Raw genomic sequence first — 115,343 nt, 5'->3', positions numbered from 1 at the left:
GGTTTTCAAACCGCCAATCGCAAACTCGTCGAGCATGCTCAACAAGCGCAATCGAGCCTGTTCACGATCCTCGCCCCAGGCAATCAGCTTGCCGAGCATCGGGTCGTAGAACGGCGAAATTTCATCGCCTTCTTCAACCCCGCTGTCCACCCGGCGCCCTGGCCCTTCGGCCGATTCGCGATACAACGCCAGACGTCCGGTCGCCGGCAGGAAGTCATTCGCAGGATCCTCGGCGTACAAGCGCACTTCAATCGCATGGCCATTCAACGGCACTTGTTCCTGAGTGATCGGCAGTGCTTCACCACGAGCGACGCGGATCTGCCAGGCGACCAGATCCAGGCCAGTGATGGCTTCTGTCACCGGGTGCTCGACCTGCAACCGCGTGTTCATCTCCATAAAGAAGAATTCACCGCGCGCATCCAGCAGGAACTCCACCGTACCGGCGCCGACGTAACCGATCGCCTGTGCCGAACGCACCGCTGCTTCACCCATCGCCCGCCGCAGTTGCGTGGACAGATCGGGTGCCGGCGCTTCTTCGACGACTTTCTGATGGCGCCGTTGAATCGAGCAATCCCGTTCATTGAGGTACAGGCAGTTGCCATGCTGATCGGCGAACACCTGGATTTCCACGTGACGTGGCTTGAGCAGGTATTTCTCCACCAGCATGCGCGAATCGCCGAACGACGACTGCGCTTCACGCTGAGCCGAGGCGAGGGCTTCGGCCAACTGGCTGACGTCCTCGACCACTTTCATGCCTTTGCCACCACCGCCGGCCGTGGCTTTGAGCAGCACTGGATAACCGATGCGTTCGCAGGCATCGCGGAAGGTGTCGAGATCCTGCGCTTCGCCGTGATAACCCGGCACCAGTGGCACACCGGCGGTTTCCATCAGTGCTTTGGCGGCGGACTTGCTGCCCATGGCATCGATGGCCGAGGCGGGCGGGCCGAGGAAAATCAGCCCGGCCGCTTCGATGGCACGAGCGAACCCGGCGTTTTCCGAGAGAAACCCGTAACCCGGATGAATCGCCTGCGCGCCACTGGCCTTGGCCGCTGCGATCAGCTTGTCGATCTGCAGATAACTGTCGGCGGCTTTGCTGCCGCCCAGGTCCACGCGAATATCCGCTTCCCGGCTGTGCCGCGCCTCACGGTCGGTGGCGCTGTGCACGGCAACCGTGGTCAGGCCCAAGGCTTTGGCGGTGCGCATCACGCGGCAGGCGATTTCGCCACGGTTGGCCACCAGCAGGGTGGTGAGAACAGGTACGCTCATCAACGCGGCTCCTTGGTGGTGGTTGCGGCTTGCCAGCTCGGCGGACGTTTTTGCAGAAAGGCGCGCAAGCCTTCCTGACCTTCAGGGCTGACGCGGATACGGGCGATGGCATTTTCGGTGTAGCGGCGCAGCGCCGGGGTCAGCGCGCCGTTACCGACTTCACGCAGCAAGTCCTTGCTGGCACGCATGGCGGCGGGGCTGTTGAGCAGTAAATTGTTGATCCACTGTTCGACTTGCTGATCAAGTTCTGCCGCCGGATAGCTCTCGGACAACAAACCGATTTCGCGCGCACGTTGTCCGCCGAAACGCTCGGCGGTCAGCGCATATCGACGCGCAGCGCGTTCGCCGATGGCCTGCACCACGAACGGACTGATCACCGCCGGCGCCAGACCGATGCGCACTTCCGACAAGCAGAACTGCGCGTCATCGGCGCCAATCGCCATGTCACAGCAACTGATCAGCCCCAGCGCGCCACCGAACGCCGCGCCTTGCACCACGGCCACTGTGGGGATCTTCAGCTTGGCGAGGTTGTACATCAGCTCTGCCAGTTCACGTGCGTCGTCGAGGTTGGTGTGGTAATCGAGTTCGGCCGATTGCTGCATCCACGCCAGATCAGCGCCGGCACTGAAGTGCTTGCCACGACCACGCACCAGCAGGAAGCGCAGGCTGGCGTCGCTGGCGACTTTGTCCAGCGCGAGGATCAGTTCGCGGATCATCTCGGCGTTGAAGGCGTTGTTCTTTTCCGCGCGGTTGAGCCACAGCGTCGCGAAGCCGCGTGGGTCGCTCTGCAGTTCGAGGGTGTTGAAATCACTCATATTCATCCGTCTCCACGGTTCTTGTGGGAGCGAGCCTGCTCGCGAAAGCGTTGTATCAGTCGACCTATCCGCTAGCTGACAAACCGTATTCGCGAGCAGGCTCGCTCCCACAAAAAATCACATCCGGAACACGCCGAAGCGGCTCGGTTCGATTGGCGCGTTCAGCGACGCGGACAAGGCCAGGGCCAGCACATCGCGGGTCTGCGCCGGGTCGATGACGCCGTCGTCCCATAGCCGTGCGCTGGAATAGTAGGGGTGACCTTGCTCTTCATACTGGTCGAGGATCGGTTGCTTGATCTCGGCTTCCTGCTCGGCACTGAAGGCCTGGCCACTGCGTTCAGCCTGTTCGCGTTTGACCTGCACCAACACGCCCGCCGCCTGCTCGGCGCCCATCACGCCGATCCGCGCGTTTGGCCACATCCACAGGAAACGCGGGTCATAAGCGCGGCCGCACATGCCGTAGTTACCGGCGCCGAAGCTGCCGCCGATGATCACGGTGAATTTCGGCACCTTGGCGCAAGCCACCGCTGTTACCAGTTTCGCGCCGTGTTTGGCGATGCCGCCGGCCTCGTATTTCTGACCGACCATGAAGCCGGTGATGTTCTGCAAAAACAGCAACGGAATACCGCGCTGGCAGGCCAGTTCGATAAAGTGCGCACCTTTCTGCGCGGCTTCGGCGAAGAGGATGCCGTTGTTCGCCAGAATCGCGATCGGGTAGCCGTGCAGATGCGCAAAGCCACACACCAGCGTGGTGCCGAACAAAGCCTTGAATTCATCGAACACCGAACCGTCGACCAGTCGCGCAATCACTTCGCGCACGTCGAACGGCTGCTTGGCGTCGGCCGAAACTACGCCGTACAACTCGTCGCTGGCGTACAGCGGCGCAATCGGCGCGCGTTGCTGCACGTCACCGAGCTTGCGCCAGTTGAGGTTGGCAACGCTGCGGCGGGCGAGGGCGAGGGCGTGTTCGTCGCTCTCTGCGTAATGGTCGGCGACCCCGGAAATCTTGCAGTGCACATCGGCGCCGCCCAGATCTTCGGCGCTGACCACTTCACCGGTCGCGGCCTTCACCAGCGGCGGCCCGGCGAGGAAAATCGTCGCCTGATTGCGCACCATGATCGCTTCGTCCGCCATTGCCGGTACATACGCGCCGCCGGCAGTGCACGAGCCCATGACCACGGCGATCTGCGGAATGCCCATCGCGCTCATGTTGGCCTGGTTGAAGAAGATCCGCCCGAAGTGCTCACGATCCGGAAACACTTCGTCCTGACGCGGCAGGTTGGCGCCGCCCGAATCGACCAGATAGATACACGGCAGACGATTCTGTTGCGCGATGGTTTGTGCACGTAGATGTTTTTTCACGGTCAGCGGGTAGTACGAACCGCCCTTAACCGTCGCGTCGTTGGCGACGATCATGCATTCGACGCCTTCAACCCGGCCGATCCCGGCAATCACACCAGCGGCCGGAACGTCTTCGCCATACACGGCGTGGGCGGCCAGTTGGCTGATTTCCAGAAATGGCGAACCTGGATCAAGCAAGCGGTTGATGCGTTCACGAGGCAACAGTTTGCCGCGTGAGGTGTGGCGTTCCTGGGCTTTCGCGCCGCCGCCCTGCGCCACTTGGGCGAGCAGGGTGTGCAGGGCGTCGACCTGTTTGAGCATCGCCGCGCTGTTGGCGGCGAACTCCGCTGAACGAGGGTTGAGCTGAGTGTGCAGGGTAGCCATGGCCAGCTCCGTTTAGCGGGTTTCGTTGAACAGTTCGCGACCGATCAGCATGCGACGGATCTCACTGGTACCGGCGCCGATTTCGTACAGCTTGGCGTCACGCAGCAAGCGGCCCGCCGGGAATTCGTTGATGTAACCGTTACCACCGAGAATCTGGATCGCGTCGAGGGCCATTTGCGTCGCGCGCTCGGCGGTGTAGAGGATTACCCCGGCGGCATCCTTGCGGGTGGTTTCGCCGCGCTCGCAGGCCTGGGCCACGGCGTAGAGGTAGGCGCGACTGGCGTTGAGCTGGGTGTACATGTCGGCCACTTTGCCCTGGATCAGCTGGAACTCGCCGATGCTCTGGCCGAACTGTTTGCGGTCGTGGATGTATGGAACGATCAGGTCCATGCACGACTGCATGATCCCGGTCGGGCCTCCGGAGAGCACGACGCGTTCGTAATCGAGACCGCTCATCAACACTTTGACGCCGCCGTTGAGCACGCCGAGGATGTTTTCTTCCGGCACCTCGACGTCATCGAAAAACAGCTCGCAGGTGTTGGAGCCGCGCATGCCGAGCTTGTCGAATTTGTTGCTGCGGCTGAAGCCTTTCCAGTCGCGTTCGACGATGAACGCGGTGATGCCGTGCGGGCCTTTCTCTAGATCAGTTTTGGCGTAGATCACGTAGGTGTTGGCGTCAGGGCCGTTGGTGATCCAGGTTTTGCTGCCGTTGAGGACGAAATGGTCACCGCGTTTGTCGGCGCGCAGTTTCATCGAGACCACGTCGGAACCGGCGTTCGGCTCGCTCATGGCGAGGGCGCCGACGTGTTCGCCGCTGATCAGCTTCGGCAGGTATTGGGTTTTTTGTTCGTGGTTGCCGTTACGGTTGATCTGGTTGACGCAAAGGTTGGAGTGCGCGCCGTAGGACAGGGCGACCGAAGCCGAACCACGGCTGATTTCTTCCATCGCCACCACATGCGCCAGGTAACCCAGGCCAGCGCCGCCGTACTCTTCCGGCACAGTGATGCCGAGCAGGCCCATGTCACCGAATTTGCGCCACATGTCGGCGGGGAACAGGTTGTCGCTGTCGATCTGCGCGGCGCGCGGAGCGATCTCCTTGGCGACAAAGGACTGAACCTGATCGCGCAACATGTCGATGGTTTCACCGAGGGCGAAGTTCAGGGAGGGATAGCTCATGGGTCACCTTTTGGCTTTTTTGTAGGGTGGGGAGGGCGGTCACTCAGCTCTCACCTTTACGTTAACGTAAGCCTGCGATGGATGGCTGTCAATCACCCTTTACGTTAACGTCAACTTAGGCGAGAGTAGGGGCAGTTCAAGATTGAAACGGAGTAGGCCTCGTGGGAGCGAGCTTGCTCGCGAAAGCGTCAGATCAGTCAACACGACGGATGTTGAATCTGCTGGCCTCTTCGCGAGCAAGCTCGCTCCCACAGGGGTTAAATCCGGCAAAACCCACTAATAAAGACAATAGGGGTCGTCATGGATCAACCCAGTGCAAACCCGCAGCGCAGCTACACCCGTGGCTCACAGGACAAAGCCTTGCTGGCACTGACCATCGGGCAGAAGTTCGATCACACCGCCGCGCAATACCCTGACGGTGAAGCGCTTGTCGTGCGCCATCAGCAACTGCGTTACTCCTGGCGACAACTGGCCGATGCGGTGGACCTGCACGCCAGAGCGCTGCTCGCCCTGGGTTTGCAGGCCGGCGATCGCCTAGGTATCTGGGCGCCGAATTGCGCGCAGTGGTGCATCACCCAAGTTGCAACGGCAAAAATCGGCGTGATCCTGGTCAACATCAACCCGGCCTATCGCAGCTCCGAACTCGAATACGTGCTCAAGCAATCCGGCTGCCAATGGCTGGTCTGCGCCGGGGCGTTCAAGTCGTCGAACTACCACGCCATGTTGCAAGGATTAGTGCCAGAACTGGCCGAGCAATCCATTGGCCAACTGCGCAGCGAACACCTCCCCGAACTGCGCGGGGTAATCAGCCTTGATGCGCAACCACCGTCAGGTTTTCTGCCGTGGTCGCAACTGGCCGATCTGGCCACCAGCATCTCTCCCGATCAACTGCGCGAACGCAGCGACAGCCTGCACTTCGATCAACCGGTGAACATCCAGTACACCTCCGGCACCACCGGTTTCCCCAAGGGTGCGACCCTCAGTCACTACAACATCCTCAATAACGGCTACATGGTCGGTGAAAGCATCGGCCTGACCCCGCGCGATCGTCTGGTGATCCCGGTGCCGCTCTACCACTGCTTCGGCATGGTCATGGGCAACCTTGGCTGCATCACCCACGGCAGCACGATGATTTACCCCAGCGATGCCTTCGATCCATTGCTGACCCTGCAAACCGTCGCCGAAGAAAAAGCCACCGGCCTCTACGGTGTCCCGACCATGTTCATCGCCATGCTCGATCAGCCGCAACGCGCCGAGTTCGACCTGTCGAGCCTGCGTACCGGGATCATGGCCGGTGCGACGTGCCCGATCGAAGTGATGCGCCGGGTCATCAGCGAGATGCACATGAGCGAAGTGCAGATCGCTTACGGCATGACCGAAACCAGCCCGGTGTCGCTGCAAACCGGGCCGACCGATGAGCTGGAATTGCGCGTGACCACCGTCGGCCGCACCCAGCCACAGCTGGAAAGCAAGATCATCGACGAAGCCGGCAACCTCGTGACGCGCGGCACCATCGGCGAACTGTGCACTCGTGGCTACAGCGTGATGCTCGGTTACTGGAACAACCCGCAGGCCACCGCCGAAGCCATCGATGACGCGGGCTGGATGCACACCGGCGACCTGGCGAGCATGAACGAGGAGGGTTACGTCAACATCGCCGGGCGCAACAAGGACATGATCATTCGTGGCGGCGAGAATATTTACCCGCGTGAGCTGGAGGAGTTTTTCTTCACCCATCCGGCCGTGGCGGACGTGCAGGTGATCGGCATTCCGTGCTCGCGTTACGGTGAGGAGATTGTTGCCTGGATCAAGTTCCACCCCGGCCACAGCGCCTCGGAGCTGGAGCTGCAAACCTGGTGCAAGGAACGTATCGCGCACTTCAAGACGCCACGGCATTTCAAGTTCGTTGAAGAGTTTCCGATGACGGTGACGGGCAAGATCCAGAAATTCAAAATGCGAGAGATCAGTATCGAAGAACTACGCGAAAAGCAGGCCTGACACAAAACCCCTGTAGGAGTGAGCCTGCTCGCGATAGCGGTGTACCAGTCAATATTTTCATCGACTGACACGACGCTATCGCGAGCAGGCTCACTCCTACAAGGGATATGTGTTGGAAAGAGGAATCACAGAAAGCACAAAGGGGAGCCGAAGCTCCCCTTTAATTTTGTCGTCGCGTGCTCTTTTTTATTATTGAGGGTCGGTCTGTTGTTGTTTTTGGCAACCGTGGCCCTTTACCGCTGTTTTTGGCGACCCCCATCCGGGGTCAAGAGCAAACGTATTTTTTTGAGCGCTGATCTACTTTCTCGCTAAGCGATCCAACCGATTCGGGAGCTACCTGAAGGTAGTTTTATTGTTCTCTGCCCGGTTGCGGGTCACTCCTGAGAGCACCCTGAAAAGCACACCTTCTCCAAAAAAATCTGTTAGCTGCGTCTCTGCCGTGTTGTTTTTGTTATGTCAGAGTCGGTACGTCTTATTTTTATTGGTTTGCTGCTTTTTATTCTTGTTATGCCATAGAGATAGCAGAAGCCGTGCCAACTTTTAAAAAGCCTTATAAATCAATGTCTTGAGAATTTCAGCAAATTTTCACTCTAGCGAAACCAGACAATTTGTTTCCGTGTTACTCGCTTGAACCCACATTCCGGACACAGCGGTAACACCTTCCCCCCTCACTGTGCGCTACGAGCCTTGGCCACGCGCGAACCGCTCGGGCGACCCAGCACCACACTGATCTGCTGACCCGCAGCAATCAAGGCGTCCAGGTTGATACCGGTCTCGATACCCAGGCCGTTGAGCAGGTACACCACATCTTCAGTAGCAACGTTACCGCTCGCGCCTTTGGCGTACGGGCAGCCGCCGAGGCCCGCGATAGAGCTGTCGAACACCGAGATGCCCTCGAGCAGGCTGGCGTAGATATTGGCCATGGCCTGCCCATAGGTGTCGTGGAAGTGCCCGGCCAGTTTGTCCCGTGGTACCTGCGCCGACACCACTTCGAACAAGCGGCGAGTCGCGCCCGCAGTGCCAGTGCCAATGGTGTCGCCCAGCGAAACCTCGTAGCAGCCCATCGCATACAACTCGCGGGCGACCATCGCCACTTGTTCCGGCGCGACCGTGCCTTCATATGGGCAACCGAGCACGCAGGACACGTAACCGCGCACGGTAACGCCGTGCTGTTGCGCCGCCTCCATGATCGGTGCGAAGCGCGCCAGGCTTTCGCTGATCGAGCAGTTGATGTTGCGCTGCGAGAAGGCTTCGGAGGCGGCCGCGAACACGGCGACTTCCTTGACCCCGGCAGCAATCGCATCTTCAAAGCCGCGCAGGTTTGGCGCCAGTGCACCATAGGTCACGCCGGGTTTGCGCTGGATCTGTGCAAACACTTCGGCGGAACCCGCCATCTGCGGGACCCATTTCGGTGAAACGAAACTGCCGACTTCTATATAGCCGAGACCGGCAGCGCTGAGTGCATCGACCAGTTGCACCTTGTCGGCGACGCTGATCGGTTGGGCTTCATTCTGCAGGCCATCGCGCGGGCCGACTTCGATCAGGCGTACTTGGGAGGGGAGGGACATGGCGGTTGACCTGCTCTTTTGAATTCGTGGAGAACCCCTGTAGGAGTGAGCCTGCTCGCGATCGTGGAGTGCCAGATGAAAATTGCTTGACTGATACACCGCTATCGCGAGCAGGCTCACTCCTACAGGGGATTTGTGTTGTTTGTCAGATAGCCTGCTGGCTCTTGAGCGTCTGCTCCAGTGCCTGCACGCAACGCTCTTCGGCGGTATCGAGTTCCAGTTTCATCTGTTCGATATCCAGCAACTGCTGTTCCAACTGCTCGCGGCGCTCAGTGATTTTCGCCAGCATGCTGTTGAGCTGTTTGGTGTTACCGCTGGAAGGGTCGTAAAGCTCGATCAGTTCACGGCATTCGGCCAGCGAGAAACCGATGCGCTTGCCGCGCAGGATCAGCTTCAGACTGACCTTGTCGCGTGGCGAATAGATACGTTCCTGGCCACGGCGCTCAGGACTGAGCAGGCCTTGCTCTTCATAAAAGCGGATCGCCCGGGTGGTGATGTCCAGCTCGCGGGCGAGGTCGGAGATGCTGTAAGTCTGGCTGCTCATGGAAGCGCTCGAAAAAAGGTCTTGGCGCTAAGCTAATGGCAGGTTGACGTTTACGTCAAGCAGGATGATTTTGTGTTGCATTTGATTGCCTCTTCGCGAGCAGGCTCGCTCCCACATTCGACCGCATTACTTCAGTCGGAGAGCAATCCTCTGTGGGAGCGAGCCTGTCTCCGGGCGGCGTTCCGACGAAGAACGATAATGCGGTGTAATTTCTTACACCTTATCCAGCTTCTTCTCCTGCGCCGTCACCTGCTGGCACAACTCGATCATCTGCTCGCGCATCCAGCGATTCGCCGGATCCTGGTCCGTGCTTTCATGCCAGTACAAGTGCGTCTCCACTGGCGGCACATCATTCACTGGCAGGTTAAACGCCTGCAGCTCATGCCGACGGGCGAAGCGCTCCGGCACCGTCATGACCATGTCGGTTTGCTGCATCACTTGCGACGCCATCAGATAATGCTGCGAGCGCAGGGCAATCTTGCGCTGAATGCCCATTTTGCCCAGCGCCAGATCGACATAACCCAGACCACTGCGACGGCTGGAAATATGGATATGGGTCAGCGACAAGTAATCATCCAGCGAGAGTTTTTCCTTGCCTGCCATCGGATGGCCCTTGCGCATCGCGCAGACGTAACGGTCTTCCATCAGCTTGACGTGGCGCACCTGCGGGTCGGTGTTGAGTGGCGCATCCACGGCGAAATCCAGACGTCCGGCGGCCAGCTCTTTGGTGGTCTCGCGGCGCTTGGACAGAAAGCTTTCGATAATCACGGTCGGCGCCAGACGGCGCAGGCGCTGGAACAGCGGCGGCAGAATCACCGCTTCGGTGAGGTCGGTCATGCTGATGCGGTAGGTCTTGACCGCTTGCGCCGGATTGAAGATGCGACTTTCCTGAACCGACACACGCAGCAGCGACAAAGCGTTGCGCACCGGGCCGATGATGTTCTGCGCCATCGGCGTCGGCACCATGCCCTGAGCCGTGCGCACGAACAGCGGATCGTTGAAGGTTTCGCGCAACCGCGCCAAGGCGTTGGACACCGCCGGCTGGGTGATACCGACAATCTGCCCGGCGCGGGTCAGGTTGGCTTCGGTGTAGATCGCGTCGAAGACGATGAAAAGGTTGAGGTCGACCTTACTCAGATTCATAACGCGGCTTCTCTTGTTATTTAGGGCAGTGTTTTAAGGGCTGGCAATCAGCCGATCATATATCGGTGATGAATGTTTATACATGCCGAGAATAGGCTAGGTAAATTATCAACGCTGTTCTAGCATCGATTGCATGACTTAAACAACCTCTGCCCAAGAAGGTAATTGATCATGGATTTCGCTTATTCGCCCAAGGTGCAAGAACTGCGTGAGCGCGTGACCGCGTTCATGGACACTTACGTTTACCCGGCCGAGGCGGTGTTCGAACGCCAGGTTGCCGAAGGCGATCGCTGGCAGCCGACGGCGATCATGGAAGAGCTCAAAGCCAAGGCCAAGGCCGAAGGTCTGTGGAATTTGTTTCTGCCTGAGTCGGAACTCGGTGCCGGTCTGACCAACCTCGAATACGCGCCATTGGCGGAAATCATGGGCCGCTCGCTGCTCGGGCCGGAACCGTTCAACTGCTCGGCGCCGGACACCGGCAACATGGAAGTGCTGGTGCGCTACGCCAACGAAGAACAGAAACAGCGCTGGCTCGAACCGCTGTTGCGCGGTGAAATCCGCTCGGCATTCGCCATGACCGAACCGGACGTTGCCTCTTCGGACGCGACCAACATGGCCGCCCGCGCCGTGCGTGATGGTGACGAGTGGGTGATCAACGGTAAAAAATGGTGGACCTCCGGCGCCTGCGATCCGCGCTGCAAAATCCTCATCTTCATGGGCCTGAGCAATCCTGATGCGCCGCGCCATGCGCAGCACTCGATGATCCTCGTGCCGGTCGACACCCCCGGGGTGAAAATCGTCCGTCCGCTACCGGTGTTTGGCTACGATGACGCTCCGCATGGCCACGCCGAAGTGCTGTTCGACAACGTGCGTGTGCCGTACGAAAACGTTTTGCTCGGTGAAGGCCGTGGCTTCGAAATCGCTCAAGGTCGCCTTGGCCCAGGCCGGATTCACCACTGCATGCGCTCGATCGGCATGGCTGAACGGGCCCTGGAATTGATGTGCAAACGTGCGGTAAGCCGCACTGCATTCGGCAAACCGCTGGCGCGTCTGGGCGGTAACGTCGACAAGATCGCCGACTCGCGGATGGAAATCGACATGGCACGTCTGCTGACGCTGAAGGCGGCGTACATGATGGACACCGTCGGTAACAAAGTGGCGAAAAGCGAGATCGCGCAGATCAAAGTGGTTGCGCCGAACGTCGCGCTGCGGGTGATCGACAGGGCTATCCAGATGCACGGCGGGGCCGGGGTGTCGAACGATTTCCCGCTGGCCTACATGTACGCAATGCAACGCACATTACGCCTGGCCGACGGCCCGGACGAAGTGCATCGCGCGGCGATCGGCAAATTCGAGATCGGCAAATATGTGCCGAAGGAAATGTTGCGTAGCGGTCATTAAGACCGCGTCGCCTGCTTCGCGAGCAAGCTCGCTCCCACATTAAACCGCATTCCAAATGGAAGAATGCGATCCCTGTGGGAGCGAGCTTGCTCGCGAAGGGGCCTGAACATTCAGTACATAACCATCAGGCTCAATACACCCAAACCTCAACCCGCCGATTCTTGATCCGCCCCTCATCGACATTGTTCGCCGCCACCGGCATCAACGCGCCAAACCCGCGAACCTCGCGCAACACCACGCCGTTTTTCACCAACTCCCGTCGTACCGCCATCGCCCGCAGCTTTGACAGCAGATCCGCGCGTGCCGGGTCGTCCTTGGCATCACCAAACCCGACCAAGGTCACCGCGCGTTCAGTCTTGTCATGACGCTTTATATAGTCGAACACTCGCGCCAGGTCCTGACGCGCCTTGTTATCCAGCGTCGCGCTGCCTTCTTCAAAACGGAAATTCACCGTCAGACGCTGGGCGTGACGGCTGAGGGATTGATAGCCCTCGGGCATCAGTGCATTCGGCGCGACGCTCATCGCATGCACGGTCTGGCTGATAAAACCGTTTGCCGCGACAATCGCCTGGCCCTGACGGCTCTGCGCAAACGTCACCAAGGCTTTCGCCCAAGGATTGTTGCTGTCGGGTGGCAGATAGAAGAACAACCGCCGCGACAGTGGATAGTCTTCGGTAGCGATCAGGCTGTTGAGCGGCAGCATCGACTGCGATGCGCCATCAGCAATGGCCACGGCTTTGGCCTGACGCACGTAGGGCAAACCGATGAAACCGATGCCTTGAGGATCCGCGCTCACGGCGTCGGATAATTGCTCGCTGGATTCAAAACGTTTCGCGGCGCTGTTCAGACTTTTCCCACGCCGGCTCAAGACGAGTTCCTTAAACGTGTCGTAGGTGCCGGACTGGTCATCGCGCGCATATAAATGAATCGCACCGCCACGCCCGCCGAGGTCTTCCCAGGTTTTCACATCGCCAGCGAAGATCCGCGCCAGTTGCTCGGTGTCCAGTTGCTGGAGGGGATTATCGGGATGAAGGATGATCGCCAGGCCATCAATGGCGATGACTTGTTCAGCGGCAGGGCTTTTCAGATCGCCCAGTGATTGCAGGGTCTGTAACTCACTGTCCTTGATCTCGCGGGAAGACGCGGCAAGGTCGGCGCTGGCATTTTTCAACGCGGTGAAACCGGTGCTGGAACCGTGGGCGGCGACTTCAACGACCACGCGTTTACCTTCGCTGGTCTGGCCGACGATGCGCAGTTCGTTGGCGGTGTCCGGGGTTTCGCGGTGGATCTTCAGCAGGCCTTGCTCTTGCAGCAGGCCCTCAACGAGTGCCGGGCCGAGTTCGGCGCCGATGGTGTTGGAGCCTTGAATGCGCAGCGCCGGGCCGTTTTCAGGGAGGGGCAGGGCGGCGGCAGAAACCGTCAGCCATGCACTCAAGAGAAAAACGCACAAAACACGCAGGGTCATGCCGGCACCGAATCAAGCCAAGGGGATTGCCGGGGAGATTAAGTCAGGCGCATGACCGAAAGATGACACCGATTCAATGTAGGAGTGAGCCTGCTCGCGATAGCGGTGTACCGGTCAACATTTATGTCGTCTGATTCACCGCTATCGCGAGCAGGCTCACTCCTACAGGTATTGCGTAAGGCTAGGGATCAGCTGAGTTCCAGCCAGATCGGCGCATGATCGGAAGGCTTTTCCATCCCGCGCAATTCATAGTCGACACCGGCGGCCTTCACCCGTGGCAACAAACCATGGGACGCCAGAATCACATCGATGCGCAGCCCACGCTTCGGTTCATCTTCAAAACCACGGCTGCGGTAGTCGAACCAGCTGAACATGTCGGTCACGTCCGGGTTCAAGTGGCGATAGCTGTCGGTCAGACCCCAGTTCTTCAGGCGTGCCATCCACTCGCGCTCTTCCGGCAGGAAGCTGCATTTACCGGTTTTCAGCCAGCGCTTCATGTTGTCCGGGCCGATGCCGATGTCGCAGTCTTCCGGGGAAATATTCACATCGCCCATCACCACCAGCGGCTGCTCGTTGTGGAACTGGCTTTCCAGCAGCGCTTGCAGATCGCTGTAGAAACGCTGCTTGGCGGGGAATTTGGTTGGGTGGTCGCGGCTTTCACCCTGAGGGAAATAGCCGTTCATGATGGTCACCGGTACGCCATTGGCGTCGGCGAACGTGCCCCAGATAAAGCGACGCTGAGCGTCTTCTTCGTCGGTGGCGAAACCTTTGTGGATGGCGATCGGCTCCTTGCGCGAGAGCATGGCCACGCCGTAATGGCCTTTCTGGCCGTGGAAATACACGTGGTAGCCGAGGGCGCGGACTTCTTCGAGCGGGAACTGGTCGTCGTGGACCTTGGTTTCCTGCAGGCCGATCACGTCCGGCTGGTGTTTTTCGATCAGCGCTGCCAGCTGATGCGGACGGGCGCGCAGTCCGTTGATGTTGAAGGAAACGATCTTCATGGTCGGCAGTCCTGGCAAAAGGGCGATGCTAGCTGACATGGGGGAGATGGGCCAGTGTGGGGTAGGAGAAATCACTTTTGTCTGTGGGATTTGTGTTGTCAGCAATGGCGCCATCGCGAGCAGGCTCACTCCTACAGGGGGAACGCATTCCAAATGTAGGAGTGAGCCTGCTCGCGATAGCGTCCGCCCAGTCGATGAAGATCCAAGGTTGGTCTATACCTGTGGGGAACCACGCCACCCGTAAAAGGTTCGTACCAACAAGAGCGCCGCCATTTGAACGCGCCCCGGGGAGAGTCACTGTCATGCCTGAAACCCAGACCGCCATCGCCGACATTCATATGCTCGACCGCGGCTATTCCCGCGAAGCCCGCTCGCTGCTCTATCAGGCCTATCGCCACGAGCCGACCTTCGGCTATCTGTTCGAAGCCGAACGCCCCGGCTACGAACAGCGCGTGCGGGCGACGGTGCGGGAACTGGTCAAGCAACACTTTCTGCAGGATCTGCCGGCCATTGGCCTGCTGGTCAACGACCGCCTGATCGGCATCGCCCTGATCGCGCCACCGCAACGGCGTTTGGGCATCACCGAGAGTTGGGCGTGGCGCCTGCGCATGGTGCTCAGCACCGGTTTTCGTTGCACCCGACGCTATCTGGAATACCACGACGCCGTCGCCGCGTGTGTGCCCAGCGATTCCGTGCACATGCTTCCCTTGTTGGGCATTCACCCGCAGTTCCAGGGCAAACACTTCGGCGAACAATTGCTGACCGCCGTACACAACTGGTGCGCCGTTGACGAAACCTCGCAAGGCGTAGTGCTCGACACTGGCAACCCACGATATCTGGAATTCTATAAAAGGCAGGGTTACGAAGAGATCGGCGAAGTTGCCGTCGGCCCGGTGCGCGAACACGTATTTTTCCACGCCAATCCGCAGGTGTTACAAACTGCAACAGCATGACAATCGAACTTCTTGGGAAATTTCCTGTTCTATCACGCTCCCAAGCCCGTGATAGCATCCGCGCCTATGAAGTTTCCAGGAAGATTTACCAGTGGCGTGCTCCTGCTGTTAACCAGCTGCACGGCGCTGGCGCAAAGTGAATTGGATGTGCGGATCAAACCGTCCAACGATGAACTCAAGGCCAATATAGAAGGCTATATCGGCAGCCTCGGCGATCGTGACGAAGAAGCCCTGCAGCGCTTCAGTCGCGGTGCCGAAGAGCAGGCGCGCAAAGCGGCTCAGGCGTTGGGCTACTACCAGCCGCAGATTGAAAGTGACGTCAAGGGCGGCGACAAGCCGCGCCTGGTGTTGAACATCGATCCCGGCGAGCCTATTCACCTGCGCAACGTCACCATTCGTGTCGACGGCCCGGCTGCCTCCCTCAAATCTTTTCGTGTACCGAAAAGCGACGCGCTCAAGTCCGGTGCGGTGCTCAACCATGGGCGTTATGAAGACGCCAAAAGACTTATTCAGAATCAGGCCTCGCGCTTCGGTTTCTTCAGTGGCCATTTCACCCGTCAAAAACTCATGGTCGACCCGCGCGCCGGGGTGGCTGACATCGAACTGATCTACGACAGCGGCCCGCGTTATGCGCTGGGCAAAGTCAAATTCGAAGGTGACACGCCGTTCGACGAAGACCTGCTGCAACGCATGGTGCCGTTCAAGGAAGGCGAGCCGTACGATTCCGAGCTGATCGCAGAGCTGAACCGTGATTTGCAATCGAGCGGTTATTTCGAAGGCATACGCGTCGATGCCGCACCGACCGCCGCGAAGAACGATGTGATCCCGGTCGACGTCAAACTCGACACGCGCAAACCACGGACCATGGGCCTGGGCCTCGGTTATTCGACCGACGTCGGCCCGCGCATCAAAGCCAACTGGACGCGCCACTGGGTCAACCCGCAGGGCGACAGCTATGGCTGGGAAGCCGAACTCTCGGCGCCCCGGCAAAACGTCGGGCTGTTCTACGACATCCCGCTCGACCCGCCACTGACCGACAAACTGCGTTGGGCCGGCGGCTATCAATTCGAAGACATCGACGGCTCCGACACCCTGAGCAAACTGCTGACCTTCGGCCCGGAATGGCACAGCAAATTACCGAGCGGCTGGCAGCGGGTGATCTCGCTGAAATGGCAGCGTGAAGAATATGAACTCGGCGATGACTCCGGCCTGAGTACCTTGCTGATGCCCGGCATCAGTTACTCGTACCTGAAAAGCGATAACCGCATCGACCCGCACAACGGCTATCGCCTGAGCTTCGAAAGCAAAGTGGCGAAGGAAGGCCTCGGCTCCGACAACAACCTTCTGTATGGCACGGCGCTGGTCAAAGGCCTGACCACAGTATTCGACAAACATCGCTTCCTGGGTCGCGTGCAGGTCGGTGGCAGCGCCACCAACGGCTACAACTCGGTGCCGCCGTCGCTGCGCTTCTTTGCCGGTGGCGATCAAAGTGTGCGCGGTTACGACTACCAGAGCCTGTCCCCGGAAAACTCCAAAGGCGATCGCATCGGTGGCCGCTACATGGTCGCCGGCAGCGTCGAGTATCAATACTCGATCGCCGAAAAATGGCGTGTGGCGACCTTCGTCGACCAAGGCAACTCCTTCAATAAACTCGAACTGCCGAACCTCAAGACCGGGGTCGGTATTGGTGTGCGCTGGGTCTCGCCGGTGGGGCCGATCCGCCTCGACCTGGCCCACGCACTCGACGACGATGGCGGCATCCGGCTGCACTTTTCCATGGGGCCTGAGCTGTGAAGCGTGGTTTGAAAATTACGGCGCTGGCGTTGTTGGCGCTGGTGTTGTTGATTGTATTGAGTGTCCCCGCCGTACTCGGCACGGCGGCTGGCAGCCGTTGGGTACTGGGTCTCGTTCCGGGGCTGACGGTGGAGAATTTCCAGGGTCGCCTCGGCGGGCAATGGAGTGCCGATCATCTGCTGTGGCAGCAGGACAGCAGCCGCGTCGAGCTGAACAAGGCGATTTTCGCCTGGTCGCCGTTGTGCCTGACGCGTATGACCTTGTGCATCGAACAGCTCAAGGCTGATCAGGTCATTCTGCAATTCCCGCCGAGCGAAGAAACCACCGAAAGCGGCCCGATCAAACTGCCGGATCTGCAATTGCCGGTGGCCATCGAACTGGGCGACGTGCAGGTCGGCAGCCTGTTGTTCAACGGCAGCGAACAGCTCAAGGGTTTGCAACTGGCGGCGCACTGGACCGCGCAAGGCATGCAGATCGACAGCGTGAAATTGCAGCGCGACGACCTCAGCCTGAACCTGTCCGGCACACTCGCGCCGACCGGCAACTGGCCGCTGAACATCAGCGGCGACCTGACGTTGCCGTCGCCGGGCACGGGGCCATGGACGCTGGCGTTGAAGATCGACGGTGACCTGTTGAAAACCCTCAACCTGCATGCCGACAGCCGGGGTTACCTCGACGGCCAGTTGAGTGGTGAATTGCAACCGCTGGCGGAGAACCTGCCAGCCAAGGTGCGCATCACTAGCGAGGCGTTCAAACCGAGCGCCGACCTGCCGGACACCCTGCAACTCAACCAACTGGTGCTGACCGGTGAGGGTGACCTGAAAAGCGGTTACCAGCTCAACGGCAACGCCACGCTGCCTGCCGACAAAGGTCCGGTCGCGCTGTTGCTGCAAGGCAAAGTCGACGCCAGTGGCGCGCAGATTGCCAGTCTCGACCTGACGGCCAACGACAAACAAAGCCTGAAACTCACCGGCAGTGTTGACTGGAGCAAAGGCCTCAGCGCCCAAGCCAACATCAACTGGCAGGACTTTCCGTGGCATCGGCTCTACAACGAAATCGACGAACCTGAGGTCGCTTTGCGCACCTTCACGGGCGAAGTCTCCTACACCGATGGTCAGTACCTCGGCAACTTCGCCGCCGCACTGGATGGCCCGGCGGGCGCGTTTACCCTGAGCAGTCCGTTCAGCGGAAGCCTTAAACAGATCGCTTTGCCGCAATTGAAAATGCAAGCCGGGCAGGGCAAGGCTGAAGGGCACGTCAATGTGCAGTTCGCCGATGGCATCGCCTGGGACACCGCGCTAGAGCTGTCGGCGCTGAATCCGGCGTACTGGGTCGCCGAGTTGCCGGGCACCTTGGCCGGGCCGCTGAAAAGCCAAGGCGAAATGAAGAACGAGCGCCTGAGCCTCACCGCCGACCTCGACTTGAAAGGCAAACTGCGCGGGCAACCGGCGATCCTCCAGGCCAAGGCTGACGGTGCTGGCGAACAGTGGAATCTGAATGCCCTGCAAATCCGCCTCGGCGACAACAGCATCAGCGGCAAGGGCAGTCTGCAACAGAAACTCACCGGGCAGATCGATATCAAGCTGTCGCGACTGGCCCAGCTCTGGCCGCAATTGCGCGGGCAGGTCAACGGTCAGGTCAATGTCGCCGGCACGTTGAAAGCACCGCAGGGCAAACTCGATCTGCAAGGTTCGCAATTGGCCTTCCAGGACAATCGCCTGCAAAGCCTCAACCTCGACGCCACCCTCGACAGTGCGCAGCGGGCAAAGATCGATCTGAAAGGCAGCGGCATTCAGGCCGGCGACACTAACTTGGGCGTTTTGACCGCCAGCGCTCAAGGCGACATCAAAAAGCAGAAACTCGACCTCGATCTGATCGGGCCGAAGCTGAAACTAGCCCTCGGTCTGGATGGCAATCTGGACAAGGGCAACTGGCGTGGTCGTCTGGGCAGTGGCGATATTCAGGCCGGTGGCCAGGACTGGAAACTGCAAAGCCCGGCCAAGCTCGAACGTCTGGCAGACGGCAAAATTAACTTTGGCGCGCATTGCTGGATGTCCGGCGACGCCAGCCTGTGCGGTGAAGATCAACGGCTGATGCCGGAGCCGAAACTGCGCTACCACCTCAAGCAGTTCCCGATCGAAAGCCTCGCGCAATGGCTGCCAAAAGATTTCGCCTGGAAGGGTAAGCTCAACGCCGATCTGCAACTGGATCTGCCAGCGAGCGGCCCGAACGGTGTTGTCAGCATTGACGCCAGCGGCGGCACCTTGCGCATGAAGGAAAAGGATCAGTGGCTGGACTTCCCGTACCAGACCCTGAAACTCACCAGCAAACTCACGCCCAAGCGCGTCGATACCGAACTCAATTTCGTCGGCGGCAAACTCGGCGAGTTGATGGTGCAGGCGCAGCTCAATCCACTGCCGAAAAACAAACCACTGAGCGGCTCGTTCCGCCTCAGCGGGCTGGATCTGTCGGTGGCGCGGCCGTTTGTGCCGATGGTTGAAAAACTCACCGGCCGCCTGAATGGCAGCGGCACGATTTCCGGCGGATTGCTCGCGCCGCTGGTCAACGGCACCGTTCAACTCAGCGATGGCGAAGTGTCCGGCGCCGAGTTGCCGATGGAGCTGCAGAATCTGCAACTCACCGCTGTGATTGCCGGCGAATCGGTACGCCTCGACGGCGGCTGGAAAAGCGGCAAGAGCGGGCAGGGCAGTCTGAACGGTAACGTCGCCTGGGGTCAGGCGTTGGTGGTCGATCTGGCGCTCAAAGGCACGCAATTGCCGGTTACGGTCGAGCCGTATGCCAAGCTGGAAGTGGCCCCGGATCTGAAGATTTCCATGGCCGGCGATGAGTTGGCGATTGCCGGTAAGGTGCAGGTTCCGCGAGGCGAAATCACCGTGCGCGAATTGCCGCCATCAACGGTGAAAGTCTCCGATGACACGATCATCGTCGGTGCGCAGACCGAAGAGGGTAAACCACCGATGGCGATGAAAATGGACATCGACGTCGTGGTCGGCGAAGACAAACTGGCCTTCGCCGGTTTTGGTCTGACCGCCAACGTGCAAGGTCATGTGCACATCGGCGACAACATGGACACCCGTGGCGAACTGTGGCTCAACGACGGTCGCTACAGTGCCTACGGCCAGCGCCTGCAAGTGCGGCGGGCGCGTCTGTTGTTCGCCGGCCCCCTCGATCAACCGTATCTGGACATCGAAGCGATCCGCCAGACTGACGACGTGATCGCCGGTATTCGCCTGAGCGGCAGTGCCGAGCAGCCGACTACGCAGATCTTCTCCGAGCCGGCGATGAGCCAGGAGCAGGCGCTGTCCTATCTGGTCTTGGGTCGTCCGCTGAGCACCAACGGCGAAGACAACAACATGCTCGCGCAAGCGGCGTTGGGTCTGGGCTTGATGGGCAGCTCCGGGGTCACCAGCAGCCTGGCCAAGGATCTGGGCATTCAGGACTTTCAGCTCGACACGGCAGGCAGCGGCGATGCCACCAGTGTTGTGGCCAGCGGCAATATTACCGAGAAGCTCAGTTTGCGTTATGGCGTGGGCGTGTTTGAACCGGCCAGCACCATTGCGCTGCGCTATAAGCTGAGCAAGAAGGTGTATGTCGAGGCGGCCAGTGGCGTCGCGAGTTCGCTGGATATCTTCTACAAGCGCGATTTCTAGATCGCGCTTTCTCCTGAACCGAGCCGCTTCAATCGCGAGCAGGCTCACCCCTACATTTGGAATGCGTTCCCCTGTAGGAGTGAGCCTGCTCGCGATGGCGTTTTTTCAGTCGATATCAATGGTGCGGCTGATGGCCTTATCGCGAGCAGGCTCACTCCTACACTGATCTGTGGTGGGCAAGGATTTTTTCTTACGGCAAATTAACTGGGGACGGGCGGCACACCAGCGAGGCCCGTTCATAGTTCAACGCCTTGTCACGTTCAGGTAACGCATACGGTGCTTCACAGCGCTGGCCCTGCCAGTTGATGGTCAGCGTGCCGGCGTCATCCTCGACCAACGCCAGTGCCTTGCCGCTCGGGTCGGAGATCGCCAGTTGCTTACCCGCGCCATCTTCCACCGAAGCACCGAAAGGAATCGACTGGTGCTGCGCATCGAACAAGGCAAATTGCACGCGCCGTCCAGTCTTGCTCGCATAACGCGCCAGCACCACTGCTCCACGGCGCGGCACCACTTGCCGGGTCGCATTGTCAATTTCGATATCGGCGCCCAGATCGCGGGTGTCGAGGTTGATCCAGTTCACGCGATAGGGCTGCGCATTGGGCACCACGGCATAGCCGTTACGTCCGGTTTTCGCCCCGGAGAAGCTGCCGATTTTCACCCCGGAAACGCCTTCGACCTGCGCCAACGCAAACGTCTCACCCACGGTTTGCCCGAGGTTGATCCCGCCGCCGTGGCCGACGATCGAGCCGGCCAGATTGAGATTCTGCGAGTTGTAGCCGCGCCCCTGGCTGTAACCGGCGCTGATATCCATCACCGATGTTCGCGTGCTGATATTGGCCGAACCGCTGCTGCCACCAGTGCTGCTGTTACCGCCTTGCACCGAGTAATAAGTGTCGCTGTCTTCCGTCAGGTAACCGTTGATTCCGACCTGGGTGCTGTCGGTGGCTTTCTGTGTACTGGCGGAAACGAACGCTCGCGGCGCGCGCGGTTTTGAACCCAGCGGGAATGACAGCGACAGATTGACCAAAGTGTCATTGTTCGCTGGCCCATAGTTGCCGACGTCCTTGGTGTAGGTCGCGCCGAGGTTGTAGCTGACATCGCCCCAGTAATTGCTGTAACCCGCCGACAGGCTTTGCGATCCGCCGCGTCCCCAATAACGCTGGTCACTGGCGTTGAGGTAAACGCTGCCATATTGCTGGTTAGTCCCCAGGCTCTGGTTGATGGTCAGGTCGGTGCGGGTTTTCGAGTTACCCGTGCGTTTTTCGCCCTCGTGGCTCAGTTCCTCGACGTGGTCGGTGAGGGTGCGATAACCCTCGGTCGAATAGCGGTAAGCGGCAAGGGTGAAGCTGGTGTCGGTGCCGGTAAATGTCTTGGCGTACAGCGCGCGCAAACTGTTGCCTTTGACCACTTGGCCAAAGGTGCGGCTGGCGGAGTGCGTCAGGTCCAGTGACACGGCGCCGATCGGCGTATTACGCCCGGCGCCCACGGACAGCGCCTGAAAATTCTCGGTCGCTTGCACGCCGACGATGCCGGACAAGTTGCTGCTGATGCCATAGGCCAGTGTGCTGCTGACGAACTGCGGCGATTGCTGATCATCGCTGTTGCTGTTGTAGCGGCCGGCCGAGACGCTGTACTTCAACTGCCCCTGGCGCACCATGATCGGCAGGCTGGAAAACGCCTGCACTGTCACCCGGCGCTGACCGTCGGCCTCGATAATCGTGATTTCCAGATCGCCGTTGGAACCGCTGGGATAGATATCGCTGATCTCGAAGGGGCCCGGCGGCACGTTGGTGGTGTAGAGGATGTAGTTGTTCTGACGAATTTCCACCGTGGCGCTGGACTGGGCAATCCCGCGAATCACTGGCGCATAGCCGCGCTCGCTGTCGGCGCGCATGCCGTCATCGGAGGCCAGTTTCAAGCCGCGATAGCGCACGCTGTCGAACAGGTCGGCGTCGGAGAAAATATCCCCGGCACTGAACTGGCCTTTCAACGCGGTCAGGTCATGTTGCAGATAGCTGCGGCTGCTTTTGAAGGTGCTCGGCTGGCCCGTGCTGCTGTTGAAGTTGGACTCGTTGCGCAAGCGCCAGCCACCCAGGTTGATGCCGTTGCGCAGGCCGACGTTATTGGAAAGCGTGTTGGCAGACTGGGTGCTGTTGCGATTGCTGCTGACCTGATAGTTGATGAACGCGGCCGGCACGCCTTCGTCCCACAGGGCGGGGTCGACGTAACCGCGCCGACCACGCTCCATGGCGCTTTGCGGCACGCTGACCAACAGGCGCAGGCGCGGTACGTCGTAACGCACGGAGGCATGATCGATCAATGCGGGCAGGTCGAGGCAGGCGTCGGGATCGTTGGCGTCGAGCTTGCTGCTCGCTTGCAGTTTGGCGATATCGACGCCCAATTGCTGGACCATCTCCAGGGTCAGGCAGGCCTGGATCTTGCCGCTGCCGGGGTGGCGTCGGAAGTCGATGTCGCGACGACCGACCAGCGTGTCGTTGCTGTAGAGGTCAACCCGGTAGTTGCCGGGCAGTACGCTGTTGCTGGCGAGCAGCGATTGCACATCGACAGTCGACGCGGCACCTTGCAGAAACGACGTGTTGAACTGTTCTTCGCCGTCAGCCTGGCACGCCGAGCTGATAGCCGAGGCGATCAACAACGACGTCAAACCGTCGCGTTTGAGTAAAAACATGCAGGAACCCTATATCACCTCCGATACGAACTAACGGAGCGAAGAGAAATACAGTGAAAGTGTGCGATCAGAGCGATTCGCGAGTTATGGCGTTTCTTTCTTTGGACTGGCGCTGGTGTCAGCGCTGTTGGAAAGTTGCGCGGTATAACGATCTTGGGCGCCATAGTCGTTAATGCTGCTGAACAACAAATTTGCCGCATTAGTTGAATGAAGTTGTTTGAGGTCGAACTCTTTGCGTTCGCCGGGGGCAATCATCATCGAATCAAACGGGTGCTCGCTGAGTGCGCCGGATTGCAAGGTGATATCGGCAATCGACACGTGATACAGGCCGGGATTGTTCACCACCAGCACGCTTTTGCCGGCACGCTCGGCCAAGCGCCAGGTCAATTCGCCCGGTGCTAGATAGGCGTTGTTTTTCAGGCCGGCCGGGCGGAAGAACACCTTGATGCGCTGGCGCACAGCGAGCTGCAAAGTGTTCTGGGTCTTCGCGTTCTGGGGGATTTCCTGCACGTTGAGCCAGACCACCGATTCGCGGTCGCTCGGCATGCCGGTGCCTTCGTAGATGACCCGCAGTATTTGCTGTTCGTCGCCGCTGACGCGCACCAACGGCGGCGTAACCGCAAACGGCACGGACGCGGATTCGCTGGCGTCGGTGTCGATCCACGACTGGACCAGGACATCTGCACCGCTGTTACGTACGGTGATGCCGGCTTCCTTGTGCTGGCCGTCGAAGACCAGACGGGTGCTGCTCAAGGAAATGCCGGCCGTGGCCTGATTGACCACGAACAGGCCCAGCAGGCCTGCGCAAAAGGACAATGAGTGACGATAAAACATGATGGTTACCGCGCAAGTGATTGAAAGCGCGGGGCCGCGTGGCCCCGCACCGGGCTCGAGCATTCGCGCGGGTTATTCGTATTGCAGGGTGAACGGCAGGGTGGCATCGCCACGACCGGCAACGGCAGTTGCCACATCGGCGGTGGTGACGTAGGCGGCCGAGAATTTCAGCGTGGTGTTGCTGTCTTGCAGGGTGTTTTCGATCTTCGCGGTGGATGGCGAGCTCAGGTCGATCAACGCGCCGTTGGAGTCGAGTAAGGCGATACCGATGTTCTTCGCAGCGCCCAGGCCGTCGATCAGCTTCAGCACTTTGGTCCCGGCCACGATGCCCGAGCCTGCGCCCTTGGTCGGTTCGAAAATCATCGCCACTTTTGTGCCGGCGTTGCAGTTGATCTTCATGTCGAAGTTTTCGGCGCTCAGGGTGCCGTTGCCTTTAGGTGCAGTGGCGGTGCCCATGTCCTTGATCGACACTTCGCCCATGTTGACCGAAATGGTTTTGTTGCTTCCGGCGCCTTCAACCGAGCAGGCATCGTTGTTGATGGTGCCGGTGAAGTTGATGGTGCCGCTACCAGCCTTAGTCGGGGTTGGGGCCGGTGGATCTTCTGCCAGAGCGTTGCCGGCAGCGGCAATGATCGAAAGGGCGAGAAGTGCGCGAGTCAGCTTTTTCATGTTGTTTTCCAATGGTTGGGGTTAAAACAACAACACGATATAGCGCGCACTTTTGCTGGAACATCAGACGATTCCTAGAAGTCGTCTTTAACTAGAGTGTCATTACCTGTTAGTTAAACAAGTTGCGCTCTATGCAATAAGCCAATAAGTCCTGATCACTGCAGACTTCAAGTTTGCGCATTGCCGATATTTTTTGCGTACTGATGGTTTTAGCACTTCTGTTCAAGTAACGGGCAATGTCGTTGACGCCCTGGCCCTGAACGAACAAGCGCAGGATTTCATGCTCCTTGGGCGACAACCGGGAAAACCGTTCATCCAGATCAGCGCCGTCGTTCACTACAGATGTCGGCGCGGGTGCCTGCCAGCGCACCGGGTTGCCTTTGGCGATGGCTTTGAGTGCGGTCTCGATTTCGTCGTGCAACTGGTTTTTCTGAATGACTGCCAGCACACCCAGTTCCTGCAGGCGCGTCAGGATCAATGGATTGGAAATCATCGTCAGTACCAGCACTCGAACCTTGGGAAAGTGCCTTATCAGGTACTCCACCAGTTTCAGGCCGTCACCGTAAGGCGAATCGGCGGGCATGTTGAAGTCGGTGATCAACAGATCTACAGGCTTGGTCTCCAGCAGCTGGATCAGCTCATCGGAGCCAACGGCTTCGCCCACCACGCGAAAGCGTTGGTCACGCTCGACCAGTTCCCGCACCCCCAGCAGCACGATGGGATGATCATCGGCAATGACAACGTTGAAGGTTTCCATGAGTGATTTATCCAGAGTGAAGTTATTCGAGGGAGTCGAGCAGATCTTGCAGCCGCGTCAGATTTTGTCGCACCGCCACGGCCAGAGCGGGCGTCACGGCCATGCCGGTCAAGCGACATTCCAGCTCGACAAACGCGCTGGCCAAGGCATTGATCTGCACTGCCCCTAGCGCCCCCGCCATGCTGTGCAGTTGCTGCGCCACGCTGTTGGCGTCGGCCGCATCCAGTGCCGCCAGGGTGGTCTGAATATCCTGGCGCAGGGTGGTGACAAACAACTCGCGCATTTTTGCAGATAGCGACGGCGGGGCATCGATAACGGGTGCCACAGCGATTTTGCAATGCTGCTCAAGTTGCGTGCGCAAGGTAGCGAGGTTCAGCGGCTTGACCATCCACGCGTTCATGCCGACGGCGGCGCAGCGTTCGCCTTCTTCGCGCAGGGCGTTGGCGGTGACGCCGATGATCGGCAGCGTCGAGTCCTGCTGGCGTACAGCCTCGGCCAGTCGGTAACCGTTCATGACCGGCATGTTGACGTCGGTCAGCAGCAGATCGAAGCGGCCGGGCGCCCACTGCGCCAAGGCTTGTTCGCCATTCGCGGCGACGACCACCGAGCAGCCCAGAGCCTCCAGTTGCTCCTTGATGATCGCCGCGTTGATCACGTTGTCTTCGGCCACCAGCACCTGCAGATTCAGTGGGCGGGTCTTTGCCTGCAACGCGGCTGGGCGCTGCGCATTGGCGCCGTGTTGTGCCAGATAAATAGCCCAGGCAATCGCGCGGACATCGTTGGCGTCGACCGTCCAGTCGGGGCCATTCAGTTGCGCCGGATTTGGGCCGCCCGACAAAGCGACGATCCGTGGCCCGCTCCAGTGCGGGGCATTGTCGAGCGGGGTGAGGTCCACCAGTAGCGCCGAGAGTGGTGGCATCTCGGTCGTCACCAAGCGGCAATCCAGACCAAAACGGTTGAGCCAGGCCATCAGGTGCAGCGCCAGTTCGCTGATCGGTGCACGTACATAAACGGCGGGGCTGCCGGCCACGAAAGCGGGGCAGTCGGCCAATGCGCCCGGCACGTTCTCCAGCGTGAGTTGCAGGGTAAAACTGCTGCCCAGTCCCGGTTCGCTGACCACGCTCAACTTCCCTAGCATCAACTCGCACAGCCATTTGCAGATGGCTAGGCCCAGACCCGCGCCGGCCTGACTGTCGGCATCGTTGACCTGATAGAACGGGTCGAACAATTGCTGTTGCTGCGCCGGGGAAATACCCACCCCCGAGTCGCTGACCTGCCATTGCACTTCGGCGCTGCCAGCGGCGTTTTGCAACACGCGCACGCGCAGCACCACGCGACCGTTGTCGGTGAACTTGATCGCGTTGCTCAGCAGGTTGTTGAGGATCTGGCGGATGCGCAACGGGTCACCGCGCAGTTGATCCGGCAAGCCCGAATCGATGCAGGCATACAGTTGCAGGCCTTTGGCGCGGGCAAATGCGCTGTAAGTACGCACGACATCTTCAGTCAGCTCCAGCGGGCAGAAGTCCTGAAGCTCAAGGGTCATTTGCCCGGCCTCGATCTTCGACACATCCAGCACATCGCTGATCAGCTTGAACAGGCTGGCGGAGGAACGCTGGATGGTGTCCAGATAATCCTGCTGGCGTGGGGCGAGCGGTGTCAGACCGAGCAATTCGAGGGTGCCCAGCACGCCGTAGAGCGGGGTACGAATTTCATGGCTCATGGTGGCGAGGAAGCGGCTCTTGGCCTGGTTGGCCGAGTCGGCCGCATGACGGGCTTCTTCCAGGGCGGCGGCGTCTTCGATATGCCGGGTCACGTCATGCAACGCACACAACCAGGCATCCTGGCCTTGATAGCGCGTCGAGACGAAAGCCAGATGCAGATGACGCCCGTCGATCTCGAGATCGGCATGGCCGGACTCGCTGTGTGACTTGAGCAGGCTCATCAAACGGCTGCTGTCGTGCCATTGCTGGGCGCGCTGGTTTTCCAGGAGCACGTGGTGATCGCTGCGGCGAATCACACAGAGGCCGGTCGGTGCGGTGTCGATCACCGCACGGCTGAACGCCTCGCTTTCGGCGATGCTCGCGTGCGCACTTTGCGCGGGGATGATCACGCGCGCGGTGTACCAGCGATTGATGACCCGACCGCAACCGAGCAACGCCAGCACCACCGCCACCAGGCACAGCAATGGCCACAGCGCGTAACTGAGAAAACTGCGCAGGCTGATGACGTAGATCGCGGTCCAGTGCTGTGCGCCGGGGCTGCTCAGTTTGAACACCAGGCCGTCACGGTCGAAATTTATCCCCTCATCCAGTTCCTGGTCGGATCTCTGTGCGCCGGTCAAGACCACGCCGGCCGGGGTGATCAAGGTGAAGTCATCGTAAATCGACCACTCCATCAAGCGCTCGATATTGTTGACCTGAGACAGTTTCAGCAACGTGCCGAGCACCACCCAGGAATCGGCGCCCTCAATGGTAAGCGTTGGCTGCAGCAGATTGATCCTGACGTAGGCCAGCAGCGTCGGTGTTGCCTCGCTGTCCTGAGTGGGCGGGTAGGGCACCCAATGCACTTGATGATCCGGGACTGATGACGGCTGCTCGCGTGCATGCTGGTTCACCTGGCTCATGACGTGGGCAAACGCGCCGATCTGCATCGGGCCGGCACCGCGCAAGCGCCCGGCGGAGGGCACGGCCACGTCGAAGTTGTCGGGGCCATTGAGCAGGATCACTTGCGGCGACTGATAGTGTGACGCCGCCCAGAATGCGCTGTAGTAGGCGGCCAGATAACTGCCCAGCGCGAAAACCTTGGGGTATTGGTCGGCGGCGATTCTGTTCGGATCGATCTTTACACTGAACGGCAGTGAAAACGGCAAGCCGCGACCTTCATAGATATTCGGGCCTTCATCGGGCAGCAGCTTTTGCGAATAGGTGGGCAACACCACCAAAGGGAAATATTGGCCTTTGGCACTGGCCTGGGAGATATCGCGCAGGAACACTTCCTGCTCATGGATATTTTCCATCAACCGGGCGAAGTGAAATTGCAGGGTGTCGCGCTGCTCTTCGAGCATGCGCTGCACGCCCAGATAGCTGATGCCCAACAGCAGCAACACCAGGGCGCCGAGCAGCAGCAGACTTTTGTTCAAACGCAGCGAACTGCTGGCCAGTTTGTCCAGAAATGCATTGGTATGCGGCATTACAGCGCCTGACCAGCGGTGATGGGGCAGCCTTGGGACACAATGACCTCGGTAGCAAGCGACGTTCAACAACCGCCACGTGCCGCTCAACAGGCGTTCGCCGGCCCGTCGTGGGTCAGCAAGTGCTGGAACTGATCGGCTGAAACGGCGTGGGAGATCAGGAAACCCTGAACCTGAGTGCAGTCGATTTTACGCAACAGAGCAAGTTCTTGTGCGGTTTCTACACCTTCGGCCACCACGGTCAGACCCAATTGTCGACCGAGGCTGACAATGCTGGTCAGCGCCTGCGCGAGTTCGGCGTTGGCGTTGCAGCCTTGCACCAGCGCGCGGTCGATTTTCAGTTCGGTGAACGGCGCCGACACCAGGTTCATGTACGAGCTGTAGCCCTTGCCGAAATCATCCTGCGACAGACCGAAACCCTTGATCCGCAGACGGCACGCGCCAGCGTAGAAATTGCTGATGTCATCGGGCACCGAGCACTCCATCAACTCGAAACAGATCCGCGCGGGCAAGCCTTGATGGGCAAGCACGAAAGCGAGGATGCGGTCGGGCAGGTCGTGGCTGTTGAGCAGGTGCGTGGGCAGGTTGACCGAAACCGGAATGTCATAGCCCTGTTCGCGCCAGGTCGCTTGGGCGGCGATCGCCTGTTTCAGCACGCACCAGAGCAACGGCTCTTCGAGACCGAACGCAATCAACGCCGGCAAAAATACCCCGGGCAGCAGCGTGCCATGTTCAGGATGATTCCAGCGTACCAGCGCTTCGGCGGCGACGATCCGGCCATTGTTCAAAGCCTTCTTCGGTTGAAACCAGGCTTGCAGTTCACCGTTGTCGAGGGCGTTGCAAATACTCTGGCGATCGATGCCGGGATGGATCGCCGCCGGGACGCTCTGGCGCAGCGCCTGCAATTGATCGATCAGACAGCGCAGGGCGGCGGCATTCACCGGTTTCGAAATCAGCCCGATGACTTTCACTTGCAGGTTGCTCGCCACCAGGCTCGCGCCCATCAGCATGCGTCGTGAGGCGGCGCTCATGATCGCCAGTGCCGGGCGCGAACGTTGCGCGGCGAGGCCCTGAATGAATTGCACACCGTCCATGCCCGGCATCAGCAGGTCGGTGAGCACCAGATCGAAATCACGTTGTTTCAGGCAGTCCAGCGCTTCTTCGCCGTCCTTGGCGCACGCCAGATCGAAGTCGCCCAACTCGCTGAACAGGTTCTGCAAATACAGGTGCTGGAAGGGGTGATCTTCGACAATCAGAATGCTACAGGGCTTCATGGACGACTCGTTCGTAGGGAGCCAGGACAGCGAACAAGGCTCGTAGCGTAAAAGGTTTGACCAGGCAGTGATTCATGCCCGCAGCCAGGCACAGCGCATCCTCACCGCGCAGGGCGTTGGCGGTCGCGCCGATGATCGGGATGCTGCAACCGAGGCGCCGCAGGGCTTTGGCCAGTTCGTAGCCGTTGAGTCGGGGCATGTTGACGTCAGTCAGGACGATGTCGAACGCAGCGTCGGGCCACAGCGACAAGGCCTCTTCGCCATCGCTGGCCAGCGCTACGGTGCAGCCCAGTTCTTCGAGCTGATCGCGCAGGATCAACTGATTGATGACGTTGTCTTCGGCCACCAGAATGTGCAGGCGCAACGGACGCAGGGCATGGGGTTCACTGTCTTGCGGGCGGTGAACGATCTGGCCGCTCTGGGCCTGGCGAACGGCCCGTTGAATCGCCAGCAGATCATTCAGATTGACCTGCCAGCCGTCGCCGCTGAACTGCGGCTCATGGGCGCCGTCACCGCTGGCCAGTACGCGCGGCCCACGCCATGCCAGGTTCGGGCGCTGTCCGAAGGCTGCGGGATACAGCTCCAGCAGCAGCGCCGTCGAATCCGGCTCGATGCTATCCGGTGCGCCGATATGCGCGCGGGCGCCCCAGCGGCGCAACCAGCCACTGATGCTGTCGGCCAGTTCGCGTACGGGCGAAACGACATAAATGAGGTCCGCTGCCAAGGGCGGCACAGCAGCGGATGGTGCCTCGCAGGAACGTTGCTCCAGCGGCACGCTGAGGGAAAAACTGCTGCCCAGGCCCGGCTCGCTGACCATGCGCAGAGTGCCGTTCATCAAGTGCGTCAGACGTTGGCAAATGGGCAGACCGAGGCCCGTGCCGGCGACCACATTGGTGTTGCCGGCGGTCTGGTAGAACGGCTCGAAAATGAACGCCTGATCGTCATGGGCGATGCCTTTGCCGGTGTCGGAAACCTGCCATTGCAGGTTCACGCGTTCGCCTTCGCGAGCGAGCAGTCTGACCCGCAATACCACGCGCCCGGAATCGGTGAACTTGACCGCGTTGCTCAGCAGATTGTTGAGGATCTGCCGCACCCGACTGACATCGCCGATCAAGCGCTCAGGCAGTTGCGGGTCCAGGCAGGCATAGAGTTGCAGACCTTTGCTTTGCGCGGCGGCGGCATAGCCTTGCACCACTTCGTGCACCAGTTCCGGGACGGAAAACTCGCTCAGCTCCAGCGCCAGTTGCCCGGCCTCGATCTTCGACACATCGAGCACGTCGCAAATCAACTGCAGCAACGTCGCCGATGATCCCTCGATCGCCCGCAGGTAACTTTTCTGCTGAGTGTCCAACTGTGTTCGTGCGAGCAATTCCAGGGTGCCCAGCACACCGTAGAGCGGGGTGCGGATTTCGTGGCTCATGGTCGCCAGGAACAGGGTCTTGGCTTCGTTGGCGGCATCGGCCGATTGGCGCGCCTGTTCCAGTGCTGCTTCGATCTGTCGCCGAGCGCTGATGTCACTGAACGCACAGAGCAAGACGTCTTCACCTTTGTAGCGGGTCGGCGCACAGCTCAGGTACAGGTGCCGACCGTCGGCAGTCTCGAAGTAATCGGTCAGGCACGGCGTGTGTTGGTCAAACGCATCGCGGATCCAGCCAGCCCCCAGTTGCTCGCTGCACTGGCCCAGCCATTGCCGGGCGAGGGTGTTGTCCAGCACCACTTGGCCGTCACTGCGGCGCAGTACGCACAGGGCCACCGGCGCGGTCTGAATCACGTCGCGGCTGAACAGTTCGCTTTCCACCAGCGCCTGAATGCGCTGGATCGCCGGGGTAATGAAACGATGCTCCAGACGTCGGACCAACAGGCACACCAGGCTGATACTCAACACGCAAAACAGCAGCGCGCCGAGCATTTGTGGCCATAGGGCACGCAGTACCGCCAGCAAGTCGATGGAGTAAGTCAGCTGCCAGTCCGAGGATTTCAGCTGCTTGCGCAACACCAATTGCTCGGGCAGCCAGCCATCGCCAACGAAGCCGAAGAAATCCTGTTGTCGCAGCAACGGCAGGTGCTGTTCTGGCGGTGGTTTGTGGCTGTTGCTGAACAGCGGTTTGCCTTGTGAGTTGAACATGGTGAACTCGCCGGCACTGTGGTCGTTCAAGGCTCTGGAGACTTCACGGTCGTCCATTTCCAGACCAAGCCAGCCGGAGTGGACGTCGCGTTCATCCAGGCGGATGAAGATGTACAGCCGCGAGTGGCCGTCTGCAGCATGGGTCAGCCACAGTTCCGATAATGTCGCTGTGAGCTTGAGCGACTCCAGTTGATCCAGCGTGGCCTGTGGCAAACCGACGACCAGCGGCGTCGCGTTGTATAGCCGCAATACATGACCGCCATTGCTGACATACAGCAGATTGAGCTGCTTGGCTTTCAGGTAATCGCGCATGCGCTGGGTCAGCCAGATGCTCCATTGCTTGCCCGGCGTTTGCCCCAGCAGCAAACGGATTTCTTCCTCGGACACCGGCACGTTTATTTTCGCCTTGCGTGTGGCCGACAGGCTCAGGCTTTCCAGCAGCGCTTCGCGGGTGGTGAAAAACGTATGCGCTTCGGCGATGGCGCTGCTCATGTAGCTGCGCCGCTGTGAAATCTCATTGTTGAAGGTAAACAGCAGGAAGCTGTAGACACCGCCGAGAATGCCCACCAGCAGCACCAGGGCAAAAATGCGCAGCAGGCGCCGCGCCGCATCGGGCGAGGACAGGAGCGGGCTGATCTGATGGAGGTAGTTCTTCAATCTCATCCCGGCACTCTAGGGAGGGCCGGGAGCGGGGAAAATCAGACGATCCTTAGAGTGCTAGAGGTAGTTGACGATGAAGGTGACTTCGGTGTTGGCGCTGCCGGCCTTGAGTTCGCCCGTGGGCAGACGGTAGTACGCGGCGGTTAACGGGATCTTGAAATCGGTGCCGGTGGTGGTGAAGGCGTTGAACGGGTAGGTGGTATCGAAGGAAATCGGCTGCCCGACATCGTTCATCAATTGCAGGCCGATGCCGCTGGCGGTGGAGGTGCTGTTGAGGGCGACGATGCCCTTGGTCGCGTCGATGACGGGTGTCGTGGCCTTGAGCGAATAGGTGACTTTCTTGATGCCGGTCTGGCACTGATTCAAGGCGATGTCGAAGCGCACGGTGCGGGGTTTGGCGCCCGCGTCGCTAAAGTCCTGGAGTTGATAGTCATCGCCCATCGCGACCGGGACGGAAGGGGTCTGGCAGGAGGCGGCGTTCAGCACGATGGGGTTCATCAGGTTAAGTTTCGTCAGGATCAGATCATCGCTCTGCAGGCTGCCCAGATACCCCGCGTCGATGTTGACTTTCGACGTCAACTCGCCGGTTTTGATGATTTCCAGACGCACGGAGTTCGCGCCGAAGCCATAGGCGGAGTTGGCGGCGATGGCTTGCAAAGCTGTTTCGTAACGGCTCAGGGCTTGGAACCAGACGCGGTAGGACAGTCCGCTCTTGCCCAGCGGAAAAATACTGTCCTTACTGGTGGCAGTGCCCAGTTCCGGATTCATCTGAATGCCATACAGGGAAATCCTCGAGCAGCTCCAGACATGGCCATTTGAATGCACTGTATCCTGATAGACCACGGTGCCATTGGGTGTGTCGTCAGCAATGGTCAGAGTCGAACTGGCGAGACTGGCGCCAAAATTGAGGGTTTCAGTCTTTGAGTTGACTGCAACACAGCTGCCGGCCATCACGTTCGAGGCGCAGACAAGCAAACTGGCTGCGATACAAAACAGGAGCGGGTGCTGGAGCTTGAAACGCTTCATGAAGGGGTTTACGTAATTGGCCAAAGAGCGGCGTACGTTAAACACGCCGTTTGCCGATGGACATCAGGCGATTCTTAGAACACGCTCCCGCGCCTGCGCAAACGCGGCGATGTATTAGACTCACCGAAGCCTGAAAACCGTGCAGATTGTGCGGCCCCCGGTTCACCAGAGAGGTCATATGGTCCGCTTGAGTATGGTCTTGCTCGGTCACGACTTTGTGCGCAAGCGTTGGTCCGCGCTGGCGTTGACGGGCATTGTCTGGGGCGCGGCCGGTGTGGGCATCTTCATTGATGCGCTGGACGGCGTTCTGTATTTCCCGCTGCATCTCTTCGGTTACCTGTTGTTGCTCGAAGCCCTGATTCTGCTGCTGGTGCCGGCACCGCAAGCCGGGACCGCTGCGGCCCTGCGCAGAGCGCGCGGACTGGCTTTTCTCTTGCTGGGGCTGCTGATCGTCGACCGGCAACACGCTGCCGGGCTGATTCTGGCGGTGCTGTTTGGCGGGGCTTTCATCATTGATGGGGGCTTTCGGCTGGCGGCTGCGCTGGTGGTGCGCTTTGTCGGTTGGCGAGTGTCGCTGCTGGCGGGGCTGTTCGAAATCGGCTTTGGCGTGTTTATCCTCGAACCGTATCCGACGCTGTACAAGGGCACGGTGCCGTTCTGCATTGGCATGAGCCTGTTCCTGACCGGTTGCGCCTTGTTGCGGCAAGCCGTGCGCTTCAAAAATCAGTTGCCGCTGACGAATCCTGCTGCAGTGAGTACGCCGGCCAGCAGCGACGCGTTGGTGATTCACGTCTGGACCCCCAGCGGCACCGTCGACGACACCCTGGTGCGCAATCGCCTGCTCAACCGCTACATCGCGGCGGTCGACATCAACGGCGTGATCTCCGCCGGTCACGCGGCACTGGAATGTGGCCCGGACATTTACATCAGCCATTACCCGCAGGACGACATCGATCGTTCGGCGAGGGATTTTGTGCGCTTGCTGCGGGCGACGCCGAACAACGATGTTGCCGGCAGGTTTTTGCCGGACTATGCCGGCGAGGTGGCGGACTGGTGTCCATCCTCAGTGCAGGTCAGTTTTGCTCATTACGACGCCCGGCGCCTGCATGCGTTCTGGACGGAGTATCGGCAGAACAGCACGTACAACCTCACCAGCCGCAATTGTTCCAGTGCCGTCGCCCATAGCCTTGAAGCGGCCTTGGAAGGGGCGATGAACCGGGGCCATTCGAGCATGCTGGATTTCGCCCGGATCATTTTCAGCCCCGAGTTCTGGGTCGCCGCGCAAGTGCGCAAACGGGCAGAGGCGATGGCCTGGACGCCCGGACTGGTGCTCGACTATGCGCGAGCGTTGCATGCTGCGATCGAGCCAGCACCGCCGGGCTGGCACAGCATGTATGCGGTGAGCAAGCGGGCGTTTGGGTATGTGGCCACTGCGTTGCGCGGGCGTGAGGTGCATCCGGTGCAGCCGCCACCTGTGCATCCTTCCGACGAATCCTGACCGAACTTACACCGAGTCGCGCCCTTCGCGAGCAAGCTCGCTCCCACAGGTTTTGTGTCGTTGCCAATATTTTCTGGCTGACGCAAGACCCTGTGGGAGCGAGCTTGCTCGCGAAAGCGTCCGCGTGTGCGCCGAAAAAACCAACTCCATTGGTCAACTAATTACCAAGCCTCCTAACTATTACGTTGACATTCGCTGCCTAAGCAGTAACATCTCGACATACATTCACTGCCTAGGCAGTTATTAGGTGAGCAAATGAAGCATTTCACCCCGGACGAATTCAAACATTGCCATCTCGGCCTGTTGCTTGGCCGTGCTGCGCTGCTCAAGGACCGGATCATCGACACCCACATGGAACCCCACGGCATCACCGCCGCGCAGTTCAAGGTGTTGATCATCATGGCGCAGTTCGGCGTCGATACCCCGGCCGAGCTTTGCCGGCACCTGTCGCTCGACAGCGGTTCGATGACGCGCATGCTCGATCGTCTGGAGCAGAAAGGCTTTCTGGCTCGCCACCGCAGCGAAGGCGATCGCCGTCAGGTGCAACTCAAGCTGACCGAACAAGGCCAGCAACTGGCCGATCGCCTGCCGCACATCGGCGCCGACGCAATGAATGAACTGGCCGGCGCCGTCACCCCGGACGAGTTGAAGACCCTGGAATACATCCTCAAGAAAATCCTGCTGGCAGCCGGTGACCCGATCACCATCCAGCGGTTAGGTGAACACAATGAGCGGTAAAACCTTGCGCAGCAGCCTGACCCTGGCGCTGTCGGCGATGATCCTCGCCGGTTGCGCCAACTACAGCGGCCTCGACACGTCGGGCGCGAGTCTCGATGCGAAAAACCTGAAAATCGGCAAATCCCTCAACGGCGTGACCCTGTCGCCGGCCGCGTGGCCGAAAAGCGACTGGTGGACCAGCCTCGGCGATCCGCAACTCGACGGCTTGATCCGCGAAGCCCTGCACGACAGCCCGGACATGCAAATCGCCGAAGCCCGCGCCCATCAGGCCAGCGCCGCCGCGTATGCCGCCGACGCCGCGCGCTATCCGACCCTCGACGCCAGCGCCGGCATCAGCCGTTCGCGTCTGGCCAAGGATCAGGACCCGCGAGGGCAGGGCGATGCCTACGCCACCGTGCGTAACGTCAGCGCCGGTTTCAATTACAACTTCGACCTCTGGGGCGGTCAGCGTGATGCCTGGGAAGCTGCACTCGGTCAGGCCCGCGCGGCTGAAGTTGATCGTCAGGCTGCGCAGTTGACGCTTGCTGCCGATGTCGCCCGTGCCTACAGCGATCTCGGTCAGGCGCACATCGTTTATGACCTGGCGAACGAAGACCTCAAGCGCACCAAGCAGATGCTCGACCTGAGCCAGCGTCGCCTGAGTTCCGGGATCGACAGTCAGTACCAGTTCCAGCAAACACAAAGTCTGGAAGCCAGTTCCGAAGCCAGCCTGATCGATGCGGAAAAACGCCTGAACAGCGCCAAGATCGCCTTGGCCGTGCTGCTCGGCAAAGGCCCGGATCGCGGCAACGAAATCGCCCGCCCGAAAGTCCTGCAAGCCAGCGCTGTCGCCGTACCGTCGGTGTTGCCGGCGGAACTGCTCGGTCGTCGCCCGGATCTGGTCGCCGCACGCTGGCGTGTCGAGGCGGCGAGCAAAGACATCGACTCGGCGAAAACCCGCTTCTATCCCAATTTGAACCTGTCGGCCTCGGCCGGTGCCGAATCTTTGTTGGGGGACGCGATGTTCGGTTCGGCCAGTCGCTTCTTCAACATTGCCCCGACCATCTCGGTGCCGATCTTCGATGGCGGGCGCCTGCGCGCCAACCTCGATGCGCGCGACGCCGATTACGATCTGGCGGTGGCGCAGTACAACAAAAGTCTGGTGAAAGCACTGGGCGATGTCAGCGACACGATCAACCAGTTGCGTGACATCGGCCGGCAGATCGGTGCGCAGCAACACGCCACCGACATTGCTCAGGATTCTTACAACACCGTGGTCCAACGTTACGGTTCCGGCATCGGCAACTACCTGGACGTGCTCAGCATCGAGCAGCAATTGCTGCAGGCCCAGCGTCAGTTGGCCACCCTCAATGCCGAGCAGATCGACCTGTCGATTCAACTGATGCAAGCGCTGGGCGGCGGCTTCCAGGGAGACACCCTGACCACAGCCAACGCCACCCCAGCCACGTCGCACAACTAATTCAAGGTACTTGTCATGGCCACTGCCGAAAATACCCAAGCTCAAGGCAACACCCCGGACACCGGCAACCCGCGCAAGCGCAAAGTCATGCTGCTGGTGCTCGCCGTTGTGGTTGCACTCGCCTGCGCCGGCGTCTGGGCGTATCACGAGTTCATCGGGCGCTTTAACGAAAGCACTGACGACGCCTACGTCAACGGCAACGTCGTCGAAATCACCCCGCTGGTGACCGGCACTGTGGTCAGCATCGGTGCTGACGATGGTGATCTGGTTCACGAAGGTCAGGTGCTGATCAACTTCGACCCGAACGATGCCGAAGTCGGCCTGCAAAGTGCCCAGGCGAAACTGGCGCGCACCGTGCGTCAGGTGCGTGGTCTGTACAGCAACGTTGATGGCATGAAAGCCCAGGTCAACGCGCAACAGGCCGAAGTGCAGAAAGCCCAAGACAACTACAACCGCCGGAAGAACCTGGCGCAGGGCGGGGCGATTTCCCAGGAAGAACTGTCCCACGCTCGCGACGACCTGACCTCGGCACAAAACGCCCTGGCCAACGCCAAGCAACAATTGAAAACCACCAGCGCGCTGGTCGATGACACCGTGGTGTCGTCGCACCCGGACGTGATGTCCGCCGCCGCCGATCTGCGTCAGGCCTACCTGACCAATGCCCGCAGCACTTTGATCGCGCCGGTCACCGGTTATGTCGCCAAGCGCACCGTGCAACTCGGTCAGCGTGTGCAACCGGGCACGGCGTTGATGGCGGTGATTCCGCTGGATCAACTGTGGATCGACGCCAACTTCAAAGAAACCCAACTGCGTGACATGCGCATCGGTCAGCCGGTCGATATCGAATCCGACATCTACGGCGGCGACGTGAAATACAGCGGCACCGTCGACAGCCTCGGCGCCGGCACCGGTAGCGCGTTTGCTCTGCTGCCAGCGCAGAACGCTACCGGTAACTGGATCAAGATCGTGCAGCGTGTGCCGGTGCGCATTCACATCAACGCCGAAGAATTGGCCAAGCATCCGCTGCGTGTCGGTCTGTCGACCAACGTTGAAGTGAATCTGCATGACCAGAGCGGCCCGGTGCTCGCGCAGCAACCACCGCAGAAGGCTTCGTTCAGCACCAACGTCTACGACCGCCAACTGGCCGAAGCCGACGCGATGATTGCGCAGCTGATCCACGACAACAGCGCCGCGGTGAGCAAAACCGCGCAACGCTGAGATCACACCTGACCCTGTGGGAGCGAGCTTGCTCGCGAAAGCGGTGTGTCATTCAGCATTGTTTTGTCTGACAGGCCGCCTTCGCGAGCAAGCTCGCTCCCACAAGAGGGCGGCGTCAACCTGGTTTCATAGGATTCACAATGAGCAATAACGCCTCTTTCACGCCGCCCAGCCTGTTGCTCAGCACCATCGGCCTGTCGCTGGCGACGTTCATGCAAGTGCTCGACACCACCATTGCCAACGTGGCGCTGCCGACGATTTCCGGCAACCTCGGGGTGAGTTCGGAGCAGGGCACCTGGGTGATCACCTCGTTCGCCGTGAGCAACGCGATTGCGCTGCCGCTGACCGGTTGGCTCAGCCGCCGTTTCGGTGAGGTGAAGCTGTTTTTGTGGGCCACGATTCTGTTCGTGCTGGCCTCGTTCCTCTGCGGTATCTCCACATCAATGCCGGAACTGATCGGCTTCCGCGTGCTGCAAGGTCTGGTCGCCGGGCCGCTGTATCCGATGACGCAAACCCTGTTGATCGCGGTCTATCCGCCCGCGAGGCGAGGCATGGCCCTGGCGTTACTGGCGATGGTCACGGTGGTTGCGCCAATTGCCGGGCCGATCCTCGGTGGCTGGATTACCGACAGTTACAGCTGGCCGTGGATCTTCTTCATCAACGTGCCGATCGGCATCTTTGCGGTGATGGTAGTGCGCTCGCAACTGGCCAAGCGTCCGGTGGAAACCAGCCGTCAGCCGATGGATTACGTCGGTCTGATCACGCTGATCATTGGCGTCGGCGCTTTGCAGGTGATTCTCGACAAGGGCAATGACCTGGATTGGTTCGAGTCGAACTTCATCATCATCGGCGCGGCGATTTCGGTGATCGCGCTGGCGGTGTTCGTTATCTGGGAAATGACCGACCAGCATCCGGTGGTCAACCTGCGGCTGTTCGCCTACCGCAACTTCCGCATCGGCACGCTAGTGTTGGTGCTCGGTTACGCCGGGTTCTTCGGCATCAATCTGATCCTGCCGCAGTGGTTGCAGACACAAATGGGCTACACCGCGACCTGGGCCGGTCTGGCCGTAGCGCCGATCGGCATTCTGCCGGTGCTGCTGTCGCCATTTGTCGGCAAGTACGCGAACAAGTTCGACCTGCGCTTACTGGCCGGGCTGGCGTTTCTGGCGATTGGCTTGAGCTGCTTTATGCGGGCGGGTTTCACCAATGAGGTGGACTTCCAGCACATTGCTTTGGTGCAGTTGTTCATGGGTATTGGTGTGGCGCTGTTCTTCATGCCGACGTTGAGCATCCTCATGTCGGACTTGCCGCCGAGCCAGATTGCCGATGGTGCTGGTCTGGCGACTTTCCTGCGGACGTTGGGCGGTAGCTTTGCGGCGTCGCTGACCACGTGGATCTGGATTCGTCGGGCCGATCAGCATCATGCGTATATGAGTGAGAGCATCAGCACCTTCGAGCCGGCGACTCGCGAGACCTTGAATCATTTGGGCGGGGCGAGTCAGTCGGCTTATGCGCAGATGGATCAGATCCTCACCAGTCAGGCGTACATGCTCTCCACCGTGGATTACTTCACGCTGCTGGGCTGGGGGTTTATGGGGTTGATTCTGATTGTGTGGCTGGCGAAGCCGCCGTTTGCTGCCAAGGCAGGGCCAGCGGCTTCCGGGCACTAAGGTCAAGAGCCCCTCACCCTAACCCTCTCCCGGAGGGAGAGGGGACTGACCGTGGTGGATGTTCGAGGTACGCCGACTTGCAATACCGAGCCGAACTCAGGTTTTGAAAAGCATAGAGATCGGCTCCCTTTGCCCTTCGACCCGTTGGGGAGAGGGGACTGTCGGACTTCAGTCGAACTCAGGTTTTGAACTGCATGCGGTCGGCTCCCTTTCCCCCTCGCCCCCCTGGGGGAGAGGGCTGGGGTGAGGGGGTAAAGCTTTTAGCCGTGCGGCAAAGCCAGCGGCGGGGCGAAGTCGAACGGCGCCAGGGCGTACCCGCTCTCATCCACCTGCAATGCCCACCCCTGACGATCCCAATCCCCCAGCACAATCCGCTTCGCCGCCTGCTCACCGAGTTGCAACTTGTGGATCGCCGGGCGGTGGGTGTGGCCATGAATCAAGGTTTTCACGCCAAACGCCTGCATGATCCGCGGAATCTCTTCCGGCGTGACATCGACAATGTCATTAGCCTTCATCCGCGTCTGTGCCTTGCTTTCGCTGCGCAGTTTGCGCGCCAGCTTATGACGGCTGCTCAAGGGCAGATTGCGCAGGATAAACAGCGTGATCGGATTACGCAGATAACGCCGCAGCTTCATGTAGCCGACGTCGCGGGTGCAGAGGCTGTCGCCGTGCATCAACAGCACCGGCTCGCCGTAAAACTGCACGACACTCGGGTCCTTCAACAACGTACAGCCGGCCTGCTTGCAAAAGGCCTTGCCGAGCATGAAGTCGCGATTGCCGTGCATCAGAAAAATCGCCGTGCCGCTGTCGCTCAATTCGCGCAGGGCCTGGCAGATGGAACGCTGGAAGGGCGTCATGGCGTCGTCGCCAATCCACGCTTCGAAGAAGTCGCCAAGAATGTACAACGCACTCGCCGAGCGGGCGCGTCCGGCGAGCAAATCCAGAAACGCCCGGGTAATGTCCGGGCGCTCCTCTTCCAGATGCAAGTCTGAAATCAGCAATATCACGCTTCGATGATCTCGGCTTTCTCGATGATCACGTCGTCTGCTGGTACGTCCTGGTGGCCGGCCTTGGAAGTGGTCGAAACACCTTTGATCTTGTCGACAACGTCGGTGCCGGCGGTCACTTTACCGAATACCGCGTAGCCCCAGCCCTGCACGTTCTTGCCGCTGTGGTTGAGGAAGGTGTTGTCGGCGACGTTGATGAAGAACTGCGCGGAAGCCGAATGCGGCTCCATGGTACGGGCCATGGCAACGGTGTATTTGTCGTTGGAAAGACCGTTGTCAGCTTCGTTCTGGATGCTTGGACGCTTGTCTTTCTTTTCTTTCATGCCTGGTTCGAAACCGCCGCCCTGGATCATGAAGTTACCGATTACGCGGTGGAAAACAGTGTTTTCGTAGTGACCGGCGTTAACGTATTCGATGAAGTTGGCGACGGTGATCGGCGCCTTTTCAGCGTTCAGTTCGATGACGATGTCGCCATGATTGGTGGTCAATTTAACTTGAGTCATGATCGCTACTCTTTATAAGGAATTCGTGGGCAATGGGACATTTGCGCCCGTTACCGGTTCAGCCCGTGGGCCAAGGTGCGCAGTTTAGCGTGACAGGCGCGAATTTCGAGGCTGTTTTTCAATTCCCGGCGATTAAATGCGCTCCTTTATAGGCCGTGCTCTGTCAGCCCCTTGACAGCATCGGCTATGATAGCGGCTTTGTTTTGTCTGGCCCCCTCTGCGGCCGCGCACATGTAAGTCAAGGATCCTATGAGCAAGCCCACTGTCGACCCTACCTCGAATGCCAAGTCCGGCCCTGCCGTGCCGGTCAATTTCCTGCGGCCGATCATCCAGGCAGACCTGGACTCGGGCAAGCACACCCAGATCGTCACCCGTTTCCCGCCTGAGCCCAACGGCTACCTGCACATCGGCCACGCCAAGTCGATCTGCGTGAACTTCGGCCTGGCCCAGGAGTTCGGCGGCGTCACGCACCTGCGTTTCGACGACACCAACCCGGCCAAGGAAGACCAGGAATACATCGACGCGATCGAAGCCGACGTCAAATGGCTGGGCTTCGAGTGGTCCGGTGAAGTGCGCTACGCCTCGCAGTATTTCGACCAGTTGCACGACTGGGCGGTGGAGCTGATCAAGGCTGGCAAGGCCTACGTCGACGACCTGACCCCGGAGCAGGCCAAGGAATACCGTGGCAGCCTGACCGAGCCGGGCAAGAACAGCCCGTTCCGCGACCGTTCGGTGGAAGAGAACCTCGACTGGTTCGCGCGCATGCGTGCCGGTGAGTTCCCGGACGGCGCCCGCGTGCTGCGCGCGAAGATCGACATGGCCTCGCCGAACATGAACCTGCGCGACCCGATCATGTATCGCATCCGCCACGCCCATCACCACCAGACCGGCGACAAGTGGTGCATCTACCCGAACTACGACTTCACCCACGGTCAGTCGGACGCCATCGAAGGCATCACCCACTCGATCTGCACCCTTGAGTTCGAAAGCCATCGTCCGCTGTACGAGTGGTTCCTCGACGCATTGCCAGTGCCGGCGCACCCGCGTCAGTACGAGTTCAGCCGTCTGAACCTCAACTACACCATCACCAGCAAGCGCAAGCTCAAGCAACTGGTCGATGAAAAGCACGTCAACGGCTGGGACGATCCGCGCATGTCCACGCTGTCGGGCTTCCGCCGCCGTGGCTACACGCCGAAATCGATCCGCAACTTCTGCGAAATGGTTGGCACCAACCGTTCCGACGGCGTGGTTGATTTCGGCATGCTCGAATTCAGCATCCGTGACGACCTCGACCAGACCGCGCCGCGCGCCATGTGCGTGCTGCGTCCGCTGAAAGTCGTCATCACCAACTACCCGGAAGGTCAGGTCGAAAACCTCGAACTGCCGCGCCACCCGAAAGAAGACATGGGCGTGCGCGCACTGCCATTCGCCCGGGAAATCTACATCGACCGTGACGACTTCATGGAAGAGCCGCCGAAGGGCTACAAGCGCCTGGAGCCTGCCGGTGAAGTGCGTCTGCGCGGCAGCTACGTGATCCGTGCCGACGAAGCGATCAAGGACGCCGATGGCAACATCGTCGAACTGCGTTGCTCGTACGACCCGGAAACCCTCGGCAAGAACCCGGAAGGCCGCAAGGTCAAAGGCGTGATCCACTGGGTGCCGGCTGCCGCCAGCGTCGAGTGCGAAGTGCGTCTGTACGATCGCCTGTTCCGTTCGGCCAACCCTGAGAAGGCTGAAGACAGCGCGAGTTTCCTCGACAACATCAACCCTGATTCGCTGCAGGTACTCACCGGTTGTCGTGCGGAGCCATCGCTTGGCAACGCACAGCCGGAAGACCGTTTCCAGTTCGAGCGCGAAGGCTACTTCGTTGCTGATATGAAGGACTCGAAACCAGGTCAGCCGGTATTCAACCGTACCGTGACCCTGCGTGATTCGTGGGGCCAGTGATTCAGCGTCAAGGGAAATAACGTGCTAACGATCTACAACACGCTCACCAAGAGCAAAGAAGTCTTCAAGCCGCTGGATGGCAACAAGGTGCGCATGTACGTCTGCGGGATGACCGTGTACGACTACTGCCACCTTGGCCACGGCCGCAGCATGGTCGCTTTCGACCTGGTGACCCGCTGGTTGCGGTTCAGCGGTTACGACCTGACCTACGTGCGCAACATCACCGACATCGACGACAAGATCATCAACCGCGCCAACGAGAACGGTGAATCGTTTGAAGCGTTGACCGAGCGCATGATCGCCGCGATGCACGAAGACGAAGCGCGCCTGAACATCAAGAAGCCGGACATGGAACCGCGCGCCACGGATCACATTCCGGGCATGCACGCGATGATCCAGACCTTGATCGACAAGGGTTACGCCTACGCGCCGGGCAATGGCGACGTGTACTACCGCGTTGCTAAGTTCATGGGCTACGGCAAACTGTCGCGCAAGAAGATCGAAGACCTGCGCATCGGCGCCCGCATCGAAGTCGACGAGTCGAAACAGGACCCGCTGGATTTCGTGCTGTGGAAAGCCGCCAAACCGGGCGAGCCAAGCTGGGAATCGCCATGGGGCGCCGGGCGTCCGGGCTGGCACATCGAGTGCTCGGTGATGTCCACCTGCTGCCTCGGCGAGACCTTCGACATTCATGGCGGCGGCAGCGACCTCGAGTTCCCGCACCATGAAAACGAAATCGCCCAGAGCGAAGCAGCCACCGGCAAGACCTACGCCAACGCGTGGATGCATTGCGGCATGATTCGCATCAATGGCGAGAAGATGTCCAAGTCCTTGAACAACTTCTTCACCATTCGCGACGTGCTGGAAAAGTATCACCCGGAAGTCGTGCGTTACCTGCTGGTGTCGAGCCACTACCGCAGCGCGATCAACTACTCGGAAGACAACCTCAAGGACGCCAAAGGCGCCCTCGAGCGTTTCTACCATGCGTTGAAAGGCCTGCCGAACGTCGCACCTGCCGGGGGCGAAGCGTTTGTTGAACGCTTTACTACCGTGATGAACGACGACTTTGGCACGCCGGAAGCGTGCGCGGTGCTGTTTGAGATGGTGCGTGAGATCAACCGTCTGCGTGAGAGCGATCTCGATGCGGCGGCGGGTCTGGCGGCACGTCTGAAAGAACTGGCGAGCGTGTTGGGTGTGTTGCAGCTCGAAGCCGATGACTTCTTGCAGGCGGGCGCTGAAGGGCGTGTTGATGCAGCTGAGGTTGATGCACTGATTGCGGCGCGTCTGGCGGCACGGGCCGGGAAGGATTGGGCTGAGTCGGATCGGATTCGTGATCAGCTGACGGCGATGGGTGTTGTGCTGGAAGACGGCAAGGGTGGGACTACCTGGCGTTTGGCTGATTGATTGCTGTGTTTGGCTTCAAAACAAAACCCGCCTAGTGCGGGTTTTTGTTTGGCGGCGAGAAAGCCCCTCACCCTAACCCTCTCCCAGAGGGAGAGGGGACCGAATGGGGGATGCTCAAGAAATACGCCGACCTGAACGTGCTGCACCGAATCCATAATCGACTGGTTCTTTCAGGTCGATGTACTCGGACCTGGCCGGCCTGCTCTGAATCCATATTCGACTCCTTTTTTCAGGTCGATGGATGACTCGAGACACCTCGGTCAGCCCCCTCTCCCTCTGGGAGAGGGCTGGGGTGAGGGTTGCTTTTGACGTTCGCGTAGGTCTTGATATCGGCAACGCGTTCAGCCGGATGCTGAGCGGTGACGATCATGTAAGGGAAACACCATGGCCAATCACTACCGCGAGCTGCTAACGACCCCCGGCGCCACCGGGCTAGTGCTCGCGAGCTCTATCGCGCGCTTGCCGCAGGCAATGATCGGCATCATCACCATGCTGGTGCAGCAAACCGGGGTGTACTGGCTGGCCGGCGCAGTCGCCGGGACGTTCACCCTGGCCAATGCACTGCTCGGCCCGCACATCTCCAGACTGGTCGATCAACATGGCCAGAGTCGCGTACTGCCCATCGTCACCGCGTTCAGCATTGCCATGCTGCTGGCGCTGATCACCGCCGTTTACCTGAGAGCGCCCGCCGCGGTGTTCTTTGTACTGTCAGCCTTGGCGGGGACGATGCCGAGCATGCCATCGATGATCCGCGCGCGATGGTCGCAGTTGTTCCGGGGCAAGCCGCAGTTGCACACGGCGTTCTCGCTGGACACGGTCCTGACCGAACTCGCTTACATCATCGGCCCGCCACTGGCGATTGGTTTGAGTGTGAGCTTTTTCGCCGAAGCCGGGCCACTGGTTGCGGTCGGGCTGTTGGCTGTCGGGGTCACGGCGTTTCTGCTGCAACGCCAGACTGAGCCGAAGGTTGTCGTCGGTCACGCCAGCCATAGCGGCTCAACCTTGCTGATTCCCGGCGTGCGCACCATTGTTCTCGCGCTGTTGGCGATGGGTGTCATTGGCGGAGCAATCGATGTTGCCGTCGTCGCCTTCGCCAATGCGCAAGGCTGGCCGGGGGCGGCGACCTTCATCCTCGCTGCCTATGCGTTCGGCTCACTGGTGGCGGGCCTGACGTTTGGTGCGATGAGGGTTTCGCTGGCGATCGAAAAACAGTTCCTGATCGGGATATTGGTCACGGCGTTCACTGGCGTGCTGCCCATTTTTGCCACGGACGTTTATGTCCTGTCAGCGACGCTGTTTATTGCCGGGATTTCGTTTGCGCCAACGATGGTCGTGGTCATGAAGCTGGGAACGATCATCATCCCGCCATCGAGGATTACTGAGGGGCTGACGTGGATGACCACCGGTATCAGCATTGGCGTCGCGCTGGGCGGCATGCTGGCGGGGCTGGTCATTGATGGCTGGGGTGCACGGGCGGGGTTTGGCGTGGCCATTGGCGCTGGGATCATGATGGTGGTTGTTGTGTTGGTCGGGTTGCGCACATTGGCGGCGGCTTCGGTTGCGCATGTTGAGCCGGAATTTTCGCCCTCACCCTAGCCCTCTCCCCCAGGAGAGGGGACTGAATGGGGGATGTTCACGAGATACACCGACGTGAACGATGTGTGCCGAATCCATAATCAACCGGATATTTCAGTTCGATGCATCCCGCCAGACACCGCGGTCAGCTCCCTCTCCTTTGGGAGAGGGCTGGGGTGAGGGAAAGGGCGGTTCACTCAACCTTCAATCTGCCGCAACCGCTTGTAAAGCGTATTCCGACTCACCCCCAATCGCCGCGCCAGATGCGAAATATTCCCCCCAGCCGCTTTCAACTCCCGGTTCAACGCTTCAATATCATTCAAATCAACCCCCAGCGGCGCCGCGCTCTCCACCGGCTCCATCTCCAGATCAACAAAAAAATCATCCGGCAAATGCTCCAGCCTCACCGGCTGCTCCTCAGCCATGGCCAGCGCCACCTGCATCACGCTACTGACCTGACGCAAATTCCCCGGCCACGGATGACGGCTGAACAGTTCCAGCACCTCTTGGCTCAACCCCGCCCACTGCGTCGGCTCACGATGCTGTTCCCACAACCGTTTAAACAACGCCTCTTTATCACTGCGCTCCCGCAATGGCGGCAGCTCCAGCGTCAGTCCACCAATGCGGTAATACAAATCCTCACGAAACCGCCCCAACTGCACTTGTTCGCGTAAGGATCGGTTAGTCGCCGAAATAATCCGTAAATCCACTTGGAACAGCTCGCTACTGCCCACCGGCTGCACACAGCGCTCCTGCAAAACCCGCAACAACCGCGCCTGAGTCGGCAATGGCATGTCGCCGATTTCATCGAGGAATAACGTGCCTCTGTCAGCCTTGCGAATCAGTCCGATGCTGCCTTTCTGATTCGCGCCGGTGAACGCGCCTTTCTCGTAACCGAATAACTCGGACTCGACCAGTTCGGCGGGGATCGCCGCGCAGTTGACGGCGATAAACGCCTGTTTGCTGCGCGAGCTGGCCTGGTGCAGAGCTTTGACGAAGACCTCTTTGCCGACACCGGTTTCGCCATGGATCAGCAGCGGAATGTCTTTCTCCAGCAAACGCTCAGCCTGGCGCACAGCTTTCTCCACGCGACTGTCGCCGAAGTGCAGGGTGCTGAGGCTGATAGCGCCCGCGGGTGGTTTTAATGGCACTTCAACGCTTTTCGGTTCGGCAAACATCCGAGGCTGAATTGGCGCCTGTTTCGGCCGCTTCAACAAACATTGAAAACGGTTACGCCCGGACGTCTGCAAGGCAAACGGCAACCCGTCGGGCTGATTGATCAACTCCAGCAGTGACACCTTGAACAGACTTTCAACGCTCACCCGCGACAAGCGCACACCGAGCAGATTGTCGGCGCGACGATTGGCCGACAGCACTTGACCGCTCTCATCAAAGATCAACAACCCGGCCCACTGACTGTCGAGGTTGTTCAACCCGGTGTTGAAGGTCAGTTGAAAATGCTGACCATGGAACAGGTTGAGGATCAGCCGGTTTTCCACGGTCTGGCTCATCATCTTGACCATGCCCAAAGTGTGCGAGGGCGGCAGGTAGCTGTCGCTGGACACATCAAGCACCGCGATCACCTTGCGCTCGGCGTCGAAAATCGGCGCAGCGGAACCGGTCATGAAGCGGTTGGCCTTGAGAAAGTGTTCATCGTGTTCGATATGCACGGCCTGCTCACACGCCAGCGCCGTGCCGATCGCATTGGTGCCGCTGGTCCGCTCCACCCAACTTGCACCGGCCTGAAAACCCCGCGCCAGATTCGGTTCGATAAACCGCTGCGTGCCCCACGAGGTCAGCACCTGACCTTGATTGTCGGCGAGCATGATCAGGCAGTTGGAGTTGCTGAGGATGTTTTCGTAATAGGGCAGGACTTCTTGGTGCGTGGTCTGCACCAGTGAGTGATGGCTGTCGAGCAACTGCGCGATGCCGGCGGCAGGCAACTGATCGAAGGCCGGCGTGCTTTGGTGGTCGAGACCGAACGCGCGGCAACGTTGCCAGGAAGTCTGGACGATCGCGTCGTGGGACAGCGGCGGGGCAGGTGCGGCCATGGCAGTCAGCCTCTGATGCAGCGATTTTTATTGTTGTTATGAACCCAAATCCTGAGAACAACACAGATCAACTGTGGGAGCGAGCTTGCTCGCGAAAGCGTCGTATCAGTCACCGAATCGGTTGAATGACACACCGCATTCGCGAGCAAGCTCGCTCCCACAGGATCTCCGTAGCTCACCGAAATGAGTTCATAGAGTGTTGTTCACTATTGTTCATTGTCAATCGCCCACTTGTTCAAATGTGTTCAGCAATGAACGCTCATTCCCCGCGCTTTCAACGATTTTCACGCCAAATCAACCACTTGCCATTTCTGGCACGAAACTCGCTCCCGTGCACAGGTCGCTTGACTCCAATAATAAAAAGGCCGAGCCATGTCACTCACCCTGGAGCACGTCAGCCGTACCGTCGAGGGCCAGATCTGGATCGACGATGCGTGCCTGAAATTCGAACCCGGTTCGTTCAACGTTTTGCTCGGCCGCACGCTGTCCGGCAAAACCAGCCTCATGCGTTTAATGGCCGGTCTGGACAAACCGGACAGCGGCCGCATCCTGATGAACGGCGTCGACGTCACCCAACGTCCGGTGCGTCTGCGCAACGTGTCGATGGTCTATCAGCAGTTCATCAACTACCCGACCATGACCGTGTTCGAAAACATCGCCTCGCCGTTGCGTCAGGCCGGTGTTTCGAAAGAGATCATCCATAGCAAAGTGCAGGAAACCGCGAAGATGCTGCGCATCGAGAAGTTTCTGCAGCGCTACCCGCTGGAACTCTCTGGCGGCCAACAACAACGCACCGCCATGGCCCGCGCATTAGTCAAGGACGCCGAGCTGATCCTCTTCGATGAGCCGCTGGTCAACCTCGACTACAAACTTCGCGAAGAGCTGCGCCAGGAAATGCGCGAGCTGTTCAAGGCGCGCCACACTATCGCGATCTACGCCACCACCGAACCCAACGAAGCGCTGGCACTCGGCGGCACCACGACCATTCTTCACGAAGGCCGGGTGATTCAGAGCGGCCCGTCGACCTCGGTGTATCACCAGCCACAAAGCGTGCTCGCCGCCGAGTTGTTCTCCGAGCCGCCGATCAACCTGATGCCCGGGCGCATTGCCGGTAACGAAGTGAGTTTTGCCAACTTCGTACACTTCCCGTTGAACGTCGATCTGCGCCCGGTGGGTGAGGGCGAGTTCCGCTTCGGCGTGCGCCCCAGCCACATTTCGCTGGTGCCGAGCAACGATGACGATCTGGAATTGGCGGTCACCGTCGAAGTCGCCGAGATCAGCGGTTCGGAAACCTTCCTGCACGTGCGCAACGAGCATTTCCTGCTGGTGCTGCACCTGCCCGGCGTTCACGAATACGACGTCGATGCGCCGATCCGCATCTACATCCCGACCCATAAACTGTTCGTTTTCGATGCGCAGGGCCGTCTGGTGCAAGCACCGGGCCGGCGTGTCGCGAGGGTTGCCTGATGGCCGAAATCCGTTTGCAACACCTCGCCCACAGCTACAGCAAAACCCCGAGCGGCGCGGAAGATTACGCGATCCGCGAGATGGATCACGTCTGGGAGCAGGGCGGCGCCTATGCATTGCTCGGGCCGTCGGGTTGCGGCAAATCCACCTTGCTCAACATCATTTCCGGGCTGCTCAGCCCCTCGCAGGGCCACGTGTTGTTCGATGGCAAAGCGGTGAATGACCTGACGCCAGAGAAGCGCAACATCGCTCAGGTTTTCCAGTTTCCGGTGGTTTACGACACCATGACCGTGTTCGATAACCTCGCCTTCCCCCTGCGCAATCAGGGCATGGCCGAGGCGAAAGTGCACAGCAAGGTGCAGGAAATTGCCGAAGTCCTCGACCTGCAAAACCTGCTGAGCAAAAAGGCGCGCAACCTCACCGCCGACGAAAAACAGAAAGTCTCGATGGGCCGTGGTCTGGTCCGCGACGACGTTTCGGCGATCCTCTTCGACGAACCGCTGACGGTGATCGACCCGCACCTGAAGTGGAAACTGCGGCGCAAGCTCAAGCAGATCCACGAGCAGTTCAACATCACCATGGTCTACGTCACCCACGATCAACTGGAAGCATCGACCTTCGCCGATAAGATTGCGGTGATGTACGGCGGCCAGATCGTCCAGTTCGGCACGCCTCGGGAATTGTTCGAGCGGCCGAGCCACACCTTTGTCGGTTATTTCATCGGCAGCCCCGGGATGAACCTGATCGACGTGCAGCCGCAACCCGGCGGCGTCGGTTTCGCCTCGACGCATCTGCCGCTGTCTGACGCGATGCAGCGACATATCGAACACGGCCAGTGGAAAAATCTGAAGGTCGGCATCCGTCCCGAGTTTATTCACGTGTGGGACGAGCCGTTTGATGACGCGATGCAGGCAAAGGTCGTACACGTCGAAGACCTCGGCACCTACAAAATCATGACCCTCGACCTCGACGGCGCGCCGTTGAAAGTGCGTCTGGCCGAAGACAAACCGGTGCCGCAGGGCACGGCGTACATCAGTTTTCCGGCGCAGTGGCTGATGGTCTATGCCGATGAGTTTCTGCTCGAAGCCGACGATGAGGTGCAGCCATGAACAAGGTGCAGAACAACAAGGCCTGGTGGCTGGTATTGCCGGTGTTCCTGCTGGTGGCATTCAGTGCGGTGATCCCGATGATGACCGTAGTCAACTATTCGGTGCAGGACATCTTCGACCAGTCCAGCCGCTACTTTGTCGGCGCTGACTGGTACAAGCAAGTGCTGCTCGACCCGCGTTTGCACGACTCATTGCTGCGCCAGTTCATCTATTCGGCGTGCGTGTTGCTGATTGAAATTCCGCTGGGTATTGCCGTTGCGCTGACGATGCCAACCAAGGGCCGCTGGTCGTCGGTGGTGCTGATCATTCTGGCGATTCCGCTGCTGATTCCATGGAACGTGGTCGGTACGATCTGGCAGATTTTCGGCCGCGCGGACATTGGTTTGCTGGGGTCGAGCCTCAACGCCATGGGCATCAGTTACAACTACGCGGCCAACACCATGGACGCCTGGGTGACGGTGCTGGTGATGGACGTCTGGCACTGGACTTCATTGGTGGCGTTGCTGTGTTTCTCCGGATTGCGCGCAATTCCCGACGTGTATTACCAGGCCGCGCGCATCGACCGCGCCTCGGCCTGGGCGGTGTTCAGGCACATTCAGTTGCCCAAGTTGAAAAGCGTGCTGCTGATCGCGGTGATGCTGCGCTTCATGGACAGTTTCATGATCTACACCGAGCCGTTCGTGCTCACCGGCGGCGGGCCGGGTAACGCCACGACCTTCCTGAGTCAGACGCTGACCCAGATGGCCGTAGGGCAATTCGACCTCGGTCCGGCAGCGGCGTTTTCGCTGGTGTACTTCCTGATCATCCTGTTGGTGTCCTGGCTGTTCTACACCGCCATGACGCACTCCGACGCCAACCGCTGAGGCCCGGCCATGAGCAAAAGAAAGCTTATTCCGTTGCTGGTGTACATCCTGTTCCTGCTGGTGCCCATCTACTGGCTGCTGAACATGTCGTTCAAGAGCAACACCGAAATCCTTGGCGGCCTTACGCTTTTCCCACAGGACTTCACGCTGGCGAACTACAAGGTGATCTTTACCGATCCGAGCTGGTACACCGGTTATCTGAACTCGCTGTATTACGTCAGCCTGAACACGGTGATCTCGCTGAGCGTGGCGTTGCCGGCGGCGTATGCGTTTTCGCGCTACCGTTTTCTCGGCGACAAGCACCTGTTCTTCTGGCTGCTGACCAACCGCATGGCGCCACCGGCAGTGTTCTTGCTGCCGTTCTTTCAGTTGTATTCGTCGATTGGCCTGTTCGACACACATATCGCCGTGGCCTTGGCGCACTGCCTGTTTAACGTGCCATTGGCGGTGTGGATTCTCGAAGGCTTCATGTCTGGCGTGCCCAAGGAAATCGACGAAACCGCCTACATCGACGGCTACAGTTTCCCCAAGTTCTTCGTGAAGATTTTCATCCCGCTGATCGGTTCCGGCATCGGCGTCACGGCGTTTTTCTGCTTCATGTTTTCCTGGGTCGAACTGCTGCTCGCGCGCACGTTGACCTCGGTAAACGCCAAGCCGATTGCGGCGGTCATGACGCGTACGGTGTCCGCTTCGGGTATCGATTGGGGCGTGCTGGCAGCGGCGGGGGTGTTGACCATTCTGCCGGGCATGCTGGTGATCTGGTTTGTTCGCAACCACGTGGCCAAGGGCTTTGCCCTCGGTCGGGTCTGAGGAGCTGATGATGGAATGGATGAGCTGGACCACGCCTACCGCAGCATTCTTCATTGTCATCGGCCTGATTCTGGTCGGCATGACGACGTGGGAATTGCGCTCGCCGAGCATCCTGCGGCGAGGTTTTCTGCCGATTGCCACCACCCGTGGCGATCGTTTGTTTATCGGTCTTCTCGGCAGCGCCTACCTGCATTTGCTGGTGATCGGCGCCACCGACTGGAGCATCTGGGTAGCGTCCGCGTTGTCCCTGGTGTGGCTGTTGGCTGTGATGCGTTGGGGCTAGTCGAGTCGTTCGGCAACGCGGCTCCACAACTTAAACAGGAGGTCTCTATGTTCGACAAAAACAATAAGCTGCGACATAGCATTTCATTGGCAGCCATGCTGGCACTCAGCGGTTTGAGCGCCGCCGCGTGGGCGGATGCCTACGAAGACGCGGCGAAAAAATGGATCGGCAGTGAATTCAAACCGTCGACCCTGACGGCCGAGCAGCAACTCGAAGAGTTGAAGTGGTTCATCAAAGCGGCCGAGCCGTTTCGCGGCATGGACATCAAGGTCGTTTCCGAGACCCTGACCACCCACGAGTACGAGTCGAAAGTGCTGGCCAAGGCGTTCAGCGAAATCACCGGGATCAAACTCACCCACGACCTGCTGCAAGAAGGCGACGTGGTCGAGAAAATGCAGACGGTGATGCAGTCGGACAAGAATATTTATGACGGCTGGGTCAACGACTCGGACCTGATCGGTACGCACTTTCGCTACGGCAAGACCGAATCGATCACTGACCTGATGGCCAACGAAGGCAAGAACTTCACCTCGCCGACCCTCGATATCAAGGATTTTATTGGCATCTCGTTCACCACCGCGCCGGACGGCAAGATCTATCAACTGCCCGACCAGCAATTCGCCAACCTGTACTGGTTCCGTGCCGACTGGTTTGAACGTGCGGATCTGAAAGCCAAGTTCAAGGAAAAGTACGGCTACGAATTGGGCGTGCCGGTGAACTGGTCGGCCTATGAAGACATCGCCAAATTCTTCAGCGAAGACGTCAAGGAAATCGACGGCAAGCGCGTTTACGGGCACATGGACTACGGCAAGAAAGACCCGTCGCTGGGCTGGCGCTTCACCGATGCCTGGTTCTCCATGGCCGGTGGCGGCGACAAAGGGTTGCCCAACGGTTTGCCGGTGGACGAGTGGGGGATTCGCGTCGAGGACTGCCACCCGGTCGGCTCCAGCGTGACTCGCGGCGGCGACACCAACGGCCCGGCGGCGGTGTTCGCCACCACCAAGTATGTCGACTGGCTGAAGAAGTACGCGCCACCGGAAGCGGCGGGCATGACCTTCTCCGAATCCGGTCCGGTACCGTCGCAGGGCAACATTGCGCAGCAGATCTTCTGGTACACCGCGTTCACCGCCGACATGACCAAGCCGGGCCTGCCGGTGGTCAACGCCGACGGCACGCCGAAATGGCGCATGGCGCCATCGCCGCGTGGGCCGTATTGGGAGGAGGGCATGAAGCTCGGTTATCAGGACGTGGGCTCGTGGACGTTCATGAAATCCACGCCTGAGAAACAGAAACTGGCGGCGTGGCTGTATGCGCAGTTTGTGACCTCGAAAACCGTGTCGCTGAAGAAAACCATCGTCGGCCTGACGCCGATTCGTGAGTCGGACATCAACTCGCAAGCGATGACCGATCTGGCGCCGAAACTTGGTGGTCTGGTCGAGTTCTATCGCAGCCCGGCCCGCGTGCAATGGACCCCGACCGGCACCAACGTGCCGGACTACCCGCGTCTGGCGCAATTGTGGTGGAGCCACATCGCCGAAGCGGCCAGCGGCGAGAAGACCCCGCAACAGGCGCTGGATGGTTTGGCCAAGGATCAGGACGCGATCATGACGCGTCTGGAACGCTCCAAGGCCCAAGCGGTGTGCGCACCGAAAATGAACCCGGAACGCGATGCCCAGTACTGGTTTGATCAGCCGGGCGCACCGAAACCGAAACTGGCCAACGAGAAGCCGAAGGGCGAGACCGTGAGCTACAACGAACTGCTGAAATCGTGGGCGGATGCGCGGAAGTAACAGCTGAAATGTGAAAGGCGAACGGCACTGCAAGGTGCCGTTTTTTTTTGCGCCTGATCTACCGCAATCGCGAGCAGGCTCACTCCTACAGGGGATTGAGGCGTACGCATCATCTGTGAACGACACAAAAACCTGTAGGAGTGAGCCTGCTCGCGATAGCGGTGTGTCAGATAACAAAGATATCGACTGACCCGCCGCCATCGCTTGCAGGCAAGCTCCTACAGAATGCAGTGGTGTTCACAAAACTCAAAAAACCCCTGCCCACTGCAGCATCTACTAAAGGGCATCGGTCAGTGCCAGCTTCATGCTTGAGTTTCTTCAAAGGTATCAAGCATGGCATCAGGCAATGACGAATCGAAATCATCAGGCAGCACCAACTTGCCTTTCATAGCGCCAATTCGTGGTGTGCCGGTTTTTCCTGTGTGAGCGAGAAGGCGCTGCGCCCGACCTTGGACTGCCAGAGTCTCGATTTCTGCAACCAACTCACAAAACATGTCTCTGCTCATAGTGCCCCCCATCGTTCTTCTACCTGCAAAGACCTTCACCATAGAACTACCCACTCAAGGCTGGCTGTAGGACGAAGCGGATGTTAGGGCGGGAGCTTTCGGAGTTTGTGCAGAGACGAGAGCGTATCGGTAAGAAATCGTACAAAACTCGCGATTCCCATTCTGACATTCAACATGGATATCGCCTGATCCGACGCTTTCGCGAGCAAGCTCGCTCCCACAGGTTTCGGCGGCGTCCACTTATTTTGTGAATGACTACTGTCTCTGTGGGAGCGAGCTTGCTCGCGAAGGCTGAGTATCAGGCAGTGCAGATTTTGCAGGACCCACCGCCATCGCGAACAGGCGAAGGCCTACAGGTTTTAGCGGTGTTCACAAAACCTGAGTACCCCGCAAATCACTGTGGGAGCTTGCCTGCAAGCGAAGGGGCCATTGGCGGCACCGCCGGAAATCCAAGCCTGAACACCGTCATCGCCCCCGGCAAACTCTTAACCTCCGCCACACCCTGATGCAGGCTCATGATCGAGCGCACGATCGCCAGGCCCAATCCGGTGCTGCCCTGCGAGCGTGAGCGACTGCTGTCGACGCGGTAGAAGCGGTCGAACAGATGTGGCAGGTGTTGCGCCTCAATCCCGGCGCCGGGGTTGCTGACCAGCAGGGAAGCCTGCGTCCCACTCTGTTCAATCAGCAGCGTCACGGTTTTCCCGTTCGGGCAATGACGCAGCGCGTTGGACAGCAGATTGGAAATCGCCCGCTGAATCATCAGCCGATCGCCCATCACCGTCGCACTGCCAACGACATTCAAATGAATGTTCTTATCCTGCGCCGACAACGAAAACATCTCCGCGACCTTCGCCGCCTCAACCTCCAGCGCCACCGCTTCAAACGGTGCCAGCGCCGACGGGTGACTGACCTGCGCGAGAAACAACATGTCCGAGACAATCCGCGCCACACGCTCCAGTTCCTCGGTGCACGACACCAGCACGTCCTTGTATTCCTCGGTCGTGCGCTCGCGGGACAAGGTCACCTGCGCCTTGCCCATCAGGTTATTGATCGGGGTGCGCAACTCATGCGCCAGATCATCGGAGAATTGCGACAACTGCTGCACCCCGGCATCGAGCCGATGCAGCATGAAATTGATGCCTTGTGCCAGTTCACTCAGCTCCTGCGGCATGTTCACCACGGACAGCCGGTGTTCCAGATCCTGGGTCGAGACCATCGCTGCGACTTTGCGAAACTCGCGCAGCGGCGCCAACCCGCGTTGCACCGCGCCCCACGCGGTCAGGCCGATAAACACCAGCAACAACGGCAAGGCAATCAGCGTCGAGCGCAGATAGGCGCTGAGCAGCGCCTCATCGTGGGCGTTATCCACTGACAGCAGCACCGGCACGCTGCTGCTGTCCTTGAGGCGAATCAGTTTCGAGGCGGTGAGGAATTTCTTGCCTTGCGCGTCGGTGCTGTCGCTGTAAGTCAGTTGATCGGTGGTGGCGCGCACCGCTTTCAATTCGACGCGCGGATCGCTCAATCCCGAGCCGGACTTGAGCAGCGGCGAGCGCTGATTGAGGCGGTCATAAATGGTCAGCGTGAGGTTGTCATGCCCCATCACCTGATCGAGCAGAATATGCGGCTTGCCGGTGATTTCATTGGCATCGACGTACAACGACAGGCTGTGTTCGACCTGCGCCATCTTCTTTTCCAGGCTGTCTCTGGCAAGCGAATTCAGCTCATGGGTCAACGCGAAATAGGCGAGGATCGCCAGAAACACCACCAGCAGCGCACCGAGAATACTCACCGTCAAACCGAGGCGCATCGACAGGCTGGAGGGCTTCATTCCCTTGCCTCCAGCACATAGCCGACACCGCGCAGGGTGTGGATCAGTTTGCTGTCGAACGGGTCGTCGATTTTCGCCCGCAAGCGGCGGATCGACACTTCGACCACGTTGGTGTCGCAGTCGAAATTCATGTCCCACACCAACGAGATGATTTGTGTGCGCGTCAGCACTTCGCCGGACTGGCGCATCAGCAAATGCAGCAGGGCGAATTCCTTGGTGGTCAGGTCAATACGCTGTTGCCCGCGAAACGCGCGATGGCGACCCGGATCGAGTTCCAGATCAGCGACTTTCAGCACCTGCGGCACCGGGATATTTTCGCTACGACGCATCAAGGTGCGCACCCGCGCCAGCAGTTCGGGAAACTCGAACGGCTTGACCAGATAATCGTCGGCACCCAGATCGAGGCCGCGAATCTTGTCGGCCAGACGCCCGCGCGCCGTCAGCATCATCACCCGCGTCGAATGGGTGCGACGCAGTTGTTCCAGCACGCCCCAACCGTCGAGTTCCGGCAGGTTCACGTCGAGAATAATCAGGTCATAGGCCTGTTGTTGCGCCAGATGCAGGCCATCGGCGCCGTTGGCGGCGTGGTCAACGACATAACCACTTTCGGTCAAACCCTGATGCAAGTATTCGGCAGCTTTAAGCTCGTCCTCGACGACAAGGATTCGCATGATCTTTCACCACTTTTATTTAATGGGTATTTAATTTAAAAGCCCCTCACCCTAACCCTCTCCCAGAGGGAGAGGGGACTGAGCGTGGGATATTTCAGAACTACGCCGACGTGAAAGAACGTTACTGAATCCATAATCAACTTGATGTAACAGGTCGATAAAAAACGCCAGACACTTCGGTCGGCTCCCTCTCCCCGCAGGAGAGGGCTGGGGTGAGGGGAGTGCGGACAATAAAGGTTGTAGCGGCTACAGGGTCAACGCCCAAGTGCTTTAGATCAGTGTTCTGCGACAGTAGGTCGCAGTGCTAACCACCAAATTCTCTTGAGTTTACTTACGGCAAGTGCTGTTCAGCAGATAACTGCCGTGTTTTTGTTTCGATGTATTTCGATAACGCTATTTGCACTTCGCATCCTAGAACAAAACAACTTCCCCAAACCGTGGATAACGGATTTGTAATGTTCCAGTCACCTTGTCGATAAGTTCAAAACCCTACCGTGGCGGCATCCGAGATTCTTGAATAAAGGAAGTCTTCCATTGCCCGGTTTAATTAAACTGACGGCGCAATCACGCCTGAAAAAAACCGCCAGCGTCATCTTGTTGCTGGCCTGTACCAGCCTTGCAAACGCAGCGACCCTGACGCTGGATCAAGCCCTGCAAAGCGCCTTCGCCAGCAACCCGGATTTAGCCGCCGCGCAATGGGAAATCGGTATCGCCGAAGGTGACCGCCAACAGGCCGGCCTGATCCCCAACCCCGAAATGTCGTGGGAAGCCGAAGACACTCGGCGCAATTCGCGCACAACCACGGTGATGCTCAGTCAACCGATTGAACTTGGCGGCAAACGCGGTGCACGCATCGATGTCGCCAGCCGTGCGCAAGACGCTGCCAGCATCGAACTGGAGCGCAAGCGCAATGCCTTGCGTGCCGATGTGATTCAGGCATTCAACAGCGCGCAAACCGCGCAGCAACGCTTGCAGCTGTCGCGTCAATCGCTGCAACTGGCCGAGCACGGTTTACGCGTGGCGCAAGGGCGGATCGAGGCGGGTAAATCTTCGCCGGTCGAAGGCACGCGGGCGCAGGTGCAACTCTCGGAAGTGCGCCTTGAGCTGAGCCGGGCAGAGCGCGATCAGGCCACCGCTTACCAACAACTGGCGCAGGTCATGGGCACGCCGCTACCGACCTCGACCAAGGTGCAGGCACCCACGCAAAGCATGCCGGCCGTTCCACCACCGACAAGATTGCTTGAGCGCTTGAACGAGACCGCCGAACTGCGTCTGGCCAAGTTGCAGATCGACCAGCGCGAAGCGTCGTTGGGCCTGGAAAAGTCCCAGCGCATCCCCGATCTCACCGTCAGTATCGGCAGCCAATACAGCGAAACCGAGCGCGAGCGGGTCAACGTGGTCGGCCTGTCGATGCCGATTCCGCTGTTCAACCGCAATCAGGGCAACGTGCTCGCGGCCGCGCGCCGCACCGATCAGGCGCGGGATCTGCGCAACGCCACCGAGCTGCGATTGCGCACGGAAATCCAGACCAGCCTTGAGCAATGGCAGACCGCCAACGGCGAAGTCACTGCGTTCAACCAGACCATCCTGCCCGCCGCGCAAAGTGCAGTCGACAGCGCCACCCGTGGTTTCGAAATGGGCAAGTTCGGCTTCCTCGATGTGCTCGATGCGCAACGCACGTTGATCAGCGCTCGCAGCCAATACATCCAGGCCGTCAGCGAAGCCACCGACGCCCGCGTACGCATCGAACGGATCTTCGGCGACCTCAGCGTCAGCCGTTGAATTTCACTTTTCAGACAACTGCGCGATGGCTCGGCGCAGAGGAGTTTCCATGGATAAAAAATTGATGGTGGTCGCGGTGGCGACGTTGGCGCTGGGCATTGGCATCGGCTCGCAGTGGTCAGGTCACGCAAGTATCGACGCGCATGCCGATGAGGCCGCTGAACACGCCGATCATGCGCAAGAAGATGCAGCGGCTGAACATGCCGAAGAAGGGCACATCGAATTGAGCGCGGAGCAGATCAGCGCTGCCGGCATTCAACTGGCCGAGGCAAAACCGCAAACCATCAGCCGCGGCCTGCCGTTTCCCGGCGAAGTGCGCTTCGACGAAGACCGCACCGCCCACATCGTGCCGCGCGTCCCGGGTGTGGTCGAGTCGGTGGCGGTCAACCTCGGGCAAACCGTGAAGAAGGGCCAGTTGCTGGCGGTGATCGCCAGCCAGCAGATCTCCGATCAACGCAGCGAACAGGCGGCCGCGCAACGTCGCCTGTCCTTGGCGCGCACCACTTATGAACGCGAGAAAAAACTCTGGCAGGACAAGATCTCTGCCGAGCAAGATTTCCTCCAGGCGCGCCAAGCGTTGCAAGAAGCTGAAATTGCCCTGAGCAATGCCCAACAAAAGATCAGCGTACTCAGCGGCAGCGTGGTCGCCACTGGCGGCAATCGCTACGAACTGCGCGCGCCGTTCGATGGCGTGGTGGTAGAAAAACACCTGACGCCGGGCGAGGTGGTCGATGAAAGCACAGCGGCGTTCACCCTCTCGGACTTGTCGCGAGTGTGGGTCACGTTCGGCGTTTCACCGAAGGATCTGAACAAGGTTCAAGTAGGCAAAGCGGTCACCGTCAGCGCCCCGGAACTCAACGCGGAAGTGGTCGGCAGTGTGGCTTACGTTGGCAGTTTGCTCGGCGAGCAAACCCGCACCGCGACCGTCCGCGTCACCCTGGAAAATCCGCAAGGCTCGTGGCGCCCCGGTCTGTTCGTCACTGCGCTGGTGGCGACCGACAGCCGCGAAGCGCAAGTCGCCGTACCGGAAACCGCGATCCAGACCGTCGAGGACAAACCCACGGTGTTCGTGCGTACCGACGACGGTTTCGAAGCCCGCGCGGTAGAACTGGGCAGCCGCGCCGCCGGCCATGTGGAAATTACTCAAGGCCTGGAACCGGGCGTGCAAGTCGCCAGCGCCGGCAGCTTCGTCCTCAAGTCGGAGCTGGGCAAAGCCTCAGCCGAGCACAGCCACTGATCCGGAAGACTCCCATGTTCGAACGCCTGATCCAGTTTGCCATCGAGCAGCGCATCATCGTCCTGCTCGCCGTTCTGCTTATGGCCGGCCTCGGCATTGCCAGTTATCAAAAGCTGCCGATTGACGCCGTGCCCGACATCACCAACGTCCAGGTGCAAATCAACACCGGCGCCGCCGGGTTTTCGCCGCTGGAAACCGAGCAGCGCATCACCTTCCCGATTGAAACCGCGATGGCCGGTCTGCCGGCACTCGAACAGACCCGTTCGCTGTCGCGCTCGGGCCTGTCGCAAGTCACGGTGATCTTCAAGGACGGCACTGACCTGTTCTTCGCCCGGCAATTGGTCAACGAGCGTTTGCAGATTGCCAAGGAGCAATTGCCCGAAGGCGCCGAAGCGGTAATGGGGCCGATTTCCACCGGCCTCGGCGAGATCTTTTTATGGACAGTGGAAGCCAAGGAGGACGCACTCAAGGACGACGGCACAGCCTACACGCCGACCGACCTGCGGGTGATTCAGGACTGGATCATCAAGCCGCAATTGCGCAACGTGCCGGGCGTCGCCGAGATCAACACCATCGGCGGTTTCGCCAAGGAATATCAGATCGCGCCGGACCCGAAACGCCTGGCCGCGTACAAACTGACGCTCACCGATCTGGTCACTGCGCTTGAGCGCAACAACGCCAACGTCGGCGCCGGTTACATCGAGCGCAGCGGCGAGCAATTGCTGATCCGCGCGCCGGGGCAAGTGGCCAGCACCGAGGACATCGCCAACATCGTCATGGCCAATGTCGACGGCACGCCGATCCGGGTGAAGAACGTCGCGACAGTGGAAATCGGCCGCGAATTGCGCAGCGGCGCGGCCACCGAAAACGGGCGTGAAGTGGTGCTCGGCACGGTGTTCATGCTGATCGGCGAGAACAGCCGCACGGTCTCGCAAGCGGTCGCCAGCAAGCTCGAACAGATCAACAAATCTCTACCGCAAGGCGTGATCGCGGTGCCGGTGTACGACCGCACGCACCTGGTCGACAAAGCCATTGCCACGGTGAAAAAGAACCTCATCGAAGGCGCGATTCTGGTCATCGCGATTCTGTTTCTGTTCCTCGGCAACATCCGCGCGGCACTGATTACCGCGATGGTGATTCCGCTGTCGATGCTGTTCACCTTCACCGGCATGTTCAGCAACAAGGTCAGCGCCAACCTGATGAGCCTCGGCGCGCTGGACTTCGGCATTATCGTCGACGGCGCGGTGGTGATCGTCGAAAACACCCTGCGCCGGTTGGCCCATGCGCAGCAGCATCACGGACGTTTGCTGACCCGTGCCGAGCGTTTCAAGGAAGTCTTTGCCGCAGCGAAAGAGGCGCGGCGACCGCTGATTTTCGGCCAGTTGATCATCATGGTCGTGTACCTGCCGATCTTCGCGTTGAGCGGCGTCGAAGGGAAAATGTTTCACCCGATGGCGTTCACCGTGGTCATCGCTTTGCTTGGCGCGATGCTGTTGTCGGTGACCTTCGTGCCAGCGGCAATAGCGCTGTTCGTGACAGGTAAGGTCAAGGAAGAAGAGGGCGCAGTAATGCGCGGCGCGCGTCGTGTGTATGCGCCGGCGCTGGCGTGGGTCATGTCCCATCGCGCAATCGCAGTGGGCGCGGCGTTGGGCGTGATCGTGCTCAGCGGTGTGCTCACCAGTCGTATGGGCAGCGAGTTTGTTCCGAGCCTGAGCGAAGGGGATTTTGCCCTGCAAGTGCTGCGCGTGCCGGGCACCAGCCTGACGCAATCGGTGGACATGCAGCAGCGCCTCGAGACGCTGATTCTGGCCAAGGTGCCGGAAGTCGAGCGCGTGTTTGCCCGCACTGGCACCGCCGAAATCGCCTCGGATCCGATGCCGCCGAATATCTCGGACAGCTATGTGATGCTCAAACCCAAGGACCAATGGCCGGACCCGGACAAGTCCCGCGAAACCCTGATGGCCGAGTTGCAGGCTGCCGCCGCGACGTTGCCGGGTAGCAACTATGAACTGTCGCAGCCGATTCAATTGCGCTTCAACGAACTGATTTCCGGCGTGCGTAGCGATGTCGCGGTGAAGGTGTTTGGCGATGACATGGACGTGCTCAATGCCACGGCTGCGAAAATCGCTGCTGCCATGCAAAAGGTCAACGGCGCATCCGAAGTGAAGGTCGAGCAAACCACCGGGCTGCCGGTGCTGACCATCAACATTGATCGCGATAAAGCCGCGCGTTACGGACTCAACGTGGGTGACGTGCAGGACACCATTGCCGTTGCGGTCGGCGGGCGTCAGGCCGGGACGTTGTATGAGGGTGATCGGCGTTTCGACATGGTTGTGCGTTTGTCCGATGCCATGCGCAAGGACATCGACGGACTGTCGGCGCTGCTGATTCCGGTGCCCGCGCTGAGCGGCGCTGCGAATCAGATCGGCTTCATCGCGCTGCAAGACGTCGCCAGCCTCGACCTGGTGCTCGGGCCGAATCAGGTCAGCCGCGAGAACGGCAAGCGACTGGTGATCGTCAGTGCCAACGTGCGCGGGCGTGATATCGGCTCATTTGTCAGCGAGGCCGGCGAGGTGATCGAACGTGACGTGCAAGTGCCGGCCGGTTACTGGACCAGTTGGGGCGGGCAGTTCGAGCAACTGCAATCGGCGGCCAAGCGTTTGCAGATTGTGGTGCCGGTGGCGTTGCTGTTGGTGTTCGGGTTGTTGTTCATGATGTTCAACAACCTGAAGGACGGCTTGCTGGTGTTTACCGGGATTCCGTTTGCGCTGACCGGTGGGGTCATGGCGCTGTGGTTACGGGATATTCCGTTGTCGATTTCGGCGGGTGTCGGGTTTATTGCTTTGTCGGGTGTGGCGGTGTTGAACGGGTTGGTGATGATTGCATTTATTCGTAATTTGCGTGAGGAGGGACGGTCGCTGTCCGATGCCATTAACGAAGGTGCGTTGACGCGTTTGCGGCCGGTGTTGATGACGGCGTTGGTGGCGTCGCTGGGGTTTATTCCGATGGCGCTTGCAACCGGCACCGGTGCGGAGGTGCAGCGACCACTGGCGACCGTGGTGATCGGCGGAATACTGTCCTCCACGATCCTCACACTGCTGATCTTGCCGGCGCTCTACCAACTCGCCCATCGCCGGGATGAGGAACCGGTTTCATCTGAATAGGTAATCCCCCCTGTAGGAGTGAGCCTGCTCGCGATAGCGGTCTATCAGTCAGATCTAAATTGACTGACCCACCACTATCGCGAGCAGGCTCACTCCTACAGGCTTTGTGTTCGACTTCAGAAGAGCGCCCTGGAGATAACGGATATGTAATTTCCCCGCCACCGTCACGATAGGTTCGGATTGTTACCTTGATCCCGTCAGTTACTTAAACGAGGAATCAAAGATGAAAATCGTACAGATGGGTGCTCTTGTTGTGGCGTTGGCGATCTCTTCCGTGGCTCTGGCCGAAGGCGGTGGCGACCGCACTTTCGAGCGGATGATGACCAGCAACGACCGCTCCATGGAACTCTTCGTCGCCAAGGAACAAGCCGCCGGCAACCCGGTGGTCGTCACTGACAAGAAAGACGACAAAACCCGCGATCTGTAAGCCTGCTGCATCTGAACAAGCCCGTTATCGCGCATCGATGCCGGGCTTTTTTTACGCCCGGACGGGAAGGAAATGGATATGAAAGTACTCAAGTTGATCGCATTCGCGGCTGTCATGGCGACATCGGTAAATGTGCTGGCCGAAGGCGGTGGTGACCGCACTTTCGAACGTGCGCTCAGCGCCAACGCCAAAGCCATGGAACAGTACGCCACCAACCAGGGCAAAGCGCCGCCGGTGGTGAAGGATTACGAATACGGAATGAAGCTGGACGTGGTCAAAGTGGTGAGTGTGGTGAAGCCGCAGCCTGCGTGCAAAGTGGTGCCCACCGCGATGACCTACGAGGACTCAAAAGGCCAGCTCAACACCATCAAGTACAACGTGATGGGCGTGTGTCGCAACGGCGGGAGCTGAATCCTTTACGGCGAAACGCGGCCCCGTGTAGGAGCTGCCGAAGGCTCCTACACGTTCTGTATTTCAATTCGTAATGTTTAAGTGTTGTGTGAGAAGTGCGGAACCTTCCCACAATGTTTTCAGGTTGTCCGTCGGACGTCCGCTCTCTAGCCTGTGTGGGTCGCTGCCAAATCAGTGATCGGGATTGGAACCCCGGAGAACGTGTCAGCGCCAAAGCGTCTTTCATGACGTATGCTTGCCCACCTTCATGGTGTGCAGTCTGTTATGGCGGCTGTGCGCGGGAGACTTTCGAGTCTGCCGGGTTTCTCCGTTCCCCGGGTTCCAACCTGCGTACAGCTGCCACCCCTTCGCGTGGAACCGAATGGATCAGCTTCAACGTTATGAAGGAGAAATATCATGAAAAAGCCAACCCCAAATCCCCCCGAAACAGACGCCATCCCCGACGCCAACTCAACATCGCCTTACGCCTCCGTCGACACCCGAAAACTCCACGAAGCCGCCGACCGCGCCCTCGATTTCTACCTCAAACCCTCAGCCGCCATCATGTCCGCGCCGTACATCCCCAACCAGATGTTCCTGGTCAATCCCAAAGCCGATACCGAATCATTACTGGCCAACGCCAGCGAATCCCTGGCCTCTGCCACGGTGATGCTCGGTGACTTCGCTGCGCTGCTGAACGGCACCCATCGCAAGACTCTGCTCGGCATCGCGCAGGTCGTCATGCTTGGTGAATTAGCGGTGAACAAAGCTCTGGATAACGTGGAGGTCACGACGTAGGCGAAGGTCCTTTGGCGAGGATCTTTTTCTCGCCAGGCCTAAATAAATGACCGTGTATCTGAAAGCTATACGCGTATATGCATTAGCTACACGGTCGGTATAGAATCGACTCCGAAGCCGCTCTCATGGCTTCGTACCTCAAACGTTAGATCTCACGTTAAGAGCATGGCCTAAACCTCTCCGGGCCACTCAAGGAGTCAGAAAATGAAAAGTAAGCAAAAGCTGATGTGCTAACGCCATAAGGAGGCTCCAGTTCCAACATCACCTACCCAGATGGGAAACAGAACAAATGTCCACAACTGAAAGCGTTGAAAAATCCAAACCCGTTCCAATCAACATGAGAGCGGACGAAAAGAAACGTAATCTGATCGATTTGGCAGCCGCCATGTCTGGTCGTGATCGCACAAGTTTTATCCTGGAAGCTGCCTGCCAAAAAGCTGAAGAGGTGATTCTGGATAAACGACTGTTCCTTCTCGACGACAGCGCATTTGACGCATTCGAACAAGCTATTGAAGCCAATCCGGCTCGAGGTAACGAATGCCTGCACCAACTGCTCGCACGTCCAAAACGTTGGAGTTGACCGCCCCCGAGAAGCTCAACGACCTACACGAACTCGATGCTTTCGATTCTGGTGAGGTGACCATTGACCATTACCTGCAGAGGAAGGCGCGAAAAGCCCAATCCACCAAGCAGGCTGTTGTGTACGTCAGTTGCCTCAAAGGCACGTCGAATGTGATGGCCTACTACACGCTCTCCAGCGGATCAGTCGCCCGTGCCAGCGTCATGCCGAAAAGCCGTCAACGCAATTCGCCCAGTGTCCATCCGGTCACTCTATTGGGGCGTATGGGGGTAACGCGCGAAGCTCAGGGCCAAGGTTTCGCTGTCGATTTACTGCAAGATGCGATTGAAAGAGCCCTCAACGCGTCTCAGTCGATCGGATCCAGCGCGATAATTGTTCATCCCTTGAATGATCGGCTGTCGAGCTTTTATATCAAGTACGCAGGTTTCATTCCGTGCCCCGGCATTTCCCCCATTACCCTGATGCTGCCTTTACGCTAAAGCTCGGCTTAATCAGCTACCCGCTAGGTTGTCTTGATAGCGGGTTGATTATGTCGCGACCGCAAAGCAAAAAAAGGCGCCCCGAAGGACGCCAAAAGATTCACCTCTTACCAAAGGAGCAAGGAGCTTCTAAAGGTGAATTTGCATCAGCCGCGCAATCAAAGAATCGCCAGCGGATACTCGACAATCACCCGCACTTCATCCAGATCCGACTCGAACGCCGTGGCGCGGGTTGTGGCTTGGCGCAAGCGCAGTGACAGATCTTTCATCGAACCGCTTTGCACCACGTATTTGACTTCGATATCACGCTCCCAACGTTTCTGATCGGTCAGCGGATTGCCCTCGGCATCGCGGCGCATATACACGGCGTTAGCGTTTGAATAATCAGCGTCGGTGCCGCGTGCGTAACGGGTCATGAACGACAGACCCGGTACGCCATAGGTGCTCATGTCGAGGTCATAGCGCACCATCCACGAACGTTCTTTCGGCGAGTTGAAGTCGCTGTACTGGATCGAGTTGTCGAGGAAGATCGAGTCGGACTGGCGCAGGTAGTCGAAGTCGTCATTACCGTTGTTGCGCTGGTGGGAGAGGGCGACAGAGTGGGCACCAAGCTTGACGCCAACGCGGCCGCTCCAGATGTTGTTGTCGAATTCGCCGAGCAGTTGTTTGCCCTCGTCGACGGCCTTGTAATAGTTCAGGCCACCGAACAGCGACAGGTCATCCGAGAGCGGATAAGTCCAGGCAGTGCCGGCGTAGTACTGATTCCACGCATCCTTGAGACGGCTGGAATACAGACTGAAACTGAGATTCTTGTTCAGCGCGTAATCGCCGCCACCATAAGCGATCCACGGCGAATTGACCGGACCTGCATAGAAGGTCGCGAAGTTCTCACGCATGTCGCTGGACGCCGGCTGGCTCATCGCATGCAACCGGCCACCCTGCACCGACAGACCTTCAATGCTGGTGTTGGTCGCCGTCACCCCGCGAAAGCTCTCCGGCAGCAAGCGCGAGTCACCGGCCGCGACCATCGGGTTGACCGGGAACACATCACCCACCCTGACCACCGTATCGAACGCCCGGATTTTCGCGGCGCCGCCGACCTTGGTGTATTCGTCCCGCGCCTCGCCGTCGCTGTTGACCGGCAACACATCAAACGAACTGCGCCCACCGTTGCGTCCGTCACCGGTATCGAGTTTCAGACCAATCATCGCAAATGCATCGACACCGACCCCGACGGTGCCTTGGGTGAAACCGGACTCGAACTTGCTGATCACCGCATGCGACCAGGCTTCTGAATAGCCGTTGCCGGTCGGACTGGACTGACCATTGCGATGATCACGATTGAAGTAGAAGTTACGGTTGAGCACCGTCAGGCTGCTGCCTTCGACAAAGCCTTCAGGCTTGTCTTCAGCAAACACCGTGGACGGCCCGGCGCCGACCACCACTGCTAGAGCGGCCATCGATATTTTCGAATTGTTAACCATCAAACACTCCTTGGGTTCGGCAGAACGGGAACGTGCTTCGGCGTGGGTTTTATTGTTCGGCGGGTGACATCGTTGCAAGCTGCGGATAACGCCAAGGTGATGAGGGAATTACAATTTCGTCATGTGGCTGGAATTAGAACCCAGTGTCAGGTCAGGGCTGCGAGTTGTTCGATTGTCTGTGGAAAACGCTCGACCAGACGGATCAGGGTTGTGGCCTGAGCATTGGGCGTTGCTCGTCCTTGCTCCCAGTTTTCGAGCGTTCGCGTGTTGGTGCGTAGATACATCGCGAATACTGACCGGGAAAGATTAAGTTGCTGACGGATGGCTATCACTTCTTCAGCAGTGATCGGCATCAGTTTTGGCAGTTGAACTTTGTGGGTACGCAAGGTGATTTTGCCTTGGCGTTCATCGGCCAGTGCTTCCAGTCCATCCATCAGTTCGGAAAAAATGTCACGTTTCATAGTGGGTTCTCGCGTTGAGTTCTCTATCCAGCGTTTTTCTGAAAAGTTTTTTCTGGGCAGGCGTCAAATCGTCCTGCTCGTTTTTGTTGTAGACGGTAAAGAGCCAGAACTGATCGAAGCCTGACCACCAGTAATAAATCACTCGTAATCCGCTGCGCTTACCCTTCCCTCTTCGTTGGTCGCCAAAGCGAATTTTACGAAGCCCGCCTGTGTCCTCGATGAGATCGCCCGCTTCCGGATTTTTCAGCAACTCCAGTTGAAAGCTGCGAAACAGATCGTCATCCAGATAGTCGTCTCGGTGCTTCTGAAATACAGGCAATTCGATAAATAGAGCATCCATGTTCTGTACGCTACCTACGTATAGTGTTGTCTCGATAATCGAATCGGTCAAGGCCTCCTGGCCTTGCTTTTCGTCCCTTTTTCAACGGTAGACGCCGCTCGTAAAAACACCTGTAGGACGAATCGCCGCGTGTGGTGAGAACGTTCGATTGATCTATGAAGACGCTTCGCAGCTGCCGTGTCGGAACAGTCCCGCAAGCAGTGCCCAACGCCGAATGGTGATAGCGGTGGGGTGTCGGGCGAAGAAGAGGTTGAATGTGCCGACGCCTTCGCGAGCAGGCTCGCTCCCACAGTGGTCCAGGGTGGGTACAGACTTTGTGAACACCATCGAAACCTGTGGGAGCCGGGCTTGCCCGCAAAAATAAAAACGGCACCCGAAGGTGCCGTTTCTATTTGTAGCTAAAAGCGACGGAGCAATCAGCCCGCCAGACCCGCCTGCTGAACCAGTGTCAGCAATGGCTGCGGGTACACACCCAGGAAGAACGCGACCAGGGCGATAGCCAGCAGCATCACGCCGCCTGCCTTCTGTTCCCAGTGCAGTTGGGCGTCGTGGCGACGCAGGTTTGGCTCGATCAGGTACAGGGTGACCATCACGCGCAGGTAGTAGAAGACGCCGATGGCGCTACCCAGCACCAGCGAACCGACCAGCCACCATTGGTGCGATTCAACACCGGTAGCGATGATGTAGAACTTGCCGATGAAGCCAGCAGTCAGCGGGATACCCGCCAGCGACAGCATCATTACGGTCAAGACTGCGGTCAGGTACGGACGGCGCCAGAACAGACCGCGATACTCGTACAGGGCATCGGCGTCACGGCCGTTGTACGGCGAGGACATCAGGGTGATCACGCCGAAGGCGCCGAGGCTGGTGATCACATAAGTCACCAGGTACACGCCGATGGCTTCCACCGCCAGACCCTTGCTTGCCACCAGTGCGATCAGCAGGTAGCCGAAGTGCGCGATGGACGAGTAACCGAGCAGACGCTTGAGGTTGCTCTGGGTCAGGGCCAGCAGGTTGCCGAACAGGATCGAGGCGATGGCGATGACGGTCAGCACGTCGCTCAGTACACCGCTGCTGGCAGCAGGGGAGATCTGGAACAGACGCACCATCACCGCAAACACCGCCACCTTGGATGCGGTCGCGAGGAACGCAGCCACCGGTGCCGGGGCACCTTCGTAAACGTCCGGCGTCCACAGGTGGAACGGTACCAGCGAAAGCTTGAACGCCAGACCGATCAGCATCATGCCCAGGCCCAGTTGCGCCAGCGAGCTAGGCAGGCCAGTCGCAGCCAGAGCCTGACCGATACCGACGAAGCTCAGCGAACCCGAGTCTGCGTACAGCAGCGCCATACCGAACAAGAGGAACGCGGAACCGGCGGCCGACAGCACCATGTATTTGATGCCGGCTTCCAGCGAACGCTTGTTGAAGAAGGCGTAGGCCACCAGACCGTAAACCGGTACCGACAACAGTTCCAGACCGATGAACAAACCGGCCAGGTGCTGCGCGCTGACCAGAACCAGACCACCGGCGGCGGCCATCAGGATCAGCAGGTACAGTTCTTCACGGTTGCCCGGGTAACCCGAACCGCCATCACCCAAGTAGGCGTGGGCGAGGGTGACGCAGGCGAGGGTGGCGACCAGGATCAGCGCCATGTACAGGCAAGCGAAGGTGTCGATTTGCAGCAGTGGAGTCACGGCCAGAGGCGCGACTTTCAGGGCTGGCAGGATCGACAGCAAGGCCAGGTTCAGACCGGCGACCGAGATCAGGAAGGTCTGCGAGTGGTTGCGGCGCCAGGCGATTGCCAGCATCACCACGATAATGGTGAGGCTGGTGATCAACAGTGGCGCAAGCGCAATAAAGTGTTGAATCGTGAATTCCATAGCGCTCTTACCGGGCCGAAGCGAGTTGAGTGAAGGCGGTGCCGAGCCACTGCTGCACGCCATGCATCGTGGCGGCAGAGGTGTCGAGGAACGGTTGCGGGTAGACGCCGAGGTAAACCAGCAGCACCGCAAGGCCCAGCACCATGATCAGTTCGCGAGCGTCCATACCGTGCAGGATCGAATCCGATTTCGACGGACCGAAGTAGGCACGGTGGATCATGATCAGCGAGTAGACCGAACCGAACACCAGACCGGAAGTGGCAATCGCGGTGATCCATGGAGCGCTGGCGAAAGTGCCGATCAGGATCAGGAATTCACCGACAAAGTTACCGGTACCCGGCAGGCCCAGGGAGGCGGCCGCAAAGAACAGGCTGATCGCCGGCAGGTAAGCGATACGCGACCACAGACCGCCCATCTCACGCATGTCACGAGTGTGCAGACGCTCGTACAACTGACCGCTGAGGATAAACAGTGCCGCCGCCGACACGCCGTGCGCCAGCATCTGGATCACTGCACCTTGCAGGGCCAATTGGCTGCCGGAGTAGATGCCGATCAACACGAAGCCCATGTGGGAAACGGAAGAGAAGGCGATCAGACGCTTGATGTCGGTTTGGGCGAAAGCGAGGAACGCACCGTAGAAGATCCCGACCAGACCGAGGGTCATGGCGATCGGCGCAAACTCGGCCGAAGCGTTCGGGAACAGCGGCAGGGCGAAACGCAGCAGACCGTAGGCAGCGGTTTTCAGCAAGATACCGGCGAGGTCGACGGAACCGGCAGTCGGCGCCTGGGCGTGGGCATCAGGCAACCACGAGTGGAACGGAACAACTGGCAGCTTGACCGCGAAGGCGATGAAGAAGCCGAGCATCAGGATGTACTCGGTGGTCATCGACATCTTGGTTTTCAACAGGTCGGCGTAGTTGAAAGTAATCACGCCAGTGTTGTTGAAGTTGACCAGTACCAGACCGAGGATCGCCACCAGCATGATCAGGCCGGACGCCTGAGTGAAGATGAAGAACTTGGTCGCTGCGTAGATCCGGGTTTTCTTGCCGTCCGAAGAACTGTGACCCCAGAGCGCGATGAGGAAGTACATCGGCACCAGCATCATTTCCCAGAAGAAGAAGAACATGAACAGGTCGAGGGCGAGGAACACGCCGACAACGCCGCCCAGGATCCACATCAGGTTCAGGTGGAAGAAGCCAACGTGACGTTGAATCTCTTTCCACGAGCAGAGTACCGAGAGGATACCCAGCAGACCGGTCAGCAGGATCATCAACAGCGACAGGCCGTCGAGGGCCAGGTGCACGTTGATGCCGAAGCGCTGGATCCAGACATGCTTGAACTCAAGCGCCCAGGTCGGATCGGCGCCAGGCGCCGGCGCAAATGAATAGTCACCGTGGGCCCACAGCCAGAGGCCGAGGGCGAGTTCCAGGGTCATGGTCAACAGCGCAATCCAGCGGGGCAGGGTAGCGCCGAAGCGCTCACCCATCCAGCACAGCAGGCCGCCGATGAAGGGGATCAGGATTAGCCAAGGCAGAATCATGACGGGCTCGTTTCCTTTCGCAAATTCGCAAGGTTCATATCAGACCGCTACCAGCACGATGGCGCCAATCACCAGCACGGCACCAGCAGCCATCGAAGCAGCGTACCAACGCAGTTGACCGGTCTCGGTGCGGCTCAGGGCAGTGTGACCACCCTTGGCCATACGCGGGATCAGACCGATGGTCTGGTCGAGCGGGTCTTTGCGCAGTACGTGGCTGATCGCCAGGTAAGGCTTGACGAACAGTTTGTCGTAGATCCAGTCGAAGCCCCAGGCAGCGAACCACCAGGCCGAAAGGAAACGGCCGATGCCGCTATTGGCGATGGCCGTGACGAAGCGACGCTTGCCGAGGAACAGCAGCGCTGCCAGCAGGATACCGGCCAGGGCAATGGCGCCCGAAGCGATTTCCAGACTGTGCTTGGCTTCGCCACCGGCATGGCCAACGCTTTCCGGCAGTACGCCGTGCAGCGGTGGCACGATCATGGCGCCGACGAAAGTCGACAGCACGATCAGCACCGACAGTGGCAGCCAGTGCGAGATGCCGTGACCGGCGTGGGCTTCGGTCTTGGCTTCACCGTGGAACGTGATGAAGATCAGGCGGAAGGTGTACAGCGACGTCATGAACGCGCCGACCAGACCTGCGTAAAGCAGACCGTGGTTGCCGCTGGCGAACGCTTCCCAAAGGATTTCGTCCTTGGAGTAGAAGCCTGCGGTAACCAGTGGCAGAGCGGCCAGGGCGGCACCACCAACGATGAAACTGGCATAGGCCAGTGGCAGTTTCTTCCACAGACCGCCCATTTTGAAGATGTTCTGCTCGTGGTGGCAGGCAACGATCACCGCACCGGAAGCAAGGAACAGCAGGGCCTTGAAGAAGGCGTGGGTCATCAGGTGGAAAATCGCGCCATCCCATGCACCAACGCCGAGCGCCAGGAACATGTAGCCGATCTGGCTCATGGTCGAGTAGGCGAGGATACGTTTGATGTCGGTTTGTACCAGTGCCGCGAAACCGGCCAGAACCAGAGTCACACCACCTACGATGCCAACCAGATGCAGGATGTCCGGCGCCAGGGTGAACAGACCGTGAGTACGGGCGATCAGGTAAACGCCTGCGGTCACCATGGTTGCGGCGTGGATCAGTGCCGAAACCGGGGTAGGACCGGCCATTGCGTCCGCGAGCCAGGTTTGCAACGGCAGTTGTGCCGATTTACCGACCGCGCCACCCAGCAGCATCAGGGTAGCCAGAGTGATCCAGAAGTCGCCGACCTGGAATTTCTGCGGTGCCAGCACCAGCAGTTCCTGGATGTTCAGCGTGCCCACTTGCTGGAACAGGATGAACAGGCCGATGGCCATGAACACGTCGCCGATCCGGGTCACGATGAACGCCTTGAGTGCGGCGTTACCGTTGTTGCGGTTGCTGTAGTAGAAACCGATCAACAGGTACGAGCACAGGCCCACGCCTTCCCAGCCGAAGTACAGGAACAACAGGTTATCGCCGAGTACCAGGAACAGCATGCTGGCGATAAACAGGTTGGTGTACGAGAAGAAGCGCGAGTAACCCGCTTCACCGCGCATGTACCAGGATGCGAACAGGTGGATCAGGAAACCTACACCGACAACCACGCCGAGCATGGTGATCGACAGGCCGTCGACGTAGAGGGCGAAGTCAGGCTTGAAGCCTTCGACCGCCATCCACTTCCACAGTACCAGCGTGTAGTGACCGCCTTCGGGTGGTGCGACGTTGAATTGCCAGATGACGTAGGCGGCGACAATCGCCGACAAGCCAATGGAACCCACGCCGATCAGCGCCGAGAGGTTTTCCGACCAGCGTCCACGGGAGAACGACAGCAGCAGGAAACCGATCAGAGGGAATACGAAAGTCAGAAAGATAAGATTCATCCGCGCATCTCACTGGCAGCGTCGATATCGAGCGTGTGGAAGCGGCGATACAGTTGCAGCAGGATCGCCAGACCAATACTGGCCTCGGCGGCTGCAAGGCTGATCACCAGGATGAACATGATCTGTCCATCCGGCTGGCCCCAACGGGCGCCTGCAACGATGAACGCCAGTGCAGAGGCGTTCATCATTACTTCCAGACTCATCAACACGAACAAAATGTTGCGGCGGACCATCAGGCCGACCAGACCAAGGCAGAACAGGATGCCGGCAACTGCCAGACCATGTTCGAGAGGGATAGCAGGCATGTCTTACTCCTTCGCCTCGTTACGGCCCAAATGGAACGCCGTGACGGCTGCAGCGAGCAGCAGCATCGAGGCGAGTTCGACCACCAGCAGGTACGGGCCGAACAGGCTGATGCCCACGGCTTTCGCGTCTACGGTGGTGTGGCCGATGGCCTGGCCGCTCTGGTGAGCGAACAGCACATACAGCAGTTCGGCCAGCAGCAAGGCGGCGAGAATCACCGGACCGGCCCAGATGCCGGGCTTGAGCCAGACGCGTTCTTGCTGAACCGAGGCCGGGCCGAGGTTCAGCATCATCACCACGAACACGAACAGCACCATGATGGCGCCGGCGTAGGCGATCACTTCCAGCACGCCGGCGAACGGTGCGCCGAGTGCGAAGAAGGTCATGGCCACGGCGATCAACGAGATGATCAGGTAGAGCAGGGCGTGCACAGGGTTGGTGTTGGTGACTACGCGAAGCGTGGACACAACAGCGATACCCGATGCGAAATAGAAAGCGAATTCCATCGTTCTTCCTTAAGGCAGCAAGCTCTTCACGTTGATCGGTTCGGCTTCGTTCTGCGCGGAGCCTTTCGGCTTGCCAGCGATTGCCATACCTGCAACACGATAGAAGTTGTAATCAGGGTTTTTGCCGGGGCCGGAGATCAACAGATCTTCTTTCTCGTACACCAGGTCCTGACGTTTGAACTCGGCCATCTCGAAATCCGGAGTCAGTTGGATCGCGGTGGTCGGACAGGCTTCCTCGCAGAGACCGCAGAAAATGCAGCGCGAGAAGTTGATACGGAAGAAGTCCGGGTACCAGCGACCGTCTTCGGTTTCCGCTTTCTGCAGCGAGATGCAACCCACCGGGCAAGCCACGGCGCACAGGTTGCAGGCAACGCAACGCTCTTCGCCATCGGGGTCGCGGGTCAGGACGATGCGACCACGGTAGCGTGGTGGCAGGTAGACCGCTTCTTCCGGGTATTGCAGGGTGTCGCGCTTGCGGAAGCCATGGCCGAAGACCATGACCAGGCTGCGCAACTGGGTACCAGTACCCTTAACGATGTCGCCAATATATTTGAACATGGGTCAAATCCTCACTGAACCGCGACTGCAGGCGTGTTCCACAACACGACCGCAGCGGTCACCAGCAAATTGATCAGGGTCAGTGGCAGGCAGAATTTCCAGCTGAAATCCATCACCTGGTCATAACGCGGACGCGGAATGGAAGCGCGCAGCAGGATGAACAGCATGATGAAGAACGCGGTCTTCAGTGCGAACCAGACGAACGCCAGTTGCGGCAAGATGCCGAACGGACCGTGCCAGCCACCGAAGAACAGGGTGACCAGCAGCGCCGAGATCAGGATGATGCCGATGTATTCACCGACGAAGAACATGCCCCATTTCATACCGGCGTATTCAATGTGGTAACCGTCGGCCAGTTCCTGTTCCGCTTCCGGCTGGTCGAACGGGTGACGGTGAGTCACGGCGACGCCAGCGATGAAGAAGGTACAGAAGCCGAAGAACTGCGGAATGATGAACCACAGGTTCTGCGCCTGGTACTCGACGATGTCGCGCATGTTGAACGAGCCGACCTGGACCACGATGCCCATCAGGGCCAGGCCCATGAACACTTCGTAGGACACGGTCTGCGCCGATGCACGCAAGCTGCCGAGCAGGGCGAACTTGTTGTTACTCGACCAGCCGGCGAACAACACCGCGTAGACCGACAGACCGGCCATGGCGAAGAAGAACAGCAGGCCGATGTTCAGATCCGCGACGCCCCAGGTCGGGGTGATCGGGATGATCGCGAAGGCGATCAGCAGGGCGGACATGGCCACCACCGGTGCCAGGGTGAAAATCACCTTGTCGGCGAACGGCGGGGTCCAGTCTTCCTTGAAGAACATCTTCAGCATGTCGGCGGCGATCTGGAACATACCGAACGGGCCAACGCGGTTCGGACCGTAACGGTCCTGCCACCAGCCCAGCAGGCGACGTTCGACAAAGCTGAGCAACGCGCCTGCGACCACCACGGCCAGCAGAATCACGATGGCTTTGACGACCGAGAGGATCACATCGATCACTTCAGGGGTGAACCAGGTCATTGCGCTGCCTCCTGCAGACCGTCGACGGATACGCCGGCGAATGCCGGTGGAATGCCGGCGATACCCGCAGGCAATGCCACCAGACCGGCGCCCAGTTCTTCATTGATGCGCAGCGGCAGACGCAGGGTCTGGCCGGCCACGTTCAGGCTCAGCAGCGCACCGTCGTTGACGCCCAGACGATCCGCTTCCGACTTGGCCAGAGCAACGTAAGGAGCCGGAATGCGCTCTTGCACCGGGGCGGCTTTCGAAGAGTTTTCTTCGCTGCCGAACAGGTGGAAGAACGGCACGGCTTGCCAGGTACCCGGCGCCGGGTTGAATGCGCGCGGTGCTGCAGCGAACCAATTCAGCGAATCGCCAGTGCTTTCGATCAGGCGGGTGCCCGGGTCGCCAGCGCGGATATGACCACCGACTTCGTCCTGGAACTTGTTCCACGCTTGTGGCGAGTTCCAGCCCGGCGACCAGGCAAATGGCACCTGCTGACGCGGTTCGGCAGAGCCCGAGTAACCTTCCATGGAGAAGGCGAACGCGGTGTCTTTGTCTTGCGGGGTGCGCGGTTCGTGAACGCTGATGTCGGCGCGCATCGCGGTGCGACCGGAATAACGCAGCGGCTCACGCGCCAGTTTCAGACCCTTGATGCGGAACGCGGCGGACGGTGCAGCGTCGACGATACGCGCCAGTTGCTCGGTGCTCGAAGCAACGGCAGCGGTGACGTGGTCGAGTTGCGTCCAGTCGATCGGCTGGTTCAACAGGGTCGCGCGCAGGGCGTGCAGCCAGCGCCAGCCTTCGTGAACGAGGATGCTCGCATCCATGTATTGCGGGTCGAAAACCTGGAAGAAGCGCTGGGCGCGACCTTCCTGGCTGACCAGCGTACCGTCGCCTTCGGCGAAGCTCGCGGCTGGCAGCACCAGATGCGCGCGATCGCTGGTAGCAGTTTTCTGATGGTCAGCAACGATCACCACTTGCGCAGCGTTCAGTGCAGCATCGACTTTTTCTTTGGCAGTGCGGGTGTACAGATCGTTTTCCAGCACAACGATCGCGTCAGCCTTACCGTCGATGACGGCTTGCAGCGCCGCGTCGACCGATTCGCCACCGAGCATGGCCAGACCAAGGCTGTTGGCTTCCGGCACGATCAGGCTGATCGAACCGTTCTTCTCGCGCAGCTTCAGCGCCTTAGCGATGTTGGCGGCGGCTTCGATCAAGGCTTTGGAGCCCAGCGAAGTACCAGCGATGATCAGCGGACGTTTTGCCGCGAGCAGGGCGTCGGCGATGCGCTTGGCCAGTTCCAGTGCTTCAGCGTCCAGACCTTCAACGGCAGGGGCGCTGGCGTCCAGAGCGTGAGCCACGGCGAAACCGATGCGCGCCAGATCGTCTGGAGCGGCGTGTACGCATTCTTCAGCGATGTCGTCGAGCTTGGTTTCCGCCAGGCTGGCGATGAACAGCGGGTTCAGCGCGTGCTGACCGATGTTCTTCACCGCCGCGTCGAGCCAAGGCTGAACGCGCATGGCTTCGGCCATGTCTTCAGCTTTGCCTTTGACCGATTGACGCAGCGACAGCGCCATACGGGCGGCGGTCTGGGTCAGGTCTTCACCGAGGACGAAAATCGCATCGTGATCTTCGATGTCACGCATGTTCGGCACTGGCAGCGGGCTGTCTTTCAGCACTTGCAGGACCAGACGGATGCGTTCCAGCTCGGAGGCTTCGATACCCGAGTAGAAGTGCTCGGCGCCGACCAGTTCGCGCAACGCGTAGTTGCTTTCGAGGCTGGCGCGCGGCGAACCGATACCGACGATATTGCGCCCGCGCAGCAGATCAGCGGCTTTATCCAGCGCAGCGTCCAGACCGAGTTTGGTGCCGTCGGCCAGCAGCGGCTGACGTGGACGGTCGGTGCGGTTGACGTAGCCATAACCGAAACGGCCACGGTCGCACAGGAAGTACTGGTTCACCGAACCGTTGAAACGGTTTTCGATGCGACGCAGTTCGCCGTAACGCTCGCCCGGGGAGATGTTGCAACCGCTCGAGCAGCCATGGCAGATGCTCGGCGCGAACTGCATGTCCCACTTACGGTTGTAGCGCTCGGAGTGAGTCTTGTCGGTGAACACACCGGTCGGGCAGACCTCGGTGAGGTTGCCGGAGAACTCGCTTTCGAGGGTGCCGTCTTCAACGCGACCGAAGTACACGTTGTCGTGGGCGCCGAACACACCGAGGTCGGTGCCGCCGGCGTAATCCTTGTAGAAACGCACGCAGCGGTAGCAAGCGATGCAGCGGTTCATTTCGTGAGAAATGAACGGGCCCAGTTGCTGGTTCTGGTGGGTGCGTTTGGTGAAGCGATACCGGCGCTCGTTGTGGCCGGTCATCACGGTCATGTCTTGCAGGTGGCAGTGACCGCCTTCTTCGCACACAGGGCAGTCGTGCGGGTGGTTGGTCATCAGCCATTCAACAACACTGGCGCGGAACGCCTTGGATTCTTCATCGTCGATGGAGATCCAGGTGTTGTCGGTGGCCGGGGTCATGCAGGACATGACGATGCGACCACGGGTGTCGTTCTCGTCGGTGTACTGCTTGACCGCGCACTGGCGACAGGCCCCGACGCTACCAAGCGCGGGGTGCCAGCAGAAATAAGGGATGTCGAGGCCCAGCGACAGACATGCCTGTAACAGGTTGTCTGCCCCGTCGACTTCGAGCGCTTTGCCGTCTACGTGGATAGTGGCCATGGTTCAAAGGTCTTCGTTGGCCCGGTGTCAGCGGGCGTGGCTAATGGAATCTTGTTATCCGTCCGAATCCAGTCAGCCCCGAAAGGCGTCATCGGACGAAAGGCGAAGGGCACGGACCCTTCGCCTTTTTAAGCGTTTACGCGCCGATTACGATCGGCCTTGCCAGAGGCGGGACGGCGGCGCTGACTGGCGCGATACCGGCTTCGAACTCTGGGCGGAAGTATTTGATGGCACTGCCCAACGGTTCCACGGCACCCGGTGCGTGAGCACAGAAGGTCTTGCCAGGGCCGAGGAAGTTGACCAGACCCAGCAGGGTCTCGATATCGCCTGGCTGACCGCGGCCTTGTTCGATGGCCATCAAGAGCTTGACGCTCCATGGCAAACCATCGCGGCACGGGGTGCAGAAACCGCACGACTCGCGAGCGAAGAACTGCTCCATGTTGCGCAGCAAGGAGACCATGTTGACGCTGTCGTCCACCGCCATGGCCAGGCCGGTACCCATACGGGTGCCCACTTTGGCGATGCCGCCGGCGTACATTTGTGCGTCGAGGTGTTCTGGCAGGAGGAAACCGGTACCGGCTCCGCCTGGCTGCCAGGCCTTGAGTTTGAAGCCGTCGCGCATGCCGCCGGCGTAGTCTTCGAACAACTCGCGACCGGTGACCCCGAATGGCAATTCCCACAGGCCAGGTTTTTTGACTTTACCGGAGAAGCCCATGAGCTTGGTGCCCATGTCTTCGGAACCTTCGCGGGCCAACGATTTGTACCAGTCAACGCCGTCGGCAATGATCGCCGGCACGTTGCACAGGGTTTCCACGTTGTTCACGCAGGTCGGCTTGCCCCACACGCCGACGGCGGCAGGGAAGGGCGGCTTGGAGCGCGGGTTGGCGCGGCGGCCTTCGAGGGAGTTGATCAGCGCGGTTTCTTCACCGCAGATGTAACGCCCGGCGCCGGTGTGGACGAACAGCTCGAAATCGAAGCCGCTGCCGAGAATGTTTTTACCCAGCAGGCCCGCAGCCTTGGCTTCTTCCACGGCACGGTTGAGGTGCTTGGCGGCGGTGGTGTATTCGCCGCGCAGGAAGATGTAGCCACGGTAGGTTTTCAGTGCGCGGGCACTGATCAGCATGCCTTCGATCAGCAGATGGGGCAGTTGCTCCATCAGCATGCGGTCTTTCCAGGTGTTCGGCTCCATTTCATCCGCGTTGCACAGCAGGTAGCGGATGTTGATGGATTCGTCTTTGGGCATCAGGCCCCACTTCACGCCCGTGGGGAAGCCTGCACCGCCGCGACCTTTGAGGCCGGCGTCTTTCACGGTCTGGACAATGGCGTCCTGATCCATGTCGGCGAAGGCTTTGCGCGCCGCGGCGTAACCGTTCTTGGCCTGGTATTCGTCGAGCCACACGGCTTCGCCGTCGTCACGCAGACGCCAGGTCAGCGGGTGAGTCTCGGCCGAACGCTGAATGCGGTTGGCAGGACCGAAAGATGTCAGGGTCATACGTAGCCCTCGAGCAGTTTGGCGACGCCAGCAGGCTGCACATCACCAAAGGTGTCGTCGTCGATCATCAGCGCCGGTGCCTTGTCGCAGTTGCCGAGGCAGCAGACAGGCAGCAGGGTGAAACGACCGTCGGTGGTGGTCTGACCCAAACCGATGCCCAGATTGTTCTGGATTTCGCTGACCACCGACTCGTGGCCGCCGATGTAGCAGACCATGCTGTCGCAGACGCGAATGATGTGACGGCCAACCGGCTGACGGAAAATCTGGCTGTAGAACGTCGCCACACCTTCAACGTCGCTGGCCGGGATGCCGAGGATCTCGCCGATCGCGTACAAGGCGCCATCCGGCACCCAGCCGCGTTCTTTCTGAACGATCTTCAGGGCTTCGATCGACGCCGCGCGCGGGTCTTCGTAGTGATGCAGCTCGTGCTCGATGGCCGAGCGCTCGGTTTCACTGAGGGTGAAACGGTCTGTCTGGATAAGCGTGCTGTTCATGCTTAGCGGTCCACGTCGGCCATAACGAAATCGATACTACCCAGGTACGCAATCATGTCCGCGACCATGCTGCCTTTGATCACCGAAGGGATCTGTTGCAGATGCGGGAAGCTTGGAGTGCGGATCCGGGTACGGTAGCTCATGGTGCCGCCGTCGCTCGTCAGGTAATAACTGTTGATACCCTTGGTCGCTTCGATCATCTGGAAGGATTCGTTGGCCGGCATCACCGGGCCCCACGAAACTTGCAGGAAGTGCGTGATCAGGGTTTCGATGTGCTGCAGCGTGCGCTCTTTCGGCGGCGGCGTGGTCAGCGGGTGATCCGCCTTGTACGGGCCTTCCGGCATGTTGCGCATGCACTGGTCGATGATCTTGATGCTCTGGCGCATTTCTTCAACGCGAACCATGCAGCGGTCGTAGGCATCGCCATTGGCGGCCAGCGGCACTTCGAATTCGAAGTTCTCGTAGCCCGAGTACGGACGCGCTTTACGCAGGTCGAAATCGCAACCGGTCGAACGCAGGCCAGCACCGGTGACACCCCATTCCAGGGCTTCTTTGGTGTTGTACTGGGCGACGCCGATGGTACGACCCTTGAGGATGCTGTTCTGCAGGGCAGCCTTGGTGTATTCGTCGAGGCGTTTTGGCAGCCATTCAACGAAGTCTTTCACCAGTTTTTCCCAGCCGCGCGGCAGGTCGTGCGCGACGCCACCGATGCGGTACCAGGCCGGGTGCAGACGGAAACCAGTGATGGCTTCAATCACCGTGTACGCCTTCTGGCGGTCGGTAAAGGTGAAGAACACCGGAGTCATGGCGCCGACGTCCTGGATGTAAGTCCCGAGGAACAGCAGGTGGCTGGTGATCCGGAAGAACTCGGCCATCATGATGCGGATGACGTCGACCTTCTCAGGCACCTTGATGCCGGCCAGCTTCTCGACCGAGAGCACGTACGGCAGGTTGTTCATCACGCCGCCGAGGTAGTCGATACGGTCGGTGTACGGGATGAAACTGTGCCACGACTGACGCTCGGCCATCTTCTCGGCACCACGGTGGTGGTAACCGATGTCCGGCACGCAGTCGACGATCTCTTCACCGTCCAGTTGCAGAATGATGCGGAACGCACCGTGCGCAGAAGGGTGGTTCGGGCCGAGGTTGAGGAACATGTAGTCCTCGTTTGGGCCGGAACGCTTCATGCCCCAGTCTTCCGGACGGAAACGCGCGGCTTCTTCCTCAAGCTGTTGCTTGGCGAGGTTGAGGCTGTACGGATCGAATTCGGTGGCGCGCGCCGGGAAGTCCTTGCGCAGCGGGTGACCTTCCCAGGTCGGCGGCATCATGATGCGCGACAGGTGCGGGTGACCTTTGAAGTCGATGCCGAACATGTCCCAGACTTCACGCTCGTACCAGTTGGCGTTCGGCCAGATGCTGGTGACGGTGGGCAAGCTGAGGTCGCTCTCGGACAAGGCGACCTTGATCATCACGTCACTATTACGCTCGAGCGACATGAGGTGATAGAACACGGTGAACTCGGCGTCCGATGGCAGCCCTTGACGCTTGGTGCGCAGACGCTCGTCCACGCCGTGCAGGTCATAGAGCATGACGTACGGCTTGGGCAGGTTACGCAGGAAAGTCAGGACTTCGACGAGTCTGGCACGCGCCACCCAAAGCACCGGCATACCGGTGCGGGTCGGCTGGGCGGTGAACGCCTCCGGGCCAAAACGGTTGTTCAATTCAACGACCACATCCTGGTCGTCTGCCTTATAAGGCGGGATGTACAGAGCGCTGCCTGTAGTCATGGTTATTTTTTCGCTTTCGGTCAACGTAAAGAATGAAGCCAGCTTCTCGTTTCTATTTCAGAACAGATCTGGATCAGACTTCGTCAGGGCTGCGCAGGTTGGTGACTGCGATTCGCTGTTCGCGGCGCTGTTCCTTCTGCGAAGGCATGTCGGCGCGATACACGCCTTGATCACCAACGACCCAGGAAAGCGGACGACGCTCCTGTCCAATCGATTCCTGCAACAGCATCAAGCCTTGCAGAAATGCTTCCGGACGGGGCGGGCAGCCAGGTACGTAGACGTCCACGGGCAGGAACTTGTCCACCCCTTGAACCACAGAGTAGATGTCGTACATGCCGCCGGAGTTGGCGCACGAACCCATGGAGATAACCCACTTTGGTTCGAGCATTTGCTCGTAGAGACGCTGAATGATCGGCGCCATCTTGATGAAGCAGGTACCGGCGATAACCATGAAGTCGGCCTGACGCGGCGATGCCCGGATCACTTCGGCGCCAAAGCGCGCGATGTCGTGGGGCGCCGTGAAGGCGGTGGTCATTTCCACGTAGCAGCACGACAGGCCGAAGTTGTACGGCCACAGGGAATTCTTACGTCCCCAGTTGACCGCGCCACTCAGCACGTCTTCCAGCTTGCCCATGAAAATGTTTTTGTGAACTTGATCTTCTAACGGATCGGAAACGGTTTCCCGTTCGCCAATCGGATATTGCTCGTTAGGAGCATCGGGGTCGATCCTGGTGAGATTGTATTGCATTGCCAAAGCCTCATTGTTTCAGCTTCGCCTGCCGCTTGCGACGAGCTTCCGGAGCCCAGTCAAGGGCGCCCACTCGGAACAGGTAGACAAGACCTGCCAACAGAATTGCTATGAAAACGAGAGCTTCGACGAATCCGGTCCAGCCGCTTTCGCGGACGGACACAGACCATGCAAAGAGAAAGAGGGCTTCGATATCGAAGATCACGAAGAGCATCGCGACCAGATAGAATTTGGCTGAGAGCCGCAAGCGGGCGCCACCGGTAGGTAGCATGCCCGACTCGAACGGTTCGTTTTTGCTGCGGCCCCAGGCTTTTGACCCGAGGAGGCTGGAGACGCCAAGCATGAAGGCACACAGGCCGACGACACCCAGAAGGAAAATGGCAAAGCCCCAGTTGTGGGCCATGAGTCCTGTCGCTTCGGGCATGCTGGTAATCCTTAACAGAGAGCAAAGGTCTCTGAGCTTGATAAAGAAATAGGCAGTGACGATATGTCGCAGCAATCAATCGCGCTGATTTTATGGCTAAACACCCTGCAAGTAAAATTCCTATAGCGAAATTATTTATTGGAATAAGGACATAGCGCATCTCCAATGCCCTGCAGCCCATGCGTTGCGGGCATTAGGCGGGTTTATGCAAATAATGTTTTGTAGGGAATGTAACGAACATAGTTGCGGCTAAATGATAATTGATATCGTTTGCGGGCGTTTTGTAACTGTTTAACGGGATGTCAGTTGGGAAGTTGTCTTACTTGCACGTTACTGCAATTAGCGACGGCGCCCGTTTTAGCGGATTTTTCTGACGGTTGTACCGCTCTGGATCAATGTTTTGATTCGCGGCTGACGCTTTTCCTGTGGGAGCGAGCTTGCTCGCGAATGCGGTTCATCATTCGACATGGATAGTGACTGACATGACGCCTTCGCGAGCAAGCTCGCTCCCACAGGGGGGTTGTGGCGTATGGGAGATTGTCTCGGGCAAAAAAACGCCCCGAACCAGTCGGGGCGTCAGTTTTGCGGCTCTGCGGTTAGCTTTCTATACGATCCGCAAAGGCCGTTTGCTCAGCGAGGCAGAATCAGTGGAACTGTTCTTCTTCGGTCGAACCGGTCAGTGCGGTTACCGAGGACGAGCCACCTTGAATCACAGTGGTCATGTCGTCGAAGTAGCCGGTGCCCACTTCCTGCTGGTGAGCCACGAAGGTGTAACCCTTGGCGGCGTCAGCGAATTCCTGCTCTTGCAGCTTCACGTAGGCAGTCATGTCGTTGCGGGCGTAGTCGTGCGCCAGGTTGAACATGCTGTGCCACATGTTGTGAATGCCGGCCAGGGTGATGAACTGGTGCTTGTAACCCATGGCGGACAGTTCGCGCTGGAACTTGGCGATGGTCGCGTCGTCCAGGTTTTTCTTCCAGTTGAAGGAAGGCGAGCAGTTGTACGACAGCAGTTGGTCCGGGTATTCCTTTTTGATCGCTTCGGCGAAGCGACGAGCTTCGTCCAGATCCGGCTTGGCGGTTTCGCACCAGATCAGGTCGGCGTACGGCGCGTAGGCCAGGCCGCGAGCGATGGCTTGATCCAGACCGGCACGAACCTTGTAGAAACCTTCCTGAGTGCGCTCGCCAGTCACGAACGGCTGGTCGTACGGGTCGCAATCGGATGTCAGCAGGTCAGCAGCGTTCGCATCGGTACGGGCCAGAATGATGGTCGGGGTACCGGCAACGTCAGCAGCCAGACGAGCAGCGGTCAGCTTCTGTACGGCTTCCTGAGTTGGAACCAGTACTTTACCGCCCATGTGACCGCATTTTTTCACGGAAGCCAGTTGGTCTTCGAAGTGAACGCCGGCGGCGCCTGCTTCGATCATGCTCTTCATCAGCTCGTAGGCGTTCAGCACGCCACCGAAACCGGCTTCGGCGTCAGCCACGATCGGCGCGAAGTAGTCGATGTAGCCATCGTCGCCCGGGTTCTTGCCGGCTTTCCATTGGATCTGGTCAGCACGACGGAACGAGTTGTTGATGCGCTTGACCACGGTTGGCACCGAGTCCACCGGGTACAGCGACTGGTCCGGGTACATGGATTCTGCGGAGTTGTTGTCCGCAGCCACTTGCCAGCCCGACAGGTAGATCGCCTGGATACCGGCTTTAACCTGCTGAACAGCCTGGCCACCGGTCAGGGCGCCCATGCAGTTGACGAAATCTTTCTCAGGACGGAAGGAAGGCTTGGCACCCTGGGTGACCAGGTTCCACAGCTTCTCGGCGCCCATTTTTGCAAAGGTGTGCTCAGGTTGAACCGAGCCACGCAGACGGACGACGTCAGCAGCGGAGTAAGTGCGTGTCACGCCTTTCCAGCGCGGGTTTTCAGCCCAGTCTTTTTCGAGGGCTGCAATTTGCTGTTCGCGTGTCAGTGCCATGGAGATAAACCTCGTCGCGTCTTTATGAAAAGTTGTTCTGCGGTGGAAAATTCCTGCGCTCGCTGACCAGAAGCTTAGGTGGTCAAGTCGGATTCGGCGGGGTAGGCGACGGGATGAACGATAGGCTCGAGGGGAAGTGAGCAGGTAGTGGCGGACTGCGGGCGCATTCGGGCGTCGTGGGCCTTTATACGGTCTACAGTGTGAAGCCGGGTTACCTAATTACGCTTCCGTCCCTCGGGACAACTTCGTTCCAGTCGGCAACCTCGTCAAACACACCTTGTGGGCGGTACAGACACGAAGCGGTTCGCGGGGTAGGTGCGAACATCGCTTCGAAGGCCCTTGCCAGGGCCTCTGATTAGCGGGAGCGAGGCCATCATGCCTTCGCTTTTTTACCCCGTCAAACGTTTTGTAGTGCTTTTTTTCAAGCACTACATCTTTCGTCTAATACGACTAATCAGTCAGTTTTCGGTGCTTTAGTCCAGGGCGTCGACTTTGACCCGCAAGGTCATGTCATCCCGGCCTTGAGTCGAGTAGCTGCGGGTCAGGCCCTGTTTGTCGGCCTGAGTCTGGCGATTCACGCCGGCGAGGGTGATCCACTCACCAAGGCGCCCGCTGACCGTTGTGTCGGTGCTTTGCACGTTCACTACATCGGGACGTTCCTGGCTCATGCGGTCACGGTTGGTACTGATTGCCAGGTGAACGATGTCGCCGGTGACGCTGGCGGTGACATAGAAACCCTGGGTGACGTTGCGGTATTGGGTCTGGCTGCTGTAATCGCCATAGGAGTTGCTCTGGCTACTGGTGATCGGCACGCTTTGCCCGACTTGAATCAGCGCCGGCATGCCATCGGTGGCCTGTACTTGCTGCACGCCGCCGTCGCGGCTGGCGGTGCTGCGGCTGATGATGCGGGTCTGGTTCGGTTGGGCGCCGTTGACCGAATAACCTTCGTCGCCACGGCCATTGTTTTCATTGGTGTCGACGGTGATCAGCAGGCGTTTCGGCGCCGTGTCGAGTTGGGTGATCAGTGCCTTGAGTTCCTGAATCTTGTCCGGCTCGGCCTTGATGATCAGTTGGTTGCCATAGGCGCTGACCTGACCGTCCTTGCCGAGGAAGTCTTGCGCCATCGGCAGCATGTCAGTACTGGTGCGGTAATTGAGGGGCACGATTTCTGTGGCTGCCATCACCGAAAAACTGCAACCGAGCAGCAGGGTGGTGAGCAGGGTGCGTAGGGACATGTCCGTTATCTCCGCTTTCGAAAGTCTTGATATTGCCAGTTTGTCGGCCTTGGGTGGGGCAAGTTGAATCGTAGACAGCAAAACGCCCCGGCATCCGAAAATGGCAGGGCGTTTTGCGGTGTTCTTGCTGGCCTCTTCGCGAGCAGGCTCGCTCCCACATTAAATCTCTGTCTGACACAAATATCGCGTCCGCTGGAGATCCCCTGTGGGAGCGAGCCTGCTCGCGAAAGCCGCGCCGCGGTCTCAACCCGAATGCCGAACCATGTCGACATGCGGAATCCCGGCTTCGAGGAATTCCTCGCTGATCAGGCTGAAGCCGAGGCGCTCATAGAACGCCGTGGCCTGCACCTGAGCGCTGAGCATTTGCTGCTTCAAGCCACGCGCTTCAGCTTCAGCGATGACTGCTTGCATCAGCGCATCACCGACCTTCATCCCGCGCCAGTCTTTCAGTACCGAAACGCGGCCAATGTGCCCATCAGGCAACAGGCGCGCAGTACCAATCGGAAAGTCGCCTTCAAACGCCAGAAAATGCACGGCGGTCGCATCGTCCGCGTCCCATTCCAGCTCAGGTGGCACCGATTGCTCGGCGATGAACACCGTTTCACGAATGCGCCGGATCTCGGCGATGTCCTTCTGCCAGTCTGCGACACGTACGCGAATCTTATTCATCGGCGAACCCCAGGCTCCCTTGCTTGACCAGCTGGCACAGCAGGCCGCAAGCGTCTTCGTCGTTCAGCCACTCACCGAGGTTGTCGGTGTGCAGGGCGTCGGCGGCGCAGATCAGCTTCAGCAGTTCGCGCAGCTTGCCCGGCAGGTAACGGCTCTGGCCGCTGGCAAACAGCAGCAGGTCGTCATCGACTTCCGACCAGGCCAGGCGTGCGCTCGGATTGCGGATGAGAATGGCGCCATCCTGCAGGGCGGCGAGGAAATCTTCTTCTTCGATTTCTTCCGGGCCGGCCACCAGTTCCGGGTAGCGCGGCTCGGTCATGTACTGGCCGAACCAGGTCAGCAGCAGGCGCTCGTCGCTCATGTGTTCGGCAAGCAGGGCTTTCAGGCGATCCAGTGCATCGTGCTGAATCTGGTGTGGATCGGCTGCAGGCTGTGCGTCGGCGTCGGTGTAGCGCTCTTCATCAGTCAGGAACTGGCTGAGGAAGTCGGTGAAGTGAGTCAGCACTTCGGAAGCGCTTGGTGCGCGGAAGCCGACCGAGTAGGTCATGCAGTTATCGACCGCGACACCGCAGTGCGCCAAGCGCGGCGGCAGGTAGAGCATGTCGCCCGGTTCCAGTACCCATTCTTCGTTCTCGTGGAATTCAGCGAGGATGCGCAGGTCCGCGTGTTGCAGCAGCGGGCTCTCGGAATCGCACATCTGGCCGATTTTCCAGTTGCGCTTGCCGTGGCCTTGCAGCAGGAACACGTCGTAGTTGTCGAAGTGCGGGCCGACGCTGCCACCCGGGGCGGCGAAGCTGATCATCACGTCGTCGACGCGCCAGCTCGGCAGGAAACGGAAGTTTTCCAGCAGTTCGCTGACTTCCGGGACGAATTGGTCGACGGCTTGAACCAGCAGGGTCCACTCTTTTTCCGGCAATTTGCTGAATTCGTCTTCAGCGAACGGGCCGCGACGCAGTTCCCATGGACGCTCGCCGTGCTCGATCACCAGGCGCGATTCGACTTCTTCTTCCAGGGCCAGGCCGGCCAGTTCGTCGGCGTCGATCGGGCTTTCGAAGTCAGGAATCGCCTGACGGATCAGCAGTGGCTTTTTCTGCCAGTAGTCGCGCAGGAATTCGCGTGCTGTGAGGCCGCCCAGAAGTTGAAGAGGAATATCGGAATTCATATGTAACCTATTGAAAAAAAGCACTTTTCAGACGGGAATAAAAACGCCCGGCGCGGCCGGGCGTCTCAAACGGATCAAGCGGTCGATCAGATGCGTTTGGCTTGCGCTACAGCGTTGCCGATGTAGTTGGCCGGGGTCAGTTGCTTGAGCTCGGCTTTCGCTTCGGCAGGCATGTCCAGGCCATCGATGAAAGTCTGCAACGCTTCAGGGCTGATGCCCTTGCCGCGGGTCAGTTCTTTCAGCTTCTCGTACGGGTTTTCGATGTTGTAGCGGCGCATCACGGTCTGGATCGGCTCAGCCAGCACTTCCCAGCAAGCGTCGAGGTCAGCGGCAATCTTCTGCTCGTTGAGCTCCAGTTTGCTGATGCCTTTGAGGCTGGCTTCGTACGCGATCACGCTGTGGGCGAAGCCGACACCGAGGTTACGCAGTACGGTGGAGTCGGTCAGGTCGCGCTGCCAGCGGGAGATCGGCAGTTTGCTCGCCAGGTGCTGGAACAGTGCGTTGGCGATGCCCAGGTTGCCTTCGGAGTTTTCGAAGTCGATCGGGTTGACCTTGTGCGGCATGGTCGACGAACCGATTTCGCCAGCGATGGTGCGCTGCTTGAAATAACCCAGGGAGATGTAGCCCCAGATGTCACGGTCGAAGTCGATCAGGATAGTGTTGAAGCGCGCGATGGCGTCGAACAGCTCGGCGATGTAGTCGTGCGGTTCGATCTGCGTGGTGTACGGGTTGAAGCCCAGGCCCAGCTCGTCTTCGATGAAGGCGCGGGCATTGGCTTCCCAGTCGATCTGCGGGTAGGCCGACAGGTGGGCGTTGTAGTTACCGACAGCGCCGTTGATCTTGCCCAGCAGCGGCACGGCAGCGACTTGAGCGATCTGACGCTCGAGACGGTAAACCACGTTCGCCAGCTCTTTACCCAGAGTGGTCGGCGAAGCCGGCTGACCGTGAGTGCGCGACAGCATTGGCACGTCAGCGAAACGGATGGCCAGTTCGCGGATCGCGTTGGCGGTCTGGCGCATCAGCGGCAGCATCACGTCGTCACGGCCTTCGCGCAGCATCAGGGCGTGGGACAGGTTATTGATGTCTTCGCTGGTGCAGGCAAAGTGGATGAACTCGCTGACCTTGGCCAGCTCCGGCAGCTTGGCCGCCTGCTCCTTGAGCAGGTATTCGATCGCTTTGACGTCGTGGTTGGTGGTGCGCTCGATCTCTTTGACGCGCTCGGCGTGCTCCAGCGAGAAGTTTTCAGCCAGTTCATTGAGAACGGCGTTGGCCTCGGCGGAGAAGGCTGGCACTTCAGGGACACCAGCGTGGGTGGCCAGGCGCTGGAGCCAGCGCACTTCAACCAGAACACGGGCACGGATCAGGCCGTACTCGCTGAAAATCGGGCGCAGGGCCTGGGTTTTGCCGGCGTAGCGGCCGTCAACAGGGGAAACCGCAGTGAGCGAAGAAAGCTGCATGGGGTGTTCTCGGACAGTCGGGCAACGAAATGGGGCGCGTATCATACATGAAAAAATCCGCCGGTCCGTTGCCAACTGACCGGCGTATTACGCGTTACAGACTACAAAGCTTTTATTGCGCGGCGATTTACTCGCTGCGCATCAACGGATACAGCTCTTTGAGCAGCTTGCGCCGGCTGATCACCAACTGCCAGCGATGGCCGCCGAGCTGCCGCCACAGGCGCGCTGAACGAATGCCGGCGAGGAGCAGGGCGCGAATCTTCGAGGCGTTGCTTGGCTGCTGCAGATTGCGCATGTCGCCATGCACCTGAATGCGTTGGCGCAAGGTGCTCAGGGTGTCCTGGTACAGCGCGCCGCAAGCCGCGACCACGTTTTCGTGGGCCGGGCCGAAATGCTCGACTTGCGACTGGATCTGCGGCAAGCGCTTGCCGATGATGTCGAGCATGTCGTTGCGCTTGGCCAGTTGACGTTCCAGGCCGAGCATCGACAGGGCATAACGCAGCGGCTCGCGTTGCAGCGTGCTCGGGTCGCGTTCAAGGGCGCCAATCAGTGCACGGTAACCTTCGCGCAAATTGATGTCGTCGCCGCCGTACACGTCCAGCGTATCCTTCGGGTCGCGCACGAGCAGGCTGCCGAGCATGCAGCTCAGGCCGGCCTCGCTGGTCTGGCCGGTCTTGGCGATCCGGTCGACCAGCACGGCGGCGAGAAACACGCCGCCGAGCGCCGTCAGTTGCTCCTGAGTCGGGCTCATGCCTGGCCGCTCCACGGCTCGGCCACTTCGATCACGCCGCCACCTAGGCAGATTTCACCGTCGTAGAACACCACGGACTGGCCCGGCGTCACCGCGCGTTGCGGTTCGTCGAACACGGCGCGGTAGCCGCTGGCGGTTTTTTCCAGGGTGCAGGCTTGATCGCTCTGGCGATAACGCACTTTCGCGGTCAGGCGCAGCGGCTGGCTCAGGTCGATCGGGTTGACCCAATAGATTTCCGAAGCGAGCAGGGCGCTGGAGAACAGCCACGGATGGTTGTTGCCCTGGCCGACGATCAGCTCGTTGGTGTCGAGATCCTTGCGCAGCACGTACCAAGGCTCATCGCCGGCGTCTTTCAAACCGCCGATGCCCAGACCTTGGCGCTGACCGATGGTGTGGTACATCAAGCCGTGGTGACGGCCGATGACTTCGCCTTCGGTGGTTTTGATTTCGCCCGGTTGCGCCGGCAGGTATTGCTTGAGGAAGTCGCTGAAGCGCCGCTCGCCGATGAAGCAGATCCCGGTGGAATCCTTCTTCTTGGCGGTCGCCAGCTCGTATTTCTCGGCAATGGCGCGCACTTCCGGCTTTTCCAGTTCGCCGACCGGGAACAGGGTCTTGGCGATCTGTTCACCGCCGACGGCGTGCAGGAAGTAGCTCTGATCCTTGTTCGGATCGAGGCCTTTGAGCAGTTCGGTGCGGCCATCGATGTCGCGACGACGCACGTAGTGACCGGTGGCGATCAGGTCGGCGCCGAGCATCATGGCGTAGTCGAGAAACGCCTTGAACTTGATCTCGCGGTTGCAGAGGATGTCCGGGTTCGGCGTACGGCCGGCCTTGTATTCGGCCAGGAAGTGCTCGAACACGTTGTCCCAGTACTCGGCGGCGAAGTTGGCGGTGTGCAGCTTGATGCCGATCTTGTCGCAGACAGCCTGAGCATCCGCCAGGTCGTCCATGGCGGTGCAGTATTCCGTTCCGTCGTCTTCTTCCCAGTTCTTCATGAACAGGCCTTCCACCTCGTAACCCTGCTCGATCAGCAGGAGAGCGGAAACGGAAGAGTCCACGCCGCCGGACATGCCGACAATGACGCGCTTCTTGGATGTGTCAGAAGGGGCTGGATCACGCATAGGGATTCAATGAGTGTCTTGAAAAAGGACGCGATTCTAGCAGGCTCGCGGCCTCAAGGCTAAAGAGAAGGGCGGATCAGTTCGAGGCTGAAGTGATGGCCGGCCAGATAATCGTCGATGCAACGGATGATCAGCTCGCTGCGCCAGTTGTCGCGCTGGGCGATTAATTCGTCACGGGTCAGCCACTTGGCGCCGACGATGCCGTCATCGAGCTGGTAGTCGGGGTGATGTTCCACGGCTTTGGCGCTGAAGCACACGCGCTGGTAAGTCACGCCGTTGCTCGGTGCGGTGTACAGGTATATGCCGATCACGCCGGTAGGTTCGACGTCCCAGCCGGTTTCTTCGAGGGTCTCGCGCACGGCGGCGTCGATCAGGGTTTCGTCCGGGTCGAGATGGCCGGCGGGCTGGTTGAGCACGTTACGCCCAGCCTTGTGTTCCTCGACCATCAGGAAGCGGCCGTTGTCCTCGACGATGGTGGCGACGGTGATGTGGGGGAGCCATTCCATAAAACCTTCCTCAATCTATTGGTTGAAACCCAATCCCCTGTGTGAGCGAGCTTGCTCGCGAATGCGGTTTATCATTCAACATTTTCATTGACTGACCCGCCGCCTTCGCGAGCAAGCTCGCTCCCACAGGGGAAGTGTGAACTCTGGAAACACAAACCCCGGCACGAGGCCGGGGTTTGTGATGTTCCCTTTACAACCTTAAACCAGCGCAGCAATCGCCGCGTTGAGGGTTGCGCTTGGGCGCATGGCCTTGCTGATCAGCTCGGCATTGGCGTGGTAGTAACCGCCGATGTCGACTGGCTTGCCCTGAACGGCGTTGAGCTCGGCAACGATGGTTGCTTCGTTCTCGGTCAGAGTCTTGGCCAGAGTCGCGAACTGCGCTTGCAGTGCAGCGTCTTCAGTCTGGGCAGCCAGGGCCTGGGCCCAGTACATCGCCAGATAGAAGTGGCTGCCGCGGTTGTCGATGTTGCCGACTTTGCGCGATGGCGACTTGTTGTTGTCGAGGAACTGGCCGGTGGCCTGATCCAGGGTTTTCGACAGCACCAAGGCTTTCGGGTTGTTGTAGTTCACACCCAGGTGCTCAAGGGACGCTGCCAGTGCGAGGAACTCGCCCAGCGAATCCCAGCGCAGGAAGTTCTCTTCAACCAGTTGCTGCACGTGCTTCGGTGCCGAACCGCCGGCGCCGGTTTCGAACAGGCCACCGCCGTTCATCAGCGGCACGATCGACAGCATCTTGGCGCTGGTGCCCAGTTCCATGATCGGGAACAGGTCGGTCAGGTAGTCGCGCAGTACGTTGCCGGTCACCGAAATGGTGTCCTTGCCTTCGCGGGTGCGCTGCAGGGTGTACTTCATGGCGTCGACCGGCGCCATGATCTGGATGTCCAGACCGGTGGTGTCGTGATCCTTCAGGTAAGCCTGAACTTTCTCGATCACTACGCCATCGTGAGCGCGCATCGGGTCCAGCCAGAAGATCGCTGGCGTGCTGCTCGCGCGAGCACGGTTGACGGCCAGTTTGACCCAGTCCTGGATCGGCGCGTCTTTGGTCTGGCACATGCGGAAGATGTCGCCGGCTTCAACAGCCTGTTCCATCAGCAGGTTGCCCTTGCTGTCGGTGACGCGAACCACGCCGTCAGCCTTGATCTGGAAAGTCTTGTCGTGCGAGCCGTACTCTTCGGCTTTCTTCGCCATCAGGCCAACGTTTGGCACGCTGCCCATGGTGGTCGGATCGAAAGCGCCATTGGCTTTGCAATCTTCGATCACAGCCTGGTAGATGGTCGCGTAGCAACGATCCGGGATCACAGCCTTGGTGTCGTGCAGTTGACCGTCGGTGCCCCACATTTTGCCGGAGTCACGGATCATTGCCGGCATCGAGGCGTCGACGATCACGTCGCTCGGCACGTGCAGGTTGGTGATGCCTTTGTCGGAGTTGACCATCGCCAGCGATGGACGAGCAGCGTAGACGGCGGCCATGTCGGCTTCGATCTGCGCTTGCTGCTCGGCCGGCAGGGCTTTGATGCGCGCGTACAGATCGCCGATGCCGTTGTTCAGGTTGAAGCCGATCTCGGCCAGCACGTCAGCGTGCTTGGTCAGGGCGTCTTTATAGAACTCGGCAACGATCTGGCCGAACATGATCGGGTCGGAGACCTTCATCATGGTCGCTTTCAGGTGAACCGACAGCAGCACGCCTTGGGCCTTGGCGCTTTCGATTTCAGCAGCGATGAACGCGCGCAGGGCGTTTTTGCTCATCACGGCGCAGTCGAGGATCTCGCCAGCCTGAACGGTGGTTTTTTCTTTCAGAACGGTAGCGGTACCGTCCTTGGTGATCAGCTCGATCTTCACGGCGTCAGCGGCGTCGATCAGGGCAGCTTTTTCGCTGCCGTAGAAATCGCCGGTGCTCATGTGAGCGACGTGGGACTTGGAGTCTTTGGCCCAGGCGCCCATTTTGTGCGGGTGCTTGCGCGCGTAGTTCTTCACCGACAGCGGTGCACGACGGTCGGAGTTGCCTTCACGCAGAACCGGGTTCACGGCACTGCCCTTGACCTTGTCGTAACGCGCCTTGGCATCTTTGTCGGCGTCGCTGGTCACGGTTTCCGGGTAGTCCGGCAGGTTGTAACCCTGAGCTTGCAGCTCTTTGATCGCGGCTTGCAGCTGTGGCACCGAAGCGCTGATGTTCGGCAGCTTGATGATGTTGGCTTCAGGCGTAACGGCCAGGTCGCCCAGTTCGGCGAGGTGGTCGGCTACGGCTTTGTCGCCCAGTTGCTCGGGGAAGCTGGCCAGAATACGTGCTGCAAGAGAGATATCGCGGGTTTCCACGGCGATATCGGCCGAGGCGGTGTAAGCCTCGATGATCGGCAGCAGGGAATAGGTGGCGAGGGCTGGAGCTTCGTCGGTGAAGGTATAGATGATCTTCGAGCGGGTGGGCATATTCGGATTAACTCTCTCTTCTTTGCTAAAGCGTGCGCAGAAACTCGAGGGGCGCCGGGTAAGCGCGTTCGTTCAAAGTCATCCATGAACCGAATGTCGAGATTCTTCGCGGTGATGTTGGGTGCATCAGTAGAGCGTCAAGCAGTCGGACTGCGGTAACAACCCGACCAATCAGGCGGAAAGTCTCGTGCTAGAGAGGCCAGCCGTCGTGACCCTGTGGTCAGCGGGCGGCATTATACATAGGTAGCTGGCAATCTGCCGATGGTTCATATGCAACGATTCTCGTCCATTGGTCTAAAGGTCGCAGGGCGGGGTCGGGCGTAGAGTCGTCGCGAATGCTTGAGTTTGGCGCTTTTCCCTTTGCTTTCAGGCTTGTACGAAACGAGATGTAGGCGCGCCACGAACAGAGGGTTTGCGTGTTGATTTAACTGGGTTACGCTCGGACCAAGCCAGATGTTCAATCCAAACAATGGAGTTCAGCATGGGTTACAAGAAGATTCAGGTTCCAGCCGTCGGCGACAAAATCACCGTCAATGCAGACCATTCTCTCAATGTTCCTGATAACCCGATCATCCCCTTCATCGAAGGTGACGGCATTGGTGTCGACATCAGCCCGGTGATGATCAAGGTTGTCGATGCTGCAGTTCAAAAGGCATACGGCGGTAAACGCAAGATTTCCTGGATGGAAGTCTACGCCGGGGAAAAAGCCACTCAGGTTTATGATCAGGACACCTGGTTGCCTCAGGAAACTCTCGATGCCGTCAAGGATTACGTGGTTTCCATCAAAGGCCCGCTGACCACCCCGGTCGGTGGCGGCATCCGCTCGCTGAACGTGGCCCTGCGTCAGCAACTCGACCTGTACGTCTGCCTGCGCCCGGTGCGCTGGTTTGAAGGCGTGCCAAGCCCGGTGAAAAAGCCCGGCGACGTCGACATGACCATTTTTCGCGAGAACTCCGAAGACATCTATGCGGGCATTGAGTGGAAGGCCGGTTCGCCGGAAGCCACCAAGGTCATCAAATTCCTTAAAGAAGAAATGGGCGTCACCAAGATCCGTTTCGACGAAAACTGCGGCATCGGCGTCAAGCCGGTTTCGCTGGAAGGCACCAAGCGTCTGGCGCGCAAGGCCCTGCAATATGTGGTCGATAACGACCGCGATTCGCTGACCATCGTGCACAAAGGCAACATCATGAAGTTCACCGAAGGTGCCTTCAAAGAGTGGGCCTACGAAGTGGCCGCTGAAGAATTCGGCGCGACCCTGCTCGACGGCGGTCCGTGGATGCAGTTCAAAAACCCGAAAACCGGCAAGAACGTTGTGGTCAAAGATGCCATCGCCGACGCCATGCTCCAGCAGATCCTGCTGCGCCCGGCCGAATACGATGTGATCGCGACCCTGAACCTGAACGGCGACTACCTCTCCGACGCCCTGGCGGCGGAAGTGGGCGGTATCGGCATCGCGCCGGGCGCCAACCTGTCCGACACCGTGGCGATGTTCGAGGCCACCCACGGTACTGCGCCGAAGTACGCCGGCAAGGATCAGGTCAACCCGGGTTCGCTGATTCTCTCTGCAGAGATGATGCTGCGCCACATGGGCTGGACCGAAGCGGCGGATCTGATCATCAAGGGCACCAACGGCGCCATTGGTGCCAAGACAGTGACCTATGACTTCGAACGTCTGATGGATGGGGCCAAGCTGGTTTCGTCTTCGGGCTTCGGCGATGCGCTGATTTCGCATATGTAAAACGCGGGCACATAAAAACCGCCTGATTCTTCATTGAGTCAGGCGGTTTTTTATTGCTTGGGGTATTCAGGTGAAGATCAGTCAGCTCACGCTTTGGCAGTTGCGGCGGCAGCAGCAGCGGCAGCGCCAAAAGCAGCACTCTCAGAGGGGCTGGATGGTTCAATGATGACGTTTGTGATTTTTAGGGCATGCAGCCCCTTGGGGCCTTGAACAATCTCAAAACTCACCAGTTGTCCAGCCTTGAGGGTTCTATACCCGTCCATCTGAATGGCGGAGTAGTGCGCAAAGAAATCAATCTCTTTTCCGTCTTCATCGCGGCCTTCGCGGGCGTCGGTATTGATAAAGCCGAATCCCTTGGCATTGTTGAACCATTTCACCTTGCCGACAGCCATGCTCAAATCCCTCTGCAACAGACTCCATCGCTGGAGTATCATCCAATTCATCCGCAATCTTATTCGTTAAAAGAATTGACTCCGCGGATCTTTTTTACCCACTGTGGGTTCTATTGGTTGTAACACCGTTTTCCCGATAGTCAAGGTGACCGGGCAGTCGGAGTTGAAAACGTGGACAGCCGCCCCCACCACTGTATTTGCACAACTGACGAACCTTTCTTTCCATGCATGCAATCAGCCAGATTCGACTAACATTCAATCAGGATCGCCCGCTTCTCCAAAAGGATCTTCCAGAGGAGCACGACGACGATTCGGCAGGCGTTGCTGTTCAGGAAGCAAAGCCTGCGTTACAGGCGCCGCCGATGTACAAGGTGGTTTTGTTTAATGATGACTACACACCGATGGATTTCGTCGTCGAAGTGCTCGAGGTGTTTTTTAACCTGAATCGCGAGCTGGCGACCAAGGTCATGCTGGCCGTCCACACAGAAGGGCGGGCAGTATGTGGAGTGTTTACCCGCGACATCGCCGAGACAAAGGCCATGCAGGTCAACCAGTACGCCAGGGAAAGCCAGCATCCGCTACTCTGTGAAATCGAGAAGGACGGTTAATCGCCGACCACTTGGGTATGAGGTGAAGCTATGTTAAACCGCGAGCTCGAAGTCACCCTCAATCTAGCCTTCAAGGAGGCTCGTTCGAAACGTCATGAATTCATGACCGTCGAACACCTTTTGCTGGCCCTATTGGACAATGAGGCTGCCGCCACCGTTTTGCGTGCCTGTGGCGCAAACCTCGACAAACTCAAGCATGACCTGCAGGAGTTCATCGACTCCACCACGCCATTGATCCCCGTTCATGACGAAGATCGTGAAACCCAGCCAACCCTGGGCTTCCAGCGTGTACTGCAACGTGCTGTTTTCCACGTACAGAGCTCGGGCAAACGCGAAGTGACTGGCGCCAACGTGCTGGTCGCAATCTTCAGTGAGCAAGAGAGTCAGGCAGTGTTCCTGCTGAAACAGCAGAGCGTTGCGCGCATCGATGTCGTCAATTACATCGCTCATGGCATATCCAAAGTGCCGGGGCATGGCGATCACTCTGAAGGTGAACAAGATATGCAGGACGACGAGGGCGGTGAGTCTTCTTCTTCAGGCAATCCTCTGGATGCTTATGCCAGCAACCTCAACGAACTCGCGCGCCAGGGTCGTATCGATCCGCTGGTCGGCCGTGAGTCGGAAGTCGAGCGTGTCGCGCAGATTCTCGCGCGCCGGCGCAAAAACAATCCACTGCTGGTAGGCGAGGCGGGCGTGGGTAAAACCGCGATTGCCGAAGGCCTGGCCAAGCGCATTGTTGATAATCAGGTGCCGGACCTGCTGGCCAACAGCGTTGTTTACTCGCTCGACCTTGGCGCTCTGCTCGCGGGCACCAAGTATCGTGGTGATTTCGAGAAGCGCTTCAAGGCGCTGCTCAACGAACTGAAAAAACGTCCGCAGGCAATCCTGTTCATCGACGAAATCCACACCATCATCGGTGCCGGCGCTGCTTCCGGTGGCGTGATGGATGCTTCGAACCTGCTCAAGCCGCTGCTGTCGTCTGGCGACATTCGCTGCATCGGCTCGACCACGTTCCAGGAATTTCGTGGCATCTTCGAGAAGGACCGTGCCCTGGCGCGTCGCTTCCAGAAGGTCGATGTGGTCGAGCCGTCGGTGGAAGACACCATCGGTATCCTGCGCGGCCTGAAAGGGCGTTTCGAGCAGCACCACAACATCGAATACAGCGATGAGTCGTTGCGCGCCGCTGCTGAGCTGGCATCGCGCTACATCAACGACCGGCACATGCCGGACAAGGCCATCGACGTGATCGACGAGGCGGGCGCCTATCAGCGTCTGCAACCGGTCGAAAAACGCGTGAAGCGCATCGAAGTGCCACAGGTCGAAGACATCGTGGCGAAAATCGCACGGATTCCACCGAAGCACGTCACCAGTTCCGACAAGGAGCTGCTGCGTAACCTGGAGCGTGACCTGAAGCTGACGGTGTTTGGTCAGGACGCGGCGATCGATTCGCTGTCGACCGCGATCAAGCTGTCGCGTGCCGGGCTTAAATCACCCGACAAGCCAGTCGGTTCGTTCCTGTTCGCAGGCCCGACCGGTGTTGGTAAAACCGAGGCTGCGCGGCAATTGGCCAAGGCCTTGGGGATCGAGCTGGTTCGCTTCGACATGTCCGAATACATGGAGCGTCACACCGTGTCGCGTCTGATCGGTGCGCCTCCTGGGTATGTCGGTTTCGATCAGGGCGGTCTGTTGACCGAGGCGATCACCAAGCAGCCGCATTGCGTATTGCTCCTTGATGAAATCGAGAAGGCGCATCCGGAAGTCTTCAACCTGCTGTTGCAAGTGATGGATCACGGTACGCTGACCGACAACAACGGGCGCAAGGCGGACTTCCGCAACGTAATTGTGATCATGACCACCAACGCTGGTGCCGAAACAGCGGCGCGTGCTTCGATCGGTTTCACCCATCAGGACCACTCGTCTGATGCGATGGAAGTGATCAAGAAGAGCTTTACGCCGGAGTTCCGTAACCGTCTGGACACCATTATCCAGTTTGGTCGCCTCAGTCATGAGGTCATCAAAAGTGTGGTGGACAAGTTCCTTACCGAGCTTCAGGCGCAGTTGGAAGACAAGCGTGTGTTGCTTGAGGTCACTGATGCTGCGCGTAGTTGGCTGGCGGCGGGTGGTTATGACTCGGCGATGGGTGCGCGTCCGATGGCTCGTCTGATCCAGGACAAGATCAAGCGTCCGTTGGCGGAGGAGATTCTGTTTGGCGAGCTGGCCGAGCATGGCGGTGTGGTGCACATCGACATCAAGGATGGTGAGTTGACGTTTGACTTCGAGACCACGGCTGAGATGGCCTGACGGTTTGATGTTGATTTGGAAGGCGCCTTCGGGCGCCTTTTTGTTATTTGTCGTTTGGGTTTTTTGGGTGAATATCCGTTGCTGCGGTGATGGCTTATTACGGTTTCGCCCTTACGGCGACTCACTTTTTTTCAAACGCCAAAAAAAGTAAGCAAAAAACGCTTGCTCCTACGTGCGGCCCGCTCGCTGGGGCTCGGGGTTCCTTCGCTGCGGGATCGATCCGGGCGCAGCGCCTACGGTTTGCTTCGCTGCACCTCCTCTCGCTGTGTTTGGCTGCGCCAAACGGTCGCTGCGCTCCCACGCCCGGATCAATCCCTCCACTCAGCCTTCCGACGTCGCCTTACAGATCAAAAGCTGCAGCCGAGCTAACGCTCATCCTGTTGAGTGGTGAGGAGCACAGCGTGGTCGGCTTTGGATTTGTGGTGGATTCGCCCCTCACCCCAGCCCTCTCCCGAGGGAGAGGGAGCCGATGGTGAGTCTCTCAAAATTCGCGTTCAACTCGATATCCCAAGTCGGAGTAGTTCTCCCAAACAACTCGGTCAGTCCCCTCTCCCTCCGGGAGAGGGCTAGGGTGAGGGGCTTTTGATCTGGCTTTGGCTTTTGATGTGGTTTTTGATCTTTTGCCCCATCGGCAGGCCGAGCGTAGGTGTTCATCCGGGGGTAGGCGCGCAGCGCCGTGCGGCGTAGCCGCATACATCGAGAGGAGGTGCAGCGAAGCAAACCGTAGGCGATGCCCCCGGATGGACACCGTAGCGAGGGAACGCTGAGCCTCAGCGAAGTGCCGTACGCCAGGGGCAAAGCCTTTTGGTTCCTTTTTGGCGTTTGAAAAAGGGACTCGCTGTAAGAGCGAAACCGCCAGCGGTCGCACCCAAAAAAACGGATATACACACAAAACCAACAAAGCGCAGACACAAAAACGCCCGGCATAAACCGGGCGTTCTGTATTGACTTGATTAACGAGCGCGGTAAGTGATGCGCCCTTTGCTCAAGTCATAGGGCGTCAGCTCGACGCGCACTTTGTCACCGGTAAGAATACGAATGTAGTTCTTGCGCATCTTGCCGGAAATATGCGCGGTTACGACGTGCCCATTTTCCAACTCCACACGAAACATGGTGTTGGGCAGGGTGTCGACGACAGTGCCTTCCATTTCGAAGCTGTCTTCTTTCGACATGCAGTAAAGCCCTCGGTATCCAATGAATGGCCCGGTGCAACTGCGCCAGGCAAAAGCGGCGTGCATTGTGCCCGAAAAATGGGGTTTACGCCAAGGGGTTTACGGCTTGGGTTTAGTTGAGGATCACCCAGCGCTGATTAATCAGCAATTCGATGGGGCGATATTGCGTCTTGTAGTTCATCTTTTTGCAGTTCTTGATCCAGTAACCGAGGTAGACCGCCTCAAGCCCGAGGCGCTGGCTCTCGGCGATTTGCCAGAGGATGGCAAATCGGCCAAGGCTGCGGCGTTCTTCGGCGGGTTCGTAGAAGGTGTACACGGCTGACAAACCGTTGGGCAGCAAATCGGTAACCGCCACGGCGAGCAACCGTCCGTCGAGTCGGAACTCGTAAAAGCGCGAGAACGGCAAGTCGCGGACCAGAAACGTCGCGAACTGATCACGGCTCGGCGGGTACATGTCGCCGTCTGCATGACGCTGTTCGATGTAACGCTGATACAGGTCGAAATACTCTTCGCTGAATTGCGGTTTGGCCGGGCGCACCTGCAAATCCGTATTGCGCTTGAGAATCCGCTTCTGCTGACGATTGGGCATGAACTGCGCCACGGGAATGCGCGCAGGCACGCACGCATTGCAGTTCTGGCAATGCGGCCGGTACAGATGATCGCCGCTGCGACGAAAGCCCATTTCCGACAGGTCTGCGTAGACATGCACATCCATGGGCTGACTCGGATCGAGAAACAGGGTCGTGGCCTGCTCCTCGGGCAGATAACTGCAAGAGTGAGGCTGAGTGGCATAGAACTTCAATCGCGCCAACTCGGTCATGATCAACCCTCGGGATAAGCTGGTGAATTAAGTGTAAGCCACGCGCGCAAAAGTCGCTCAGCAAACCCAGGTGGCACGATTGGGTTGGTCCAGATGGCGGGCCAGATAGTCGGCGAATTCCTGGCGGGGAATGGCTCTGGCGCCGAGGCTGTGCAGATGATCGGTCGGCATCTGGCAATCGATCAGCACGAATCCCGAGTCTTTCAGGTGCCGCACAAGGGTGGCAAAGCCGAATTTCGAGGCATTGTCGGCGCGGCTGAACATCGATTCACCAAAAAACAGTTGGCCCATCGCCAGGCCGTACAGGCCACCGACCAGTTCGCCCTGATCCCAGACCTCCACCGAATGCGCGAAGCCGCGACGATGCAGTTCGACATAGGCGTCCTGCATCGCCTCGGTGATCCAGGTGCCATCGGCGTAATCCCGTGGTGCGGCACAGGCGCGGATCACGGCATCGAAATCCTGATCGAAGGTGACTTGATAGCGTTCCTGGCGCAGCAGTTTGCCGAGACTGCGCGAGACATGCAGTTCGTCGGGAAATAAGACGGTGCGCGGATCCGGCGACCACCAGAGAATCGGCTGTTCCTCGGAAAACCATGGAAAGCAGCCATGGCGATAAGCTTGAATCAGCCGGTCGGCCGACAAATCGCCACCCGCAGCCAGCAATCCGTTGGGGTCGCGCATGGCCTTTTCCAGCGGCGGAAAAGTCAGGGAATTACGTTGTAACCAAGTCAGCATGGCATCCAGGCTTACAGAAGGGGAGGGCGGTGGGGCGTCTGGCCCGCGATAAAGTGTGCCGTTAAATGACAGGAATGTCGTCCAGATACTTCTCGGCATCCAGTGCGGCCATACACCCGGCACCGGCTGACGTTACCGCCTGGCGGTAAACGTGGTCGGCCACGTCACCGGCGGCAAACACCCCGGGAATCTCGGTGGCGGTGGCGTCGCCGTCGCTGCCGCCCTTGACCCGCAAGTAGCCGTCGCGCATCGGCAACTGGCCTTGGAACAGGTCGGTGTTGGGCTTGTGACCAATGGCAATGAATACGCCGGCCAACGCCAGTTCGCGGGTTTCGCCGGTATGACTGTCCCGCAGTCGCGCGCCGGTGACGCCGCTGGCATCGCCGAGCACTTCGTCGAGATTCTGGTTCCAGTGCAGGCGCACGTTGCCGTTCGCAGCTTTCTCGAACAGTTTGTCCTGAAGGATTTTCTCCGAACGCAGTTTGTCGCGACGATGGATCAGGTGCACCTCCCTGGCGATGTTCGACAGGTAAAGTGCCTCCTCAACCGCCGTATTGCCGCCGCCGACCACGGCGACCACCTGATTGCGATAGAAGAAGCCGTCACAGGTCGCACAGGCGGAAACGCCTTTGCCGGCGAAGGCTTCTTCCGAGGGCAAGCCCAGATACTGCGCCGAGGCGCCGGTGGCAATGATCAGTGCGTCGCAGGTGTAAGTGCCGCTGTCGCCGATAAGCTCGAACGGGCGCTGCTGCAACTTGGCGGTGTGGATGTGGTCGTAAACGATCTCTGTGGCAAAGCGTTCGGCGTGTTTCTGCATGCGCTCCATCAGCACCGGGCCGGTGAGGCCTTCGACGTCACCGGGCCAGTTGTCGACCTCGACGGTGGTGGTGAGCTGGCCACCGGCCTGCAGGCCGGTGATGACCACGGGTTTGAGGTTGGCGCGGGCGGCATACACGGCAGCGCTGTAACCGGCCGGGCCGGAGCCGAGGATGATCAGGCGTGAATGCTTCGCTACGTTCATCAAATAGACCTCATAAGCCTTTGTCACAAAAGGTAATGCATGCTCAAATTGAGTCTCGGCTTGTGTGTGCTTGACTATGCTCGATCCTGGGGCTTGAAGCATGGCATCGCACGCACAAACCCGTACAATGCCGGGCTGTTACAGAATGTTCGCCGTGCGCTGTATTTATAAAAGCGGCAGCACAGTGTTAAAAGTAGTCTCAGTTGCGCTCGTTCACTTTTTTACCTGCCTGGATTGGGCAGTTTTTTATCGTCATTCAATAGATGGACGCGCCTCGGGCGCAGGAAAAGAAGCGTTTTGAAGAAATCCACCGAAGCACCAAAAACAGTCGTCCCGCTCTGGCGCCAACAGTTGCACTACCGGCTCAAGGAAGGTGCATTGATCGCCATCGGTGCCTTGTGCCTGTTCCTGATGATGGCTTTGCTGACCTACGGCAAGGACGATCCAGGCTGGAGCCACAACAGCAAGATCGATGACGTACAGAATTTCGGCGGCCCGGCGGGTTCCTACAGCGCCGACATCCTGTTCATGGTGCTGGGTTACTTCGCCTATATCTTCCCGTTGCTGCTGGCGATCAAGGCGTACCAGATTTTCCGCCAGCGCCACGAGCCGTGGCAGTGGAGCGGCTGGCTGTTTTCCTGGCGTCTGATCGGTCTGGTGTTTCTGGTGCTGTCTGGCGCTGCGCTGGCGCATCTGCACTTTCACGCGGCCTCGGGCCTGCCGGCGGGGGCTGGTGGCGCGTTGGGCGAAAGCCTCGGCAATCTGGCGAAGAATGCGCTGAATATTCAGGGCAGCACCCTGTTGTTCATCGCGCTGTTCCTGTTTGGCCTGACAGTATTTACCGATCTGTCGTGGTTCAAGGTGATGGATATCACCGGCAAGATCACCCTTGATCTGTTCGAACTGTTTCAAGGCGCGCTCAATCGCTGGTGGTCGGCCCGTACCGAGCGCAAGCAACTGGTTGCGCAATTGCGTGAAGTCGACGATCGCGTGCATGACGTGGTCGCGCCGACGGTCACTGACAAGCGCGAACAAGCCAAAGTCAAAGAACGCCTGATCGAACGTGAGCAAGCCCTGAGCAAGCACATGTCCGACCGCGAGAAACAAGTGCCGCCGGTTATCGCCCCGGCGCCGGCCAAGGCGCCCGAGCCAAGCAAGCGCGTGCAGAAAGAGAAGCAGGTGCCGTTGTTCGTCGACAGCGCTGTGGAAGGCACCTTGCCGCCGATCTCGATTCTTGATCCTGCGGAAAAGAAACAACTCAATTACTCACCGGAATCCCTGGCGGCGGTCGGCCATTTGCTGGAGATCAAGCTCAAGGAGTTCGGTGTCGAGGTCACGGTGGATTCGATTCACCCGGGCCCGGTGATTACCCGTTACGAAATCCAGCCTGCCGCCGGTGTCAAAGTCAGCCGCATCGCCAACCTGGCCAAAGACCTTGCACGTTCCCTGGCCGTGACCAGTGTGCGGGTGGTCGAGGTGATTCCGGGCAAGACCACCGTCGGTATCGAGATTCCCAACGAAGACCGGCAGATCGTGCGCTTCTCCGAAGTGCTGTCGACGCCTGAATACGACAATTTCAAATCGCCGGTCACCCTGGCGCTGGGTCACGACATCGGCGGTAAGCCGGTCATTACTGACCTGGCGAAGATGCCGCACCTGCTGGTGGCCGGTACGACCGGTTCCGGTAAGTCGGTGGGTGTGAACGCGATGATCCTGTCGATCCTGTTCAAGTCCGGCCCGGAAGACGCCAAGCTGATCATGATCGACCCGAAAATGCTGGAACTGTCGATCTACGAAGGCATTCCGCATCTGCTTTGCCCGGTTGTGACCGACATGAAAGACGCTGCCAATGCCCTGCGCTGGAGCGTTGCCGAGATGGAGCGCCGCTACAAGCTGATGGCGAAGATGGGCGTGCGTAACCTGTCCGGCTTCAACGCCAAGGTCAAGGAAGCGCAGGATGCCGGCGAGCCGTTGAGCGATCCGCTGTACAAGCGTGAAAGCATTCACGACGAAGCGCCGCTGCTGCAGAAACTGCCGACCATCGTCGTGGTGGTCGACGAATTCGCCGACATGATGATGATCGTCGGCAAGAAGGTTGAAGAACTGATCGCCCGTATCGCCCAGAAGGCCCGTGCTGCCGGTATTCACTTGATCCTCGCGACCCAGCGGCCGTCGGTGGACGTGATCACCGGTCTGATCAAGGCCAACATTCCGACGCGTATGGCGTTCCAGGTGTCGAGCAAGATCGACTCCCGCACCATCATCGATCAGGGTGGCGCCGAACAACTGCTCGGTCACGGTGACATGCTCTACATGCCGCCGGGCACCAGCCTGCCGATTCGGGTTCACGGTGCATTCGTATCCGACGATGAGGTACACCGTGTGGTCGAAGCGTGGAAACTGCGCGGCGCACCGGAATACAACGATGACATCCTCAACGGTGTCGAAGAAGCTGGCAGCGGTTTTGAAGGCAGCAGCGGTGGCGGCGACGGCGATGATCCGGAAGCCGACGCGCTGTACGATGAAGCTGTACAGTTTGTACTGGAAAGCCGTCGTGCCTCGATTTCCGCTGTACAGCGCAAGCTGAAGATCGGCTACAACCGCGCCGCTCGGATGATCGAAGCCATGGAAATGGCCGGGGTCGTCACCTCGATGAACACCAACGGTTCCCGTGAAGTCCTGGCCCCGGGCCCGGTACGCGACTGATTGCAAACGCAAGAGGCGGGACAATGATGTGCCGCCGCTCTCCCAACGAGTATTCAAGAGGACTCCCATGCGTCTTATCCGCATGCTGCTGCCAGTACTGGCGCTGACCACTCTCACGGCCCACGCCGATCAAAAGGACGTGGCGCGTCTGACCCAATTGCTGGAAACATCCAAGACCCTGAGCGCGAACTTTTCGCAGCTGACCCTCGACGGCAGCGGCACGCAGTTGCAGGAAACCACCGGCGACATGACCCTGCAGCGTCCTGGCCTGTTCTACTGGCACACCAATGCGCCAAACGAGCAGACCATGGTTTCCGACGGCAAGAAAGTCACCCTGTGGGACCCGGATCTGGAACAGGCGACCATCAAGAAGCTCGACGAGCGTCTGACCCAAACCCCGGCGCTGCTGCTGTCCGGTGATGTGTCGAAGATCAGCCAGAGCTTTGATATCAGCGCGAAAGAGGCGGGCGGCGTGATCGACTTCACCCTCAAGCCGAAAACCAAAGACACTCTGTTCGATAACCTGCGTCTGTCGTTCCGCAACGGTCTGCTCAACGATATGCAACTGATCGACAGCGTCGGCCAGCGCACCAACATCCTGTTTACCGGGGTCAAGGCCAACGAGCCGGTATCGGCATCGAAGTTCAAGTTCGACATCCCCAAGGGTGCCGACGTGATCCAGGAATAAACACGTAAACCTTGTGGGAGCGAGCCTGCTCGCGAAAGCGATATTTCATCCAGCATTAATAGTGGCTGATACACCGCTTTCGCGAGCAGGCTCGCTCCCACAAGGGCAAATGATCGACCTGATCAAATAGAGGTTTCAACGCTACGTGATGGATCTGTTTCGCAGTGCACCGATTGCCCAGCCACTGGCCGCGCGTTTGCGTGCGACCAATCTGGATGAGTACGTCGGTCAGGAGCACGTGCTCGCTCGCGGCAAGCCTCTGCGTGAGGCGCTGGAGCAGGGTGCCCTGCATTCGATGATCTTCTGGGGCCCGCCCGGAGTGGGTAAAACCACCCTGGCGCGGTTGCTCGCGGAAGTCTCCGATGCGCACTTCGAAACGGTCTCGGCGGTGCTCGCCGGGGTCAAAGAGATCCGTCAGGCCGTTGAAATTGCCAAGCAGCAGGCCGGCCAGTACGGCAAGCGCACCATTTTGTTCGTCGATGAAGTGCACCGCTTCAACAAATCCCAGCAGGATGCGTTTCTGCCTTACGTTGAAGACGGCACGCTGATCTTCATCGGCGCCACCACCGAAAACCCTTCGTTCGAACTCAACAACGCCTTGTTGTCGCGTGCTCGCGTCTACGTGCTGAAAAGCCTCGACGAAGCGGCGCTGCGCAAACTGGTGCACCGCGCGCTTACCGAAGAGCGCGGTCTGGGCAAGCGCAACCTGACGCTGAACGATGAAGGCTTCCAGATGCTGCTGTCCGCCGCCGATGGCGATGGCCGGCGTCTGCTCAACCTGCTGGAAAACGCCTCGGACCTGGCTGAAGACAACAGCGAAATCGGCACCGAGCTGCTGCAGAGCCTGCTCGGCGACACCCGCCGGCGTTTCGACAAGGGCGGCGAAGCGTTCTACGACCAGATATCGGCGCTGCACAAGTCCGTGCGCGGCTCCAACCCCGACGGTGCACTGTACTGGTTTGCGCGAATGATCGACGGCGGTTGTGATCCGCTGTACCTGGCCCGGCGCGTAGTGCGCATGGCCAGCGAAGACATCGGCAATGCCGACCCGCGCGCCCTCAGCCTGTGCCTGGCGGCGTGGGAAGTGCAGGAGCGTCTCGGCAGCCCGGAAGGCGAGTTGGCCGTGGCCCAAGCCATCACCTATCTGGCCTGTGCGCCAAAAAGCAACGCGGTGTACATGGGCTTCAAAACCGCTTTGCGCGCCGCCGCTGAAAACGGCTCGCTGGAAGTGCCACTGCACCTGCGCAACGCACCGACCAAACTGATGAAACAATTGGGCTACGGTGACGAATACCGCTACGCCCACGACGAGCCGGACGCTTATGCCGCCGGCGAAGACTATTTCCCGGAAGAGCTTGATCCCATCCCGTTCTACCAACCGGTGCCGCGCGGTCTGGAATTGAAGATCGGCGAGAAGCTCAACCACCTCGCCCAACTCGATCGTTTAAGCCCTCGGCAGCGGAGAAAATAGTGCTTCCATTGATCATTGCGGTCTCCGCCGGCGGGGTTGCCGGCACCTTGTTGCGCTTCGCCACCGGCAATTGGATCAACGCCAATTGGCCGCGGCACTTCTATACCGCGACGCTGGCCGTTAATATCGTGGGCTGTCTGCTGATTGGCGTGTTGTACGGCCTGTTTTTGATACGCCCGGAAGTGCCGATCGAGGTACGCGCCGGGTTGATGGTCGGCTTCCTTGGGGGGCTGACGACATTTTCATCCTTTTCACTGGATACGGTGCGCCTGCTGGAAAGCGGGCAAGTGCCGCTGGCCCTGGGCTATGCGGCACTCAGCGTATTCGGCGGGCTGCTCGCGACGTGGGCTGGCCTGTCTTTGACCAAACTTTGATAACGAGAAACCGACATGCTCGATTCCAAACTGTTACGTAGCAACCTTCAGGACGTAGCGGACCGCCTGGCTTCCCGTGGCTTTGCCCTGGATACCGCGCGCATCGAAGCGCTGGAAGAACAGCGTAAGACCGTCCAGACCCGCACCGAAGCACTGCAGGCTGAGCGTAACGCGCGTTCCAAATCCATCGGTCAGGCCAAGCAGCGCGGCGAAGACATCGCGCCGTTGATGGCGGACGTTGAGCGCATGGCGGGCGAACTGAGTGCCGGTAAAGTCGAGCTGGACGCGATCCAGACCGAACTGGACTCGATCCTGCTCGGTATCCCCAACCTGCCGCACGAATCCGTGCCGGTCGGCAAAGACGAAGACGACAACGTTGAAGTGCGCCGCTGGGGCACGCCGACCGCGTTCGACTTCGAAGTGAAAGACCACGTTGCCCTGGGCGAGAAGTTCGGCTGGCTGGACTTCGAAACCGCCGCCAAGCTGTCCGGCGCGCGTTTCGCCCTGCTGCGTGGCCCGATCGCGCGTCTGCACCGCGCCCTGGCGCAGTTCATGATCAACCTGCACGTCAACGAGCACGGCTACGAAGAGGCTTACACGCCTTATCTGGTTCAGGCGCCGGCGCTGCAAGGCACCGGTCAACTGCCGAAGTTCGAAGAAGACCTGTTCAAGATCGCGCGCGAAGGCGAAGCCGATCTCTACCTGATCCCGACCGCTGAAGTGTCGCTGACCAACATCGTTGCGGGCGAAATCGTCGACTCGAAACTGCTGCCGATCAAGTTCGTCGCTCACACCCCGTGCTTCCGCAGTGAAGCCGGTGCGTCGGGTCGCGATACGCGCGGCATGATCCGTCAGCACCAGTTCGACAAAGTCGAAATGGTCCAGATCGTTGAGCCATCGACTTCGATGGAAGCGCTGGAAGGCCTGACCGCCAACGCCGAAAAAGTCCTGCAACTGCTCGGTCTGCCTTACCGCACCCTGGCGCTGTGCACCGGCGACATGGGTTTCAGCGCGGTCAAGACCTACGATCTGGAAGTGTGGATCCCGAGCCAGGACAAGTACCGCGAAATCTCCTCGTGCTCGAACTGCGGCGACTTCCAGGCCCGTCGTATGCAAGCGCGTTTCCGCAACCCGGAAACCGGCAAGCCTGAACTGGTGCACACCTTGAACGGTTCCGGTCTGGCCGTAGGCCGTACGCTGGTGGCCGTGCTGGAAAACTACCAGCAGGCCGACGGCTCGATCCGTGTGCCGGACGTACTCAAGCCGTACATGGGTGGCCTTGAGGTCATCGGCTAAATGAAATATCTGCCGCTGTTTCACAACCTGCGCGGCAGTCGTGTGTTGGTCGTCGGTGGGGGGGAAATTGCCTTGCGCAAATCCCGCCTGCTGGCCGATGCCGGTGCGCTGCTGCGGGTGGTCGCACCTGAAATCGAAACGCAACTGCGTGAACTGGTCGTCGCCTCTGGCGGTGAATGCCTGTTGCGCGGTTACGTCGAGGCGGATCTCGACGGTTGCGGGCTGATTATTGCCGCCACCGACGATGAGACGCTGAACGCCCAAGTCTCCACCGATGCGCACAAGCGCTGCGTGCCGGTCAACGTGGTCGACGCGCCTGCCTTGTGCAGCGTGATCTTCCCGGCGATCGTCGACCGTTCGCCGCTGATCATTGCCGTGTCCAGCGGCGGCGATGCGCCGGTGCTGGCGCGTTTGATCCGCGCCAAGATCGAAACCTGGATTCCATCGACCTACGGCCAATTGGCCGGGCTCGCCGCGCGTTTCCGCAATCAGGTGAAAAGCCTGTTTCCGGATGTGCAGCAGCGTCGTGGTTTCTGGGAAGACGTGTTTCAGGGGCCGATTGCCGACCGGCAACTGGCCGGGCAGGGCGCCGAAGCCGAGCGTCTGCTGCAAGCCAAGATCGATGGTGAAGCCATGGTCACGACCGGTGAGGTGTATCTGGTCGGGGCAGGCCCGGGCGATCCAGACCTGCTGACCTTCAAGGCGTTGCGTCTGATGCAGCAAGCCGACGTGGTGCTGTACGACCGCTTGGTGGCGCCAGCGATTCTTGAGCTGTGCCGTCGTGATGCCGAGCGGGTCTACGTCGGCAAACGTCGGTCTGATCACGCCGTGCCACAGGATCAGATCAACCAGCAACTGGTCGACCTGGCCAAGGCCGGCAAGCGTGTGGTGCGGTTGAAGGGCGGTGATCCGTTTATCTTCGGCCGGGGCGGCGAAGAGATCGAAGAACTGGCCGCTCACGGCATTCCGTTTCAGGTTGTGCCGGGTATCACGGCGGCAAGTGGTTGCGCGGCATATGCCGGGATTCCGCTGACGCATCGTGATCACGCGCAGTCGGTGCGCTTTGTTACCGGCCATCTGAAGGACGGCTCCACCGATCTGCCTTGGGCCGACCTTGTCGCGCCGGCGCAGACGCTGGTGTTCTACATGGGCCTGGTCGGGTTGCCGGTCATCTGCGAACAACTGATCAAACATGGTCGTTCAGCCGATACCCCGGCGGCATTGATTCAGCAGGGCACCACGGTCAATCAGCGCGTCTTCACCGGCACGCTGGCTGATCTGCCGCGACTGGTGGCGGAGCATGAAGTGCATGCGCCGACACTGGTCATCGTCGGTGAAGTGGTGCAACTGCGCGAGAAGCTGGCGTGGTTCGAAGGGGCTCAGGCACAGGTCTGAAAGACCGAGTTGACCCATTCGCGAGCAAGCTCGCTCCCACAGGGGATTTGTGAACGACACATATCCAGTGTGGGAGCGAGCTTGCTCGCGAAGAGGCCTTCCAAAACCCTATAACTCTCAACCTTTTCGCCAAACCCCTTTGCCGCTCAACCGCGCCCGATCATGGACGACGTTGAAATCTTGCTCCGGCCCCTTCGGCACAACTCCCGTCGGGTTAATGGTCTTGTGACTGCCGTAGTAGTGGTTCTTGATGTGCTGGAAGTCCACCGTCTCGGCAATCCCCGGCATCTGATACATCTCCCGCAGCCAGTTTGACAGATTCGGGTAATCGGCAATCCGCCGCAGGTTGCACTTGAAGTGGCCGTGGTAGACCGCGTCAAAACGAATCATCGTGGTGAACAAACGGATGTCCGCTTCCGTCAGGTACTCACCCGACAAGTAGCGATTGGCATCCAGCAGCCGGTCCAACTGATCCAGCTCGGCAAACACCTCATCGAACGCTTCTTCATAAGCCTGTTGCGACGTCGCAAAACCTGCGCGATACACGCCGTTGTTCACCGCCGGATAAATCCGCTCGTTCAGCGCATCGATCTCGCCGCGTAATGGCGCCGGGTAGAGATCCAGATCATTGCCGGTCAAACCATCAAACGCGCTGTTGAACATGCGGATGATCTCCGCTGATTCGTTGCTGACGATGCGCTTGAGCTTTTTGTCCCACAGCACCGGCACGGTGACGCGGCCGGTGTAATCGGCAGTGTCGGCGGTATAGCGCTGATGCATGAATTCAAAACCATCGAGCTTGTCGCCGGTTGAGCCGAGCGCCGTGTCGAAGGTCCAGCCATTTTCCAGCATCAACCAACTGACCACCGAGACGTCGATGAGACTCTCCAGCCCTTTGAGTTTGCGCAGGATTAGCGTGCGATGCGCCCACGGACAGGCGAGCGAAACATAGAGGTGATAGCGCCCGGCCTCCGCGGCAAAACCGCCTTCACCGCTGGGGCCGGGTTCGCCGTTGGCGGTTACCCAGTTGCGGCGCTTGGCCTGTTCGCGCTGGAAGGCGCCGTCCTTGCTGCTTTCGTACCACTTGTCCTGCCAGTGGCCATCGACGAGTAAACCCATGATCAAGACTCCGTAAACCAATAATCGTTGGAGTCGAGTCTATTCCGATGAGTTCGAACAAAAAGCGCAAAGATCAGGCGCGAATGATCGGTTAAATCGATTTGTTCCGCGCGGCCCAGTAGTGCTCGGCGGTTGCGAAGGCTTGCTCACGGCTTTGACCGAGACCGCGCAAGGCCAGCGCCATGGTCGCAATCAACGCCATTTGCGGGTAACTGTCGACCACCTCGCCACGCCATACGGCTTTCAGGTGTTCGACGTCCAGGGTCGCCGGTTTGACGTGGCGTTGCGCCGACAATTGCGGCCATTCCTCGTCCCAGCTCTCGCCGGCGGTGGTGCCGTAGAGGTGGCTGTCGGCATCCGGGTTGATCTCGATTTCGCCGCCATCGCCTTTGACCACAATCGCCGTGTCGCCAAGCAAACCACTGGCATCGCGATGCACGGCTTGATACCCAGGATGGAAAATGCTTTGCAGGCCGCAACGCGCGCCCAGTGGATTGAGAATCCGCGCCAGGGAATGAATCGGTGAGCGTAGGCCCAGGGTGTTGCGCAAATCGATCATCTTTTGCAGTTGCGGCGCCCAGTCCACCAGCGGCATGAAGGCCAGGCCACCGTTATCCAGCGCCGTGCCGACCTGCTGCCAAGTGCGGCACAGCGGAATGTTCAATTCACCAAGCAATTGCTCGCTGTACAGACGCCCGGCGGTGTGTGCGCCGCCGCCGTGCATGAAAGTGCGCACGCCGTTCTGTGCCAGGCACTTGGCCGCCAGCAGATACCACGGCAGATGACGCTTCTTGCCAGCGTAAGTCGGCCAGTCCAGATCGACGTTCAGCGCCGGCGCCTGCAAGCGCTCGCGCAGGGCTTCGGTGAAGCCGGCCATCTCCTCGGCGCTTTCTTCCTTGTGCCGCAGCAACATTAGGAACGCGCCGAGCTGGGTGTCTTCAACCTTGTCGTCGAGCACCATGCCCATGGCTTCGCGCGCCTCTTCGCGGGTCAGGTCACGAGCGCCACGTTTGCCTTTGCCAAGAATGCGCACGAATTGGGCGAACGGGTGTTCGGCAGGCGTTTCGAGGGTCAGCGCTGGAAAGTCGGTCATAAGCAATTCGTCGGTTTGGGCAGGCCCGCCAGTTTCGCGGCGAGTTTGGCAGGGGTGCCTTTGAACAGTCGGTTGAGGTGCAGGCTGTTGCCTTTGTCCGGGCCGAGTTTCAGTGCGGTGTACTTGATCAATGGCCGGGTGGCCGGGGACAGCTGGAATTCGGCATAGAAGCTGCGCAGCAGTTCGAGGACTTCCCAGTGTTCGGGCGTCAACTCGATTTCTTCGGCGGCAGCGAGGGCGCTCGCGACGTCTGCCGACCAGTCGCTGAGGTCGACCAGAAATCCGTCCTTGTCCAGTTCGATGGCGCGGGCGCCGACGGTCATGGCATTCATAACCAGCTGTTGACCTTGTCGTGATGGATCGACAGCTCGACGAAGGCCGGGTAATCAATGGCCTCAGCCCAGTCCGGGACTTCGATGGCGCGAGCCTGTGCATCTTCGGCCAGAACCAACAATTTGATCTGGCGGCTTTGCAGTGC

93 protein-coding genes and 1 pseudogene (2 of these 94 cut by a window edge) are annotated in these 115,343 nt (G+C 59.4%); 36 read left to right on the top strand and 58 right to left on the bottom strand.

The window, feature by feature from the left end; genetic code table 11:
• The 4 genes from CLU80_RS02580 to CLU80_RS02565 form a co-directional block, all read right to left on the bottom strand.
• Positions 1–1,266, bottom strand: partial view of an acetyl/propionyl/methylcrotonyl-CoA carboxylase subunit alpha gene (locus tag CLU80_RS02580; protein ID WP_099756675.1) — the 5' portion only. It extends 684 nt beyond the left edge of the window; the window shows 1,266 of its 1,950 coding nt (coding positions 1–1,266); its start codon is at positions 1,264–1,266; its stop codon lies beyond the left edge, outside the window.
• Positions 1,266–2,081 (bottom strand): gamma-carboxygeranoyl-CoA hydratase, encoded by an 816-nt coding sequence (locus CLU80_RS02575; protein WP_099756674.1) that lies wholly within the window; start codon positions 2,079–2,081, stop codon positions 1,266–1,268. Before CLU80_RS02575 ends, CLU80_RS02580 begins: the two co-directional genes overlap by 1 nt.
• Before the next feature lie 117 nt (positions 2,082–2,198).
• Positions 2,199–3,806: a carboxyl transferase domain-containing protein gene (locus CLU80_RS02570; protein WP_093434147.1), complete on the bottom strand. Its 1,608-nt coding sequence runs from the start codon at positions 3,804–3,806 to the stop codon at positions 2,199–2,201.
• Positions 3,807–3,818: 12 nt separating this feature from the next.
• Positions 3,819–4,982: an isovaleryl-CoA dehydrogenase gene (locus CLU80_RS02565; RefSeq protein ID WP_093434150.1), complete on the bottom strand. Its 1,164-nt coding sequence runs from the start codon at positions 4,980–4,982 to the stop codon at positions 3,819–3,821.
• Positions 4,983–5,282: 300 nt separating this feature from the next.
• Here CLU80_RS02565 and CLU80_RS02560 point away from each other — a divergent pair, with 300 nt between their 5' ends.
• On the top strand, positions 5,283–6,980 hold the full coding sequence (locus CLU80_RS02560; RefSeq protein ID WP_099756673.1) for an AMP-binding protein: 1,698 nt from the start codon (positions 5,283–5,285) through the stop codon (positions 6,978–6,980).
• Positions 6,981–7,648: 668 nt separating this feature from the next.
• Here CLU80_RS02560 and CLU80_RS02555 read toward each other — a convergent pair.
• From CLU80_RS02555 to CLU80_RS02545, 3 genes are all read right to left on the bottom strand, one after another.
• A complete protein-coding gene (locus CLU80_RS02555) occupies positions 7,649–8,548 on the bottom strand; it encodes a hydroxymethylglutaryl-CoA lyase (RefSeq protein ID WP_099756672.1) in 900 nt (299 codons plus the stop codon).
• A 145-nt stretch (positions 8,549–8,693) separates the two neighbouring features.
• Positions 8,694–9,092 carry a MerR family transcriptional regulator gene (locus tag CLU80_RS02550; RefSeq protein ID WP_007917234.1) on the bottom strand — a complete coding sequence of 133 codons (399 nt, stop codon included), beginning with the start codon at positions 9,090–9,092 and terminating at the stop codon, positions 8,694–8,696.
• 213 nt (positions 9,093–9,305) lie between these two features.
• Positions 9,306–10,235 carry a LysR family transcriptional regulator gene (locus tag CLU80_RS02545; protein WP_016986544.1) on the bottom strand — a complete coding sequence of 310 codons (930 nt, stop codon included), beginning with the start codon at positions 10,233–10,235 and terminating at the stop codon, positions 9,306–9,308.
• Between the two features lie 171 nt (positions 10,236–10,406).
• Here CLU80_RS02545 and CLU80_RS02540 point away from each other — a divergent pair, with 171 nt between their 5' ends.
• Positions 10,407–11,636 (top strand): acyl-CoA dehydrogenase, encoded by a 1,230-nt coding sequence (locus CLU80_RS02540; RefSeq protein ID WP_093434163.1) that lies wholly within the window; start codon positions 10,407–10,409, stop codon positions 11,634–11,636.
• A 130-nt stretch (positions 11,637–11,766) separates the two neighbouring features.
• Here the strand turns inward: CLU80_RS02540 and CLU80_RS02535 are convergent, their stop codons facing one another.
• Positions 11,767–13,101 (bottom strand): substrate-binding domain-containing protein, encoded by a 1,335-nt coding sequence (locus CLU80_RS02535; protein WP_099756671.1) that lies wholly within the window; start codon positions 13,099–13,101, stop codon positions 11,767–11,769.
• A gap of 188 nt (positions 13,102–13,289) precedes the next feature.
• Positions 13,290–14,102 (bottom strand): exodeoxyribonuclease III, encoded by an 813-nt coding sequence (gene xthA / locus CLU80_RS02530; RefSeq protein ID WP_064389273.1) that lies wholly within the window; start codon positions 14,100–14,102, stop codon positions 13,290–13,292.
• A 302-nt stretch (positions 14,103–14,404) separates the two neighbouring features.
• Between xthA and CLU80_RS02525 the strand changes: the two genes are divergently transcribed.
• The 3 genes from CLU80_RS02525 to CLU80_RS02515 all read left to right on the top strand — a co-directional run bounded on the left by CLU80_RS02525 (position 14,405) and on the right by CLU80_RS02515 (position 20,520).
• Complete coding sequence (locus CLU80_RS02525) at positions 14,405–15,055, top strand: GNAT family N-acetyltransferase (RefSeq protein WP_007912451.1); 651 nt, start codon at positions 14,405–14,407, stop codon at positions 15,053–15,055.
• A gap of 66 nt (positions 15,056–15,121) precedes the next feature.
• Positions 15,122–16,849 carry an autotransporter assembly complex protein TamA gene (locus tag CLU80_RS02520; RefSeq protein WP_099756670.1) on the top strand — a complete coding sequence of 576 codons (1,728 nt, stop codon included), beginning with the start codon at positions 15,122–15,124 and terminating at the stop codon, positions 16,847–16,849.
• Positions 16,846–20,520 (top strand): translocation/assembly module TamB domain-containing protein, encoded by a 3,675-nt coding sequence (locus CLU80_RS02515; RefSeq protein WP_099756669.1) that lies wholly within the window; start codon positions 16,846–16,848, stop codon positions 20,518–20,520. Before CLU80_RS02520 ends, CLU80_RS02515 begins: the two co-directional genes overlap by 4 nt.
• Before the next feature lie 190 nt (positions 20,521–20,710).
• On the opposite strand, the gene CLU80_RS02505 is transcribed toward CLU80_RS02515, so the two are convergent.
• The 8 genes from CLU80_RS02505 to CLU80_RS02470 all read right to left on the bottom strand — a co-directional run bounded on the left by CLU80_RS02505 (position 20,711) and on the right by CLU80_RS02470 (position 33,669).
• Entirely contained in the window at positions 20,711–23,209 is a 2,499-nt protein-coding gene (locus tag CLU80_RS02505; protein WP_099756668.1) for a fimbria/pilus outer membrane usher protein, read from the bottom strand.
• An 84-nt stretch (positions 23,210–23,293) separates the two neighbouring features.
• A complete protein-coding gene (locus CLU80_RS02500; RefSeq protein WP_099756667.1) occupies positions 23,294–24,043 on the bottom strand; it encodes a fimbrial biogenesis chaperone in 750 nt (249 codons plus the stop codon).
• Between the two features lie 72 nt (positions 24,044–24,115).
• Positions 24,116–24,712 carry a fimbrial protein gene (locus CLU80_RS02495; protein ID WP_099756666.1) on the bottom strand — a complete coding sequence of 199 codons (597 nt, stop codon included), beginning with the start codon at positions 24,710–24,712 and terminating at the stop codon, positions 24,116–24,118.
• Between the two features lie 109 nt (positions 24,713–24,821).
• Complete coding sequence (locus CLU80_RS02490; protein ID WP_099756665.1) at positions 24,822–25,469, bottom strand: response regulator; 648 nt, start codon at positions 25,467–25,469, stop codon at positions 24,822–24,824.
• Between the two features lie 22 nt (positions 25,470–25,491).
• Positions 25,492–28,659 carry a hybrid sensor histidine kinase/response regulator gene (locus CLU80_RS02485; protein ID WP_099756664.1) on the bottom strand — a complete coding sequence of 1,056 codons (3,168 nt, stop codon included), beginning with the start codon at positions 28,657–28,659 and terminating at the stop codon, positions 25,492–25,494.
• Between the two features lie 86 nt (positions 28,660–28,745).
• Positions 28,746–29,933 carry a response regulator cyclic di-GMP phosphodiesterase PvrR gene (gene pvrR, locus CLU80_RS02480; RefSeq protein ID WP_099756663.1) on the bottom strand — a complete coding sequence of 396 codons (1,188 nt, stop codon included), beginning with the start codon at positions 29,931–29,933 and terminating at the stop codon, positions 28,746–28,748.
• Positions 29,920–32,721 carry an ATP-binding protein gene (locus tag CLU80_RS02475; protein ID WP_099756662.1) on the bottom strand — a complete coding sequence of 934 codons (2,802 nt, stop codon included), beginning with the start codon at positions 32,719–32,721 and terminating at the stop codon, positions 29,920–29,922. The genes pvrR and CLU80_RS02475 overlap by 14 nt, the downstream gene beginning before the upstream one ends.
• 54 nt (positions 32,722–32,775) lie before the next feature.
• Positions 32,776–33,669 (bottom strand): fimbrial protein, encoded by an 894-nt coding sequence (locus CLU80_RS02470; protein WP_256573903.1) that lies wholly within the window; start codon positions 33,667–33,669, stop codon positions 32,776–32,778.
• Positions 33,670–33,922: 253 nt separating this feature from the next.
• On the opposite strand from CLU80_RS02470, the gene CLU80_RS02465 reads away from it, so the two are divergent.
• The 5 genes from CLU80_RS02465 to CLU80_RS02445 all read left to right on the top strand — a co-directional run bounded on the left by CLU80_RS02465 (position 33,923) and on the right by CLU80_RS02445 (position 40,327).
• Positions 33,923–35,242 carry a DUF308 domain-containing protein gene (locus CLU80_RS02465; RefSeq protein WP_099756661.1) on the top strand — a complete coding sequence of 440 codons (1,320 nt, stop codon included), beginning with the start codon at positions 33,923–33,925 and terminating at the stop codon, positions 35,240–35,242.
• 255 nt (positions 35,243–35,497) lie between these two features.
• Entirely contained in the window at positions 35,498–35,980 is a 483-nt protein-coding gene (locus tag CLU80_RS02460; RefSeq protein ID WP_095189882.1) for a MarR family winged helix-turn-helix transcriptional regulator, read from the top strand.
• A complete protein-coding gene (locus CLU80_RS02455) occupies positions 35,970–37,439 on the top strand; it encodes an efflux transporter outer membrane subunit (RefSeq protein ID WP_099756660.1) in 1,470 nt (489 codons plus the stop codon). Before CLU80_RS02460 ends, CLU80_RS02455 begins: the two co-directional genes overlap by 11 nt.
• 15 nt (positions 37,440–37,454) lie before the next feature.
• Positions 37,455–38,657 (top strand): HlyD family secretion protein, encoded by a 1,203-nt coding sequence (locus CLU80_RS02450; RefSeq protein ID WP_099756659.1) that lies wholly within the window; start codon positions 37,455–37,457, stop codon positions 38,655–38,657.
• 140 nt (positions 38,658–38,797) lie between these two features.
• Positions 38,798–40,327 (top strand): DHA2 family efflux MFS transporter permease subunit, encoded by a 1,530-nt coding sequence (locus CLU80_RS02445; RefSeq protein WP_016986555.1) that lies wholly within the window; start codon positions 38,798–38,800, stop codon positions 40,325–40,327.
• Positions 40,328–40,587: 260 nt separating this feature from the next.
• Here the strand turns inward: CLU80_RS02445 and lpxH are convergent, their stop codons facing one another.
• Together lpxH and CLU80_RS02435 are read right to left on the bottom strand one after the other, a co-directional pair.
• Positions 40,588–41,334 (bottom strand): UDP-2,3-diacylglucosamine diphosphatase, encoded by a 747-nt coding sequence (lpxH, locus tag CLU80_RS02440; protein WP_038362679.1) that lies wholly within the window; start codon positions 41,332–41,334, stop codon positions 40,588–40,590.
• On the bottom strand, positions 41,331–41,837 hold the full coding sequence (locus CLU80_RS02435) for a peptidylprolyl isomerase (RefSeq protein WP_093434208.1): 507 nt from the start codon (positions 41,835–41,837) through the stop codon (positions 41,331–41,333). Before CLU80_RS02435 ends, lpxH begins: the two co-directional genes overlap by 4 nt.
• Before the next feature lie 249 nt (positions 41,838–42,086).
• Here CLU80_RS02435 and CLU80_RS02430 point away from each other — a divergent pair, with 249 nt between their 5' ends.
• The 3 genes from CLU80_RS02430 (at position 42,087) to CLU80_RS02420 (ending at position 46,784) form a co-directional block, all read left to right on the top strand.
• The gene (locus CLU80_RS02430) at positions 42,087–43,784 is read left to right on the top strand and encodes a glutamine--tRNA ligase/YqeY domain fusion protein (RefSeq protein WP_093434212.1); all 1,698 of its coding nucleotides are present in this window, start codon (positions 42,087–42,089) and stop codon (positions 43,782–43,784) included.
• 21 nt (positions 43,785–43,805) lie between these two features.
• A complete protein-coding gene (cysS, locus tag CLU80_RS02425) occupies positions 43,806–45,188 on the top strand; it encodes a cysteine--tRNA ligase (RefSeq protein ID WP_077573639.1) in 1,383 nt (460 codons plus the stop codon).
• A 384-nt stretch (positions 45,189–45,572) separates the two neighbouring features.
• Entirely contained in the window at positions 45,573–46,784 is a 1,212-nt protein-coding gene (locus tag CLU80_RS02420) for an MFS transporter (protein WP_099756658.1), read from the top strand.
• Positions 46,785–46,960: 176 nt separating this feature from the next.
• On the opposite strand, the gene CLU80_RS02415 is transcribed toward CLU80_RS02420, so the two are convergent.
• A complete protein-coding gene (locus CLU80_RS02415) occupies positions 46,961–48,814 on the bottom strand; it encodes a sigma-54-dependent Fis family transcriptional regulator (RefSeq protein ID WP_099756657.1) in 1,854 nt (617 codons plus the stop codon).
• A 372-nt stretch (positions 48,815–49,186) separates the two neighbouring features.
• On the opposite strand from CLU80_RS02415, the gene CLU80_RS02405 reads away from it, so the two are divergent.
• From CLU80_RS02405 to CLU80_RS02380, 6 genes are read left to right on the top strand one after another with little or no spacing between them, the layout of a single operon-like run.
• On the top strand, positions 49,187–50,281 hold the full coding sequence (locus tag CLU80_RS02405) for an ABC transporter ATP-binding protein (RefSeq protein WP_095048092.1): 1,095 nt from the start codon (positions 49,187–49,189) through the stop codon (positions 50,279–50,281).
• Complete coding sequence (locus tag CLU80_RS02400; protein WP_099756656.1) at positions 50,281–51,390, top strand: ABC transporter ATP-binding protein; 1,110 nt, start codon at positions 50,281–50,283, stop codon at positions 51,388–51,390. Before CLU80_RS02405 ends, CLU80_RS02400 begins: the two co-directional genes overlap by 1 nt.
• Positions 51,387–52,253, top strand: coding sequence for a carbohydrate ABC transporter permease (locus CLU80_RS02395; RefSeq protein WP_007912484.1), 867 nt, complete (start codon positions 51,387–51,389; stop codon positions 52,251–52,253). Before CLU80_RS02400 ends, CLU80_RS02395 begins: the two co-directional genes overlap by 4 nt.
• Positions 52,254–52,262: 9 nt before the next feature.
• Complete coding sequence (locus CLU80_RS02390) at positions 52,263–53,063, top strand: carbohydrate ABC transporter permease (protein ID WP_003192012.1); 801 nt, start codon at positions 52,263–52,265, stop codon at positions 53,061–53,063.
• Positions 53,064–53,073: 10 nt separating this feature from the next.
• Positions 53,074–53,346 (top strand): DUF2160 domain-containing protein, encoded by a 273-nt coding sequence (locus CLU80_RS02385; protein ID WP_007912485.1) that lies wholly within the window; start codon positions 53,074–53,076, stop codon positions 53,344–53,346.
• Positions 53,347–53,393: 47 nt separating this feature from the next.
• Positions 53,394–55,136: an ABC transporter substrate-binding protein gene (locus CLU80_RS02380; protein WP_016986564.1), complete on the top strand. Its 1,743-nt coding sequence runs from the start codon at positions 53,394–53,396 to the stop codon at positions 55,134–55,136.
• Between the two features lie 302 nt (positions 55,137–55,438).
• Here the strand turns inward: CLU80_RS02380 and CLU80_RS30115 are convergent, their stop codons facing one another.
• From CLU80_RS30115 to CLU80_RS02365, 3 genes are all read right to left on the bottom strand, one after another.
• Positions 55,439–55,642, bottom strand: coding sequence for a hypothetical protein (locus CLU80_RS30115; protein WP_256573906.1), 204 nt, complete (start codon positions 55,640–55,642; stop codon positions 55,439–55,441).
• Between the two features lie 394 nt (positions 55,643–56,036).
• Positions 56,037–57,470: a heavy metal sensor histidine kinase gene (locus CLU80_RS02370; RefSeq protein WP_099756655.1), complete on the bottom strand. Its 1,434-nt coding sequence runs from the start codon at positions 57,468–57,470 to the stop codon at positions 56,037–56,039.
• On the bottom strand, positions 57,467–58,141 hold the full coding sequence (locus CLU80_RS02365; protein WP_099756654.1) for a heavy metal response regulator transcription factor: 675 nt from the start codon (positions 58,139–58,141) through the stop codon (positions 57,467–57,469). The genes CLU80_RS02370 and CLU80_RS02365 overlap by 4 nt, the downstream gene beginning before the upstream one ends.
• A 534-nt stretch (positions 58,142–58,675) precedes the next feature.
• On the opposite strand from CLU80_RS02365, the gene CLU80_RS02360 reads away from it, so the two are divergent.
• The 8 genes from CLU80_RS02360 to CLU80_RS02325 all read left to right on the top strand — a co-directional run bounded on the left by CLU80_RS02360 (position 58,676) and on the right by CLU80_RS02325 (position 66,998).
• Positions 58,676–59,923: a TolC family protein gene (locus tag CLU80_RS02360; protein WP_099756653.1), complete on the top strand. Its 1,248-nt coding sequence runs from the start codon at positions 58,676–58,678 to the stop codon at positions 59,921–59,923.
• Positions 59,924–59,972: 49 nt separating this feature from the next.
• Positions 59,973–61,160 (top strand): efflux RND transporter periplasmic adaptor subunit, encoded by a 1,188-nt coding sequence (locus CLU80_RS02355; protein WP_099756652.1) that lies wholly within the window; start codon positions 59,973–59,975, stop codon positions 61,158–61,160.
• Positions 61,161–61,174: 14 nt separating this feature from the next.
• Positions 61,175–64,324 carry a CusA/CzcA family heavy metal efflux RND transporter gene (locus tag CLU80_RS02350; protein ID WP_099756651.1) on the top strand — a complete coding sequence of 1,050 codons (3,150 nt, stop codon included), beginning with the start codon at positions 61,175–61,177 and terminating at the stop codon, positions 64,322–64,324.
• Positions 64,325–64,547: 223 nt separating this feature from the next.
• On the top strand, positions 64,548–64,751 hold the full coding sequence (locus CLU80_RS02345; protein WP_093434253.1) for a co-regulatory protein PtrA N-terminal domain-containing protein: 204 nt from the start codon (positions 64,548–64,550) through the stop codon (positions 64,749–64,751).
• A gap of 78 nt (positions 64,752–64,829) precedes the next feature.
• Positions 64,830–65,162 (top strand): DUF2790 domain-containing protein, encoded by a 333-nt coding sequence (locus tag CLU80_RS02340; RefSeq protein ID WP_099756650.1) that lies wholly within the window; start codon positions 64,830–64,832, stop codon positions 65,160–65,162.
• Between the two features lie 396 nt (positions 65,163–65,558).
• Positions 65,559–65,939 carry a DUF6124 family protein gene (locus CLU80_RS02335; protein ID WP_099756649.1) on the top strand — a complete coding sequence of 127 codons (381 nt, stop codon included), beginning with the start codon at positions 65,559–65,561 and terminating at the stop codon, positions 65,937–65,939.
• A 289-nt stretch (positions 65,940–66,228) separates the two neighbouring features.
• The gene (locus tag CLU80_RS02330; RefSeq protein WP_041073246.1) at positions 66,229–66,519 is read left to right on the top strand and encodes a type II toxin-antitoxin system TacA family antitoxin; all 291 of its coding nucleotides are present in this window, start codon (positions 66,229–66,231) and stop codon (positions 66,517–66,519) included.
• Positions 66,477–66,998 carry a GNAT family N-acetyltransferase gene (locus tag CLU80_RS02325; protein ID WP_093434262.1) on the top strand — a complete coding sequence of 174 codons (522 nt, stop codon included), beginning with the start codon at positions 66,477–66,479 and terminating at the stop codon, positions 66,996–66,998. The genes CLU80_RS02330 and CLU80_RS02325 overlap by 43 nt, the downstream gene beginning before the upstream one ends.
• Before the next feature lie 158 nt (positions 66,999–67,156).
• Here the strand turns inward: CLU80_RS02325 and CLU80_RS02320 are convergent, their stop codons facing one another.
• The 26 genes and pseudogenes from CLU80_RS02320 to CLU80_RS02200 all read right to left on the bottom strand — a co-directional run bounded on the left by CLU80_RS02320 (position 67,157) and on the right by CLU80_RS02200 (position 95,933).
• Positions 67,157–68,482: an OprD family porin gene (locus CLU80_RS02320; protein ID WP_099756648.1), complete on the bottom strand. Its 1,326-nt coding sequence runs from the start codon at positions 68,480–68,482 to the stop codon at positions 67,157–67,159.
• A 146-nt stretch (positions 68,483–68,628) separates the two neighbouring features.
• Positions 68,629–68,943, bottom strand: a complete 315-nt coding sequence (locus CLU80_RS02315) for a helix-turn-helix domain-containing protein (protein WP_027614657.1) — start codon at positions 68,941–68,943, stop codon at positions 68,629–68,631.
• Positions 68,933–69,283 carry a type II toxin-antitoxin system RelE/ParE family toxin gene (locus CLU80_RS02310; protein ID WP_093434372.1) on the bottom strand — a complete coding sequence of 117 codons (351 nt, stop codon included), beginning with the start codon at positions 69,281–69,283 and terminating at the stop codon, positions 68,933–68,935. Before CLU80_RS02310 ends, CLU80_RS02315 begins: the two co-directional genes overlap by 11 nt.
• A gap of 416 nt (positions 69,284–69,699) precedes the next feature.
• Complete coding sequence (gene nuoN / locus CLU80_RS02305) at positions 69,700–71,163, bottom strand: NADH-quinone oxidoreductase subunit NuoN (protein WP_007920173.1); 1,464 nt, start codon at positions 71,161–71,163, stop codon at positions 69,700–69,702.
• A gap of 7 nt (positions 71,164–71,170) precedes the next feature.
• Entirely contained in the window at positions 71,171–72,703 is a 1,533-nt protein-coding gene (gene nuoM / locus CLU80_RS02300; RefSeq protein WP_077573624.1) for an NADH-quinone oxidoreductase subunit M, read from the bottom strand.
• A 39-nt stretch (positions 72,704–72,742) separates the two neighbouring features.
• Entirely contained in the window at positions 72,743–74,596 is a 1,854-nt protein-coding gene (gene nuoL, locus CLU80_RS02295; RefSeq protein WP_095048078.1) for an NADH-quinone oxidoreductase subunit L, read from the bottom strand.
• Positions 74,593–74,901 (bottom strand): NADH-quinone oxidoreductase subunit NuoK, encoded by a 309-nt coding sequence (nuoK, locus tag CLU80_RS02290; protein ID WP_003223790.1) that lies wholly within the window; start codon positions 74,899–74,901, stop codon positions 74,593–74,595. Before nuoK ends, nuoL begins: the two co-directional genes overlap by 4 nt.
• A gap of 3 nt (positions 74,902–74,904) precedes the next feature.
• Positions 74,905–75,405: an NADH-quinone oxidoreductase subunit J gene (gene nuoJ / locus CLU80_RS02285; RefSeq protein ID WP_007920176.1), complete on the bottom strand. Its 501-nt coding sequence runs from the start codon at positions 75,403–75,405 to the stop codon at positions 74,905–74,907.
• A gap of 9 nt (positions 75,406–75,414) precedes the next feature.
• Positions 75,415–75,963: an NADH-quinone oxidoreductase subunit NuoI gene (gene nuoI / locus CLU80_RS02280; RefSeq protein WP_007920177.1), complete on the bottom strand. Its 549-nt coding sequence runs from the start codon at positions 75,961–75,963 to the stop codon at positions 75,415–75,417.
• An 11-nt stretch (positions 75,964–75,974) separates the two neighbouring features.
• Positions 75,975–76,982: an NADH-quinone oxidoreductase subunit NuoH gene (gene nuoH / locus CLU80_RS02275; protein ID WP_007920179.1), complete on the bottom strand. Its 1,008-nt coding sequence runs from the start codon at positions 76,980–76,982 to the stop codon at positions 75,975–75,977.
• Complete coding sequence (gene nuoG / locus CLU80_RS02270; protein WP_099756647.1) at positions 76,979–79,693, bottom strand: NADH-quinone oxidoreductase subunit NuoG; 2,715 nt, start codon at positions 79,691–79,693, stop codon at positions 76,979–76,981. Before nuoG ends, nuoH begins: the two co-directional genes overlap by 4 nt.
• A 136-nt stretch (positions 79,694–79,829) precedes the next feature.
• Positions 79,830–81,185: an NADH-quinone oxidoreductase subunit NuoF gene (gene nuoF, locus CLU80_RS02265; RefSeq protein ID WP_099756646.1), complete on the bottom strand. Its 1,356-nt coding sequence runs from the start codon at positions 81,183–81,185 to the stop codon at positions 79,830–79,832.
• Positions 81,182–81,679 (bottom strand): NADH-quinone oxidoreductase subunit NuoE, encoded by a 498-nt coding sequence (nuoE, locus tag CLU80_RS02260; RefSeq protein WP_007920186.1) that lies wholly within the window; start codon positions 81,677–81,679, stop codon positions 81,182–81,184. Before nuoE ends, nuoF begins: the two co-directional genes overlap by 4 nt.
• 2 nt (positions 81,680–81,681) lie before the next feature.
• On the bottom strand, positions 81,682–83,466 hold the full coding sequence (gene nuoC, locus CLU80_RS02255; protein ID WP_093434270.1) for an NADH-quinone oxidoreductase subunit C/D: 1,785 nt from the start codon (positions 83,464–83,466) through the stop codon (positions 81,682–81,684).
• Positions 83,467–83,539: 73 nt separating this feature from the next.
• Positions 83,540–84,214, bottom strand: a complete 675-nt coding sequence (locus tag CLU80_RS02250) for a NuoB/complex I 20 kDa subunit family protein (RefSeq protein ID WP_003223809.1) — start codon at positions 84,212–84,214, stop codon at positions 83,540–83,542.
• A 10-nt stretch (positions 84,215–84,224) separates the two neighbouring features.
• Positions 84,225–84,638: an NADH-quinone oxidoreductase subunit A gene (locus CLU80_RS02245; RefSeq protein ID WP_003223812.1), complete on the bottom strand. Its 414-nt coding sequence runs from the start codon at positions 84,636–84,638 to the stop codon at positions 84,225–84,227.
• Positions 84,639–85,282: 644 nt separating this feature from the next.
• Positions 85,283–86,608 (bottom strand): isocitrate lyase, encoded by a 1,326-nt coding sequence (aceA, locus tag CLU80_RS02240; RefSeq protein ID WP_093434273.1) that lies wholly within the window; start codon positions 86,606–86,608, stop codon positions 85,283–85,285.
• A gap of 473 nt (positions 86,609–87,081) precedes the next feature.
• A complete protein-coding gene (locus CLU80_RS02235; protein WP_099756645.1) occupies positions 87,082–87,843 on the bottom strand; it encodes a secretin N-terminal domain-containing protein in 762 nt (253 codons plus the stop codon).
• A gap of 243 nt (positions 87,844–88,086) precedes the next feature.
• A complete protein-coding gene (locus CLU80_RS02230) occupies positions 88,087–88,512 on the bottom strand; it encodes a GNAT family N-acetyltransferase (protein WP_099756644.1) in 426 nt (141 codons plus the stop codon).
• Positions 88,505–89,674: a ribosomal protein uL16 3-hydroxylase gene (locus CLU80_RS02225; RefSeq protein WP_099756643.1), complete on the bottom strand. Its 1,170-nt coding sequence runs from the start codon at positions 89,672–89,674 to the stop codon at positions 88,505–88,507. Before CLU80_RS02225 ends, CLU80_RS02230 begins: the two co-directional genes overlap by 8 nt.
• An 86-nt stretch (positions 89,675–89,760) precedes the next feature.
• Positions 89,761–91,131, bottom strand: coding sequence for an adenylosuccinate lyase (purB, locus tag CLU80_RS02220; RefSeq protein WP_099756642.1), 1,371 nt, complete (start codon positions 91,129–91,131; stop codon positions 89,761–89,763).
• Positions 91,132–91,258: 127 nt separating this feature from the next.
• Positions 91,259–91,882 (bottom strand): high frequency lysogenization protein HflD, encoded by a 624-nt coding sequence (gene hflD / locus CLU80_RS02215; RefSeq protein WP_016987411.1) that lies wholly within the window; start codon positions 91,880–91,882, stop codon positions 91,259–91,261.
• Entirely contained in the window at positions 91,879–93,003 is a 1,125-nt protein-coding gene (gene mnmA / locus CLU80_RS02210; RefSeq protein WP_003223826.1) for a tRNA 2-thiouridine(34) synthase MnmA, read from the bottom strand. Before mnmA ends, hflD begins: the two co-directional genes overlap by 4 nt.
• Before the next feature lie 59 nt (positions 93,004–93,062).
• Complete coding sequence (locus CLU80_RS02205) at positions 93,063–93,509, bottom strand: NUDIX hydrolase (protein WP_099756641.1); 447 nt, start codon at positions 93,507–93,509, stop codon at positions 93,063–93,065.
• A gap of 28 nt (positions 93,510–93,537) precedes the next feature.
• Positions 93,538–93,636: pseudogene (locus CLU80_RS30110) on the bottom strand (metal ABC transporter ATP-binding protein); the annotation flags it as partial.
• 71 nt (positions 93,637–93,707) lie between these two features.
• On the bottom strand, positions 93,708–95,933 hold the full coding sequence (locus CLU80_RS02200) for an NADP-dependent isocitrate dehydrogenase (RefSeq protein WP_099756640.1): 2,226 nt from the start codon (positions 95,931–95,933) through the stop codon (positions 93,708–93,710).
• A 481-nt stretch (positions 95,934–96,414) separates the two neighbouring features.
• On the opposite strand from CLU80_RS02200, the gene icd reads away from it, so the two are divergent.
• Positions 96,415–97,671 carry an NADP-dependent isocitrate dehydrogenase gene (icd, locus tag CLU80_RS02190; protein ID WP_034155137.1) on the top strand — a complete coding sequence of 419 codons (1,257 nt, stop codon included), beginning with the start codon at positions 96,415–96,417 and terminating at the stop codon, positions 97,669–97,671.
• Between the two features lie 86 nt (positions 97,672–97,757).
• Here the strand turns inward: icd and CLU80_RS02185 are convergent, their stop codons facing one another.
• On the bottom strand, positions 97,758–98,063 hold the full coding sequence (locus tag CLU80_RS02185; protein ID WP_099759334.1) for a cold shock domain-containing protein: 306 nt from the start codon (positions 98,061–98,063) through the stop codon (positions 97,758–97,760).
• 224 nt (positions 98,064–98,287) lie between these two features.
• Here CLU80_RS02185 and clpS point away from each other — a divergent pair, with 224 nt between their 5' ends.
• The gene (clpS, locus tag CLU80_RS02180) at positions 98,288–98,671 is read left to right on the top strand and encodes an ATP-dependent Clp protease adapter ClpS (RefSeq protein ID WP_016987405.1); all 384 of its coding nucleotides are present in this window, start codon (positions 98,288–98,290) and stop codon (positions 98,669–98,671) included.
• Positions 98,672–98,701: 30 nt separating this feature from the next.
• Positions 98,702–100,972, top strand: coding sequence for an ATP-dependent Clp protease ATP-binding subunit ClpA (gene clpA, locus CLU80_RS02175; RefSeq protein ID WP_016987404.1), 2,271 nt, complete (start codon positions 98,702–98,704; stop codon positions 100,970–100,972).
• A gap of 953 nt (positions 100,973–101,925) precedes the next feature.
• Here the strand turns inward: clpA and infA are convergent.
• The 4 genes from infA to trxB form a co-directional block, all read right to left on the bottom strand.
• Positions 101,926–102,144: a translation initiation factor IF-1 gene (gene infA, locus CLU80_RS02170; protein WP_002553999.1), complete on the bottom strand. Its 219-nt coding sequence runs from the start codon at positions 102,142–102,144 to the stop codon at positions 101,926–101,928.
• Positions 102,145–102,256: 112 nt separating this feature from the next.
• Positions 102,257–102,964, bottom strand: a complete 708-nt coding sequence (locus tag CLU80_RS02165; protein WP_093434294.1) for an arginyltransferase — start codon at positions 102,962–102,964, stop codon at positions 102,257–102,259.
• Positions 102,965–103,021: 57 nt separating this feature from the next.
• Positions 103,022–103,702 (bottom strand): leucyl/phenylalanyl-tRNA--protein transferase, encoded by a 681-nt coding sequence (aat, locus tag CLU80_RS02160; protein ID WP_099756639.1) that lies wholly within the window; start codon positions 103,700–103,702, stop codon positions 103,022–103,024.
• A 61-nt stretch (positions 103,703–103,763) separates the two neighbouring features.
• On the bottom strand, positions 103,764–104,723 hold the full coding sequence (gene trxB / locus CLU80_RS02155) for a thioredoxin-disulfide reductase (protein WP_093434300.1): 960 nt from the start codon (positions 104,721–104,723) through the stop codon (positions 103,764–103,766).
• A gap of 297 nt (positions 104,724–105,020) precedes the next feature.
• On the opposite strand from trxB, the gene CLU80_RS02150 reads away from it, so the two are divergent.
• The 6 genes from CLU80_RS02150 to cysG all read left to right on the top strand — a co-directional run bounded on the left by CLU80_RS02150 (position 105,021) and on the right by cysG (position 112,653).
• Positions 105,021–107,429, top strand: coding sequence for a DNA translocase FtsK (locus tag CLU80_RS02150; RefSeq protein WP_034155142.1), 2,409 nt, complete (start codon positions 105,021–105,023; stop codon positions 107,427–107,429).
• A 67-nt stretch (positions 107,430–107,496) separates the two neighbouring features.
• Positions 107,497–108,117 carry an outer membrane lipoprotein periplasmic chaperone LolA gene (gene lolA, locus CLU80_RS02145; protein WP_099756638.1) on the top strand — a complete coding sequence of 207 codons (621 nt, stop codon included), beginning with the start codon at positions 107,497–107,499 and terminating at the stop codon, positions 108,115–108,117.
• 148 nt (positions 108,118–108,265) lie between these two features.
• Positions 108,266–109,588: a replication-associated recombination protein A gene (locus CLU80_RS02140; RefSeq protein WP_034155144.1), complete on the top strand. Its 1,323-nt coding sequence runs from the start codon at positions 108,266–108,268 to the stop codon at positions 109,586–109,588.
• Positions 109,588–109,962, top strand: a complete 375-nt coding sequence (gene crcB, locus CLU80_RS02135) for a fluoride efflux transporter CrcB (RefSeq protein WP_053121588.1) — start codon at positions 109,588–109,590, stop codon at positions 109,960–109,962. Before CLU80_RS02140 ends, crcB begins: the two co-directional genes overlap by 1 nt.
• Before the next feature lie 15 nt (positions 109,963–109,977).
• A complete protein-coding gene (gene serS, locus CLU80_RS02130; protein ID WP_007908080.1) occupies positions 109,978–111,258 on the top strand; it encodes a serine--tRNA ligase in 1,281 nt (426 codons plus the stop codon).
• Positions 111,259–112,653: a siroheme synthase CysG gene (gene cysG / locus CLU80_RS02125; protein WP_099756637.1), complete on the top strand. Its 1,395-nt coding sequence runs from the start codon at positions 111,259–111,261 to the stop codon at positions 112,651–112,653.
• Between the two features lie 117 nt (positions 112,654–112,770).
• Here the strand turns inward: cysG and CLU80_RS02120 are convergent, their stop codons facing one another.
• From CLU80_RS02120 to tusB, 4 genes are all read right to left on the bottom strand, one after another.
• Positions 112,771–113,772, bottom strand: coding sequence for a glutathione S-transferase family protein (locus CLU80_RS02120; RefSeq protein WP_099756636.1), 1,002 nt, complete (start codon positions 113,770–113,772; stop codon positions 112,771–112,773).
• Positions 113,773–113,863: 91 nt separating this feature from the next.
• On the bottom strand, positions 113,864–114,865 hold the full coding sequence (locus CLU80_RS02115) for a glycosyl transferase family protein (protein WP_099756635.1): 1,002 nt from the start codon (positions 114,863–114,865) through the stop codon (positions 113,864–113,866).
• On the bottom strand, positions 114,862–115,197 hold the full coding sequence (locus CLU80_RS02110; RefSeq protein ID WP_095124503.1) for a TusE/DsrC/DsvC family sulfur relay protein: 336 nt from the start codon (positions 115,195–115,197) through the stop codon (positions 114,862–114,864). The genes CLU80_RS02115 and CLU80_RS02110 overlap by 4 nt, the downstream gene beginning before the upstream one ends.
• Positions 115,194–115,343 carry the 3' portion of a sulfurtransferase complex subunit TusB gene (tusB, locus tag CLU80_RS02105; protein WP_099756634.1) on the bottom strand. 144 nt of this gene lie beyond the right edge of the window, so only the last 150 of its 294 coding nucleotides appear in the window; its start codon lies beyond the right edge, outside the window; it ends in the stop codon at positions 115,194–115,196. Before tusB ends, CLU80_RS02110 begins: the two co-directional genes overlap by 4 nt.

The sequence above is a fragment of the Pseudomonas sp. 29 genome (genome assembly GCF_002754355.1).
Taxonomy (GTDB): domain Bacteria; phylum Pseudomonadota; class Gammaproteobacteria; order Pseudomonadales; family Pseudomonadaceae; genus Aquipseudomonas; species Aquipseudomonas neuropathica.
The sequence above is the reverse complement of the archived record's forward strand: the minus strand, read 5'-3'. Positions and strand labels throughout refer to the sequence as shown.

Coding starts and splice junctions, on each gene's coding strand:
- CLU80_RS02575 (WP_099756674.1), bottom strand. CDS start 2,081: ATGAGTGATTTCAACACCCTCGAACTGCAGAGCGACCCACGCGGCTTC.
- CLU80_RS02570 (WP_093434147.1), bottom strand. CDS start 3,806: ATGGCTACCCTGCACACTCAGCTCAACCCTCGTTCAGCGGAGTTCGCC.
- CLU80_RS02565 (WP_093434150.1), bottom strand. CDS start 4,982: ATGAGCTATCCCTCCCTGAACTTCGCCCTCGGTGAAACCATCGACATG.
- CLU80_RS02560 (WP_099756673.1), top strand. CDS start 5,283: ATGGATCAACCCAGTGCAAACCCGCAGCGCAGCTACACCCGTGGCTCA.
- CLU80_RS02555 (WP_099756672.1), bottom strand. CDS start 8,548: ATGTCCCTCCCCTCCCAAGTACGCCTGATCGAAGTCGGCCCGCGCGAT.
- CLU80_RS02550 (WP_007917234.1), bottom strand. CDS start 9,092: ATGAGCAGCCAGACTTACAGCATCTCCGACCTCGCCCGCGAGCTGGAC.
- CLU80_RS02545 (WP_016986544.1), bottom strand. CDS start 10,235: ATGAATCTGAGTAAGGTCGACCTCAACCTTTTCATCGTCTTCGACGCG.
- CLU80_RS02540 (WP_093434163.1), top strand. CDS start 10,407: ATGGATTTCGCTTATTCGCCCAAGGTGCAAGAACTGCGTGAGCGCGTG.
- CLU80_RS02535 (WP_099756671.1), bottom strand. CDS start 13,101: ATGACCCTGCGTGTTTTGTGCGTTTTTCTCTTGAGTGCATGGCTGACG.
- xthA (WP_064389273.1), bottom strand. CDS start 14,102: ATGAAGATCGTTTCCTTCAACATCAACGGACTGCGCGCCCGTCCGCAT.
- CLU80_RS02525 (WP_007912451.1), top strand. CDS start 14,405: ATGCCTGAAACCCAGACCGCCATCGCCGACATTCATATGCTCGACCGC.
- CLU80_RS02520 (WP_099756670.1), top strand. CDS start 15,122: ATGAAGTTTCCAGGAAGATTTACCAGTGGCGTGCTCCTGCTGTTAACC.
- CLU80_RS02505 (WP_099756668.1), bottom strand. CDS start 23,209: ATGTTTTTACTCAAACGCGACGGTTTGACGTCGTTGTTGATCGCCTCG.
- CLU80_RS02500 (WP_099756667.1), bottom strand. CDS start 24,043: ATGTTTTATCGTCACTCATTGTCCTTTTGCGCAGGCCTGCTGGGCCTG.
- CLU80_RS02495 (WP_099756666.1), bottom strand. CDS start 24,712: ATGAAAAAGCTGACTCGCGCACTTCTCGCCCTTTCGATCATTGCCGCT.
- CLU80_RS02490 (WP_099756665.1), bottom strand. CDS start 25,469: ATGGAAACCTTCAACGTTGTCATTGCCGATGATCATCCCATCGTGCTG.
- CLU80_RS02485 (WP_099756664.1), bottom strand. CDS start 28,659: ATGCCGCATACCAATGCATTTCTGGACAAACTGGCCAGCAGTTCGCTG.
- pvrR (WP_099756663.1), bottom strand. CDS start 29,933: ATGAAGCCCTGTAGCATTCTGATTGTCGAAGATCACCCCTTCCAGCAC.
- CLU80_RS02475 (WP_099756662.1), bottom strand. CDS start 32,721: ATGAGATTGAAGAACTACCTCCATCAGATCAGCCCGCTCCTGTCCTCG.
- CLU80_RS02470 (WP_256573903.1), bottom strand. CDS start 33,669: ATGGCCGGCAGCTGTGTTGCAGTCAACTCAAAGACTGAAACCCTCAAT.
- CLU80_RS02465 (WP_099756661.1), top strand. CDS start 33,923: ATGGTCCGCTTGAGTATGGTCTTGCTCGGTCACGACTTTGTGCGCAAG.
- CLU80_RS02460 (WP_095189882.1), top strand. CDS start 35,498: ATGAAGCATTTCACCCCGGACGAATTCAAACATTGCCATCTCGGCCTG.
- CLU80_RS02455 (WP_099756660.1), top strand. CDS start 35,970: ATGAGCGGTAAAACCTTGCGCAGCAGCCTGACCCTGGCGCTGTCGGCG.
- CLU80_RS02450 (WP_099756659.1), top strand. CDS start 37,455: ATGGCCACTGCCGAAAATACCCAAGCTCAAGGCAACACCCCGGACACC.
- CLU80_RS02445 (WP_016986555.1), top strand. CDS start 38,798: ATGAGCAATAACGCCTCTTTCACGCCGCCCAGCCTGTTGCTCAGCACC.
- CLU80_RS02435 (WP_093434208.1), bottom strand. CDS start 41,837: ATGACTCAAGTTAAATTGACCACCAATCATGGCGACATCGTCATCGAA.
- CLU80_RS02430 (WP_093434212.1), top strand. CDS start 42,087: ATGAGCAAGCCCACTGTCGACCCTACCTCGAATGCCAAGTCCGGCCCT.
- CLU80_RS02420 (WP_099756658.1), top strand. CDS start 45,573: ATGGCCAATCACTACCGCGAGCTGCTAACGACCCCCGGCGCCACCGGG.
- CLU80_RS02415 (WP_099756657.1), bottom strand. CDS start 48,814: ATGGCCGCACCTGCCCCGCCGCTGTCCCACGACGCGATCGTCCAGACT.
- CLU80_RS02405 (WP_095048092.1), top strand. CDS start 49,187: ATGTCACTCACCCTGGAGCACGTCAGCCGTACCGTCGAGGGCCAGATC.
- CLU80_RS02400 (WP_099756656.1), top strand. CDS start 50,281: ATGGCCGAAATCCGTTTGCAACACCTCGCCCACAGCTACAGCAAAACC.
- CLU80_RS02395 (WP_007912484.1), top strand. CDS start 51,387: ATGAACAAGGTGCAGAACAACAAGGCCTGGTGGCTGGTATTGCCGGTG.
- CLU80_RS02390 (WP_003192012.1), top strand. CDS start 52,263: ATGAGCAAAAGAAAGCTTATTCCGTTGCTGGTGTACATCCTGTTCCTG.
- CLU80_RS02385 (WP_007912485.1), top strand. CDS start 53,074: ATGGAATGGATGAGCTGGACCACGCCTACCGCAGCATTCTTCATTGTC.
- CLU80_RS02380 (WP_016986564.1), top strand. CDS start 53,394: ATGTTCGACAAAAACAATAAGCTGCGACATAGCATTTCATTGGCAGCC.
- CLU80_RS30115 (WP_256573906.1), bottom strand. CDS start 55,642: ATGAGCAGAGACATGTTTTGTGAGTTGGTTGCAGAAATCGAGACTCTG.
- CLU80_RS02370 (WP_099756655.1), bottom strand. CDS start 57,470: ATGAAGCCCTCCAGCCTGTCGATGCGCCTCGGTTTGACGGTGAGTATT.
- CLU80_RS02365 (WP_099756654.1), bottom strand. CDS start 58,141: ATGCGAATCCTTGTCGTCGAGGACGAGCTTAAAGCTGCCGAATACTTG.
- CLU80_RS02355 (WP_099756652.1), top strand. CDS start 59,973: ATGGATAAAAAATTGATGGTGGTCGCGGTGGCGACGTTGGCGCTGGGC.
- CLU80_RS02350 (WP_099756651.1), top strand. CDS start 61,175: ATGTTCGAACGCCTGATCCAGTTTGCCATCGAGCAGCGCATCATCGTC.
- CLU80_RS02345 (WP_093434253.1), top strand. CDS start 64,548: ATGAAAATCGTACAGATGGGTGCTCTTGTTGTGGCGTTGGCGATCTCT.
- CLU80_RS02340 (WP_099756650.1), top strand. CDS start 64,830: ATGAAAGTACTCAAGTTGATCGCATTCGCGGCTGTCATGGCGACATCG.
- CLU80_RS02335 (WP_099756649.1), top strand. CDS start 65,559: ATGAAAAAGCCAACCCCAAATCCCCCCGAAACAGACGCCATCCCCGAC.
- CLU80_RS02330 (WP_041073246.1), top strand. CDS start 66,229: ATGTCCACAACTGAAAGCGTTGAAAAATCCAAACCCGTTCCAATCAAC.
- CLU80_RS02325 (WP_093434262.1), top strand. CDS start 66,477: ATGCCTGCACCAACTGCTCGCACGTCCAAAACGTTGGAGTTGACCGCC.
- CLU80_RS02320 (WP_099756648.1), bottom strand. CDS start 68,482: ATGGTTAACAATTCGAAAATATCGATGGCCGCTCTAGCAGTGGTGGTC.
- CLU80_RS02315 (WP_027614657.1), bottom strand. CDS start 68,943: ATGAAACGTGACATTTTTTCCGAACTGATGGATGGACTGGAAGCACTG.
- CLU80_RS02310 (WP_093434372.1), bottom strand. CDS start 69,283: ATGGATGCTCTATTTATCGAATTGCCTGTATTTCAGAAGCACCGAGAC.
- nuoN (WP_007920173.1), bottom strand. CDS start 71,163: ATGGAATTCACGATTCAACACTTTATTGCGCTTGCGCCACTGTTGATC.
- nuoM (WP_077573624.1), bottom strand. CDS start 72,703: ATGATTCTGCCTTGGCTAATCCTGATCCCCTTCATCGGCGGCCTGCTG.
- nuoL (WP_095048078.1), bottom strand. CDS start 74,596: ATGAATCTTATCTTTCTGACTTTCGTATTCCCTCTGATCGGTTTCCTG.
- nuoK (WP_003223790.1), bottom strand. CDS start 74,901: ATGCCTGCTATCCCTCTCGAACATGGTCTGGCAGTTGCCGGCATCCTG.
- nuoJ (WP_007920176.1), bottom strand. CDS start 75,405: ATGGAATTCGCTTTCTATTTCGCATCGGGTATCGCTGTTGTGTCCACG.
- nuoI (WP_007920177.1), bottom strand. CDS start 75,963: ATGTTCAAATATATTGGCGACATCGTTAAGGGTACTGGTACCCAGTTG.
- nuoH (WP_007920179.1), bottom strand. CDS start 76,982: ATGACCTGGTTCACCCCTGAAGTGATCGATGTGATCCTCTCGGTCGTC.
- nuoG (WP_099756647.1), bottom strand. CDS start 79,693: ATGGCCACTATCCACGTAGACGGCAAAGCGCTCGAAGTCGACGGGGCA.
- nuoF (WP_099756646.1), bottom strand. CDS start 81,185: ATGACCCTGACATCTTTCGGTCCTGCCAACCGCATTCAGCGTTCGGCC.
- nuoE (WP_007920186.1), bottom strand. CDS start 81,679: ATGAACAGCACGCTTATCCAGACAGACCGTTTCACCCTCAGTGAAACC.
- nuoC (WP_093434270.1), bottom strand. CDS start 83,466: ATGACTACAGGCAGCGCTCTGTACATCCCGCCTTATAAGGCAGACGAC.
- CLU80_RS02250 (WP_003223809.1), bottom strand. CDS start 84,214: ATGCAATACAATCTCACCAGGATCGACCCCGATGCTCCTAACGAGCAA.
- CLU80_RS02245 (WP_003223812.1), bottom strand. CDS start 84,638: ATGCCCGAAGCGACAGGACTCATGGCCCACAACTGGGGCTTTGCCATT.
- aceA (WP_093434273.1), bottom strand. CDS start 86,608: ATGGCACTGACACGCGAACAGCAAATTGCAGCCCTCGAAAAAGACTGG.
- CLU80_RS02235 (WP_099756645.1), bottom strand. CDS start 87,843: ATGTCCCTACGCACCCTGCTCACCACCCTGCTGCTCGGTTGCAGTTTT.
- CLU80_RS02230 (WP_099756644.1), bottom strand. CDS start 88,512: ATGAATAAGATTCGCGTACGTGTCGCAGACTGGCAGAAGGACATCGCC.
- CLU80_RS02225 (WP_099756643.1), bottom strand. CDS start 89,674: ATGAATTCCGATATTCCTCTTCAACTTCTGGGCGGCCTCACAGCACGC.
- purB (WP_099756642.1), bottom strand. CDS start 91,131: ATGCAGCTTTCTTCGCTCACTGCGGTTTCCCCTGTTGACGGCCGCTAC.
- hflD (WP_016987411.1), bottom strand. CDS start 91,882: ATGAGCCCGACTCAGGAGCAACTGACGGCGCTCGGCGGCGTGTTTCTC.
- mnmA (WP_003223826.1), bottom strand. CDS start 93,003: ATGCGTGATCCAGCCCCTTCTGACACATCCAAGAAGCGCGTCATTGTC.
- CLU80_RS02205 (WP_099756641.1), bottom strand. CDS start 93,509: ATGGAATGGCTCCCCCACATCACCGTCGCCACCATCGTCGAGGACAAC.
- CLU80_RS02200 (WP_099756640.1), bottom strand. CDS start 95,933: ATGCCCACCCGCTCGAAGATCATCTATACCTTCACCGACGAAGCTCCA.
- icd (WP_034155137.1), top strand. CDS start 96,415: ATGGGTTACAAGAAGATTCAGGTTCCAGCCGTCGGCGACAAAATCACC.
- CLU80_RS02185 (WP_099759334.1), bottom strand. CDS start 98,063: ATGGCTGTCGGCAAGGTGAAATGGTTCAACAATGCCAAGGGATTCGGC.
- clpS (WP_016987405.1), top strand. CDS start 98,288: ATGCATGCAATCAGCCAGATTCGACTAACATTCAATCAGGATCGCCCG.
- clpA (WP_016987404.1), top strand. CDS start 98,702: ATGTTAAACCGCGAGCTCGAAGTCACCCTCAATCTAGCCTTCAAGGAG.
- infA (WP_002553999.1), bottom strand. CDS start 102,144: ATGTCGAAAGAAGACAGCTTCGAAATGGAAGGCACTGTCGTCGACACC.
- CLU80_RS02165 (WP_093434294.1), bottom strand. CDS start 102,964: ATGACCGAGTTGGCGCGATTGAAGTTCTATGCCACTCAGCCTCACTCT.
- aat (WP_099756639.1), bottom strand. CDS start 103,702: ATGCTGACTTGGTTACAACGTAATTCCCTGACTTTTCCGCCGCTGGAA.
- trxB (WP_093434300.1), bottom strand. CDS start 104,723: ATGAACGTAGCGAAGCATTCACGCCTGATCATCCTCGGCTCCGGCCCG.
- lolA (WP_099756638.1), top strand. CDS start 107,497: ATGCGTCTTATCCGCATGCTGCTGCCAGTACTGGCGCTGACCACTCTC.
- CLU80_RS02140 (WP_034155144.1), top strand. CDS start 108,266: ATGGATCTGTTTCGCAGTGCACCGATTGCCCAGCCACTGGCCGCGCGT.
- serS (WP_007908080.1), top strand. CDS start 109,978: ATGCTCGATTCCAAACTGTTACGTAGCAACCTTCAGGACGTAGCGGAC.
- cysG (WP_099756637.1), top strand. CDS start 111,259: ATGAAATATCTGCCGCTGTTTCACAACCTGCGCGGCAGTCGTGTGTTG.
- CLU80_RS02120 (WP_099756636.1), bottom strand. CDS start 113,772: ATGGGTTTACTCGTCGATGGCCACTGGCAGGACAAGTGGTACGAAAGC.
- CLU80_RS02115 (WP_099756635.1), bottom strand. CDS start 114,865: ATGACCGACTTTCCAGCGCTGACCCTCGAAACGCCTGCCGAACACCCG.
- CLU80_RS02110 (WP_095124503.1), bottom strand. CDS start 115,197: ATGAATGCCATGACCGTCGGCGCCCGCGCCATCGAACTGGACAAGGAC.